This is a genomic window from Streptomyces albireticuli (assembly GCF_021228125.1).
GTDB classification, from domain to species: Bacteria; Actinomycetota; Actinomycetes; order Streptomycetales; family Streptomycetaceae; genus Streptomyces; species Streptomyces albireticuli.
Genome location: NZ_JAJQQS010000016.1, coordinates 115,343 through 230,685, shown reverse-complemented (window position 1 = coordinate 230,685; position 115,343 = coordinate 115,343). Strand labels below are relative to the sequence as shown.

General features: G+C 73.5%; 78 protein-coding genes (2 of these 78 running past the window's edge). 43 read left to right on the top strand and 35 right to left on the bottom strand.

Going from position 1 to position 115,343, the window contains the following annotated elements:
• Positions 1-414 carry the start of a multidrug effflux MFS transporter gene (locus LUZ64_RS26580; protein ID WP_232398884.1) on the bottom strand. Its footprint begins 765 nt before the window's first position, so 414 of the gene's 1,179 nt are visible here — the first part of the coding sequence; its start codon is at positions 412-414; its stop codon lies off the left edge, out of view.
• 350 nt (positions 415-764) lie between these two features.
• Between LUZ64_RS26580 and LUZ64_RS26575 the strand changes: the two genes are divergently transcribed.
• Together LUZ64_RS26575 and LUZ64_RS26570 are read left to right on the top strand one after the other, a co-directional pair.
• The gene (locus tag LUZ64_RS26575; RefSeq protein WP_143593022.1) at positions 765-953 is read left to right on the top strand and encodes a hypothetical protein; all 189 of its coding nucleotides are present in this window, start codon (positions 765-767) and stop codon (positions 951-953) included.
• 168 nt (positions 954-1,121) lie between these two features.
• A complete protein-coding gene (locus LUZ64_RS26570; RefSeq protein WP_095579213.1) occupies positions 1,122-1,643 on the top strand; it encodes a hypothetical protein in 522 nt (173 codons plus the stop codon).
• Here LUZ64_RS26570 and LUZ64_RS26565 read toward each other — a convergent pair.
• Complete coding sequence (locus LUZ64_RS26565) at positions 1,629-2,168, bottom strand: GNAT family N-acetyltransferase (protein WP_095579212.1); 540 nt, start codon at positions 2,166-2,168, stop codon at positions 1,629-1,631. The two genes, LUZ64_RS26570 and LUZ64_RS26565, sit on opposite strands and share 15 nt — an antisense overlap.
• 208 nt (positions 2,169-2,376) lie before the next feature.
• Here LUZ64_RS26565 and LUZ64_RS26560 point away from each other — a divergent pair, with 208 nt between their 5' ends.
• Positions 2,377-3,840: an amino acid permease gene (locus tag LUZ64_RS26560; protein WP_248288877.1), complete on the top strand. Its 1,464-nt coding sequence runs from the start codon at positions 2,377-2,379 to the stop codon at positions 3,838-3,840.
• Positions 3,841-3,896: 56 nt separating this feature from the next.
• Here LUZ64_RS26560 and LUZ64_RS26555 read toward each other — a convergent pair whose 3' ends face one another.
• The 3 genes from LUZ64_RS26555 to LUZ64_RS26545 form a co-directional block, all read right to left on the bottom strand.
• A complete protein-coding gene (locus LUZ64_RS26555; RefSeq protein WP_232398880.1) occupies positions 3,897-5,690 on the bottom strand; it encodes a flavin-containing monooxygenase in 1,794 nt (597 codons plus the stop codon).
• A gap of 110 nt (positions 5,691-5,800) precedes the next feature.
• Positions 5,801-6,742 (bottom strand): esterase/lipase family protein, encoded by a 942-nt coding sequence (locus LUZ64_RS26550; RefSeq protein WP_095579210.1) that lies wholly within the window; start codon positions 6,740-6,742, stop codon positions 5,801-5,803.
• Between the two features lie 169 nt (positions 6,743-6,911).
• On the bottom strand, positions 6,912-7,883 hold the full coding sequence (locus LUZ64_RS26545; RefSeq protein ID WP_095579209.1) for a GlxA family transcriptional regulator: 972 nt from the start codon (positions 7,881-7,883) through the stop codon (positions 6,912-6,914).
• A 99-nt stretch (positions 7,884-7,982) separates the two neighbouring features.
• Here LUZ64_RS26545 and LUZ64_RS26540 point away from each other — a divergent pair, with 99 nt between their 5' ends.
• Positions 7,983-8,804: a dienelactone hydrolase family protein gene (locus tag LUZ64_RS26540; protein WP_095579208.1), complete on the top strand. Its 822-nt coding sequence runs from the start codon at positions 7,983-7,985 to the stop codon at positions 8,802-8,804.
• Positions 8,805-8,906: 102 nt separating this feature from the next.
• Positions 8,907-9,431 (top strand): AAA family ATPase, encoded by a 525-nt coding sequence (locus tag LUZ64_RS26535; protein WP_095579207.1) that lies wholly within the window; start codon positions 8,907-8,909, stop codon positions 9,429-9,431.
• Between the two features lie 124 nt (positions 9,432-9,555).
• Here LUZ64_RS26535 and LUZ64_RS26530 read toward each other — a convergent pair whose 3' ends face one another.
• Complete coding sequence (locus LUZ64_RS26530; RefSeq protein WP_095579206.1) at positions 9,556-10,437, bottom strand: NmrA/HSCARG family protein; 882 nt, start codon at positions 10,435-10,437, stop codon at positions 9,556-9,558.
• A gap of 93 nt (positions 10,438-10,530) precedes the next feature.
• On the opposite strand from LUZ64_RS26530, the gene LUZ64_RS26525 reads away from it, so the two are divergent.
• The 5 genes from LUZ64_RS26525 (at position 10,531) to LUZ64_RS26505 (ending at position 14,323) form a co-directional block, all read left to right on the top strand.
• Entirely contained in the window at positions 10,531-11,019 is a 489-nt protein-coding gene (locus tag LUZ64_RS26525; protein ID WP_095579205.1) for a MarR family winged helix-turn-helix transcriptional regulator, read from the top strand.
• Between the two features lie 148 nt (positions 11,020-11,167).
• On the top strand, positions 11,168-11,563 hold the full coding sequence (locus LUZ64_RS26520) for a hypothetical protein (protein ID WP_095579204.1): 396 nt from the start codon (positions 11,168-11,170) through the stop codon (positions 11,561-11,563).
• A 129-nt stretch (positions 11,564-11,692) separates the two neighbouring features.
• Entirely contained in the window at positions 11,693-11,929 is a 237-nt protein-coding gene (gene acpP / locus LUZ64_RS26515) for an acyl carrier protein (RefSeq protein ID WP_095579203.1), read from the top strand.
• The gene (locus LUZ64_RS26510; RefSeq protein WP_095579202.1) at positions 11,926-13,128 is read left to right on the top strand and encodes a beta-ketoacyl-[acyl-carrier-protein] synthase family protein; all 1,203 of its coding nucleotides are present in this window, start codon (positions 11,926-11,928) and stop codon (positions 13,126-13,128) included. The genes acpP and LUZ64_RS26510 overlap by 4 nt, the downstream gene beginning before the upstream one ends.
• Before the next feature lie 19 nt (positions 13,129-13,147).
• A complete protein-coding gene (locus LUZ64_RS26505) occupies positions 13,148-14,323 on the top strand; it encodes an 8-amino-7-oxononanoate synthase (protein ID WP_095579201.1) in 1,176 nt (391 codons plus the stop codon).
• Positions 14,324-14,788: 465 nt separating this feature from the next.
• Here the strand turns inward: LUZ64_RS26505 and LUZ64_RS26500 are convergent, their stop codons facing one another.
• From LUZ64_RS26500 to LUZ64_RS26480, 5 genes are all read right to left on the bottom strand, one after another.
• Positions 14,789-15,616, bottom strand: a complete 828-nt coding sequence (locus LUZ64_RS26500; RefSeq protein WP_232398878.1) for a 4'-phosphopantetheinyl transferase family protein — start codon at positions 15,614-15,616, stop codon at positions 14,789-14,791.
• On the bottom strand, positions 15,613-16,908 hold the full coding sequence (locus LUZ64_RS26495) for a cytochrome P450 (protein WP_095579297.1): 1,296 nt from the start codon (positions 16,906-16,908) through the stop codon (positions 15,613-15,615). Before LUZ64_RS26495 ends, LUZ64_RS26500 begins: the two co-directional genes overlap by 4 nt.
• 38 nt (positions 16,909-16,946) lie before the next feature.
• Complete coding sequence (gene bioB, locus LUZ64_RS26490; protein ID WP_095579287.1) at positions 16,947-18,029, bottom strand: biotin synthase BioB; 1,083 nt, start codon at positions 18,027-18,029, stop codon at positions 16,947-16,949.
• Between the two features lie 187 nt (positions 18,030-18,216).
• Positions 18,217-18,933, bottom strand: a complete 717-nt coding sequence (bioD, locus tag LUZ64_RS26485; protein WP_095579286.1) for a dethiobiotin synthase — start codon at positions 18,931-18,933, stop codon at positions 18,217-18,219.
• A gap of 237 nt (positions 18,934-19,170) precedes the next feature.
• Entirely contained in the window at positions 19,171-20,220 is a 1,050-nt protein-coding gene (locus LUZ64_RS26480) for a zinc-dependent alcohol dehydrogenase family protein (protein ID WP_095579285.1), read from the bottom strand.
• Positions 20,221-20,317: 97 nt separating this feature from the next.
• Here LUZ64_RS26480 and LUZ64_RS26475 point away from each other — a divergent pair, with 97 nt between their 5' ends.
• From LUZ64_RS26475 to LUZ64_RS26450, 6 genes are all read left to right on the top strand, one after another.
• The gene (locus LUZ64_RS26475) at positions 20,318-20,764 is read left to right on the top strand and encodes an acyl-CoA thioesterase (RefSeq protein ID WP_232398876.1); all 447 of its coding nucleotides are present in this window, start codon (positions 20,318-20,320) and stop codon (positions 20,762-20,764) included.
• Between the two features lies 1 nt (position 20,765).
• Complete coding sequence (locus tag LUZ64_RS26470) at positions 20,766-21,443, top strand: energy-coupling factor ABC transporter ATP-binding protein (RefSeq protein ID WP_095579284.1); 678 nt, start codon at positions 20,766-20,768, stop codon at positions 21,441-21,443.
• Complete coding sequence (locus tag LUZ64_RS26465; RefSeq protein ID WP_095579283.1) at positions 21,440-22,135, top strand: energy-coupling factor transporter transmembrane component T family protein; 696 nt, start codon at positions 21,440-21,442, stop codon at positions 22,133-22,135. The genes LUZ64_RS26470 and LUZ64_RS26465 overlap by 4 nt, the downstream gene beginning before the upstream one ends.
• Positions 22,135-22,734: a biotin transporter BioY gene (locus LUZ64_RS26460; protein ID WP_211304938.1), complete on the top strand. Its 600-nt coding sequence runs from the start codon at positions 22,135-22,137 to the stop codon at positions 22,732-22,734. Before LUZ64_RS26465 ends, LUZ64_RS26460 begins: the two co-directional genes overlap by 1 nt.
• Positions 22,735-22,740: 6 nt before the next feature.
• A complete protein-coding gene (locus LUZ64_RS26455) occupies positions 22,741-24,372 on the top strand; it encodes an AMP-binding protein (protein ID WP_095579282.1) in 1,632 nt (543 codons plus the stop codon).
• An 88-nt stretch (positions 24,373-24,460) separates the two neighbouring features.
• Positions 24,461-25,648 carry a thiolase family protein gene (locus tag LUZ64_RS26450; RefSeq protein WP_211304937.1) on the top strand — a complete coding sequence of 396 codons (1,188 nt, stop codon included), beginning with the start codon at positions 24,461-24,463 and terminating at the stop codon, positions 25,646-25,648.
• 33 nt (positions 25,649-25,681) lie between these two features.
• Here LUZ64_RS26450 and LUZ64_RS26445 read toward each other — a convergent pair whose 3' ends face one another.
• The 5 genes from LUZ64_RS26445 to LUZ64_RS26425 all read right to left on the bottom strand — a co-directional run bounded on the left by LUZ64_RS26445 (position 25,682) and on the right by LUZ64_RS26425 (position 32,763).
• Complete coding sequence (locus LUZ64_RS26445) at positions 25,682-26,890, bottom strand: MFS transporter (RefSeq protein ID WP_095579281.1); 1,209 nt, start codon at positions 26,888-26,890, stop codon at positions 25,682-25,684.
• A 299-nt stretch (positions 26,891-27,189) separates the two neighbouring features.
• Positions 27,190-28,245, bottom strand: coding sequence for a GNAT family N-acetyltransferase (locus tag LUZ64_RS37580; RefSeq protein ID WP_095579280.1), 1,056 nt, complete (start codon positions 28,243-28,245; stop codon positions 27,190-27,192).
• Positions 28,223-29,758, bottom strand: coding sequence for a glutamine synthetase family protein (locus LUZ64_RS26435; protein WP_232398872.1), 1,536 nt, complete (start codon positions 29,756-29,758; stop codon positions 28,223-28,225). Before LUZ64_RS26435 ends, LUZ64_RS37580 begins: the two co-directional genes overlap by 23 nt.
• A gap of 1 nt (position 29,759) precedes the next feature.
• On the bottom strand, positions 29,760-31,160 hold the full coding sequence (locus LUZ64_RS26430; RefSeq protein WP_095579279.1) for an amidase: 1,401 nt from the start codon (positions 31,158-31,160) through the stop codon (positions 29,760-29,762).
• Positions 31,153-32,763, bottom strand: coding sequence for a hypothetical protein (locus LUZ64_RS26425; protein WP_095579278.1), 1,611 nt, complete (start codon positions 32,761-32,763; stop codon positions 31,153-31,155). The genes LUZ64_RS26430 and LUZ64_RS26425 overlap by 8 nt, the downstream gene beginning before the upstream one ends.
• Before the next feature lie 476 nt (positions 32,764-33,239).
• Between LUZ64_RS26425 and LUZ64_RS37265 the strand changes: the two genes are divergently transcribed.
• From LUZ64_RS37265 to LUZ64_RS26390, 7 genes are read left to right on the top strand one after another with little or no spacing between them, the layout of a single operon-like run.
• Complete coding sequence (locus LUZ64_RS37265) at positions 33,240-34,787, top strand: phosphotransferase (RefSeq protein WP_143593026.1); 1,548 nt, start codon at positions 33,240-33,242, stop codon at positions 34,785-34,787.
• Positions 34,784-35,524 (top strand): class I SAM-dependent methyltransferase, encoded by a 741-nt coding sequence (locus LUZ64_RS26415; RefSeq protein ID WP_170116666.1) that lies wholly within the window; start codon positions 34,784-34,786, stop codon positions 35,522-35,524. Before LUZ64_RS37265 ends, LUZ64_RS26415 begins: the two co-directional genes overlap by 4 nt.
• The gene (gene purB, locus LUZ64_RS26410; RefSeq protein WP_095579276.1) at positions 35,521-36,813 is read left to right on the top strand and encodes an adenylosuccinate lyase; all 1,293 of its coding nucleotides are present in this window, start codon (positions 35,521-35,523) and stop codon (positions 36,811-36,813) included. Before LUZ64_RS26415 ends, purB begins: the two co-directional genes overlap by 4 nt.
• Positions 36,800-37,204 (top strand): GNAT family N-acetyltransferase, encoded by a 405-nt coding sequence (locus LUZ64_RS26405; protein WP_095579275.1) that lies wholly within the window; start codon positions 36,800-36,802, stop codon positions 37,202-37,204. Before purB ends, LUZ64_RS26405 begins: the two co-directional genes overlap by 14 nt.
• Positions 37,201-37,956 carry a gamma-glutamyl-gamma-aminobutyrate hydrolase family protein gene (locus LUZ64_RS26400; protein ID WP_095579274.1) on the top strand — a complete coding sequence of 252 codons (756 nt, stop codon included), beginning with the start codon at positions 37,201-37,203 and terminating at the stop codon, positions 37,954-37,956. Before LUZ64_RS26405 ends, LUZ64_RS26400 begins: the two co-directional genes overlap by 4 nt.
• Positions 37,953-39,350 (top strand): 50S ribosomal protein L11 methyltransferase, encoded by a 1,398-nt coding sequence (locus LUZ64_RS26395; RefSeq protein WP_095579273.1) that lies wholly within the window; start codon positions 37,953-37,955, stop codon positions 39,348-39,350. The genes LUZ64_RS26400 and LUZ64_RS26395 overlap by 4 nt, the downstream gene beginning before the upstream one ends.
• Positions 39,347-40,618: an MFS transporter gene (locus LUZ64_RS26390; protein ID WP_143593024.1), complete on the top strand. Its 1,272-nt coding sequence runs from the start codon at positions 39,347-39,349 to the stop codon at positions 40,616-40,618. The genes LUZ64_RS26395 and LUZ64_RS26390 overlap by 4 nt, the downstream gene beginning before the upstream one ends.
• Positions 40,619-40,660: 42 nt before the next feature.
• Here LUZ64_RS26390 and LUZ64_RS26385 read toward each other — a convergent pair whose 3' ends face one another.
• Entirely contained in the window at positions 40,661-42,244 is a 1,584-nt protein-coding gene (locus tag LUZ64_RS26385) for an amidase family protein (RefSeq protein ID WP_095579271.1), read from the bottom strand.
• Between the two features lie 74 nt (positions 42,245-42,318).
• The gene (locus LUZ64_RS26380; RefSeq protein WP_232398870.1) at positions 42,319-42,888 is read right to left on the bottom strand and encodes a VanZ family protein; all 570 of its coding nucleotides are present in this window, start codon (positions 42,886-42,888) and stop codon (positions 42,319-42,321) included.
• 503 nt (positions 42,889-43,391) lie between these two features.
• Here LUZ64_RS26380 and LUZ64_RS26375 point away from each other — a divergent pair.
• Positions 43,392-43,772, top strand: coding sequence for a hypothetical protein (locus tag LUZ64_RS26375; RefSeq protein ID WP_095579270.1), 381 nt, complete (start codon positions 43,392-43,394; stop codon positions 43,770-43,772).
• Positions 43,773-43,808: 36 nt separating this feature from the next.
• On the opposite strand, the gene LUZ64_RS26370 is transcribed toward LUZ64_RS26375, so the two are convergent.
• From LUZ64_RS26370 to LUZ64_RS26345, 6 genes are all read right to left on the bottom strand, one after another.
• On the bottom strand, positions 43,809-47,648 hold the full coding sequence (locus LUZ64_RS26370; RefSeq protein ID WP_095579269.1) for a type I polyketide synthase: 3,840 nt from the start codon (positions 47,646-47,648) through the stop codon (positions 43,809-43,811).
• On the bottom strand, positions 47,641-53,208 hold the full coding sequence (locus LUZ64_RS26365) for a type I polyketide synthase (RefSeq protein WP_095579268.1): 5,568 nt from the start codon (positions 53,206-53,208) through the stop codon (positions 47,641-47,643). Before LUZ64_RS26365 ends, LUZ64_RS26370 begins: the two co-directional genes overlap by 8 nt.
• Before the next feature lie 27 nt (positions 53,209-53,235).
• Complete coding sequence (locus tag LUZ64_RS26360; protein WP_095579267.1) at positions 53,236-54,498, bottom strand: cytochrome P450; 1,263 nt, start codon at positions 54,496-54,498, stop codon at positions 53,236-53,238.
• Positions 54,499-54,501: 3 nt separating this feature from the next.
• Complete coding sequence (locus LUZ64_RS26355) at positions 54,502-63,984, bottom strand: SDR family NAD(P)-dependent oxidoreductase (protein ID WP_443729035.1); 9,483 nt, start codon at positions 63,982-63,984, stop codon at positions 54,502-54,504.
• A gap of 1,119 nt (positions 63,985-65,103) precedes the next feature.
• Entirely contained in the window at positions 65,104-66,672 is a 1,569-nt protein-coding gene (locus LUZ64_RS26350) for an MFS transporter (protein ID WP_095579265.1), read from the bottom strand.
• Between the two features lie 168 nt (positions 66,673-66,840).
• Complete coding sequence (locus tag LUZ64_RS26345) at positions 66,841-67,503, bottom strand: hypothetical protein (protein WP_095579264.1); 663 nt, start codon at positions 67,501-67,503, stop codon at positions 66,841-66,843.
• A gap of 178 nt (positions 67,504-67,681) precedes the next feature.
• On the opposite strand from LUZ64_RS26345, the gene LUZ64_RS26340 reads away from it, so the two are divergent.
• A complete protein-coding gene (locus LUZ64_RS26340) occupies positions 67,682-68,350 on the top strand; it encodes a hypothetical protein (protein WP_095579263.1) in 669 nt (222 codons plus the stop codon).
• Between the two features lie 50 nt (positions 68,351-68,400).
• On the opposite strand, the gene LUZ64_RS26335 is transcribed toward LUZ64_RS26340, so the two are convergent.
• The 4 genes from LUZ64_RS26335 to LUZ64_RS26320 form a co-directional block, all read right to left on the bottom strand.
• A complete protein-coding gene (locus LUZ64_RS26335) occupies positions 68,401-69,489 on the bottom strand; it encodes a response regulator (protein WP_095579262.1) in 1,089 nt (362 codons plus the stop codon).
• On the bottom strand, positions 69,482-69,727 hold the full coding sequence (locus LUZ64_RS26330) for a hypothetical protein (protein ID WP_095579261.1): 246 nt from the start codon (positions 69,725-69,727) through the stop codon (positions 69,482-69,484). Before LUZ64_RS26330 ends, LUZ64_RS26335 begins: the two co-directional genes overlap by 8 nt.
• A 299-nt stretch (positions 69,728-70,026) precedes the next feature.
• Entirely contained in the window at positions 70,027-70,593 is a 567-nt protein-coding gene (locus LUZ64_RS26325; RefSeq protein ID WP_095579260.1) for a GNAT family N-acetyltransferase, read from the bottom strand.
• Between the two features lie 85 nt (positions 70,594-70,678).
• Entirely contained in the window at positions 70,679-72,178 is a 1,500-nt protein-coding gene (locus tag LUZ64_RS26320; RefSeq protein ID WP_232398864.1) for an MFS transporter, read from the bottom strand.
• Positions 72,179-72,548: 370 nt separating this feature from the next.
• Here LUZ64_RS26320 and LUZ64_RS26315 point away from each other — a divergent pair, with 370 nt between their 5' ends.
• On the top strand, positions 72,549-73,097 hold the full coding sequence (locus tag LUZ64_RS26315) for a flavin reductase family protein (protein ID WP_095579259.1): 549 nt from the start codon (positions 72,549-72,551) through the stop codon (positions 73,095-73,097).
• Between the two features lie 237 nt (positions 73,098-73,334).
• Here LUZ64_RS26315 and LUZ64_RS26310 read toward each other — a convergent pair whose 3' ends face one another.
• Complete coding sequence (locus LUZ64_RS26310; RefSeq protein WP_095579258.1) at positions 73,335-75,344, bottom strand: hypothetical protein; 2,010 nt, start codon at positions 75,342-75,344, stop codon at positions 73,335-73,337.
• Between the two features lie 376 nt (positions 75,345-75,720).
• Here LUZ64_RS26310 and LUZ64_RS26305 point away from each other — a divergent pair, with 376 nt between their 5' ends.
• From LUZ64_RS26305 to LUZ64_RS26275, 7 genes are all read left to right on the top strand, one after another.
• A complete protein-coding gene (locus LUZ64_RS26305) occupies positions 75,721-77,337 on the top strand; it encodes an HAL/PAL/TAL family ammonia-lyase (RefSeq protein ID WP_232398862.1) in 1,617 nt (538 codons plus the stop codon).
• Positions 77,327-77,626, top strand: a complete 300-nt coding sequence (locus LUZ64_RS26300; RefSeq protein ID WP_095579257.1) for a hypothetical protein — start codon at positions 77,327-77,329, stop codon at positions 77,624-77,626. Before LUZ64_RS26305 ends, LUZ64_RS26300 begins: the two co-directional genes overlap by 11 nt.
• Complete coding sequence (locus LUZ64_RS26295) at positions 77,623-79,962, top strand: beta-ketoacyl-[acyl-carrier-protein] synthase family protein (RefSeq protein ID WP_095579256.1); 2,340 nt, start codon at positions 77,623-77,625, stop codon at positions 79,960-79,962. Before LUZ64_RS26300 ends, LUZ64_RS26295 begins: the two co-directional genes overlap by 4 nt.
• Positions 79,962-81,065: a class I adenylate-forming enzyme family protein gene (locus LUZ64_RS26290; protein ID WP_095579255.1), complete on the top strand. Its 1,104-nt coding sequence runs from the start codon at positions 79,962-79,964 to the stop codon at positions 81,063-81,065. Before LUZ64_RS26295 ends, LUZ64_RS26290 begins: the two co-directional genes overlap by 1 nt.
• Complete coding sequence (locus tag LUZ64_RS26285) at positions 81,062-82,390, top strand: styrene monooxygenase/indole monooxygenase family protein (protein ID WP_095579254.1); 1,329 nt, start codon at positions 81,062-81,064, stop codon at positions 82,388-82,390. Before LUZ64_RS26290 ends, LUZ64_RS26285 begins: the two co-directional genes overlap by 4 nt.
• Positions 82,360-83,130, top strand: a complete 771-nt coding sequence (locus LUZ64_RS26280; RefSeq protein ID WP_095579253.1) for an SDR family NAD(P)-dependent oxidoreductase — start codon at positions 82,360-82,362, stop codon at positions 83,128-83,130. Before LUZ64_RS26285 ends, LUZ64_RS26280 begins: the two co-directional genes overlap by 31 nt.
• Before the next feature lie 105 nt (positions 83,131-83,235).
• Positions 83,236-84,819, top strand: a complete 1,584-nt coding sequence (locus LUZ64_RS26275) for a 4-hydroxyphenylacetate 3-hydroxylase family protein (protein ID WP_095579252.1) — start codon at positions 83,236-83,238, stop codon at positions 84,817-84,819.
• A 42-nt stretch (positions 84,820-84,861) separates the two neighbouring features.
• On the opposite strand, the gene LUZ64_RS26270 is transcribed toward LUZ64_RS26275, so the two are convergent.
• From LUZ64_RS26270 to LUZ64_RS26260, 3 genes are read right to left on the bottom strand one after another with little or no spacing between them, the layout of a single operon-like run.
• Complete coding sequence (locus tag LUZ64_RS26270) at positions 84,862-86,241, bottom strand: sensor histidine kinase (RefSeq protein WP_095579251.1); 1,380 nt, start codon at positions 86,239-86,241, stop codon at positions 84,862-84,864.
• A complete protein-coding gene (locus LUZ64_RS26265) occupies positions 86,241-86,939 on the bottom strand; it encodes a response regulator transcription factor (protein ID WP_095579250.1) in 699 nt (232 codons plus the stop codon). The genes LUZ64_RS26270 and LUZ64_RS26265 overlap by 1 nt, the downstream gene beginning before the upstream one ends.
• Before the next feature lie 55 nt (positions 86,940-86,994).
• Positions 86,995-88,542 carry an alpha/beta fold hydrolase gene (locus LUZ64_RS26260; RefSeq protein WP_095579249.1) on the bottom strand — a complete coding sequence of 516 codons (1,548 nt, stop codon included), beginning with the start codon at positions 88,540-88,542 and terminating at the stop codon, positions 86,995-86,997.
• Positions 88,543-88,934: 392 nt separating this feature from the next.
• On the opposite strand from LUZ64_RS26260, the gene LUZ64_RS26255 reads away from it, so the two are divergent.
• The gene (locus LUZ64_RS26255; protein ID WP_232398860.1) at positions 88,935-89,417 is read left to right on the top strand and encodes a hypothetical protein; all 483 of its coding nucleotides are present in this window, start codon (positions 88,935-88,937) and stop codon (positions 89,415-89,417) included.
• A gap of 161 nt (positions 89,418-89,578) precedes the next feature.
• Positions 89,579-90,247, top strand: coding sequence for a hypothetical protein (locus LUZ64_RS26250; RefSeq protein WP_232398858.1), 669 nt, complete (start codon positions 89,579-89,581; stop codon positions 90,245-90,247).
• Between the two features lie 121 nt (positions 90,248-90,368).
• Here LUZ64_RS26250 and LUZ64_RS26245 read toward each other — a convergent pair whose 3' ends face one another.
• A complete protein-coding gene (locus tag LUZ64_RS26245; RefSeq protein WP_095583119.1) occupies positions 90,369-91,100 on the bottom strand; it encodes an SOS response-associated peptidase in 732 nt (243 codons plus the stop codon).
• Between the two features lie 182 nt (positions 91,101-91,282).
• Here LUZ64_RS26245 and LUZ64_RS26240 point away from each other — a divergent pair, with 182 nt between their 5' ends.
• Positions 91,283-92,509: a GDSL-type esterase/lipase family protein gene (locus LUZ64_RS26240; RefSeq protein ID WP_095583120.1), complete on the top strand. Its 1,227-nt coding sequence runs from the start codon at positions 91,283-91,285 to the stop codon at positions 92,507-92,509.
• A gap of 436 nt (positions 92,510-92,945) precedes the next feature.
• Here LUZ64_RS26240 and LUZ64_RS26235 read toward each other — a convergent pair whose 3' ends face one another.
• Positions 92,946-93,563 (bottom strand): LuxR C-terminal-related transcriptional regulator, encoded by a 618-nt coding sequence (locus LUZ64_RS26235; protein WP_267897197.1) that lies wholly within the window; start codon positions 93,561-93,563, stop codon positions 92,946-92,948.
• A 680-nt stretch (positions 93,564-94,243) separates the two neighbouring features.
• On the opposite strand from LUZ64_RS26235, the gene LUZ64_RS26230 reads away from it, so the two are divergent.
• The 7 genes from LUZ64_RS26230 to LUZ64_RS26200 all read left to right on the top strand — a co-directional run bounded on the left by LUZ64_RS26230 (position 94,244) and on the right by LUZ64_RS26200 (position 105,591).
• Positions 94,244-95,620 carry a glycosyltransferase gene (locus tag LUZ64_RS26230; protein WP_095583122.1) on the top strand — a complete coding sequence of 459 codons (1,377 nt, stop codon included), beginning with the start codon at positions 94,244-94,246 and terminating at the stop codon, positions 95,618-95,620.
• Positions 95,621-95,667: 47 nt separating this feature from the next.
• A complete protein-coding gene (locus tag LUZ64_RS26225) occupies positions 95,668-96,726 on the top strand; it encodes a DegT/DnrJ/EryC1/StrS family aminotransferase (protein ID WP_095583123.1) in 1,059 nt (352 codons plus the stop codon).
• Positions 96,727-96,757: 31 nt separating this feature from the next.
• Positions 96,758-97,936 carry a cytochrome P450 gene (locus LUZ64_RS26220; protein ID WP_095583124.1) on the top strand — a complete coding sequence of 393 codons (1,179 nt, stop codon included), beginning with the start codon at positions 96,758-96,760 and terminating at the stop codon, positions 97,934-97,936.
• A gap of 75 nt (positions 97,937-98,011) precedes the next feature.
• Positions 98,012-98,203 (top strand): ferredoxin, encoded by a 192-nt coding sequence (locus LUZ64_RS26215; protein WP_095583125.1) that lies wholly within the window; start codon positions 98,012-98,014, stop codon positions 98,201-98,203.
• A gap of 66 nt (positions 98,204-98,269) precedes the next feature.
• Positions 98,270-103,432 carry a type I polyketide synthase gene (locus LUZ64_RS26210; protein ID WP_232398856.1) on the top strand — a complete coding sequence of 1,721 codons (5,163 nt, stop codon included), beginning with the start codon at positions 98,270-98,272 and terminating at the stop codon, positions 103,430-103,432.
• A 208-nt stretch (positions 103,433-103,640) separates the two neighbouring features.
• Complete coding sequence (locus LUZ64_RS26205) at positions 103,641-104,624, top strand: ATP-binding cassette domain-containing protein (RefSeq protein ID WP_232398854.1); 984 nt, start codon at positions 103,641-103,643, stop codon at positions 104,622-104,624.
• Between the two features lie 109 nt (positions 104,625-104,733).
• Positions 104,734-105,591, top strand: a complete 858-nt coding sequence (locus LUZ64_RS26200) for an ABC transporter permease (RefSeq protein ID WP_095581681.1) — start codon at positions 104,734-104,736, stop codon at positions 105,589-105,591.
• A gap of 96 nt (positions 105,592-105,687) precedes the next feature.
• Here LUZ64_RS26200 and LUZ64_RS26195 read toward each other — a convergent pair whose 3' ends face one another.
• Positions 105,688-115,343: the end of a type I polyketide synthase gene (locus tag LUZ64_RS26195; protein WP_095581682.1), read on the bottom strand. 15,796 nt of this gene lie beyond the right edge of the window; the window shows 9,656 of its 25,452 coding nt (coding positions 15,797-25,452); the start codon falls outside the window, past its right edge; it ends in the stop codon at positions 105,688-105,690.

The window sequence follows — 115,343 nt, the reverse complement described above, 5'->3', positions numbered from 1 at the left end:
GATGCCCATGAGCGTCATCAGGACGCCGAGCAGTCTGGCGGCCTTGTCCCCCTTGGCGACGTCGGAGATCACGGCGCGGCCGACGACCACGCCCGCGGCGCCGCCGAACCCCTGGAGGAAGCGCAGGACGACCAGCCAGCCGAGGGAGGGCGCGAGCGCGCAGAAGGCGGTGGCCAGGACGCAGGCGAGGCCGCCGATCAGGATGGGGGCGCGGCGCCCGAAACGGTCGGAGAGCGGGCCGAGGACGAGCTGTCCCAGGCCCATGCCTATCAGAAAGGCCGTCAGGGTGAGCTGGACGCCTGAGGCGTCGGTGTGCAGGTCGCCCGTCATCTGCGGGAAGGCGGGCAGGTACATGTCCGTGGCCAGTGGCATCACGAACGCGAGCAGCACCAGGGCTGCTGTCATCACGGGCATCCAGGAACTCCGTACGAACCGGGTGTGTCGAGCGGCGGCCGCGGCGTTCGGCCCATGCCGACGCGCGCGTGCGGAACGGCACCCTGGGACGGGCGCCGCCGTCCCGGGCCGTCATGTCGTGCTGTCGCTGACGACGACCGTAGGCGGCGTCCCCCGCGGGCCGCGTCGGCCTCAGTACCGGAAGAGCACACTCCGATAGACCTAGGGCAAATGGTGCACACCAGTCGATTTAGGATTCAACGAGTCACGTGCGGGAAACGAACCCGAATGGCGCGGCGCCGACCCGCCCATCACTCCCACCTGGTGGGAAAATATCTATAAGTAAACAATTCGACGAGGAGTGAGTGGACATGGCCGGCAGGGAACGCGACCCGCACGGGGGCCACGGCTACACGGAGGACATGACCGAGGAGACGCTCGCCGCCCGGGAACAGGAGCGCCAGGAACGCCAGCGGCGCCAGGAGGGGCAGCGCGGCCGGCAAACGGAAGAGGGCAGCGGTTCCTACGGCGACCAGGACGACGCCGACGGCGCTCAGTGAGGGTGTGAGCAGCGCCGTCCGGCTCGGCACGCGCGATCAGCCGGAACCCACCGGCCCGCGTCCGCCCCAGGCCGCCTGCCCGACCTGCCAGATCTGGCCGGACCCGCCGGACCTGCCGGACCTGCCAAATCTGCCGGACCCGCCGGACCCGCCGCGCATAATGGGCCGATGCCCACTCCCGCCCTCTCCTCCCCCGGCCGCTTCCGGGACCCCGGCCACTGGAAGCACCACTTCGCCGCGACCGGCAGCGTCCTCGTACGCTGCCCCAGGTGCGAGCGCCAGGCCCGGGTCGTCACGGCCGGCGGCACCGCCGAGGACACCTCGCCGAGCCTGTACGACACACCGCGGCGACTTGTGTGCCGTCACTGCGGCCTCTCACGGGAGCGGAGGAAGGACGTTCCGATCGCCTTTTTCTGGGGCGGCGCGACCGACATGCTCGACCCCTACTTCCACGTACCGCTGTGGCTCCAGACGGACACACGGCACGGCCGGCTGTGGGCGTACAACCCCGAACACCTCGACCTGCTGAGGCGGTACGTGGAGGCGACGCTGCGCGAGCACGACCCCTGGTACGAGCCGTGGCGCAAGATGGGGGTCATCGGCCGCCTCCCCGCGTGGATCAAGCAGGCGAAGAACCGTGACGAGGTGCTGCGCGGCCTGGACCGCATGCGGGGATCACTCGCGAAGTGACCTGGCCTCCGTCGGGAGGCGGGCCTCCAGGGCGTGGGAAAGCGGCTTCGTCATAACGTGTTCCCTCCGCCCGTCGGGCAGCGCGTCGCCGAGCCGGCCGGTGACCTCGAAGCCGTTCCGGCGGTACAGCGCGAGTGCGTGCTCGTTGCCGCGCATGACCGCGAGCTGAAGGGCCGTCACGCGCTCCCGCCCGGCCGCCCACCGCTCCACCGCGCGGATCAGCTCGTCCCCCACCCCTCGGCCCCGCGCCCGCTCACGGACCCACATGGAGATCAGCTCGACGACGTCGCTCCGCGGCCCGGGAACGCCGCTCGCCGTCCCCGCGGGCTCGCCGTCGAGCAGGGCGAGGAAATTGCGCGAGCCGGGGATGCCCAGCCGGGCGCGCCACCGCTCCTCCCGGTCCCCGTCTCCCTGCCATTCCGCGAGGGTGGCCCCGAAGGCGTAAGGAGCCTCGGCCAGCGCCGCGAGCCTCAGCTCGCGCCACACGAGCCAGTCGTCGGCTGTCAGTACCCGTAACTCGATCATGCGAGAAGGGTGTCCCACCAGGCTCGCGGCGGCAACCTCGAATCGATCCGCGCGCGCGGCCCGGACCAGGCCCCCTTCCCCGTTCACCTCCGGTAGGGCATGTTCCTTGTCCCTCTTCCCCGTTCCCGGAGGTACCGCTGTGTCCCCGTCTCTCCGTCACGGCCGCCCCGGTCCCGGCCGTGGGACCCCGCTCGATGACGACGCCCACCTGCGCCGGCTCGGATACCGGCCCGTACTGTCCCGGCGGATGAGCCCCCGCGGCAACTTCGCCATCAGCTTCAGCGTGATCTCGGTGCTGTCCGGCTGTATGACGCTGTACGGGTTCGGGCTGTCCACCGGCGGGCCGGCCGTGATGATCTGGGGCTGGGTGGGCGTCGGTCTGATGGTGATGCTCGTCGGCGGGGCGCTCGCCGAGGTCACCTCCGCCTACCCGACGTCCGGAGCCCTGTACTTCATGGCCGACCGGCTCGGCGGCCGCCGCTGGGGCTGGTACACCGGCTGGCTGAACCTCCTCGGGTTACTCGGGGCGATCGCCGGCATCGACTACGGGGCCGCCCTGTTCACCGGCGCCTTCCTCAATCTCCAGTGGGGTTTCGACCCGACGCCGGGGTCGATCATGGTGATCTTCGTGTGCGTCCTGCTGCTGCACGCCGTCCTCAACCTGTTCGGGGTGCGGCTGGTGAGCAGGCTCAACAGCGTCAGCGTGTGGTGGCACCTGATCGGCGTCGGCGTCATCGTCGTGGTCCTGGCCGTCGTCCCCGCCCATCACCGGACGGCCGGTTTCGTCTTCGGCCACTTCACCAACGACACGGGCTGGTCGAGCCCTTGGTACGTGGCCGCGCTCGGCCTGCTCCTCGCCCAGTACACCTTCTCCGGCTACGACGCCTCCGCCCATCTGTCGGAGGAGACGCCCGAGGCGGCCGTGGCGGCCGCGCGGGGCATCGTACGGGCGATCCGGTGGTCCTGGCCGGCCGGGCTGGTCCTGCTGGTCGGGCTGACCTTCGCGATCCAGGACTACGCCGGGACGCAGGCCACCGCGACCGGCGTGCCACCGGCGCAGATCTTCCTCGACGCGCTGGGCGCCTCCGGGGCGAAGGCGCTGCTGCTGATCGTGATCGGCGCCCAGTTGTTCTGCGGAAACGCCGAGGTCGCGGCCACGTCCCGGATGGTGTTCGCGTTCTCGCGCGACGGTGCCCTGCCGGGGTCCCGGCTGTGGCGCCGGGTCCATGCCGGGACGGGCACTCCCCGGCCGGCCGTGTGGCTCTCGGTCGCGGTCGCGGGCGTCCTGGCGCTGCCGTCCCTGTACTCCCCCACCGCCTACGGCGCGGTCACCGCCGTCAACGTCATCGGCATCACCCCCGCGTACGCGATCCCCGTCCTCCTGCGGCTGCGCGCCGGTTCCCGGTTCACACCGGGACCGTGGCACCTGGGCAGGTGGAGCCGGGTGGTGGGCTGGGCGGCCGTCGGCTGGGTGGCCGCGGTCACGGTCCTGTTCTGCCTGCCGCAGAGTCATCCCGTCACCCCCAGGACCTTCAACTACGCGCCCGTGGCCCTGCTCGTGGTCCTGGGCCTGGCCGGCGTCTGGTGGGCCGTCGCCGGCCGCCGTTCGTACGGCACGCCCGATCCCGTCGGCGGCGCCCCCACGGACGCCGCCGCGAAGGACATCGGCTGAAAGCCTTCCTGTCCCGCCCCGGTCCTGTGCCGCCGCGCCGGACTCGACGCGTACCGCTACGAACCCGTCACGGTGAGGCGCGGACCGGCCGGCGTCCCGGAGAGGGCGAAGCCGCGGTACCCGTCGCGTGCGGCGGCGTCGCACTCCGCCCGGTACCGGTCCAGACCGCCCGTGTAGGCCAGGAACACCCGCGGCTTGCCCGGTACGTTCGCCCCCGTGTACCAGGAGGCCACGTCCGGGTAGAGGGTCCGGGAGGCGAGGTCGGCGACGTGGTCGCACCACTCCTCCTCCGCGCGCGGGGTGGCGTCGATCTCGGTGACGCCGTTCCGTGACAGGTGACCGATGCAGTCGGTGATCCACTCCACGTGCTGTTCGATGGACACCACCGCGTTGCTGAGCACCGACGGGCTGAGGGGCCCGATGACGGTGAAGAGGTTCGGGAAGCCGGCGGAGAGCAGGCCCAGGTGGTTCCGGGGGCCGGTGGCCCACTTCTCCTTGAGGGTGGTGCCCCCCTTGCCGACGATGTCCACGGCGACCTGGGACCCGGTCATGGCGTCGAATCCGGTGGCGAAGACGATGACGTCCACGGGGTGTTCCCCGTCCGAGGTCCTGACGCCCTTGGGTGTGATCTCCACGATCGGGGTCGCGGTGAGGTCCACGAGCTTCACGTGCGGCTTGTTGTAGGTGGCGTAGTAGTCGGTGTCCAGGCAGGGGCGTTTGGTGCCGAACGGGAAGGTGCGCGGCGAGAGCGTCTCGGCCGTCTCCGGGTCGGTGACGATCGACCGGATCTTGGAGCGGACGAACTCGGAGACGGTCTCGTTGGCGGCCCGGTCGGCGAGGAGGTCGGTGTATGTGCGCAGGAGGCCGCTGAGCAGGCCCGACTCCCAGCCCGCTTCATAGGTGGCGGTGCGCTCCGCCTCGTCCACCTCCAGGGCGGACCGGGTGGGCGGCTCGAAGACGGTGCCTCCCCGGGACTTCCGCTGGGCGGCGCGGAACTCCGGGTAGCGCGCCTTGAACTCGGCCGTCTCCGCCGCGGACACCGGCCGGTTCAGGGCGGGCAGCGCGTAGACGGGCGTGCGCTGGAAGACGGTGAGTCCGGCGGCCCGCTCGGCCAGGAGCGGGATGGCCTGGACGCCGGAACAGCCGGTGCCGATGACGGCGACCTGTCTACCGGTGACGTCGACGCCCTCGTGCGGCCAGTCGGCGGTGTGCAGGGCCCGGCCGGCGAACGTGTCCGCCCCGGGTATGTCCGGTTCCTTGACGGCCGACATGCAGCCCGTGGCCAGCACGACGAACCGGGTGGTGACCGTCTCGCCGGTGTCGGTGGTCACCTGCCATACGTGGTCGCTCTCGTCGTATTCCGCCCGGGTCACGCGGGTGCGCAGGGTGACGTCCTTGCGCAGGTCGAAGCGGTCGGCGACGTGGTGGAGGTAGCGGAGGATCTCCGGCTGCGTCGCGTAGCGCTCGCTCCACTCCCACTCCTGATCCAGTTCGGGTGAGAAGGAGTAGGAGTAGGAGGTGCTCTCGACGTCGCAGCGGGCGCCGGGGTACCGGTTCCGGTACCACGTCCCGCCGATGTCCTCGCAGGCTTCGAGGACACGGGCGCGCAGCCCCAGTTCGCGCAGCCGGTGCAGTTGGTAGAGGCCGGAGAAGCCGGCCCCGACGACGAGGACGTCGAGCTGCGGGGCACCGTTCTCCTGACAGGTGTCTCGCGCCGGGTGGTGCGGGCGTGCGCGCGCCGGTGCCGGGCGGTCTCCGGCGCGCGCACGCCAAGGGCCCGTCCGGCGAGACCGCCGGTGCCGCTGACCGGCTCCTTCGCGCGCTTCCCGTAGCAGGACATCCTGGTTCACGGCCGGGCCGTTGAGAAGACCCGCCGCCGTGGGGACGGCTGCGGCGAGGATCACCCTCCTGAGCCGGTGTCAGGTGGTACGGCGCTCCCGGTCGTGGCGGGCCCCGCCGTTCACGGCTGGGGAGGCAGGAGTGGCAGTGCGACGTGGCAGCGGGGTGGCCGGGCGCCCGCCGGGTCGAGGGCGTTGCGGACCAGGCGCAGGGTGATGTCGTCGTAGACGGCGTCGGCATGGTCGACGAGGTCCGCCGGGCACACGTCCTGGGTCACGACGCCCGTGACGTTGTCGGCGGGCGGAAGCCGGGCCTCGGCCACGGTGACCAGGCCGTCGGTACGGGAGATGATCGTGGTGTACTCGACGCCGGGCCGGGTGTAGCCGCCCTCGGCGGTCTCGCGCATGAAGGGCGATCCGGCGGTGAAGTCCGCGCACGCCTGGCAGACCAGGTCGCGCACCTGGGCGAGTCCGGGTGTCCGGGCCAGGAGGGGGAGCACTCCGTGCAGGCGCACCCCGCGGCTGGCCGGCTCGATGCCGACCATGCGTCCGACCTCGGCGTGGCCGCCCAGGCGGTTGATGTAGTACAGGGGCAGCAATCCGCCCTGGGAGTGGCCGACCAGGTCCACCCTGGCGGCCCCGGTCGCCGCGCGCACCCGGTCCACGAAGGCGGCGAGCTGCCGGCCCGATTCCCGCATGGGCCCGAGCTGCTGGAACGGGCTGCCGTCCTGGCCGCCGTAGTTGAAGCCGAAGACGCAGAAGCCGTCGCTCCGCAGTTGTGGGGCCAGTCGTGACCAGTTCGCGTAGACGTTCTCCAGGGTGCCGTTCACCAGCACCACCGGTCGTGGACGAGCCGGGTCCGGCCGGCAGCCGGGCTCGTTGACCCCGCGGGGGTACGCCCTCGGGTGGGCCACCGAGTACAGCACGGCGGACGCCCAGTTGTTCTGCACCGGGCCGGTCGGAGGCGCGCCGGGCGGCTCCGCTCCGGCCGGCGCGGGGAGGAAGGCGATCGCCGCGCTCAGCAGCCCGGCCGCCACCAGCCCGATCAGCCGGGCCGCCCTCATGTCACGTCTCTTCGTCCGCACAAGGGGTATGTGTCACCAGGGACTACCGGAAGTGAACGGCCATCACGGGCATTTCACCTGCGGGAGGGACGTACCGGATGCCGGTGCGAGACGGCGCGACCGCCGTACGGTTCCCGCCGCGCCCCGCCCGGTCGGCCGTGGCGGGCCGTCAGCCGGCTCCGCGCCGGAAGCTCGCGCGGTAGTCCCTCGGCCGCCGTCCGGTGTGCTTGGCGAAGAGCGCGGCGAAGGTTCCGGAGTCCCGGTACCCGACCGCCGTGGAGATGCTGGCGACGGTCCGGTCCGTGGTCTCCAGGAGGTGGCGGGCCCGCCGTACGCGCGAGGACTGGAGGTATTCGAGCGGGCTCCGGCCGGTCTCGTCCGCGAAGCGCCGCAGCAGGGTCCGCGTGCTGACGTGGAAGGCGTCCGACAGCGCGGCGAGGTCGTACCGCTCGGCGAGGTTCTGGTCGAGCCGCCGCATGACCTTGCGGGAGAACTCGTTCCCCGGCTGCGGGAGGAGCCGCGCGTCGACGTACGGGGCCTGGGACGAGCGCGCGTCGTCGACGAGCGCCACCCGCGCGGTCGCCCTCGCCACTCCGGCACCGCTGTGCCGGCGGATCAGTTCCAGCGCGAAGTCGTACATGGCGCTGAAGGCCGCCGTCGTCGTCACTCCCCGGTCGGTGACGACCAGGCACTCGGGCCGGACGTCCGCCTCGGGGCAGCGCCGGGCCAGTTCGTCCGCGAAGAGCCACGACGTCGTGGCCCGGCGCCGGTCGAGGAGCCCCGCTTCGGCGAGCAGGAACGCGCCGACGCAGAGGGAGACGACCGCCGTGCCCGCGGCGGCGTACGAGCGGATCGCCGCGGTCTCCGGGGCGAGGCGGGCGAGTTTCGCGTCCATGTCCAGGCCCGGCAGGAGCTCGAAGCCCGGCACGACGAGGACGTCGGCCTCGCGCGGCGGGGAGACGGCCAGCGCCGCGCCGCCGGACGCGGTGACGCGAAGGCGGGGGGAGACGACCGCCACCTCGTAGCCGGCGTGCTCCGGGCCGGCGACGTGCGTGGCCATCGTCAAGAGGTCGGGTATCCCGAACACTTCGGACGCGAAACAGCCCGGATAGGCCAGGACACCGACCCGCAGCGCGCTCACGCCCGCCTCCTCGACGCCGACTCCCCATGGCGGGATCACCCTCGCACATGGCGATCCGGCCTGTCTCCTTGTACGGCACACCGGTCCACGCTGTCACCCATGAGTGCTGACGAAAGACGCCTTGACGACGCGATCACGGACTTCTCCCGCCGGCCGGTGGGCGTGGAGGGAGTGGTGAAGACGGTGTACACCGCGGGTTCCGGGCCGGCCGTCGTCCTGATGCCGGAGATGCCGGGCATCAGCCCCGACGTCCTCCGGCTGGCGCGGTGGGTGCGGGACGCGGGCTTCACCGTCCACGTCCCGTCGCTCTTCGGGACCGACGGTGCCTGGCCCACGGCCGAGGGCGGGAAGGAGGTCGTGCGTCGCGCGTGCGTCAGCGCCGAGTTCCGGGCGTTCGCCGGGGGCGGCACCAGCCCTGTCACGGCCTGGCTGCGCGGGCTCGCGCGCCGGGCCCACACGGAATGCGGCGGTCCGGGGGTCGGCGCGATCGGGCTGTGCTTCACCGGCAACTTCGCGCTGACCATGGCGCTCGAACCCGCCGTCGTCGCCCCGGTGGTCAACCACCCGTCACTGCCGCTGGACGACCACGCCGCGATCGAGCTCGGCGACGAGGACGCGCGCGCGGTCCGGGACCGCGTCGCGCGCGACGGGCTGAAGGTCCTCGCCTACCGCTTCGACGACGACCGCTGGTGCACCGGTCAGCGCTTCGCCGCCTACCGGGCGCTCCTCGGCGACGCCTTCGACGGCCGTGTCCTCCCGGGGAGTTCCGCCAACCCCGCGCCGCCCCCGTTCTTCCGCGACGTGGTCGCGTCCCCGCACAGTGTCGTCACCGCCCACCTCGTCGACGAGGAAGGTCATCCCACGCTGCGGGCCAGGGACGAGATCCTCGCCTTCCTGGCCGAGCGCCTGCTCCGCCCCTGACGCCCGGGCCCGCGAACCGCCCGGGCCGGGCCGCGGCCTCGGCCTCGGCCTCGGCGAAAAGCACATGCCGTGGCCCTCCGGGTTCTGCCAGGCTGACCGGCCATGACTGCTTACGAACTGTTGCTCATCGGTGGCGGCGCGGGCGTGGGGAAGACGACGGTCGCGTGGGAGGTGTCCGCGGCGCTGCAGGAGACGGAGACGGCGCACTGCCTGATCGAGGGGGACTACATGGACCAGATCCATCCGGCCCCCGACGGCGACCCCCACCGTACGGCCGTCACGGAGCGCAACACCGCCGCGGTCTGGTCCACCTACGCCGCCCTCGGTCAGCGCCGCCTGATCTACACCAACACGGTGAGCGTCCTGGAGGCGCCGATGCTCCGCCGGGCCATGGGCGGCGGGGAGATCAGGACCACTTGCGTCCTGCTCACCGCCGAGGAGGCGACCGTGCGGGAGCGGCTCGCCGGGCGGGAGATCGGGTCCCGGCTCACGGCCCACATCGAGCGGAGCCTGTGGATGGCGCGCCACCTGGACGACAAGGCTCCGGCGGGCACCGTCCGCGTCCCGACGGACGGCCGGCCGGTGCGGGAGATCGCCGCGGACGTGGTCCGGGCGGCCGCCTGGTAGTACCCCGGCTCCCGCCGGCCTCCTTCCTCCGCTCCAGTCCGCGGCCCACCGTGCGCGACGTGGTCCCTTGAAAAGGGACACCGGAAACGGCCGCCGCGCCGCCGGCCCGAGCACGGGCCGGAGGTCAGCGGCGCGCCGGCGCGGAGGCCGACAGCGCGTCCCAGTCCTGGGCGGCGGCCCAGTCCGCGAAGCTGTGCCAGCCGACCTCGGGGAAGTCGCGGCGCAGTCCGGCGACGTCGACGTCGAGGCCGTGGGTGGTGAAGTAGGCGAACATGGCCGCCAGGTCGGTGGACCACCGCCGCACCTGGTCGAGGGGGACCTCCTGGTGGACGACCGGGCGGCCGAGGGCCGTGGTGAGGGTCTCCGCGATCTGGCCGGGGGTGCGCGCGTCGGAGGCGATGTCGAGGCGCTGTCCGGTGAACTCCTCGCGGCGCAGGAGGACCAGCGCGGCGAACGCGCCGATGTCGGCGGCGGGGATGAGGGTGAGCGGCAGGCCGGCGGGCATGGGCCAGGCGAAGGTGCCGTCGCGCAGCCCGTCGAGGGTCCAGCCGCCGGCGTAGTTGTCCATGAAGGCCGCCGGGGCGATCACCGTCCAGGGCACGCCCGCCGCGCGCAGGTGCCTCTCGATGAGGCGCTTGCTCTCGTAGTGCGGGATGCCGGTGCCGCGGTCGGCGTGGGCCGCGGAGGTGAAGACGACGTGCCCGAGGCGGGCGGCCGCCGCGGCGTCGACGAGGACCTTGCCCTGCCGGGTCTCGGTGTCGGTGTCGGTGCCGAACGGGGTGGTGACGGCGAAGAGCGAGTCGGCGCCGGCGAGGGCGGCACCGAGCGAGGCGGCGTCGTCGAGGTCGGCGTGGCGTACGTCGGCACCGAGGCCGCGCAGGGTGTCGGCGGCGGGTGAGCCGGGGCGGCGGGTGAGGGCGCGGACCCGGTGGCCGGCGGCGAGCAGGGCGCGGGCGGTGGCTCCGCCCTGGGCTCCGGTGGCTCCGGTGACGGCGACGGTGAGCATGGTTCTCCCAAGAGGTAAAATGACTGCGTGACGCAGTTAATGCGCCACGCAGAAGATTACGAGATTTCGCTGCGCCGCGCAGCGAATAGGAGTGTGATCCACGTGACAGGCCCTCGCCGGGCCCGGCTCCACGAGGAGCTGGCGAAGGAATCCCGCCGCCACCTGGCGGCGTACGTGCTGTTCAACCAGGCTGTCGCCGATCACCTCGGACTGCACCCGACGGACGTACAGGCCCTCAGCCTGCTGACGGCCGAGCCCGAGCCGCTCACCGTCAGACAGCTCGCCGACCTGACGGGCCTGACCACGGGCTCGGCCACCCGGCTCGTCGACCGGCTCGAACGAGGGGGCTACGTCACCCGCACCCCCGACCAGCGGGACCGCCGCCGGGTCCTCGTCACCCCGGTGCCCGAGCGCCTCGCCCGGGTCGCCGCCGTGTGGGACGACCTCGGCCCCGGCTGGCAGGCGCTCCTCGACGGCCACACCGAGGACGAGCTCGAAGTGATCATCCGCCATATGCGCCGGGCGCACGACCTCGGTCACGAGCAGATGCGACTCCTACGCTCCCGCCCGAAACCGGAATGACGACGGACCCGGCGAGCGGCCACGGCCCCGGCCCCGGCGGCGGGGTCCGTCGCCCGATGGGGTGACCCGCCCCCTCCGCACGCCGTACGCACCGGCCACCGCTGCCAAGATCACTCGGCGAGAGTGATCGATTCGAGAGGGAAAGCGCATGAACTCTGCGGGTGCGAAGGCGCGTTGGCTGCTGCGTACGGTCGTGAGCGCGGTCTGCGTCGGGGTGGTCACCGTCGGCACGACACCGTCGGCGTCCGCCGGCGCGAACGGCTGCAACCACCGGACGTGCATCTCCGTCGAAGGCAGCGGGCTGCGCGTCGAGACGGTGTCCGCGTCGACCACCTGGAACGGCGACTTCACCGGGCACTTCCACATCTGGGGCGGCGGCATCGACCGCAACAGCCCGACACAGTTCTGGGGCTACCACCAGAAGTTCAGCGTGCCCGTGCACCGCGACCTCCCCAACCGCGCGGTGCTCTGCGCCGAGGGCTGGGAGCACGTCAACGGACGCCTGGAGTCGCGCGGCCGCGCCTGCGAGGAGGTGCGCTTCTGACACGCACCGGTACGGTTCCCGGATCGGCGTGATCCCGCCCCCTGGCACAGGACCGCTCCGCCGATAGACTCAACTCCCGTAGGACTTTGACGGCTTGCACGGATCGGCGGAGCGGGGCCGGAGGGCGGGATGGCCGACGGTGTGTTCGAGGCGGTAGCCGCCTGCGTGGTGGACGTGCTCCAGGTACCGACCGGGAAAGTGGTCGAGGAAGCCGTCTTCACCGAGGACCTGGGGGCGACCAGCCTGACGCTCGTCGAAGTCGTCATGGCCCTGGAGGAAGCGTTCGGCATCGACGTCCCCGAGGCAGACGTGGAAGCGGTGCGCACCGTCGGCGACGCCTGCGACCTGGTGCGCAGGCTCTCGTGAGGGCCGACCGGCCACGGACGGCGGGGCGGCGCCGCGCCGTGGTGACCGGCCTGGGAGTCGTGCTCGCCTCCGGGGCCGGTCCCGGCGCCCTGTGGCGGGCCCTGCTCGGCGCTCCGCCGGAGGGACACCGGGCGGTGACGGACTGGGACCCCTCGCCATGGCTGGACCGGGCCGAGGCCCGGCACGCCGACCGCTTCACACAATTCGCCGTGGCCGCGGCGGAATCGGCCGTCGCGGACGCGGGGCGCCCGCGCACGGCCCCGGACACGGCGGGCGTCGTCCTGGGCACCGCGCTCGCCGGAGTGGGCACCCTGGAGCGGCAGGCGCTGGTGCGGTCCGAGCGCGGCGACAAGCGCGTGTCCCCCTTCACGGTCCCCATGATCATGCCCAACGCCGCGGCCGCCGCCGTGTCCCAGCGCCTGGGCCGACGGGGTCCCTGCCGGACCGTCACCACCGCGTGCGCGGCCGGTACCGACGCCATCGGCGAGGCGGCCCGGCTCATCGCCGACGGCGTGTGCGACAGCGTGCTCACCGGAGGGACCGAAGCCGCCCTGAGCGACACCGTCGTGGCCGCCTTCCGCAACATGCGCGCGCTGTCGTCGGCGGGCCGTACCCGGCCGTTCGACGCCGGGCGGGACGGCTTCGTCATCGCGGAGGGCGCCGCCGTACTGCTGCTGGAGGCGCGCGACGCCGCGGTGGAGCGCGGGGCGCGCGTGTACGCGGAGGTGCTGGGCCACGCGAGCACGGCCGACGCGCACGACGTCACCCTGCCCCTGCCGGACGGTTCCGCGGCGGCGCGGTGCATGCGCCTCGCCCTGCGCGACGCGGAGGTGGAGCCCGCGGCCGTCGGGCAGGTGAGCGCGCACGGGACGGGCACGCGGCACGGCGACCTCGCGGAGGCCCGGGCGCTGACGGCGGTGTTCGGTTCCGGCGGGCCGCCGGTCACCTCGGCCAAAGGGGTCACGGGGCACGCCTTCGGCGCGAGCGGGGCGATCGAGGCCGTGGCCGCGGTCCTGTCCATGGCGCATGCCCTCGTCCCGCCGGTGGCGGGCCTGACGACGGAGGACACGGAGCTCGGCGGCTCCCTGGACCTGGTGCGGGGCGCGCCCCGCGCCTGGACGGCGGGCCCGGTGCTGTCCAACTCCTTCGGATTCGGCGGCCACAACGGTTGTCTGGTGCTGGGGCCGCCCACCACCTGACGACGGAGGGAGCGCGAGCATGCGGGAACAGGCGCCCGGCGAGGGACGGCAGGGGCCGGAGGCCGCGTGGGCCTGGCTCGACGACACCGCGCGGCGCAGGGACCGGGCCGGGCTGCGCCGTACGGCCCGCCCGCGGGACCCCGCCCCGGCGGGCCTCAACCTGGCCGGGAACGACTACCTGGGGCTGGCCCGGCACCCCGAGGTGTGCGCCGCGGCCGCGGAGGCCGCCTCGGTCTGGGGCGGCGGCTCCACCGGATCCCGGCTCGTCACCGGGACCACACGGCTGCACGAGGAACTGGAAGGGGAGCTGGCCGCGTTCACCGGTACGGAGGCGGCCCTGGTGTTCTCCTCCGGATACCTGGCCAACCTCGGCGCGCTGACGGCCCTGTGCCGGCCGGGGAGCCTGATGGTGATGGACGGTCACGCCCACGCCTCCCTCATCGACGGCGGACGGATGGCCGGGGCGGACATGACCGAGTTCGCGCACGGCGACCTCGCGGCCGTGGCGAAGGCGCTGTCGGAGCGGCGGCAGCGACGGGCCGTGGTGGTCACCGAATCGGTGTTCTCCGTCGACGGGGACCTCGCGGACCTCGTCGGCCTGCACGACGTCTGCCGGCGGCACGGCGCGGCCCTGCTGGTGGACGAGGCGCACGCGCTGGGCGTGATCGGCGACCGCGGCCAGGGCGCGCTCGCCGCCGCCGGACTGGCGGGGGCGCCGGACGTCGTGATGACGACGACGCTGTCGAAGGCGCTGGGCGGGCAGGGCGGCGCGGTGCTCGGGCCCCGCCGTGTCGTGGAGCACGTGCTCAACGACGCCCGGAGCTTCCTGTTCGACACCGGTCTCGCGCCCGCGTGCGCGGGCGGGGCGCTGGCCGCGCTGCGGCTGCTGGGCCGGGAGCCGGGCCGGGCCGCCCGGGTGCGGGAGGTGGCGGCCCGCATGCGTGACGGGCTGGCGGCCGCCGGGCTGCCGGTGAGCCCGGCGGAGGCGGCGGTCGTCTCCGTACGGGCGGAGTCGGCGCGGGCGGCCGTCGCCTGGCAGGAGGGCTGCCGCGCGGCGGGCGTGGAGGTGAGCTGCTTCCGGCCGCCGTCGGTGCCGGACCGCTTCTCCCGCCTGCGGCTGACGGCCCGCGCGGACCACACGGACGCGGAGGTGGAACGGGCCGTCGAGGTGATCGCCGCGCGCCGGCCCGGCTGAGCGGGCGCGCGGCGACGAGCCCGGCCGAGCCGCCGCCGGGCGGTGCGCGCGGCCGGGGCCGGGGCCGAGAGGCGACGGTGCGCCCGGCCGGGGCCGAGAGGCGACGGTCTGTCCAGCCGAGGCCGACAGGCGACGGTACGTCCGGCCGGACCGACAGCGGCGGTGCCCCCGGCTGAGCCGACAGGCGACATACGTCCAGCCGGACCGACGCACGGCAGTGCACCCAGCTGAGCCCACGCCGGGCGGTGCACCCGGCTCACCCGACAAGCGACCGTACGTCCAGCCGAACCGACGCACGGCGGTGCGCTCAGTTGAGCCCACGCCGGGCGGTGCGCGCGGCTGAGCCGACGGGCGATGGTGCGCCCGACCGGGGCCGACGCCTGGCGGTACGTTCGGCCGGGCCGGGGGCCTCCCGGGATGCCCCTTCGGGGGCCTCCGGCGAAGCGCCGGGCGCCGGGCGGACCCTCACGAGCGGACCGGCCGGTCCTCGTGACGGAGGTGCGGTGCCCCGCCCCCGGGTACGGTCAGCAGGATCGGTGGACGAACGGTGACGGCTGCGCCCACGACGCCTGCCGTCGGGGACGGCTCGTAGCCGCCCCCGTCCACCCGGGCACCGCGGCCGCCCCTCCCGCCCGTGCCGTCCGCCCAGTCCGTGACCGCCCACCCCTGCCACCACGACCGGCGCACCAGCCTGCCGCCACCGGGGTCGTCCACCGGCAGCCCGGACAGATCCACGTGGCGCAGGCCGCCGAGGCGGGCCCGGCCCGCCTTGATCAGCGCCTCCTTGCGCACCCACTGGCGCAGGAACGCCGCCGGCGGGCAGGGTGCCCGGGCGACGGCGGCGGCCTCCGCGCGGGTGAGCGACCGCGCGGAGGCCCGGTGCCACCCCGGGCCCGGTGGCAGCCGTTCGACGTCGACTCCGACGGGCTGCCAGGAGGCGGCCGCGGCGACGTACCCGGCGCAGTGCGCCAGCGTCACGTACAGCCGGGGCTCCTGACGCAGTATCGGCCGCCCGTGCGGCCCCTGGCAGCGTTCGCAGCGCTGGACGACGTCCAGGGCGTGGGCGGGGACGCCCAGGAAGGCGGCCGCGCACCGGCGGATCAGGAGATGGGCCGCGGTGAAGTCCCGCCGGGCGGCGGGCGCGAGGCGGGCGGCCCGGTCCCGTTCGGCCGGTGACAGGCACCGTACGGCAGGGTCGTACGCGGTCAGGACGTGCGCCGACCGTCCGTGCAGCACCAGGGCGGCCCCGTGCCCCTCCCCCGCGTCCGGTGCGAGGGGAACCGGCGTGGTCAACCGGCGTCCAGGCGGACCGTCACCCGGGTGGGAGCCCGGAAGGAGAGCAGGCCCAGGAGCGGCTCCTCGGACAGGGGGCGGGCGAGCCGGAGCGTGGGGCACCGGCGGGAGACGGTGCGCAGCACCACGCGCGCCTCCATGCGGGCCAGTGCCGCGCCCGGGCACCGGTGGCGGCCGATGCCGAAGGACAGGTGGTCGCGGGCGCGCGGGCGGCCGGGGCGCAGGGCGTGCGGGGCGTCGAAGACGTCCGGGTCGGATCCGGTCGCGGCGAGCATGAGCAGCAGGGGGGCTCCGGCGGGCAGGTCGGTGTCGCCGATCCTGACCGGGGCGGCGGTGACGCGGCGCCAGGCGGTCAGGGGCGGTTCGCGGCGCAGCATCTCCTCGGCCCAGGCCCGGGCGAGTCCGGGTTCTCCGCCGAGGCGTGGCCACAGGGCGGTGTCGTGCAGGGCGCGCCGGAGCATGGTGGCGAGCATCTGCCCGGTGGTCGCCTGCCCGGCGATGATCATGAAGTAGCAGACGGCGATGATCTCCTGGCGGCCGAGCGGGGTGCCGTCGGGGTGCCGGTGGGCGGCGAGCAGTCCGAGGAGGCCGGGCCGGCCGGGTTCGGCGCGGTCGGCGAGGCCGCCCAGCCAGGTGAAGAAGTCGGCCGCGAGACGGGCGAGGCCGGGCTGGCGGGCGCGGGGCGGACGGCCCCAGAAGAGTTCGAGCGAGGCGTCGTTCCACCGCGCGAGGGTGCCGAGGTCCGCACCGGTGCCGGCCCCGGCGTCGGCGCCCAGGCCGAGGAGGTCGAGCATGACGGCGAACGGCAGGTCGCGGGTGAGCGTGGCGACCAGGTCGCAGCGGCCGTGGGCGGTGAGCGCGGCCTCCACCGCGTCCAGGTGCCGGTGGGTGAGGCGTTCCACGAGCGGTGCGGCGGCCGCGACCCGGGAGCCGGAGAGCAGGCCGCTGACGAGGCGGCGCAGCCCGGCGTGCCGGTCGGTGCCGTTGTTCGCCAGGGTGGGCGGCAGGGCGAAGCCCGCGGCCGCCAGGTGGCGCAGGGCGGGGACGGACATGCGGACGACGGCGTCGAGGGTGTTGTCGGGCCGGAAGCGCTCCGGATCGAGGAGGACGCGGCGCACGTCGCCGTACCGGCTCACCAGCCAGAGGCCGGTGGCGGGGTCGTGGTGGACCGGTGCGGTGTGCTGGAGGCGGGCGAAGGCGGGCCACGGGTCGGCGGTGAAGTCCGCCGAGAAGAGGTCCACCACGGGACAGCCGCCGGTGCGCTCTCCCGTGGCCGTTCGTTCTCCGCCCATCCGTTCCATGTCCTGACGGTTCCCGCCCGGTGCGGTGTTCAGGCGTTGGGCGGCAGGACCGTGCCCGCGCCGCGCTTGCGGGGCGTCACGACGTCGTCGCGGTGGTCCGGCATGGTGACCTCGTCCACCCCTTCGACGCGGAAGCCCGCGTCGCGGATCATCTCCAGGTCGGCCGCGCCCGGCTGGCCCTCGCTGGTGAGGTAGTCGCCGAGGAAGACCGAGTTGGCGATGTGCAGGGCGAGGGGTTGCAGGGTGCGCAGGTGGATCTCGCGCCCGCCGCCGACGCGTACCTCCACGTCGGGGCAGACGAAGCGGACCATGGCCAGGACTCGCAGGCACCGCTGCGGGGTGAGGGTCCATTCCTTCGCGAGCGGGGTGCCTTCGAAGGGCATGAGGAAGTTGACGGGCACGGAGTCCGGGTCGAGCGCGCGCAGCGACAGGGCGACGTCCACCAGGTCCTCGTCGCTCTCGCCCATCCCGGCGATGAGGCCGGAACAGGGGGAGAGCCCGGCGGCGCGGGCCTGGTCCACGGTTCCGACGCGGTCCTCGAAGGTGTGGGTGGTGCAGATGTCGGCGTAGCGTTCGCCGGCGGTGTTCAGATTGTGGTTGTAGGCGTCCGCGCCGGCGTCGCACAGCCGGGTGGCCTGCCCTTGGGAGAGCAGCCCGAGGCAGGCGCAGATCTCCACGCCCGGGCTGTCCCGGCGGATGGCCGAGATGGTGTCGGCGACGCGGTGGATGTCGCGGTCGGTGGGGCCGCGGCCGCTGGCCACGAGGCAGACGCGTTTGGCTCCGGCGGCCACACCGGCGGCGGCCGCCTTCGCCGCCTCCTCGGGCTTGAGCCAGGTGTACTTGAGGACGTCGGCCTGGGAGCCGAGGCGCTGCGAGCAGTAGCTGCAGTCCTCGGGACACAGCCCGCTCTTGAGGTTCACCAGGAAGTTGAGCTTGACGCGGAGGCCGAAGTAGTGGCGGCGGACCCGGGACGCGGCGGCGACGACGTCGAGGACGTCGTCGTCGTCGGTCCGCAGGACGGCCAGGGCTTCCTCGCGGGTGGGGACCTCGCGCCGCAGGGCCTTGTCGACGAGGCTGTCGAGTGCGCCGGGGAACGTGCCGGGACCGCGCATGGGGGACGGACCTCTCTGAATGGTTCGTGGGGGTGATCGGATGGCCGGGCGAATGCGTCCGGGAACCCGTTCGAAACCAGGGCGAGTGCCGTACTGAGGACGAGTATCACAGCGCGCGGCGGGACCGTACAGGGACACAATCAGACAACCGGCATGACGACGCCCGTCGTGGTGCGTCCGGATCCGGTCAGGCCGTGTGGCGCGCGGTGAAGGCCGCCGTGTCCAGGACGCCGCCCAGTGACGGCGCCAGGCCCGCGCGGGCCGCCTCGGCGAAGGCCGCGGGCTCCCGGGCGGCCATGCCCGCGGGCAGGACCCCCTCCAGCGGCGCTCCGGCGACCACCGGGAGGTCGCTCAGGTTGCACCGCATGGCCAGGTCCGGCGGCTCGGGCCAGCTGCCGACGACCACGCCCGCGCAGCGCCCGCCGCGGTGCCGCAGGACCTCCGTGGTGAGCGCGGTCGCGTTGAGGGTGCCCAGCCCGGGGGCCGCGACGACGAGGACCGGTGCCCGCAGCAGGACCGCCAGGTCGGCCAGCGTCCAGCCGCTCTCGTCGAAGCGGGCGAGCAGGCCGCCCGCGCCCTCGCAGAGCACCAGGTCGTGCGTCTTCCCGAGGGCGTCCAGCGCCTCCGCCGTCCGCTCCAGGCCGACCGGCGGCAGTCCGGCGCGCCGCGCGGCGGTGGCGGGTGCCAAGGGGTCGGGGTAGCGGGCGAGTTCGCGGGTGGTGACGGGGCCCGCCAGCCGGGTGACGTCCGCGAGGTCGCCGTCCCCGCCCGGCGGGAGCCCGGTCTGTACGGGCTTGACGACGGCCACCCGCCGCCCGGCGGCCAGGGCGAGCGCGGCCACCGCGGCCGTGGTGACGGTCTTGCCCACCTCGGTTCCCGTACCGCTGACCATCAGGAGTGTCACATCACACCTCGTCACCGATCGCCACGTCACACGCCGTGCCGGGCGGCTGCCCGGATCGCGGCGGGCACGTCGGCAGGGTGGTCGAGCTCGACGAGCGGCCCGGTCGACGCGTCGGGGGTCACCTCCCTGAGGATAGGAGCCCGGGTGAGGAAGCGGAACGGGGCCCTCGCCGAGGCGCCCGCAACCGTACGACCGCCCTCCGGACCGTCACACGAAGTCCGCCGAGCCCGCGAACGCTCAGTCCGCGCGCAGGAGGATCTTCCCCGTCCGGCCGGGGGCGGCCTCGCGGCGCAGAGCCTCCCGTACGTCGGTCAGCGGCAGGACGTGCGCGACGGCGGAGGCGGCGGTGCCGTCGGCCACCAGGCGCTGGGCCCGCGCGAGGGCGTCGGTGAGCCGAGCGGGGTCGGCGGTGTGCACCCAGTCACGCAGGCGGAACAACACGATCCGGACGTCGGGGCGTTCGGTGGCGAGGGACGGCGGCAGGGGGCGCCCGGAGAGCAACCCGTAGTGGACCAGGGTCCCGCCGGGCGCGAGGGCGCGGGCGAGGTCGCCGCCCTCGGCGCCTCCCACCGCGTCCAGGACGACGGCGGGCGGCCGGCCGCCGGCGGCTTCGCGGACCACCGCGGGAAGGGACTCGCGGACGGCGGCGTCGGAGGTGCACAGGACGGCGGCGGTCCGCAGTCCGGCGAGCTGTTCGCGGCTTCGGGGGTGACGCACCACGGCCACGGGTTCGACGCCGTCGCGGTTCAGCATGCGGATGGCCATGCGGCCGATGGCGGAGGCCGCGGCGTTGACGACCACGCCCGGCGCTCCCGCGGCACCCGGAACTCCCGTCCCGGTGGCTCCCCCGTCCATACCGGGATCCACGTACTGACGCAGCATCAACAGGGCGGTGAGCGGGTTGATGTACGAGGTCGCCGCCTGCTCGTCGGTCAGGTGCGGCAGCACCGGCAGGCACCAGCGGGCCTCGGCGACCTTCGTCTGCTGCCACGCGCCCGCGCTGCCGATCGGCAGCACCCGTTGTCCGGCGGCGAGCCCCCGTACCCCGGGGCCGGTGGCCTCGACCACGCCCACGCCCTCGAAGCCGGGCACGAAGGGCAGGGTGGTGCGGGAGGCGTACGCCCCGGAGATCGTCACGAGGTCCGAGGGGTTGACGCTCGCCATGAGCATCCGCACGGAGACCTCGCCGGGCCCGGGCCGCGGCGGATCGTACGTCTCGGTGGTGACCACGTCCACGGCCGGGCCGAAGGTCCTGACGACGCATCTGAGCACGGGAGTTCCCCCCATGGTGGTGACGTTCCGGCGGCGGGCTGTGTACGGTGGCAGCGCGAGTGCACACCCATCTGGAAGACAGTTCGGAAGCCGCTCGGAAGGGGACGGTCCCGTGCGTGTGCGTGTGCCGTTCTCCGACGTGGACATGCACGGCCACGTGCACAACGGAGTCTACTTCTCCTACGTGGAGACGGCTCTCAACACCTTCCTGCGCGAGGCCGGGTTGTCCGGATCGTTCGACCCCAAGCGCAACGACGTCGTCTACCACGTGCGCAGGACCGAGTTCGTCTACCACTCCCCGGCCGGGTTCGAGGACCTGCTGGACGTCACGCCGCACGTGAGCCGCGTGGGGACCAAGAGCCTGACGTTCGCGGCCGCGGTCACGCGCGCGGACGACGGCCGGCCGGTCGCGGACGCCGAGGTGGTGTGGGTGTGCGTGGACCGCCGCACCGGGCGGACCGCTCCCGTCCCCGGTCCGACCCGGACCGCCCTCGCCGCGGCGGCCGAGGGCGCGGCCCCGGTGGCGGAGCCGTCGTCCCCCGCCCCGGAGGACGGGTGACGTGCGCATCGTCCTGGAGTCCGTCACCGTCCGCTTCGGTTCCCGCACCGTGCTCCACGACATCGGCCTGGAGCTGTCAGAGTCCCGCGTCGGTGTGATCGGGCCCAACGGCTCCGGCAAGAGCACCCTGGCCCGGCTGTTCAACGGCCTGGTCCTGCCCGGTGAGGGGACCGTCCGCGTGGACGGCCTCGACACCTCCGAGGACGCGCGGGCCGTCCGCGAGCGGGTCGGCTTCGTCTTCCAGAACCCGGACAACCAGATCGTGCTGCCCATCGTCCGCGAGGACCTGGCGTTCGGTCTGAAGAACACCGGGGTGCCCCGCCGGGAGATACCGGAGCGGGTGGAGCGGCAGTTGGAGCACTTCGGCATAGCCCACCTGGCCGACCGCCCGAGCCACGCGCTCAGCGGTGGCGAGAAGCAGCTCGTGGCCCTGGCCTCCGTGCTGGTGATGCGACCGGACCTCGTCGTCCTGGACGAGCCCACCACCCTGCTCGACCTGCGCAACCGCAATGTCATCCGCGCCGCCGTCGAGGCCCTGCCGCAGCAGGCCGTCGTCCTCACCCACGACCTGGACCTGCTGACCGGGTTCGACCGTGTGCTCGTCCTGGACGGGGGCCGGGTCGTCCACGACGGCAAGCCCCGGACGGCCGTCCCGTGGTACGTGGAGCACTGCTCATGACGCCGCGGCTCTCGCTCTACGTGCCCGGTGACACGCCCCTGCACCGCGTCCCGGCCGCCTGGAAGCTGGCGGCCCTCCTGCTCTCGGGCGTCGGCATGTTCCTCGTCACCTCCCCCGCCGTGCTCGGCCCCTGCGCCGGCCTGGCCGCGGGCGCGCTGCTCTCGGTCCGGACGCCGCCGCGGCAGCTGGCGCGTCATCTGACCGGGCCCTTCGTGGTCCTGGCGCTCGTGGTGGTCGCGGCCGTCGTCTTCCAGTCGGCGGCCACCGCCGCCACCGTGGGGCTGCGGCTGGCCGCCCTGCTGCTGGCCGCGCTGGCCGTCACGCTCACCACCCGCACGTCGGAGATCCTCGACGTCCTGGAGCGGGTGCTGCGCCCCTTGGAGCGCACCCGGCTGGTGAACGCGGCCGCCGTGGGGCTCGCGGTGTCGCTGGCGCTGCGGTTTATCCCCGAGGCGTTCCACCGCTTCCACGAGATCCGGGAGGCGCAGGCCGCGCGGGGCCTGTCGGGAAGCCCGCTCGCCCTGCTGGTACCGCTGGCCGTGCGGATGCTGAAGTCCGCCGAGGACATCGCGGCGGCGGTGGACGCCCGTTGCTACCCGCCGCCGCCTGCCGCGCGGCGGGCGGACGCCGCGCCGTCCCCGGCCCGCTCCCCCGCCCCCGCGGGCCGTACGGACGAAGAGGCCACCGGATGATGAACGCGCACACCGCCCGCGGCAGGACCGCCCGCCGGCGCATGGAGACCAAGGACGTCGTCCTGATCGCGCTGTTCTGCGCGATCATCGTGGTGCTGGGCCTGGTCCCGCCCGTCGATCTGGGGGTGGCCGGTGTCCCGATCACCCTCCAGACGCTCGGGGTGATGCTCGCCGGTGCCGTCCTGGGCCCGGTCAGGGGTGCCCTCGCGTGCGCGCTGGTGGTGCTGCTGACGATCGCGGGGCTGCCGGTACTGGCCGGGGGCAGGGGCGGCTTCGGGGTGATCCCCGGGCCCACGGGCGGCTATCTGCTCGGCTGGATCCCCGGCGCGTTCGTCACCGGACTGCTGGTCACCGTCCTCGCCACGCGGCCGCGTTCGCGCCTCGCCCGGCAGGCGGCCACGGCGGCCGCCTGCCTCGTCGGCGGCATCCTCGTCGTCTACGCCCTGGGCGTGCCCTGGACGTCCGTCTCGACCGGCCTGAGCCTGCGGCAGTCCACCGTCACCGCCCTGTACTTCCTGCCGGGTGACGCGGTGAAGGCCGTGGTGGCGGGGCTGGTCGCCCACAACGTACGGCAGGCGTACCCGATCGAACGGAGGTGAGCGGCCATGCCGTTGGCCCACCGGGTCGCGCGGACGGCGGCCGGACCGGACGCGGATCTCCCCGCGTTCGTCATGGACCACGAGGTCCTCACGCACCGGGAGCTGGCCGGCCGGGCCGCCGCGGTCGCGGCCGGGCTCCGCGCCGCCGTCCCGGGCCGGCGCCGGGACTGGCTCGCCGACGGGGCCCGCCTGCTTGCCGTCGCCACCGGGAACGACCCGTGCTTCGCCGAGCTCCTCACCGGCGCGACCGCGGCCGACGGGGCCTGCGCGGTCCTCGACCCGCAGTGGGGGCCCCGGCAGGCGGAGGCCGTGCTCGACCGGCTCCGGCCCGATCTGCTGGTCCTGCCCGGCGGCCGCGAGGAGTTGCGCGGCACCGCCGAGGCCCTCGGCATCCCCGTACTGGCGACCGGCGGTCGTCCGGACGGGTACGAGGCGTGGCGCGACGCCCACGCTCCCGCCGGTCCGGCCCGCCTCCTGACCGCCGGGCGGGAGACGTCGACCTTCCTGGTCGGCTTCACCTCCGGCACCACCGGGGTGCCCAAGGCGTTCCGCCGTACGCGCGGCTCGTGGCGCGCCAGCCTGTCCCTGGGCCGCTCGCTGCCGGGCCTGGGCGCCGACCGGCCCACGCTCGCCCCCGGCCCGCTGGCCCACGGTCTGAGCCTGTACGCGCTGGCCGAGTGCCTGGCCGCCGGAGCGGCCTTCCACGGTCTGCGGGCCTTCGGCGCCGCCGCGTTCACGGAGCTGCTGGCGGCGGGCGGCGTCCGGCGGCTGGTCGTGGCCCCGACCATGCTGACGGCCCTGTGCGCGGCCGCCGACGGCCGTGCCTTCCCCGGCGTGGACACCGTGGTCACCGGCGCCGCCAAGCTGCCGCCGGGCCTGCTGCCCGACCTGGCGAAGGTCCTGCCGAACGCGCGGGTCACCGAGTACTACGGGGCCTCCGAGCTCGGTTTCATCACCGTCCGCGAACTGGGGGCCGTCCGGGACGCCGCCGGGGCCGCCGGGCCGGACGCGGCCGCCGGGCCGGCGGGCGGCCTCGACGTGGGCGTCCCCTTCCCGGGGGTGGAGCTCCAGGTGCGCGACGGCCGGAGCGGCACCGTCCTGCCACCGGGCGGCACGGGAACGGTGCACGTGCGCACCCCGCTGCGCTGCGACGGATATCTGTGGGACGACGGTGACGGGTACCGCGTGGACGGGGCCTGGGCCACGGTCGGCGACATGGGGAGGCTCGGCGCCGACGGCCGCCTCCACCTCGTCGGCCGCGGCGAGATGGTGATCAGCGGCGGGCTGAACATCTACCCGGCGGAGGTCGAACAGGCCCTGACCGCGCTGCCGCAGATCGAGCAGGCGGTGGTCACGGGTGTGCCGGACGGCTACCTCGGCCGCGTCCTGGTGGCCGTGGTGAGCGGCCCCGGCGCGGCCGCGCTCACCCAGGCGCGGCTGCTCGAGCTGTGCCGCCCCTCGCTGGCCCGCTACAAGGTGCCGCGGCGCGTCTACACGCTCGACGAGTGGCCGCTGACCTCCAGCGGCAAGATCGCGCGGGGGCTGGTCGAGCGGTGGGTCGCCGACGGCGACGCCCGGCTGCGCCCTCTGCCGTCCGGGGACGTTCCGCCGTCCGGGGGTGGCCGTGGGACGGGATGAGCGGGCGACGGAGTCCATCGCCGGCGGGCCGGGCGGCGCGGCCGGGTTCCCCGGGACCGCCGCCGCCCGGAGCCCGGCTCCTCCCCCGCTGCCCGACGAGCGGCGGCCCGTGGTCGTCGCCGCCCGCCGTACCGCCGTCGGCAGGGCGGGCGGCGCGCTGGCCTCCGTCGGGCTGTCCGGGCTCCTGGCCACCGTGATCCGGGGCGTCCTCGCGGACGCGCGCGCCGACCCGGCGCTGGTGGACGACGTCGTAATCGGCAACGCGGCCGGTGGCGGCGGCAATCCGGCCCGGCTGGCGGCGCTGGAGGCCGGGCTGCCGGTCGGCGTGCCGGGGGTCACCGTGGACCGGCAGTGCGGTTCGGGTCTGGAGGCGATCGTCCTCGCCTGCCGGCTGGTCGCGTCGGGGGCGGGCGAGCTGTATCTGGCGGGCGGGGGCGAGAGCGTCAGCACCGCGCCCTGGCGGGTGCGCCCGCCCACGCGGCCCGGCGCCCTGCCCGAGTTCTACGCCCGCGCCCGCTTCGCACCGGACTCCGTCGGCGACCCCGACATGGGCGTCGCCGCGGAGAACGTGGCCGCCGCGTTCGGCGTCACCCGGCGGAGGCAGGACGAGTTCGCGCTGCGCAGCCACCGGCGCGCGGTGGACGCGCTGCGGAAGGGCCGGTTCTCCGGGGAGATCGTTCCCGTGGCCGCGGCGGGCGGCACGGTCGTCGAGGACGAGTGCCCGCGCCCGGGCACGTCGCCGGCCGCGCTGGCCGCGCTCCCGGCGGTCTTCGCGCCGGAGGGCACGGTCACCGCGGGGAACTCCTGTCCCCTCAACGACGGCGCGTCGATGGCCGTGGTCACCAGCGTGGCCGCCGCCCGGCGGCTCGGCCACGGCCGTGGCCTGGGTTTCGTCGACGCGGCCACCGCCGGTGTGGACCCGAATCTGCTGGGGATCGGGCCCGTCGCCGCCACCCGGAAGCTCCTGGCGCGCAACCCCGGTCTGGATCCGTGCGCGGTGGACCGCGTCGAGTTCAACGAGGCCTTCGCCGCACAGGTCCTGGCGTCGCTCGACACGCTGGGGATCGATCCGGACGGCGTCAACAGGGACGGCGGCGCCCTCGCCCTCGGCCATCCTTACGGCGCCTCGGGGGCGATCCTGGTGACCCGGCTGTTCTCCCAGCTGGTCCGGGACCCCGCTCCCGGGCTGCCGTCGCCGGGCGCGCGTGGCCTGGCCATGCTGGGGATCGCCGGGGGGCTGGGGATCACGGCGCTGTTCGAGTCCTGGGCGTGGTGACCTCCCCGGGGAGCGGCCTCCGGCGCGGCGCCCTCAGACCCGGTGCGAGCGGCGGCGGAGCACGATCAGCGCGGCCAGGCAGAGGACGGCGACGGCCGTCGCGAACAGCTGGACGGCGTGCGGGAGTCCGGTCCGCCGGGCCAGGAGGCCGCAGCCGATGACCGGGACCGCGACGCCGAAGTAGCCGACGACGTAGAAGCTGGAGAGGACGTCGGCGGAACGGTGCGGCGGCGCGGCCCGGTTCACCTCGGTGACGCTGCCGAGGTACAGCCTGCCCTGTCCGATCCCGCCCAGCACGGTGGCGGCGCCGAGCAGCGGCAGGGAGGAGGCCGCTCCGGCCCCGGCGAGCAGTACGGAGCCCGTGGCGAGCAGGGCCAGTCCCGTGCTCTGGAGGACACGCGCGCTCTTGCCGTAGGCGAGGAGCTGGGCGCCGCACGCGCAGCACAGCATCAGCGCGACGGCTCCGCCGGAGAGGGCGAGGTTGTCGCTGCCGGACAGCCCGGTGACGTAGGCGGGCACCAGGGTGAGGAAGAGGCCGACCACGGTGAAGCCCAGGAAGCTGACCGCCGCGCTGGTGCCGAAGACCCCGCGCACGGCCGGGGGGATCGACGGGCGGCGCGGCCGCCAGGCGGCGCCTGGGCGGGTGACCGGCAGGAGGGCGACGGCGACGAGCGCCGGGACCAGGAGGACGATCTCGACGACGAACGGCAGCCGGTACGGAGCCGGTCCGTACTGTGCCAGGAGCCCGGCGAGCAGCGGCCCGGCCCCCAGGCCGCCGGCGGACGCGAGGGTGGCGGCGAGGGCGGCGCGCCGGCGGTCCCCGGAGGGTTCCGCCTCGTTCAGCGCCGCGGTGAGGGGGCCGGAGGCGGCCCCGACGGCGACGCCCTGGAGCAGGCGCGCGCCGAAGAGCCAGGCCAGGTCGGTGGCCAGGGCGAAGACCATGGACCCCAGGGCGGCGAGGGCCACGGCGGGCACCAGGACCCGGCGCCGGCCGACGGCGTCGGAGAGCGGCCCGAAGAACAGCAGGGACGGGACGAGGACGGCCACGTAGACGGCGAAGAGGAGCGTCACCGTCAGCGAGGAGAAGCCGAACCGCTGTTGCAGGCCGTGGTAGAGGGGTGTGGGGAGGTTGGTGCCCGCGATGAGGAGCAGCAGGGTGTAGAAGACGCCCCAGAACCTGAGCCGGCTCCCGGCCGCCGGGGCCGGTGCCGTGGGCGGAAGGGCGACGCGCCTGGTCCTCATCTCGTCTCCTCCTCGCCCCTCCTCGTCGCCGCGGAGAGCCGGCGCCCCGGGGAGAAGCACCCCGGAGGCCGAGGGGCGGTCCGGTCCCCGTTCCTCGCTCCGGTGGACGCCCTGGGGCGGCCGACCGTTGCCCGGGGATCGCCCGTTGTGCGAGGAACGTCCCCCGGCCGGGGTCCGGCATCCGACGTCCCTTCGCTCAGGCTAGCCACAGGGGCCGCCCGCGCCCAGAGGGACCCACGGGTTTCGGCCCCGCCCCGGGGCGCCCTGGGGCGGGGCCGTGCGACGCGTTCTCCTACGCGTCAGGCACCGGCCCGCACGTCCGTCATGAAGGCCTGGAGCGGCTGCGGCCGCATCCCGTAGCGGATCTTGAAGTCGCCGTTGCGCCGGCCGCCCTCCAGGGTGGGCACACCGGCCCGCAGGCCGAGCTTGATGATCGCGGACATCAGCACGTAGTAGGAGCTGAAGGGGCGTCCGCTCGCCGCGTCGGCGTTGCGGTCGTAACCGCCCGCCCAGGCATGGATCTTCCTCGGCTCCAGGAAGACCACCGCCTTGGCGATGACCTCGCCGTCCATCGTCACCTCGAGGATGCGGGCGCCCTTGCGGGTGTAGCGCAGGAACGCGGCGATGCGTTCCTTGCTGTAGTAGCCGGCCGATCCCACGTTGGCCATCAGCACCTCGAAGATCTGGAGGCTCGCCGGGTCCTCGTCCCCGTCCGGCACCCGCTCGGTGATCTTCACTCCGCAGTCCTCGGCGCGGCGCAGCTGCCGGGCGTACTCGCGGCGGGCGTTGTAGCGCAGCGAGGAAAGATAGCCCTGCCAGTCGCCCAGGGCGGCCAGGTCGACGGTGTAGCGGGTGTCCAGGTCGATGCCGGTGAGCCCGGCTCCCGCCAGCGCGAGCGCGGTGGGTGAGCCGGTGGCGACGTTGATGAAGCCGCAGCGCTCCAGGCCCTCCTCGGCGGCGATCGCCCGCATGCGGGCGACGATCGCGCGGGCCACCCGTGGATCGTCGGCGCGGGTGCCGGCCAGTTGGGTGTCGCTGCAGTGCCAGACGTGGCTGAGCAGCGCCTTCTCGTCGGGGGCCATGTCCAGGGCCCGCAGCGGGTCGCCCTGGACGTAGCAGGGTGTCAGGGCGATGACGCGGTCGTCCTCGTCGAGCACCTCGATGTAGTGCACGGCGTGTACCGGCTGGATGGGCTCCCGCTCGTAGGCGCGCAGGAATTCATGGCCGTAGTAGAACTCGGAGGCGCCCGCCGCGGCGGCGAGTTCGCCGGTCTCGGGGGCGAGGTCCTCGACGGTGCGGACGACGCGCGTCCGGTAGGTCCCGGCCTCGGTCTCAGTACGTTGCGAAGTACTCACGGTGCTCCCATTCCGATACGTGTGCCTCGTCTCCCCGCGCGGTGCCAGCCTGCCACGCCGTGTACCGCCGCAGCTCGCTGGTCTTCAGCCGGAGCAGACATTCCGCCAGGGGCGCGCCGAGCACTTCCCGGTAGAAGTCGCTGGCGGCCAGGGCATCGCGCGCCTCGCCCAGTCCGCGCGGCAGCGCGGGCAGCGCCCTGTCGTACGGGTCGGCGGCCGGCTCGCCGGGGGCGAGCGCGCGCTCCACTCCGTCCAGGCCGGCGGCGAGTTGACCCGCCAGGTACAGGTAGGGGTTGGCGCAGGGTTCACCCATGCGGTTCTCGATGTGCGTCGCCGGGTCGCCATGGGCGCCCAGCACCCGCAGGAACGCGCCGCGGCTCTCGACGGACCAGGCGACGCGGCTGGGCGCCAGCGAGAAGCCGCCGCTCATCCGGCGGTAGCCGTTGACGGTCGGTACGCAGAGCAGGGCCGCGTCGGCCGCGTGGTCGAGCAGTCCGGCCAGGAAGCGCAGGCCGGTCTCCGAGAGGGCGGCGGCTCCGTCGGGGGCGGTGAACAGGTTCTCGCCGGTGCTCGCGCGGGCCAGGGACTGGTGCAGGTGCCAGCCGCTCGCGTCGAAGCCGGGGAGGCCGGGCAGCGCCATGAACGAGGCGTGGTGGCCCAGCCGGGCGCAGATCTGCTTGGTCGCGGTCCGGAACAGCAGCATGGAGTCCGCGGCGTCCAGCGCGCTCTGGGGGGCGAAGGTGAACTCCAGCTGTCCGGGCCCGGATTCGTGCTCGACGGAGCGCAGTGGCAGGTCCAGTGCGGTCAGGGAGCGGGTGAGCGGCGCGAGGACCGGTTCGAGGGCGTCCGTGAGGCCGTCCAGGTTGAACTGGTATCCGCCGTCGACGGGTTCGACGGCGGGTGGGTGGCCCTGGACCCCGAACCCGCCCGGGCGGCCGGAGTAGTGCTCGCTCGTCAGCCGTGTGAGGTACCACTCGACCTCCAGGCCGACGACGTAGTCCTGGTCCCGTTCGCGCAGTCCGGCGCAGAGCCGGCGCAGCAGGGCGCGGCCGGAGAGCGGGTGCGGGGCGCCGGAGCGCAGGTACTCGTCGCCGATCACCCAGCCGGTGCGCGGTCCGGTGTACGGCAGTCGCCGGAAGGTGAGCGGGTCGGGCACCAGGACGAAGTCACCGGCGCCCAGCAGCTCGTCGACGCCGATGCCGCCGCCGGGGACGGTGAAGTCGACGGCGGTGGCGTGGCCGGTGTCGAAGACGAACGGGCCGGGGCTGTGGTCCATGCCGTTGCGCAGGACGGTGCGGAACGCGTCGGCCGTCAGGGTCTTGGAGCGCGCCAGGCCGTGCGGGTCCGCGAACACGAGCCGTACGAAGTCCAGGGACGTGAGGGCCGCCTCGAGTTCGGCGGCCGCGGCCCGGCGGCGGTCGTCCCACAGGCCGTGGCGCGCGATGAAGTCCCGGCTTCCGGTGCTCATGTGGGCGTAGCCGCCGGGGGCCGCCGGGCGGGGGGTGTCGGTCACGTCAGGTGCCGGTCCTTTCAGGGTGTGCGTCGCGCCGGGGGTTCGCGGCTTCGACTTCCCGCGCGAGGCGCAGTACGAGCGCGTCGTGGTGGCGGGCGGCGGCGAGCTGGAGGCCCGCGGGCAGTCCGCCGGGCCCGTGGCCGGCCGGTACGGAGACGGCCGGCAGGCCCGCCATGTTGAAGGGGAAGGCGGCGGGTGCCCAGGACAGCCACGCCAGGGGGTCGTCGTAGGCGGGCGCGGCGGGGTGCCACGCGTCCACGGCGAACGGCCGTACGGGCACGGTGGGCATGGCGAGCACGTCGAAGCGTGCCAGGCAGTCCAGCAGCCGGCGGGTCAGCTCGGCGCGCTCGGCCTCGGCGCGTACGAGCTGGACGGCGGTCAGTGTCCTGCCGTGCCGGACCACGGGGAGGCGGGCGGGGTCGGCCCGGGTGTCGTCCGTCTCGGGGGTGCCGGCCGCCTCGGCGGCGGCGAGCAGGGTGACCAGCGCCGGGTAGGCGTCGTCGAACGGCGGTGATATCGCCTCGACGTGGTGCCCGGCGGCGGCGAGCCGTTCGACGGCCGCCCGCTGCGGATCCGCCGGGATACCGGCGGCCGGGGCCCGGAGGCCGTCGATCCAGGCGATGCGCAGCGGTCCGTCCGGGGCGGGGGGTGCTTCGTGCGGTGGGAGGAGGGAGTCGGGGTCGCGCGCGTCCGGCCCGGTCATCACGCGGACGAGCAGTTCGGCGTCGGCTACCGTGCGGGTGAGCGGGCCGAGGTGGGCCAGCCGGTCCGGGCAGTAGGGCACGTAAGGGACTCGGCCGTGGGTGGGTTTGAGGCCGACGAGGCCGCAGAAGGCCGCGGGGATGCGGATCGATCCGGCGCCGTCGGTGCCGGTGGCCGCGAGGCCCAGGCCCGCGGCGACGGCGGCGGCCGCGCCGCCGCTGGAGCCTCCGGCGCTCAGCGAGAGGTCCCACGGGTTGGCCGCGGGCGGGCCGACGCGGTTGACGGTGCCGGCGCTCCAGCCGCCTTCCGACGTGGTGGTCTTGCCCAGGACAAGGGCCCCGGCCCGGCGCAGCCGGGCCACGGCGGGCGCGTCCCGGTCGGGCACCGCGTCGCGCAGGGGCAGCGAACCGCGGGTGGTGCGGATGCCCTCGGTCGCGGTCAGGTCCTTCACGCTCAGCGGTACGCCCAGGAGGGGCCGTCCCTCCCAGGCGTCGCCGCCGAGGGCGAGGAGGCGCCGCTCGGCGCGCGCGGCGTCGGCCAGGGCCCGGTCGGCGGCCACGGTGACGAAGGCGTGCAGGAGGGGGTCGAGGTCGTCGACGAGGCGCAGGGTGGCCTCGGTGTACTCGACCGGGGACAGCTGCCGGGTCGCGTACAGGCGGCGCAGGCCCGCGGTGTCGAGGTGGCGGAGGGCGTCATCCATAGAAAGCGCGGAACCATGGGTTGCCGAAGTCGCGGACGGTCGGCCGGTGCCGGCTCATCGCCTGGTGCAGTGCGGCGAGGACGCCTCCGGAGGCGACGGCCGCGCGCAGGTCGTCCGTGGTGTACCGCTCGCCGGTGGCGCGCATGAGCCGCAGGTCGTAGAGGCCGGGCAGGCGGCGGCCCGCGTGGTCGATGCCGAGCGGGACGCGGATGGCGAAGCGCACGTTGAAGCTGACGTGTCCGGTGTGGTGCTGGTCGGAGTGGTGGGTGACGTCCGGCATGGCCGGGGCGAAGAACCAGTCGTCGCGGCCGGGGACGCGGTCGGTGATGCCGAGGGTGTGCGGCAGGTAGTGCCAGGTGTTGAAGCGCATGCGGGCGCTGTAGGCGCTCAGGGTCCTCACGAGGCCGGCGCGGTCCTCGCCGAAGGACTGGGTGAAGGCGGTGCTGGGGGCGACGCAGCAGAAGAAGTCGCCGGTCCTGAGCGCGAGCGGATCGTCCGGGCCGCTGCTGCCGGGGTCCAGGGGGGCGAAGGAGCGGGGCCCGCGTCCCATGGCGACGTCCGACGCGGTCGCCTCGGCGAGGGTCGTCATAAAGCGGGTGAGCAGGGCTTCGTAGGCGCTGCTGAAGCCCCGGGGGGCGGGTGCGGCGTGGAGGGTCTCGCCGAGTTCCTCGAAGGCGGGCGCGGTCTCCTCGACGGTCGCGGTGTCCGTCGCGATGCCCGCTTCCCGTTCCAGGAGGGCGCGCAGCGGGAGGGGGGCGTCGGGGTAGCCGACGGCCGGCCGCAGCTGGTGTTCGGTCTTGTTGAGGTTCGCCCCGTGGATGAGCCGGTAGAAGACCGTCCCGTTCCGCAGCCGGGCCCGTCGTAAGGCGGCGCAGTGCTCGGCGAGGGAGGTGAGCCGGGCGGCGGTGGCGGTCTCCCCGGTATCGGGGGGCTCGCCGCCGTATCCCCGAATGCGCTCGGTCATCAATGCCGCGACGGCGGCGGACGTGAGGTGGGTGCCGTTGGCCTCTTCGAGCCGGGCCTGGGTTCCGCTGCTCAGCAGGAAGGCGGAGAGTGCCACGAAGGCGGCTTCCTCGTCCGGCCATTCCGCGACCGGGGTGGCGTGGAGCCCGGCGATGACATTGCCGTCCGCCGCGGGGGACATGGATTTTCCGGGGAGATTACTGGTTTTCCCTAGATTGGAGAAGAACTTGGCACCGACATAGACTTGGACGGGTGCCATGTGGAGTAATGTGTGGCTGATGCGCTCCAGGTCCTTCTGGACCTCGCCCCGGGGGCGGCCCATCAGATACTTATGGAGTTCGGCGCGGTCCGCCTCTTCCACCGCCTGCCGGTCCTGATATCGGCGGTATAACTCGGTGCGCGTCGGCTCGTCGGTCACGACTGATCCCACGACATGGGAGCCGGCCGGGACGTCGGACGCGTCCCATAAGAAGCGCAGGCGGCCGGTCCGCTCGACAACCAGCAGGTCGGAGCCGGAATCCGGGCCCAGACGCAGCGCCCGTGCGGATATCTCCCGGACGAGGAGGCGGTCGGCGCCGGTGAGAGCCGCTCGGCCGACTGCTTCGGGAAGGCGCCCGTCGAGGGTGAGGACGGTGCGCACGGCCTTCCTCGCGCTACGGTGCCGCCGGGCTTTCCCGGCCGTCGACTCGAGCAGATGAGGAAATCCCTCGGGCTGGATTGAAATGATTTTCCCCACCTCTTTTCGGGCCGCTCTATTACAACGGCCTGAGGTCGTTACCAATTCAAATTCCAATAATTCCAGACGCTAGCACCGTGAACAGCGGGTGCACTAGAGGTTAACAGTGTGGCCAAGATCACATTCACGGACGGTTGACTGAATCACGAAAAAGAGGAAACTCCGACCCGTCGGCAATGCAATCAATATCTCCTGCTACAGGACCGGCCCGGCCCGGGTGCCTTTCATTGGAATCTTGTGATAGGTGTGGTAGGAATGCGCTCGGCTGCCCCATGGGGCGGCCGGTGAAAGAACACGGAGTAATAGCGAAAGAGACATCGCCTTCCGACTGTTTCAGCCCCGGCCCGCGGGCCGGGCAATTCAACGGGTCAGGTATCTGGATGAGCGAATTACTCACCGAGTCGGCGCGCCCCGCCACGGCGGCCGAGCTGGCGGACCTCTACGCCGCTCTCGCCGGTCGGGGCCTCGTGCCCGACACCGTCGTCCCCTCCGTCGTCGTCGTGGAAGTGCCCGGCCACGACAGCCTGGTGCCCCGGCTGACCGAACGCCTAGGGCCTTTCGGGGTCAGGGTCGTCGCCCTGGGAACCCTCGCGCCGACGGCCCCGGGCGCGGGGAGAAGTCCCGGCGGTGCCGCACGCGGCACCTACTTCCTGGGCGGCGAGCTGCACGGCTGGTTCCTGGAATCCCCGGACCCCGGCCCCCACTCCGGCCCCGCCGACACCGACAGCACCGACAGCACCGACAGCACCGACCAAGTCGAGCCGATCGCCTCCGCGGTCATCGCCGCCCGGCTGCGCTCCTGGGCCGCGGCCACCCGCCCGGTCCCCACCGTCACCCGCTTCCACCGGCCGGGTTCCGACTCCATCGGCGTCGTCCAGTTCGACGCCGGGACCGAACTCGTCGCCAAGATCGGCGAAGCGGGAATGATCCGCTCCGAGACCGGCTTCACCTCCCGCACCAACGACAGCCTCACCGGCATCGGCCGGGACCCCCTCTTCCCCCGGCTGCACGGCGTACACATCGAGGGCCGGCAGGGCGTCAGCATCATGGAGGCCGCCGAGGCCGCCGATCTGGAACGGCGGCTCTTCAGCGACGAGGCCAGGACGGAACTCGCCCCCGACGCGGCCGACGTCCTCGCCCCCTACCTCGGCCAACTGGCCCGCTGGTACCGGCTGACCGCCGGCGACCGGCGCCCCACCAGCGCCGACTACCTCTACCGCGAGCGCTTCCACGCCCTGCGGGAACAGCCCGCCCTGCGCTCCACCTTCCGGCTGTGCTTCGGCGACCGCGACCTCGACGCACACCTCGCCGCCGACCTCACCCTGCCCGGCGGCACGCGCGTCCCCGGCTACACGGCGGCCACCGCGTGGCTCGACGAGCACGCCCCCCACCTGCTGCCGCACACCGGCGCCCAGGTCCACGGCGACATCTACCCGACCAACATGCTCAGGCGCGCCGGCGGCGGCCCGGTCTTCATCGACCCGCGCACCGTCTGGGAACAGCGCCCGCGCCCCGACATCGGCTACGGCGACCCGGTCTTCGACCTCGCCACCCTGCTGCACGGACTGCTGCCGATGCCGGCGATCCTGCACGCCGCCCGGCAGGGCAAGGCCGCCGCCCTCTTCGGCGACGCGTTCGACCCCGCCCGGCCGCACGACGTCAGCGCCCTGCGCCTGCCGCTGCGGTTCTCCGACCGCCTGCGGGCGATGGAGGACCGCCTGATCGCGACCGCCCCCGGCACCGAGCCGGCGCACACCGTGCGCTGCCGCCTCTACATCGGCGCGGCCTGCTCGCTGGCCGGGTGGCTGAAGTACGAGAACACCCTGCGCACCCCGCACGCGTGGACGGCGACCTACGCCTACACCGTCTGGTACCTGTGGCAGGCCCGCACCGTTCACGAGCAGCACACCGCCGAGGAGCTCGCGTGACCGCATTGGACTACAACCAGCTCGCCGCCGAGTACGCCCGCCACCGTCGCCCGTACCCCGGACTGGTGGAATTCCTGGCCGAATTCGCCGGTGTGAACGGCGACTCGAACGTCCTTGAGATGGGCTGCGGCACCGCCAACCACCTGGCCGCGCTCCAGCGGCTCACCGGCGCCCGCGCGCTGGGCGTCGACCCCTTCCCCGAGATGCTCAAGGCCGCCGCCACCCACGAGGCCGAGCTCGAACTGCGCACCGGGCGCGCCGAGGAGATCGACGGACTCGGCCTCCCCGAAGCGTCCTTCGACCTGATCTTCTCGGTCGACATGATCCACTACGTCCGTGAGCCCGCCCGCTACTTCGAGGGCGCGCTGCGGGCGCTCAAGCCGGGCGGCGTGCTGTGCACCGCCACCGACTCCGAGGAGATCATCCGCACCCGGGTGCCGGTGGCGCAGTACTTCCCCTCCACCGTCGAGGTCGAGCTCGGCCGCCACCACGCCATCGACGACCTGCTGGCCGCGCTGCGGGACGCCGGGTTCACCGACGGGCGGCGGCGCGTGTTCGAGAGCACCTACGAGCTGACCGACGTCACCAAGTACCGCGAGAAGGCGTTCTCCTCCCTCCACCTCATCCCGGACGAGGAGTTCGCCTCGGGTGTCGCCGCGCTCACCGCCCGGCTCGCCGAGGGGCCCGTCCTGGCCAACAACCGGACCTGCGCCGTCCTGGCGCGGAGGCCCGAGTGATCCCCCGGTACTCCCGCCCGGAGATGGCCCGGCTGTGGACCGACGAGGCGAAGTACGCCTCGTGGGTCCGGGTCGAGGTGCTCGCCTGCGAGGCGCAGGCGCGGCTGGGCAGGATGTCCGAGGCCGATCTCGCCGCCGTCCGGTCCGGCCGCGTGCCCACCCCCGAGGAGGTGCGCGAGCAGGAGCGCACCCGCGACCACGAGATCCTCGCCTTCCTCGCCGCGTACACCGCCTCCGTCCCCGACGACGCGGCCCGCTGGGTCCACTACGGCATGACCAGTTACGACCTGGTCGACACCGCGCTCGGCCACACCCTCGCCGCCTCCACCGACCTGTTGCTCGCGGCCGCGGCGCGGCTGCGGGACGTCCTCGCCTCGCGGGCCGCCGAACACTGGGACACTGTCTGTGTGGCGCGCACCCACGGCATCCACGCCGAGCCGACGACCTTCGGGCAGAAGCTGGCCGGATTCGCCTTCGGCGTCCACCGCTCCGTCGTCCGGCTGCGGGCGGCCCGCGCCGCGGTGGCCGTCGGTACGATCTCGGGCCCGGTCGGCACGTACGCGAGCGTGGACCCGTTCGTCGAGAGCTATGTGTGCGAGGCCCTCGGTCTGGGCGTCGAGCCGGTGCCCACCCAGGTCGTGGCCCGCGACCGGCATGCCGAACTGCTCGGCGCCGTGGCCGTCCTGGGCGCCGTCGTCGAGCAGATCGCCCTGGAGATGCGGCTCCTCCAGCGGACGGAGGTCCGCGAGGTCGAGGAGCCTCGCTCCAGCGCGTACCAGGGCTCCAGCGCCATGCCGCACAAGCGCAACCCCACGTCCAGCGAGCGGCTGTGCGGGCTGGCCCGGGTGCTGCGCGCCAACCTCGGCGCGGCCCTGGAGAACGTCGCGCTGTGGCACGAGCGGGACCTCGCCCACTCCTCGGTCGAGCGCGTGGTGCTGCCCGACAGCCTCATCGCCGCGCACTACCAGGTGACGGCCGCCGCCGAACTCGTCGAAGGGCTGCGCGTCTTCCCCGACCGCATGCGCGCCAACCTCGACGCCACCGCCGGCCTGATCCACAGTTCGACGGTGATGCTGCGTCTGATGGCCGAGGGCTCCGAGCGGGAGAAGGCCTACCGCTCGGTGCAGGACGCGGCCACCGAGACCTGGGAGACCGGCCGGCACCTGCGCGAGACCCTGCGCGACCGGGGCATCGTCACCGGCGAGGACGACTACGACCCCACCCGTTTCCTGCGCTCGCGGGACGCCATGCGGCGACGACTGGAGGAACTGCTCCATGTGGAAATGTGAAGTGATCGACGCGGCCGACCTCGACGTGGCCGAGGTCGCCGAGCTCTACCGGGCGTCCGGCCTCGCCGAGCGCCGCCCGGTGGAGGACACCCCCCGCTTCACGGCGATGGTGGCGGGCGCCAATCTCGTCGTGGTCGCCCGGATCGACGGCCGCATGGTCGGCATCGCGCGCTGCCTGACCGACGGCGCGTACGTCACCTACCTCAGCGACATCGCCGTCGACCGCGCCCACCAGCGGCGCGGCATCGGGGTGGACCTCATCGAGCGGGTGCGGCAGGCCGCGCCCCGGGCGAAGATCGTGCTGCTGTCCGCCCCCGCGGCGACGGAGTACTACCCGCACATCGGGTTCACCCGGCACGGCTCCGCCTGGGTCATGGACGCGGCGAAGTGAAGGAGAGCACCATCGACAAGCCGACGGTGGGCATCACCACCTATCAGGAGGACGCCTCCTGGCGCGGGTGGCACCGGCACGCCTCCCTCGTCCCGACCGACTTCGTCGCCGCGGTGACGGCGGCCGGCGGCGTCCCCGTCCTCTTACCGCCCTCCGGCGCCGAGCCCGAGGCCGCCGCCGTCATGTCCGGCCTCGACGGGCTGCTGCTGGTCGGCGGCGCCGACATAGACCCCGCCCTCTACCGGGCCGAACCCGGCCCCTGGACCGGTGTGCTCGCCCCCGAGCGCGACGTCTGGGAGAGCGCCCTGCTGCGGCTGGCGCTGGAGGGGGACCGGGCCGTCCTCGGCGTGTGCCGCGGCATGCAGCTGATGAACGTGCTGTACGGCGGGACGCTCCTCGCCCACCTGCCCGACCGGGTCGGCAACGAGGACCACATGCCCCCGGAGCCGGTGTTCGCCTCCACCCGGCTCAGTCTGCGCCCGGACACCCTGCCCGGCTCCCTCCTCGGCACCGCGTACGACCTCCCCTGCTTCCACCACCAGGCCGTCGACACCCTCGGCGCCGGTGTCGTGGCGACCGGGTGGAGCGCCGACGGAGTCGTCGAGACGCTCACCGTGCCCGGCCCGCGCTTCGCCCTCGGCATCCAGGGGCACCCCGAGGTCGGCCCCTGCCGGCCGGTGTTCGAGGCGTTCGTGGCAGCGGCGGCGGAGCACCGGGTCACCCGCGAGCGGGGCGGTGTCACCGCCGTATGACCGCACCCGACCCCGGCACCGTCACCGATCTGCTGCGGCGGACCGCCTTCGCCGACCGGGTGGAGCACGCCCGGCGGCGCTCGGAACTGCCCTGGGAACCCTGGCCCCCCGCGGCCGCAGCGCCGTCCCACGACACCGGCGCGGCCCTGTGGAACGTGCTCCACCTCGGCCTGCGGCCGGACCACCGCCCCGACCCCGCGCTCGTACCCCGGCTCGCGGCGCTCGGCCTCACCGACGGGACGGGCGCGCCGGGCCGCTGGGAGGTCACGGCGTTCCGCGGCCTGCTCGCCGCCCGCGACCGGCCCGGGGCCGCGCGGGCCGGCGCCGGCGACGTCTACATCGGCGAGGACTCGCTGCGGTTCGTCGACACGATCCTGCGGGCCCGCCCCACCGGCCGCGCCCTGGACGTGGGCTGCGGCTCCGGCATCACCACCTGCGCCCTCGCCCTGGGGTGCGCCGAGGTGACCGGTGCCGACCTCCAGCGGAGCTGTGTGGAGGCCACCACGCTCTCGGCCGTGCTCAACGGCCTCGACGACCGCGTCCGCGCCTGGCACGGCGACTTCTTCCGCGACTACACCCCGGACGCCCCGCTCAACTGCGTAGTCGCCAACCTCCCCTACGTGCCCGTGCCGCCCGCCCTGCGCTATTCCCCGGCCGGCGACGGCGGGCCCGACGGCCTGGACCTCAACCGGAGGCTGCTGCGGCGGGCGGCGGACCTCCTCGATCCCCGGGACGGGCTGCTCGTCACCCGTTTCCAGAGCCTCGGCGACGCCTCCGGGCCGCTGCTGCTGCCCGACATCGAGGCGTTCGCCAAGGAGGCCGGTCACGACGTCACCGTCGTCGCCGACGGGCGTACGGTGCCCGAGGTGCGGGCCGCGCTCACCGCGCTGCACGCCCTGCGGCACAACCCCGGGCTGACGGCCGGTGACGTGCTGGCCGCCGTGGACGCCCATATGCGCCGCTTCGAACAGCCGCACTACTTCGCCTGCGGGATGATCAGCCGCTCCGGCGGCACCGGCGTGGTCACCTTCACCGACCTGTCCGGGGCGCTCACGCTCGACGACACGCTCACCGCCGCCCGCGACGCGCCGGACGACGCGTCGGGGGCGGCGCTGCAGCTGTACCGCGGGCGGGCGCTGGACCTGCCCGACGGTTTCTGGGAGCTCGGCACGGCGGACGACGTCGCGGCGCCCGAGCGGCGGCTGCCGGCCCTGCTCGGCACGCTGGCGGAGGCGGGTGCCGACGGCGTCACCGGCCGGGACCTCGCGGCGGAGGTCTTCGCGGACCGCTTCACCGCCGACCCGATCCGCGCGCGGGCCCTGTTCGTCACCACCGAGCTGATGGCGGGCTGTCTGGCCGACGCGGGCCTCGTGGAAGGCGGTGCCGCTCGGTGAGTCGGCGGAACGGCCGGGGCGGGGCCGGGACCGGGATGCCGCACCGGTCGGCGGTCCTGGTCCTCGCCCTCGGCGCCTTCGCCGTGGGCACGGACGGGTACGTCACCACCGGCATCCTCCAGTCGATCGCCGACGACCTGCGCGTCTCCGTCTCGCTCGCGGGCCAGCTGGTGACCGTGTTCGCCCTCAGCTACGCCGTCAGCGCGCCCGTGCTGATGACGCTGACCGCGAACGTCGGCCGACGCGTCATGCTCCACGGCTCTCTCGGGGTCTTCCTGTTCGCCAACGTCCTCGGCGCGCTCGCCCCCGGTTACCCGACGCTGCTGACGGCGCGGGTGCTGGCGGGGGCGTCCGCGGCGGTGTACATGAACACCGCGGTGGCCGCGGCGACGGCCATGACCGACGAGCGCCACCGCGGGCGCGCGGTGGCGTTCGTCGTGGGCGGTCTGTCGCTGGCCACCGCTCTCGGCGTACCCCTGGGCACTCTGGTGGGCGCCTTGGGGAGCTGGCGCGTCACCCTGGGCCTGATCGCGGCTCTGGCGGCCCTGGGCATCGCCGCGCTCGCCCTCACCCTGCCCGCCACGCCGTCCCCACCGCCGGTCACGATGTCGGCCCGGCTGCGGGTGGCCGCCGAGCCCGCCGTCCTGCTGGCCGTGCTGGCCAACACCTGCGCGGTGGCGGGCGGCTTCACCGTCTACACCTATCTCGCGGTGTTCGCCCGCGACGTGACGGGCCTCAGCGCGGCGGGCGTCAGCGGGGTGCTGTTCGCCTGGGGTGTCGCCGCGGCGGCCGGCACGGCGGTGGGCGGCCGGATGAGCGACCGCCGGGGGCCGGACCGCGCGTATCTGACGGGCGTCCTCGGTGTCGTCGCGGCCTTCACCGCCCTGGCCCTGACCGCACTCCTCACCCGGTTCGCCGAGGGCCCGGCGACGGTGGCCTTCCTGCTGGCCACCGTCGCCTGGGGCGTCCTCTACTGGATCGTCCCGGGGGCGCAGATCCAGCGCGTCATGGACCGCGCGCCGGCCGCGCCCACCATCGCCGTCTCCGTCAGCAGCGCCTCCTCCTACCTCGGCGTCGCGCTCGGGGGCGGCCTGGGCGGGGCCACGCTCTCACTGGCCTCGTCCCCGTTCCTGCCCCTCACGGGTGCCGCGCTCCTCGTCGCCGCGGCCGTCCTGACCGCACGGCAGATGAAGGAGCCGGTGGTGTCGTGCGCCGGCGGCCACCGGCACGGCGTGGCGCCGCCGCCGTCGGACCGACCGTCACGGTGAGGTGCCGGGCCGACGGCGGGTGCTTCCCCTGAACGCCGGTCCTCACCGTGAGGCCTCGGTCCGGCCCAGCGTCGGCAGGTAGCGCGGGGCCCGCCAGGCGTCCAGGCGGTGCTCCACCGCGGCGCCGAGGGACAGCAGTGCGGCGTCCTGGTGACCGCCGGACATCAGGAGCAGACCGACGGGGAGTTCGTCCACGAATCCGGCGGGCACCGACAGGGACGGGTACCCGGCCACGGCCGCGGGCGTGGAGGACGGGATGATGTCGTTGTCGCCCCGCCCGCAGTCGGTCGTCCAGGCGGGCGGGTTCGCCGGGGAGGCGATGGCGTCCAGGTGGTGGGCGGCCATGGTCTCGTCGATGGACCGCCGGGAGAGGTCCTTGAGCTCGGCCCTCGTCGCCCGGTAGCGCGCGTCGGTGGTGGGGGGCGCGGCGAGCGCCTGCTCGAACAGCTCCTGGCCGGCGAAGCAGGTCCGCTCCTCGGGGTGTGCGCGGTTGAACTCGATCAGCTCGGCGAGGTTCCGGGGCCCGTTCCGGGTGGCGAGATAGGCGTCGATGTCCCGGTGGAACTCGCTCAGCAGCGCCGGGAATTCGAGTTGCGCGAGCCTCTCCTGGTACGGGGGCGTCACCTCGACGACCTCGGCCCCGGCGTCGCGCAGCTTCCCGGCCGTACGGGTCATCAGGGCGTCCACTCCGGGCCCGAGCGAGGGCAGCCGCCAGAGGCCGACGCGCTTGCCGCGGAGTCCGGAGCCGGGGCGTGCCGATCCGTCCGGGAGCCGGGCGGAGTCCAGGGATCCGCCTTCGGCGAGCACGGCGAGGGTGAGCGCCGTGTCGGTCACGTTGCGCGCCATGGGGCCGGCCGTGTCCTGCTCGGCGGAGATCGGCACCACCCCGGCACCGCTGACCGTTCCGAGGCTGGGTTTGAAGCCGACGACCCCGTTCATCCCGGCGGGGCACACGATCGAGCCGTCCGTCTCGGTGCCGATCGCCACCTGCGCCAGCGACGCGGCGAGCGCGGCGGCCGAGCCGGAGGACGAGCCGCACGGGTTGCGGTCCAGGACGTAGGGGTTGTTCGTCTGCCCGCCCACCGCGGACCATCCCGAGGTCGGCTTCGTCGCCCGGAAGTTCGCCCACTCGGAGAGGTTGGTCTTGCCGAGGATCACCGCTCCGGCGTCCCGTAACCGGGTCACCAGGGCGGCGTCGTTGGCGGGCGGTCTTCCGGCCAGCGCCGACGATCCGGCCGTCGTCGGCATGTCGCGGGTGTCCACGTTGTCCTTGAGCAGGACGGGGATGCCGTCGAGCGGACCACGGGTTCCGCCGTGCCGGTGTCTGGTGTCGCTGGCGGCCGCCTGCCCGAGGGCCGTCGGGTCGATGCGCAGGACCGCTTTGATCCTCGGGTTGACGGCCCTGATCCGCCGCAGGTAGGCGGTGGTCAGCGCCGACGAGGTCAGCGAACCGTCCGTCATACGGGCCTGGAGTTCCGGGATGGTCACGGTGTCGAGATCGATTCCGGGCGCCGGCGGGCCGCCCGGGCCGGCGGCCTCGGCTTGCGCGTGCGGGACCGGTGCCCCGGTCAGGAGGGCCCCCGCGATCAGGGCGGCGGCCAGGGTGGCGACGCTTCTCTGCCTCATGGGGGTAGCGGACAACACGGCCCCCTTCCGGCACAAGAGGGCCGTGACGGCCCGGGCCCGGCCGGGCCCGGGGCTCACTCCCCCGTCCCGGGCGTCCCGCGCTGTGTGAAGCGGTGCCACCAGTGGTGGCGCCGGGGGTGCAGGGCCCGGCCCAGCCTGCGGCCGAGCAGCAGGTATCCCAGCAGGGCGCCCGTCGTGTTGAGGAGCACGTCGTCGATGTCGAAGGCCCGGCCCGTGATGAGGGCGCCCTGGACCAGCTCGACCAGCAGCATCACGGCCGCGGTGACGACGGCGACGCGGAGCGCTCCCCTGGCGCGCGGCAGCAGCACCGGCAGCAGCAGGCCGAACGGAACGCCCAGCGCGATGTTGCCACCGACCTGCTTGACCGTGTCCCGGAAGGCCGGCCGGGAGAAGTAGGCGCGGAGGGAGTCGCCCGGGCGCAGGTTGCTGTGCGTCAGCGGTTCCGAGACGGCGGAGGGTTCCAGGGTCAGCCGGGCCAGCACCACGCCGAAGGCCACCATGCCCACGAAGGCCAGCAGCATGATCACGACGCGCAGCGGCCGGGTGAGGCGCGGCCCGCCGACGGCCCCGGCACGGTCCTCCGTGTCCTTCGCGGCCTTGTCGTGCGGGACCTCGCGCGCCATCACGCCCTCCGTCAGCCTTCGCCTGCCTGCCCCTTTCGGTTACCCCCGGCGGGGTGCGGCACGCTCTCCGGAGACGTCAGGGGTGAGCGTTCAGAGCACGAGCGGTACCCACAAGCGCCCCGGGGCGCCGCCACCGGGCCGCCGTACGAGCCGGTCCGCCCCCGCCGCGCCACTGACCACGGATACGACCAGGTACGGGGGCGGGCGCGTGTTGCACACCACCGTGACAGGAGGTGTCCTGGCGGCAGACGGGCACCGTGACACCCGACGGCAGTGAGGGACCGTGCCATGGCATCACCACCGCCCCGCACCCGTACGCCGGCCGTGTTTCCCCGCGGGCTGTGGCCGCGGGCGAGCGGCGGCAGGGGTGGGCGGACGCGTTCCGAGACGCCGGGTACGAACGGATGTCACCCGGACAGCCCAACACGACCGGAAACCGCTGCCGCCGAGCCGTCCGGTCGCCTCCGGCACCGCCTGTTCCCCCGACCCGCGAAGGAGCTCCCGTGAAACGGCACCGACTCGGCCCACGCGCCCTCGCGCTCCCCCTGCTGGCGGCCCTGCTGACGGCCTTGACGCTCGGCCCGGCCGGGGCCGCCCGGGCCGCCGACCCCTGCGGCACCAAACCCGCCGACTACGTCGGCGCCACGTACCGCGTCATCGCACCGGAACTCATCCTCAGGATCACTTTCCTCGCCGGCGGCGCGTTCGAGTACGAGCTCGAGGACGGGGTGGTCCACCAGGGTACGTACACGGCCACGGCACAGGTCCTGACGCTCGTCTCCGAGAGCAGCACGGACCGCAGCGTGTTCCGGGGCTGCGACGGGACCTCGACGAGCCCCGGCTTCATCGCCTTCCCGGGCGCCCTCGTCGCCCGGAGCGCCTGAGCGCCCCGGGGGGCACCACGCGCGCGGGAACGGTCGTCAAACGGGCTTCACCTCCGCCAGCCAGTCGTGCAGGTTCGCTGAGATCAGGTCGGCGTGCTGGGACAGGATGGTGAAGTGATCGCCGGGCAGCTTGCGCACGCGGTGTGCCAGTTCGGCCGGGAACGGGTGGTCCTCCGAGCTGGTGGGCACACCCGCGACGACCTCGCTGGCGAGCAGGTGCAGGATCGGCGCCTTCAGCGGGCCGGGCCGCCAGCCGCTGAAGATCCTGCTGTAGCCGCCCATCGCCGCGATCTGGCCGCTGGTGGTCACCGTCCGGTCCGGACGGTCGAGCGACATGCCCATGAGGTCACGGCGCCGGATCTGCTCGCGCATGAACTCGCTGCGGGTCTCGGTCTGTTCCATCTCCTCCTCCGGCAGGTAGGAGTCCAGCAGGAGCAGCGCGGTGACGGGGACGCCGGTCCGCTCCAGGTGCGCGGCCAGCTCGTGCGCGAGCCAGCCGCCCGAGGAGTAGCCCGCGATGATCAACGGGGTGCCGGCCAGCTCACGGCGCAGCGGTTTCGCCAGCATCCGCATCAGGGCGGCACGGTCGGCGGGCAGCGGAGCCTCACCCGCGAATCCGGGCGACCACAGTGACCACACGTCGGACGCGGGGGCCAGCCCGGCGTGCAGGTAGGAGTAGGGCAGGTCCAGGTTGGGGAAGATCGGCGGGGTGAGGCCGACGATCGTGGGGCCGCCCGCCCCCGCGCCCACCTTGCGCAGTTCGGCGAGATCGCGCGGATCGTCCTGGTCGAACGTGTCGCGGGTCTCGGAGGCCGCGCGGGCCAGGCGGAGGGCGACGTTGATCCGGCCGGTGCGGATCGCCCGGATGTAGAACGAGGCCAGGCTGCCGTCGCTTTCGTCGGCGTTCTCGGGCGCCGGGTCCACCGGCCCGGTGCCGGATTCCGGAACCTCGTTCCGGGACCGGGCGGTCCCCGCGATCTCGTCGAGCGTGCCTTCCTCGGCGCGGGCGGCCAGCTTTTCCAGTACGCGCTCGGTCAGATCGACCACCGTGGGGTAGTTCAGCACGTCGGAGAGTTCGATCTCCACCCCGGCATCGGTGCTGAGTTGATCGCGCAGGTCCTCCGCGCCCAGCGAGTCCATCCCGAGATCGCGGAACGTGTCCTCGGCGTCGACCTGGTCATCCGGTCCGTTGCCCAGCGCCCGGCCCAGGCACTCACGGACCAGCGTCTCGACGCGGTCGTTGCGCTCCTGCTCGGGCAGTGCCCACAGCAGAGCCGCGGGCGAGCGCCGGTCGGGCTCGCGCGTCCCGGGGTCGTCGGAGATCAGCACCGGCATGGTCCACTCGCGCTCGATCCAGTACCGGCTGCGCTGGAAGGCGTAGCCGGGCAACGGGATGCGCCGCGCGCCTGTGCCGGCCAGGACGGCACGCCAGTCCACCGCCGCGCCCATCACGTGCGCGCGGCCCAGCGCGCGCACGAGCGCCGCTGAACCGGTCACCGCGCCCTCCGTCTCCTCCGGCACGGCCAGCACGGCGGGACCGTCGGGCAGCTCGGCGGCCATGCCCGCGGTGTCCCCACCGAACACGAGCAGCAGCCGATGACCGTCGGCCCGCAGCTCGCGGGCGGCCGAGCCGGATTCGGCGGCCGGCACCGTGCGGTAGTCGTCCTCGGCCGGACGGTCCCGCAGCCAGCGGCCGGTGTCCCCGCACAGCACCGGCACACCGGGCGCGGGGGGCGGGACATCCACGGCGTCGGGTTCGACGCCCGCAGGACACCCGGCCGCGATCCGCAGCGCCGAGGACAGGGACAGCCACCCGACCGCCCAGGACGCGGCCAGCCGGCCTGATCCGTGTCCCGCCAGCGCCGCCGGGCGCACCCCGGACGCGCACCACACTCGTGTCACGCCGGTCAGCACGGCCAGCGTGGCCGGGGCCGACACATCCGGCCGGTCCAGTGCCGGCGCGTCCGGGTCGCCGCGCAGCACATCCGTCAGAGACCAACCGACCAGCCCGGCCAGCACCGCCGCGCATGCGGAGAGGTGCTCGGCGAACGGCTCGGCCTCGGCGTACTGCGTGGCCAGCGCGCGCACCACGGCCGGGGTGCACTCGTGCGGGTACAGGAACGCGGTGGTGCCGTTCCGCACGGCGGCGCCGGAGACCGCCACCGTGGCGCTCCCGGTGTCGTCCCGGCCCGTGCTCAGCGCGGTCAGGCCCGCGGCGAGGTCGGCCGGGCGGGAGCCGAACACCACCGCGCGGTGCGGCAGGTGCGCCCGGGTGGTGGCCAGCGACCACGACAGGTCCAGCGGATCCGGGCGCACCCGGTCGAGGTGCTCGTGCAGCGCGGCCGCCTGCGCGGACAGCGCCTGTTCGGTCCTGCCCGACAGGGTCCAGGCCAGCAGTGGCGGGACGGCCCGGTCGCCGGGCCCGGGGTCCGGGTCGGGCCCGGGGTCCTCCAGGATCACGTGCGCGTTGGTGCCGCCGACTCCGAACGCGGACACGCCCGCCCGCCGGGGACGCCCGTCGCGCGGCCACGGGACCGCGCTGGTGAGCAGTTCGACCCCGCCCTGCGCCCAGTCGACCCGGGGGGTCGCCGTGCCGATGTGCAGGGTCCTGGGCAGCGTGCCGTGCCGCATGGCCAGCACCATCTTCACCACGCCGGCGACTCCGGCCGCGGCCTGGGTGTGAGCGAGGTTCGACTTCACCGCGCCGACCAGCAGCGGCGGCCGGTCGCCGCGGTGGCGGCCGTACCCGGCCAGCAGCGCCTGCGCCTCGATCGGGTCGCCGAGCGCGGTGCCCGTGCCGTGCGCCTCCACCGCGTCGACGTCCGCGGGCGACAGGCCGGCCGAAGCGAGCGCGTCGGCGATCACCTGCTGCTGCGCGGTTCCGTTCGGGGCGGTCAGCCCGGAGGAGGTGCCGTCGGAGTTGATCGCCGATCCGCGCAGCAGCGCGAGCACCGGGTGGTGGTTGCGGCGTGCGTCGGAAAGCCTCTCCAGCACCAGCATTCCGGCGCCCTCGCCCCACGCGGTGCCGTCGGCGGCCGAGGAGAAGGGCTTGCACCGGCCGTCCGGTGCCAAGGCGCGCTGCCGGGCGTAGTCGATGAACAGCAGCGGGCTGGACAGGATGGTCACCCCGCCCGCGAGCGCCAGAGTGCACTCGCCCGCGCGCAGCGACTGCGCCGCCAGGTGGAGCCCGACCAGGGACGAGGAACAGGCGGTGTCCACCGTGAGCACGGGCCCCTGCAGGCCGAACACATAGGCCAGCCGGCCGGAGGTCACGCTGCCCGCGTTGCCGATGGAGAGCTGGCCCAGCATGTCCTCGGGCATCTCGCGGATCGCCGTGGCGTAGTCCGCGTTGGACAGTCCGAGGAACACGCCGGTGCGGCTGCCGCGCAGCCCGGCCGGATCGATGCCGGCGGACTCCAGCGCCTGCCAGGTGACCTCCAGCGCGACCCGCTGCTGCGGGTCCATGCCGAGCGCCTCCCGCGGTGAGATGCCGAAGAACTCGGAATCGAAGTCGGCCGCGTCGTCGAGGAAGGCACCGTGCCGGACGTAGGAGCGGCCCGGCGTGCCCGGTTCCGGGTGGTAGATCTGGTCTTCGGTCCAGCCGCGGCCGGCCGGGAAGCCGGTGATCACGTCCCGCTCGGCGGCGAGCAGTTCCCACAGCTCCTCCGGCGAGCCGATCCCACCGCCGAACCGGCAGCCCATGCCGACCACGGCCACTGGGTCGTCGACGGGGTTCTCCAGCTCCCGCAACCGCTCCCGGGTGCGCTGGAGTTCCGCGGTGACCCGCTGGAAGTACTTGACGAGCTTCGGGTCCTCGCCCACAGCTTTCGGTTCCTCTCCACTCGGCCGGGCGGTCCCGGCTGCCGGCTCACGCATCGCCGAGCTCCCGGTCCACGAAGGCGTAGAGCTGGTCCACGGAGGCCGAGCTCAGCTCGTCCACCCCGGGCCCCGGCTCGCCGTCCAGCGCGCGCAGCGCCGCCCGCAGTCGTCCGCGCAGCGCGTCGCGCCGCGCGTCCTCGCCGGCCAGCGCCTCCTCGACCGCCCGCGCGAGTCCGGAGAGCTGATCCGGGCCGCGCTCGGCGGGGCCGTCCGCCGGTTCCTCCGCGCCGGCGGCGTCCGGCGCGACCTCCGTGCCGAGGTGCGCCGCGAGGGTGGCCGGAGTGGGGTAGTCGAACACCAAGGTGGCGGGCAGGTTCAGACCCGTGGCGGTGTTGAGCCGGTTGCGCAGCTCGACCGAACTCAGCGAGTCGAATCCGAGGTCTCCGAACGGGCCGTCCGCGGGCACCCCGTCCGCGGACGGGTAGCCGAGCACGGCCGCGATCTGCCCGAGCACCAGGTTGAGGAGCTGCCGGTCCCGTTCGGCGGGGCTCAGCCCGCCCAGCCTGCGGGCCAGGTCCGCCGGGGACTCGGCGGGCGCGGCGGACCGCGCGGAGCGCCGGCGGCGGGCCGGGCGGACCAGATCGCGCAGCAACGGCGGAATGCCTTCCTCCCCCAGGCCGGCCACGGTGACCAGGTCCAGCCCGATGGGCACCAGGTGGACCCTGTCCGAGCCGGTCGCGGTGTCCCAGAGGGCCAGGCCCTGCTCGACGGTCAGTGCGCGGATCCCGGTGCGGTCCATGCGGGCCCGGTCCGCGGCGGCCAGCCCGCCGCCCATCCCGTCGGTCGTGCCGGTCCCGCTGTCCGGCGCCCACAGGCCCCAGCCGAGCGAGCGGGCCGGGAGCCCGGCGGCGGCACGCTGCTTCATCAGCGCGTCCAGGAAGGCGTTCGCCGCGGCGTAGGCCCCCTGGCCCGCGGTGCCGAACACGCCGGCGGCCGACGAGAAACACGTGAACTCGGCGAGATCGAGCTCCCTGGTCAGCTCATGCAGGTGCCAGGCTCCGTCGACCTTCGGCGCCAGCACATTGTCCACTTGCCCGTCCGTCAGCGACTCCACCAAGCCGTCGTCCAGCACACCTGCCGCGTGGACCACGGCGGTGAGCGGGTGTGCCGCGGGAATCCCGGCCAGCACCCGGGCCACGTCGTCCCGCCGGGCGACGTCGCCTCGCGCGAGCTCGGCGTGCGCGCCGAGCTCGCCGAGTTCGGCGACCAGTTCCGCGGCGCCGGGGCTCTCCGCGCCACGGCGCGAGAGGAGCAGCAGCCTGCGGGCGCCCCTGCTCGCCAGGTGCCGGGCCAGCGTGCGGCCCAGCGACCCGAGCCCACCGGTGATCAGCACGGTGCCGTCGGGGTCGGGCGTACGGGCGGCCGAGCCGCCGTCGCTCTCCGCCGGACCGTCGTCGCGGTGCAGCCGGGGCACCAGCAGCTCGCCCGCGCGCAGCGCCACCTGGGGCTCACGGGCCGCGGACGCGACGGCGACCGCGTCGCGCAACGCGGTGTCGGCCGGCTCGTCGACGTCGACCAGCAGGACGCGACCCGGGTATTCGTTCTGTGCCGAGCGGGCCAGCCCGTAGGCCGCGGACAGTGCCAGGTCGGGTTCGTCGCCCGCACGCACGCCGAGCGCGCGCTCGGTGCGGACCACCAGCAGCGAACCGGCGAACCGCTGGTCGGTGAGCCACACCCGCAGGTGCCCGGTCAGCTCGGTGAGGGCGGCGCGGACCCGTGCGGTGACGTCGTCCCCGGCGGGACGGGCCGGGCGTAGCACCACAACCGGCGGCACCGGGTCCTCCGCGTCCGCCAGCGCGGCGAGGTCGAGCCGACCGGTCCCGGGGTCGTGCCACTCACCGGAATCGTCCACTGTGGACGGCCGGCGCACGGGCACCCAGTCCTGTGCGAGCAGTTCCGCGCCGTCCTCGGCCGGTCCCAGCAGGTAGGACTCGTCGGCGGGAAGCGGCCGGAACACCAGGGAGTCCACCCTGGCCACGGTGGCACCGGTCTCGTCCGCCAGCGTGATCGCCACGTCACCGTTCCCGCCGGTGACGTGCACCCGCACCGTCGAGGCTCCGGCCCGGAACAGCGACAGCCCCGACCAGGAGAACGGCATCGAGCCGCTGCCCTCGTCGATCCCGTCCAGTTGCGGGCCGAGACCGACCGCGTGCAGTGCCGCGTCCAGCAGCGCCGGATGCAGGCTGTAGCGCTTCGCGTCCCCCGCCGCTTCGGCGGGCAGGGCGACCTCGGCGAACATCTCCGAGCTCCCGTCGGGGTGGTCGCGTCGCCAGAGGGTCCGCAGACCTCGGAACGCGCCCTCGTAGCGGAAGTGCCTGCCCTCCACCACCTCGTCGTAGACGTCCGCGACCGGGATCTCCCGCACGTCCCGCGGCGGCCAGTGCGCGAGGGTCGTGTCCGGCGTCGCGGTGCGGATGCCCAGGTAGCCGAAGGCGTGTGACCGCCATGGGCCCGGCTCGGCCCGGCCCACGCCTTCCGGCCGGGAGTACACCCGCACCGGGCGGCGGCCGGTCTCCTCGGTGTTGCCCACCACCACCTGCACCGAGACCCCGCCGTGCTCGGGCAGGATCAGCGGCGCCTCGACGGTCAGTTGTTCGAGCAGGTCGCAGCCGACGTGCTCGCCCGCGGCCAGCGCCAGTTCCACGAAGCCGGTGCCGGCCAGCAGGGGGATGCCGCGCACCTGGTGGCCCCCGAGCCAGGAGTGCGACTGGAGGGACAGCCTGCCGGTGAGCAGCACGCCGTCGCCCTCGGCCGCGGACAGCACGGCGCCCAGCAGCGGGTGGCCCACCGGGAGCAGCCCGGTGGAACGCAGGTTCAGCCCGTTCCCGTCGGGCACCAGCCAGTACCTCTCGTGCTGGAACGCGTAGCAGGGCAGGTCCGCCGTCCTGGCGGGCGCGGCGGGCAGCACGGCGGGCCAGTCCACCTCCACGCCTTGGGTGTGCAGCGCGCCGAGGGCGAGCAGCACGTCCTTGGTCTCGTCACGATCGGCCCCGCGCAGGGTGGGCACCACCGCCTCGTCCGGCCCGGCGTCCCGGCCGGCCAGCGCGGAGAGCACCGCGCCCGGTCCCAGTTCGAGCAGGACGCGTGCACCGGCGTCGCGTGCGGTGCGCAGCCCGTCGTGGAACCGCACCGTCTGCCGGACGTGCGCGGTCCAGTACGCCGGCGAGCGCAGCTGCTCCGCCGTGGCCGTCTCGCCGGTGAGGTTGGAGATCACCGGGATTTCCGGATCGTGCGTCGTCAGCCCGGCCAGAACCGTGCTGAACTCGGCCAGCATCGGTTCCATCAGCGGCGAGTGGAACGCGTGGCTGACCCGCAGCCGCCGGGTCCGCCGTCCCCGGCCCGCCCGGTCGGCCTCCAGTTCCGTGATGTCTTCGTCCGCGCCTGAGACGACCACCGTGTCCGAGGCGTTCACCGCCGCGACGGACACCCGCCGCTCGCGCCCCGCCAGCCAGGGGGCCAGGTCCCGCTCGGTGCCCTGCACGGACAGCATCGCGCCGCCCTCGGGCAGCGCGGCCATCAGGCGGCCTCTGGCGGCTACCAGCCGGACCGCGTCCGGCAGCGACCACACCCCGGCCACGTGCGCCGCGCTGATCTCCCCGATCGAGTGTCCCAGCAGCATGTCCGGGCGCACGCCCCAGGAGTGCATCAGCCGGAACAGCGCGACCTCCACCGCGAACAGGGCGGCCTGGGCGTAGTCGGTGCGTTCGAGCAGGTCCGGTTCGCCCTCCAGCACGGTCCGCAGCGGAGTCGCCAGCTCCCGGTCGAACAGCTCGCACACCTCGTCGAACGCCTCGGCGAACACCGGGAAGGAGGCGGCGAGCTGCCGCCCCATGCCGAGCCGCTGCGCGCCCTGGCCGGTGAACAGCACGCACAACCCGCCGCCGGCCGCGGCGCCCACCGCCACGTCGGGGACCAGGCCGGTGTCGAGGTAGCCGCGCAGCGCGGAGGTGAGTTCGGCCCGGTCCCGGCCGGGCACCGCCAGCCGGTGGCGGAAGTGGGTGCGGCGGGTGGCCAACGCGTGCGCCAGCCCCTCGGCGGAGGGAGCGTCACCGGACTCGGCGAAGGCCAGCAGCCGGGTGGCCTGGGCGCGCAGCGCGTCCTCGGTCCGGCCCGACACCGTCCACACCAGACCGGCGGACGGCACGCCGGGCTCCGGCGCCTCCGGCTCGACGTGCTGTTCCAGCACGACATGGGCGTTGGTGCCACTGATCCCGAAGGAGGAGACGGCGGCGCGGCGCGCTCGACCGGTCTCCGGCCAGGGCGTCGCGTCGGCGAGCACGCTGACCCCGTTCACTCCCCAGTCCACTTTCGGGGTGGGGCTGTCCACGTGCAGCGTCTTCGGCGCGAGACCGTGCCGCATCGCCATGATCATCTTGATGATGCCGGCCACGCCGGCCGCGGCCTGCGTATGCCCGATGTTGGACTTCAGCGAGCCCAGCAGCAGCGGCCGGCCGGGCAGCCGGTCCTGGCCGTAGGTCGCCACCAGCGCGGTGCCCTCCACCGGGTCGCCGAGCGGGGTGCCGGTGCCGTGCGCCTCGACCACGTCGACGTCCTGGGTGGACAGTCCGGCGTCGGCGAGCGCGGTACGGATCACCTCCTGCTGGGCGGTGCCGTTGGGTGCGGAGAGCCCGTTGCTGGTGCCGTCGGAGTTGACCGCCGAGCCGCGCAGCACCGCGAGCACCTGATGGCCGTGCCGCCGCGCGTCGGACAGCCGCTCCAGTACCAGGAGACCCGCCCCCTCGGCCCAGATCGAGCCGTTCGCCCCGGCCGCGAACGCCTTGATCCGGGCGTCCCGGGAGGTGACGCCCTGGCCGCAGAACTCGACGAACGTCTCCGGAGTGCTCAGCACCGTCACACCGCCCGCCAGTGCGATCGGGCACTCGCCGGCGCGCAGGGCCCGCATCGCGAGGTGGGTGGCGACCAGGGAGGACGAGCAGGCGGTGTCCACGGTGAGGGCCGGGCCGTGGAAGCCCAGGGCATAGCTGATCCGGCCCGAGATCACGCTCATGGTGTTGCCGGTGATGCCGTACTGGGAGAACTGGTCCGTGCCCTGCCAGAGCATCTCGTAGTCGTTGCTGGACGCGCCGACGAAAACCCCGGCCCGCTCGCCCACCAGCGAGTCCGGCAGGATGCCCGCGGACTCCAACGCCTCCCAGGCCAGCTCCAGCACCAGCCGCTGCTGCGGGTCCATCACCAGCGCCTCGCGCGGGGAGATCCCGAAGAACGCGGGGTCGAAATCGCCCGCCCCGCTGAGGAAGCCGCCCTCGCGCACATAGGACCGGCGCGCCTGCTGGGACTCCGGATCGGCGTCGTAGAGCTCCTCGATCGGCCAGTGCCGGTCCCCGGGGAAAGCCGAAATGGCGTCCGTGCCCGCGGCCACCAGGTCCCACAGCTGGGCGGGCGAGGCCACGTCGCCGGGCAGCCGGCACGACATGCCGACCACCGCGATCGGCTCGGCGGACCGCTCCGTCGCGTCACGCAACTGCTCCCGGGTGCGTAACAGATCGGTGGTGACCCTTTTCAGATATTGCCGGAGCGTGCTGACTTCATCGGGCATGAATGACTCCCTGCTACGGGTGGCCGGTCAGAGTTGGAAGGTGATCCGTTCGGTGTCGAGGCCGCGGACGACCACGTGCCTGCGATAACTCAGTGAGTCCTCGTGCACGTGGAAGCCGCGCAGCCGGCGAGCCAGCTCACCGAACACGATCTCCGCCTCCAGCCGGGCCAGGCTGCTGCCGAGGCAGTAGTGCGCGCCGGCGCCGAAGGCGAGGTTCATCGCGGCGGGCTTCCGGTCCGCGATGAACCGACCCGCACTCGGGTGCACCCGCTCGTCCCGGTTGCCGGACGCGAGGACCAGGGTGACCACCGAGCCCTCGGGGATGTCGATGCCGTTGATCCGGTCGGACCTCAGTGCGACACGGCCGGTCAGCATGATCGGGCAGTCGTAGCGCAGCGCCTCGCCGACCACGTCGCCGACGATCGCCGGGTCCTGCCGGAGCAGCTGGAACTGCTCCGGGTGGCGCGACATCGCGAGCAGGCCGTTGGTGATCAGGTTCGTGGTGGACTCGTGGGCCGCGGTGAACACGGTCACCACGACGTTCGTCACCTCACGCCGGCTCAGCCCGCGCCCGTTCTCCTGCGTGGAGAGCAGGCTGGAGACGAGGTCCTCGCCGGGGTTGCGACGGCGCTTGTGGATGAGGTCCGCGAAGTAGCCGTGCAGTTCGGTGGTGGTGCGGATGATGCGGACGAGTTCCTCACGGTCGAACATCGCGGTGGAGTGGAAGCTGGCCACCAGCGTGGGCAGCTCCGTGGACAGCGCCATGTCGCTGGACCACTCCCGCAGCATCGGGATGTCCTCGCCCGGGATGCCCAGGAGAGTCGCGATGACCCGCAGCGAGAGCACCGCGGCCAGGTCCCGCACGCCGTCGAACTCGCCGTCGGCCAGGCAGTCGCGGAGCAGTTCGTCCACGATCTCGCGGATCCACGGCTCGAAACGCGCGGTGATCCGTGGCGTGAACGCCTTGCTGACCAGGTTCCGCTGCCGCCCGTGTCCGGGATCGTCCATGAAGAAGATCGAGTTGAGTACCGGCTCGTCACCGCGGTCGCCGAAGAGTTCCCGCATCCCCGGCGCGTTGAACGTGTCACTACCCATGGTCGTGTGGCTCTTGAGCACCGCCATGCAGTTGGCGTGGTCGCTCAGCAGCAGGGAACCGTCCGACGTCCACATCGGACCTTGCTCCCGCCACCGCTCGAACAACGGGTAGGGGTTCGCGAGCACCTCCCGGTCGAGCAGGGCGTGCAGCGGGTTGTCGAGCGCGGTGACCGGTGGGCGGCTCGGCACTGACATGGGCTAGCTCCTCTCCGTGGCACGGCCGGCGGTGCGACCGGTGTCCGATATCGCGTCGTCGAGCACTCCGTCGATCAGCGTGAACATCTCGTCGTCCGTGGCGTCGCTCAGGTCGGGCACCGCGTCCTGCTCATCGGCGGCGCCGTCCTCCTGGCCGCGCAGCAGTCGCCGCAGTGTCGTAGTGATCACCTCGGGGACGGGCAGGGACGGAGGCCGCCGGAGCAGGGCCGCCTCCAGTTCCCTCAGGCGGTCCAGCACGACCCGCTCGTCCGGGTCGCCCTCGTCGACACCGAGCGCGTCGCCGAGGTACCGGGCCAGCGCGGCGGCGGTGGGATGGTCGTAGACCGCGGAGGCCGCCAGCGGCACTCCGGTGTCCGCGCCGAGCAGGTTGCGCAGCCGGACCCCGGCCAGCGAGTCCAGGCCCAGCTCCCGGAACGGCCGGTGCGCGTCCAGGTCTCCGGCCGACCGGCCCGAAACGTCCGCGACCCGGGCGGTGACCAGCTCCAGCAGCACCGACGACCGCCGCTGCGGCGCGGTGGCCGCCAGCCGTTCCCGCAACACGCTCGCGGGGTCGGGCCCGGTGTCCGCGCCCACACCCGGCAGTCCGGAGCACAGGCGCCCCGGCCGTGCGGCGGCGAACCGCGGCCAGTCCACGGCACCGGCCACGTACTGCGCCGCACCGCCGGACAGTGCCCGCTCCAGCGCGTCCAGCGCCCGGTCGGCGGGCATCGGCGTGGCGCCGCCGTCCGACCGCGGGCCGACGGGCCAGGACGTGGTCATCCCGGTGTCCAGCCAGGGGCCCCAGGCCAGGCTCGTCGCGGGCAGGCCGCAGGCCTGCCGATGGGCCGCCAGCGCCTCCACGACGGCGTTGGCCGCGGCGTAGTTGCCCTGCCCCGGCGAACCCGCGGTGCCGGCCAGCGAGGAGCACAGCACGAAGAAGCGCAGCGGATGGCCGGCGGTCAGCTCGTGCAGGAACCGCGCGCCGTCCGCCTTCGCCGCGAACACCCGCGCCAGCCGGTCCTCGGACAGCGCCTCCAGCACCCCGTCGTCGAGCACCCCGGCGGCGTGCACCACACCGGTGAGCGACCGCCCGGCGAGCAGCCCGGCCAGCGCCTCGCGGTCCGCCACGTCACAGCCCGCGATTTCGACCTCGGCACCCAGCGCGGTGAGTTCGGCACGCAGTTCCGTCGCGCCGGGGGTGTCCACGCCCCGGCGGCCGACCAGCAGCAGGCGGTCCGCGCCCCGGGCCGCCAGCCGGCGGGCTACGTGCGCGCCGATGCCGCCCAGCCCCCCGGTGATCAGCACGGTGCCGATGGGCTCCTTCGTGGCGGGTTCGGTGCGGGGCACCGGGACCAGTCGCCTGGCGTACAGCCGCCCGTCCCGGATCGCGATCTCGTCCCGGGCGGCCAGCGCGGCGGGCAGCGCGGCCAGGTCCTCCACGGCCGGTCGCGGCGGCAGGTCCACCAGGCCGCCGTGCAGCCGGGGCGCCTCCATGCCCGCGACCCGGGCCAGCCCGCACACGGCGGCCTGCTCCGGATTCGGCACGGTGTCCGCCGTGCCGGCCCGCACTGCGCCGCTGGTGATCGACCACAGGGGCGTGTCCGCGCCTCTGGACAGCAGCGCCCGCAGCAGCGCCAGGGTGGCGGCCAGGCCGGTCGGCACCCGCGGCGTGTCCGAGTCCTCGGCCATCGCCAGGAGGGACACGATGCCGCCGCCCGGCAGGTCGGGCAGCAGCCGGTCCCAGTGCTCGCCGTCCACGGCGTCGCCGCGCACGACGCGGGTCCCTTCGCCCAGCACGCCCGCCACGTCCTCGGTGAGCCGGTCCCAGTCCGCGCCCGGCGGGGCCACCACCAGCCACGGCCCCGGTGCGTCGGCGACCGGGCCGGGGACGGGCAGCGGCGGCCACTCGACACCGTGCAGCAGAGGGTCGGCGGGAGCCTCGTCGTCGGGCAGCCAGAACCGCTGCCGGGTGAACGCGTAGCCGGGCAGTGGCACCGCCCGCCCGCCCGCGCACCAGGCCGCCCAGTCCACGTCGACGCCCCGGGTGTACGCGGCCGCCAACGCCGTCAGCAGGCCGTGCACCTCGTCGGCGTCCTGCCGTAGCAACGGCAGGAAACCGTCCCCGCCCAGCGCCTCCTGGCCGAGCGCGCTGAGCGTCGCGCCCGGTCCCAGCTCCAGGTAGGTGCTGGTGCCCGCCGCGTCCAGAGCGCGCAGGCAGTCGTGGAAGCGCACCGGTTCCCGCGCATGCCGGACCCAGTACTCCGGGTCGCGAAGCTCTTCGGTGACCCGTGCGCCGGTCACCGAGGACACGACCGGAATCGCCGGTGCCCGGAAGTCCAGTCCGGCCAGCACCTCCCGGAAGGGGTCCAGAACCGGGTCCATGTGGTGGGAGTGGAACGCGTGCGACACCGGCAGGCGTTTCACGTGGGCCACTCGCCGCGAGATCTCCCGCACCGCGTCCGCGTCCCCGGCGAGCACCACCGAGGCGGGCCCGTTCACCGCGGCCAGCGCCACCTGGTCCTCGTAGCCGCGCAGCAGTTCCGGCACGTCGGCTTCCGGTACCTGGACCGCCACCATCACGCCCTCGCCGCCGAGTTCGCGCATCAGCCGCCCGCGCGCGGCCACCAGTGCGCAGGCGTCGGCCAGCGAGAACACGCCCGCGGCGTGCGCCGCGGCGATTTCCCCGACCGAGTGCCCGGCCACCGCGTCCGGCCGCACCCCCAACGTGGTGAGCAGCCGGAACACCGCCACCTGAACCGCGAACACCGCGGCCTGCGCATGGTCGGTGCGTTCACCGGGTCCGTCCCGGAGGATCTCGGCGAGCGGCCGGTCCAGCAGCGGGTCCAGCTCGGCGGCGATCTCCCGGAGGGCCGCCGCGAACGCCGGCACCCGGTCCCGGAGCGATGTGGCCATGTCCGCGTACTGCACGCCCTGGCCGGGGAACAGGAACGCGGTCGCGCCGTCGGCCGCCACTCCGGTCAGGCCGGTCCCGGCTCGCAGCGCGGCGGTCAGCTCGCCGGTGTCCGTGCCGAGCACGACGGTGCGGGCGCGCAGCCGGGCCCGCGTGGTGGCCAGCGAGTACGCCACGTCCAGCGCGGACGGCGAGCCGTTCCCGTCCTCGTCGGCCAGGCGGCGGAGCAGGGCCCCGGCCTGCGCGGGCAGCGCCTCCGGGCCGGCCGCGGAGAGCACCCAGGGGATGAGCGGCGGAGCCGTGGCGGTCGCCGGCTCCGGTTCGGGCTCGGGCTCGGGTTCCTCCAGGATCACGTGCGCGTTGGTGCCGCTGAGGCTGAACGAGGAAACCGCCGCCCGGCGCGGACGGTCCACGCGCGGCCAGTCCACCGGCTCGTCCAGCAACCGCACCGCGCCGTCGTCCCAGTTCACGTGCGGGCTCGGGTCATTCAGGTGCAGGGTCCGGGGCAACCGGCCGTGCCGCATGGCCAGCACCATCTTGAGCACACCCGCCACGCCCGCCGCGGCCTGGGTGTGCCCGAGGTTGGACTTCGCGGACCCGACCAGCACGGGCCGCGCCCGGTCCTGACCGTAGGTCGCCAGCAGCGCGGTGGCCTCGATCGGGTCGCCGAGCGGGGTTCCGGTGCCGTGCGCCTCCACCGCGTCCACCTCGCCGGGCGCCAGGCCCGCGACGGCCAGCGCGTCCCGGATCACCCGCTGCTGGGCCGATCCGTTCGGCGCGGTCAGCCCGTTGGACGCGCCGTCGGAGTTGAGTGCCGAGCCGCGCAGCACGGCGAGCACCCGGTGGCCCCGTTCGCGCGCGGTGGAAAGCCGCTCCATCACCAGCAGCCCGGCGCCCTCGCTCCACGCGGTGCCCTCCGCCGCCGCGTCGAACGGTTTGCACCGGCCGTCCGGGGCGAGCACCCCCACCTGGGAGAACTCCACGAACAGCGTCGGCGTGGTGAGCACCGTGACGCCACCCGCCAGCGCGACCGTGCACTCACCGGCCCGCAGCGCCTGCGCGGCCTGGTGCATCGCCACCAGCGCGGAGGAACACGCCGTGTCCACCGTGATCGCCGGGCCGTGGAAACCGAACGTGTAGGCCAGCCGCCCCGACGCGACGCTGCCCGCGTTGCCGATCGAGACGTCGCCGGTGAGGTCCTCGGGCGTCCGGTGCGCGCGGCGCGCGTAGTCGTTGCCCATCAGCCCGAGGTAGACACCGGTGCGGGTGCCCCGCAGCGTGGTCGGGTCGATCCCGGCGTCTTCCAGCGCGTGCCAGGCGAGTTCCAGCAGGATGCGCTGCTGCGGGTCCATCGAGACCGCCTCGGCCGGGGCGACGCCGAAGAAGCCGTTGTCGAACTCGGCGATCCCGTCCAGGAAGCCGCCGTGCCGCACATAGCTGCGCCCGCCGCGGCCCGGCTCCGGGTGGTAGACCTCGTCCAGGTTCCAGCCGCGGTCCGCCGGGAACTCGGTGATCGCGTCCCGTCCGGCGGCCAGCAACTCCCACAGCTCGTCCATGGTGGACACCCCGCCGGGAAGGCGGCAGCTCGCGCCGACCAGCACCACCGGGTCGTCCATGTCCTGCGGGCCGGGCCCGGCGACCGGTGTCCGGCCGCCGGGTACCGCGTCGGGGAGCTGCCCGGACAGGTACCCGGCCAGGGCCGTGGGGGTGGGGTGGTCGAACACCGCGGTCGCGGGGAGCCGCACCCCGGTCGCGGCGGTGAGCCGGTTACGCAGCTCCACCCCGGACAGCGAGTCGAAGCCGATGTCGCGGAACGCCCGCGCCGGGTCCACCCGGCGCTCCACGCCGAGCACGGAGCCCACCGTGGCCAGCACGAGGTCGAGCACCGACCGCTCGCCGCCGGAGACGAACACGGGCGCCGCGGCCACGGCGGCCGGCCGGGCCGCGCTCCGCCGCACGCCGAGCAGCCCGGTCCACACCGGGGCCCGCTCCGGGCCCGCCGCACGCACGCCGGCCAGGTCGAAACGGGCGGGCACGGTGCACGCCAGGTCTGTGCCCAGCGCCGCGTCGAACAGTGCGAGCCCGTGTTCGCGGGACATCGGCACGAGCCCGGCTCGCCGCAGCCGGGCCCGGTCGGTGTCGCCCAGCCGCCCGGTCATGCCGGTGTCCTGCGCCCACAGTCCCCACGCCATGGACGAGGCGGGCAGTCCCCGCGAGCGGCGGTGCTGCGCCAGCCCGTCCAGCCACGCGTTGGCGGCCGCGTAATTCGCCTGCCCCGGGGTGCCGAGGACACCGGCTACGGAGGAGAACAGCACGAACGCGGCCAGGTCGAGGTGTTCGGTCAGTTCGTGCAGGTTGCGCGCACCCTCGACCTTGGGTCGCAGCACCGCGTTCAGCCGTTCGGCGGTGAGGGAGCGCACCGTGCCGTCGTCCAGCACTCCGGCGGCGTGGATCACCGCGGTCAGCGGGTGTCGCGCGGGGATCGCCGCCAGCAGTTCGGCGAGGGCGGCCCGGTCGGCGACGTCGCACGCCACGACCTTGATCTCGGCGGTGCCGGTCAGGTCCTCGAGACCGGAGTCGAGCGCCGCCTCGCCGCCGCGCCGTCCCGCCAGCACCAGGTGCCGCACCCCGTGCTCGGTGACCAGGTGCCGGGCCAGCTCCCGGCCGAGTACGCCGGTCCCGCCGGTGATCAGCACCGTGCCTCCGGCGAGGGCGGGCCGGTCCCCCGTCCGCGTCACCCGGGCCAGTCGCGGCGCGAACGTCCGCCCGTCCCGGACGGCGATCTCCGGCTCACCCGTGCCCAACGCCAGCTCCAGGGCGGCGTCGGCGTCCTCGGGGTCGCCGGCGCGGTCCAGGTCGACCAGCACGAACCGGCCGGGATGTTCGGTGCGTGCCGTGCGGACCAGGCCCCAGACCGCCGCGGCGTCGGGATCCTGGTCGTCCTCCGGGGCGATCGCGACCGCACCACGGGTCCGCACGATCAGGGGCCCGCCCGTCGCCTTCTCGTCGTCGGTGTCCAAGAACTCTCGGACCCGCGCCAGTGCTTCCTCGGGCCCGGCCACGTCCACGACCGGCGCGTCGACGATCGCCGGGGCGGCCCGCCGCGTGACCGGCACCCAGTCCAGCCGGTGCAGCGCCCGGTCCACGCCCGCCGCCCCCGGCCGCACGGGCCCCACGGGCCGGAGCGCGAGCGCGCCGATCGTGGCCACCGCTTCCCCCGCCGCGTCGGCGAGCGCCACGGCGAACGAGTCGTTGCCCTGCGGAGTCAGCCGCACCCGCAACGCCGTGGCCCCGACCGCATGGAGTGCGACCCCGCTCCAGGAGAACGGCAACCTCACCGGCGCGTCCCCCGCGTCCAGCAGCAGCGGGTGCAATGCCGCGTCGAGCAGGGCCGGGTGCAGGCCGAACCGCCCGGGATCGACCGGCAGCTCGACCTCGGCCCACAGCTCCGCACCGAGCCGCCAGGCCCGCCGCAACCCCTGGAAGGCCGGCCCGTACTCGTAACCCCGCTCGTCGAGCCGTGCGTACTCGCCGTCGAGGTCGATCTCCTCGGCACCGGCCGGCGGCCACTCCGTCAAGGTCTCGCCGCCGGACTCCGCGGCCCGGAGCGTCCCGGTCGCGCACCGGGTCCACGGCGCGTCCGGCGCGGACCGGGCGTACATCGCCAGCGTGCCCGGATCCGTCTCGCCGATCGCGATCTGCAACTCCGTCTCGCCCCGCTCAGGCAGCACCAGCGGGCTCTCCAGCACCAGCTCGTCCAGCACCGGCAGCCCCGCGCGCTCACCCGCGTGCAGCGCCAGTTCGACGAACGCGGCCCCGGGCAGCAGCACGGTGCCGCGCACCCCGTGCTCGGCCAGCCAGGGGTGCCGGGTGAGGGAGAGCCGGCAGGTGGCGACCAGGCCACCGCCGGCGAGCTGGACCACCGAGTCCAGCATCGGATGCCCGGCGACGGGCCCGGAGGCGGCGGTGGGCAGCATCCAGTACCGCTCCTGGCGGAACGGATAGGTCGGCAGCTCCACGCTCCGGGCGCCGTCGAACAGCCCGTTCCAGTGCACGTCCACACCGTGTACGGCCGCCTCGGCCACCGCCAGCAGGAAGCGGTCGGCACCACCGTCGTCCCGTTTCAGGGTCTCCAGCACCACGCCGCCCCCGTCGTGGTCCTCCTCGTGGTCACCGAGGATCTGCCGCACGCCGCCGGCGAGCACCGGATGCGGGCTCGCCTCCAGGAACGTGGTGTGCCCGGCGGCGACCAGTCCGCGCACCGTCGCCTCGAACTCGACCGTGGCGCGCAGGTTGCGGTACCAGTAGTCCGCGTCCAGCCCGGTGGTGTCCACCGGACCGCCGGTCACGGTCGAGTGGAAGGGAACCTCGGCCGCCGTCGGAGTCACCGGCGCCAGCAGTTCGCGCAGCTCCGCACGCAGCAGTTCGACCTGCGCCGAATGCGAGGCGTAGTCCACCGGCAACAGGGTCGCCCGTATGTCCTCGGCGACCAGCGCGGCGGCGAACTCTTCGACCGCCTCGACGGCGCCCGAGACCACCGTCGAGCGCGGCCCGTTGACCGCGGCCACCGAGAGGTCCTCGCCCCAGCGGGCCATCGACTCCTCGACCGCCGCTCGCGGCAGCCCCACCGACAGCATCCGGCCCGTACCGGAGAGCGCCCGCAAGGCCCGGCTGCGCAGCGTGACGATCCGCGCCCCGTCGTCCAGGGACAGCGCGCCGGCCACGGTCGCGGCCGCGATCTCGCCCTGGGAGTGGCCCACCACCGCGGCCGGCCGCACCCCGTGTGCCCGCCAGAGTCCGGCCAGCGACACCATGACCGCCCACAGCGCGGGCTGCACCACGTCCACCCGGAGCAGCGCGTCCGCGTCGGTGAGCACGTCGCCCAGGTTCCAGTCCACGTACGGCGCCATCGCGTCCTGACAGGCCGCCATGTGCCCGGCGAAGACCGGGCTGGACTCCAGCAGTTCCGTGGCCATCCCGGTCCACTGCGTGCCCTGGCCGGGGAACAACAGCACCGGCCTGGTGTCCCGGCAGGGTGACCCGACGACCGTGCCCGGTGCCGAACCGCCCTCGGCGAGCGCGTCCAGTCCGTGCACCAACGCGTCCCGGTCCCGGCCGACGACGGCGGCCCGGTGCTCGAACCCGGCCCGGCCGGTCGCCAGCGTGAATCCGGCGTCCAGCAGGCCGACCCGGTCCGGGCGGAGCCGCTCGGCCAGCCGGCCGGCCTGTTCCCGCAGCGCCTCCGCCGACCGCGCGGAAAGCAGCAGCGGGACCGCGGACGCCGGTCGCGGTGCCGCGGCGGGCGCGGGTTCCGGCGCCTGCTCCAGGATCACATGGGCATTGGTGCCGCTGATGCCGAACGAGGACACCCCGGCCCGGCGCGGGAGTCCGGTCTCCGGCCACGGCGTCTCCTCCGCGAGCGGGGTGACCCTGCCGGACTCCCAGTCCACGTGCGGGCTGGGTTCGGTCAGGTGCAGGATGCGCGGCAGCACGCCGTCGCGCATGGCGTGCACCATCTTCAGGATGCCCGCCACCCCGGCAGCGGCCTGCGTGTGCCCGATATTCGACTTGACCGACCCCAACAGCAGTGAGCGCGCCCGCTGCGGGCCGTGCACCGCCAGCAGCGCCCGTGCCTCGATCGGGTCGCCGAGCATGGTGCCCGTGCCGTGCGCCTCCACCGCGTCGATGTCCGCCTCGGACAGTCCGGCGTCGGCCAGCGCCGCCCGCAGCACCCGTTCCTGAGCCGGCCCGCTGGGTGCGGAGAGCCCGTTGGAGGCCCCGTCCGAGTTGACCGCGGTGCCGCGCACCAGCGCGTGCACGGTGTGCCCGTGGCGCAGGGCGTCGGAGAGCCGTTCCAGCACCAGCATTCCGACGCCCTCGGACCAGGCCGTACCGTCCGCCGTCGCGGAGAACGGCTTGCACCGGCCGTCCGGGGCGAGGCCCCGCAGCCGCGAGAACTCCACGAACATCTCCGGGGTCGCCATCACCGTCACCCCGCCGGACAGGGCCAGGTCGCACTCGCCGAGACGCAGCGACTGCACCGCGAGGTGAGTGGTCACCAACGACGAGGAGCAGCCGGTGTCCACCGTGACCGCGGGGCCGTTGAGGCCGAGCACGTAGGCCACTCGGCCGGACGCCACGCTGGAGGTGTTCCCGGTGATCAGGTACCCCTCCAGCCCGTCCGGGACGGTGTGCACCCGGGGCGCGTAGTCGTGCATCATCGAGCCGGCGAACACGGCCGTGCGGCTGCCCCGCAGCGAGGTGGGATCGATGGCCGCGTTCTCCAGGGCCTCCCACGCCGTGGTGAGCAGGAGGCGCTGCTGCGGATCGGTGGTCAACGCCTCGCGGGCGGAGAGCCCGAAGAACTCGGCGTCGAAATGGCCGGCGTCGTAGAGGAAGCCGCCGTGCCGTACGTAGGAGGTACCGGGCCGGTCCGGGTCGGGATCGTAGAGGGACGACAGGTCCCAGCCCCGGTCGTCCGGTAACTCGCCGATCGCGTCGATCCCGTCCCTGGCCACCTGCCAGAGCCCTTCCGGGGCGGCTATTCCGCCCGGGTAACGGCACGCCATTCCCACAATCGCAATCGGTTCGCCCGGCATCCGGTGCCCTTCCAGAGAAGTTTGGACTTTGTCGGCTACCTGGGCACAAGATCATTTACCGAACTCGCGACCATCTAACCAAACGCCGATAAATCGAGGTGCATCAACATGATCAGCACCCGGACTCATTCCACACAACACCTTCAACCGACCAAAATCTGGGGCTTTCCCTAGCCGTCTCTCCGCAACTCGGTAAACGCATGCCGGGCGGCCGGAGCTTTTTGAGTGTCAAGGACGATGCGCAGCTCCGGCCGGGCCGGATTCCCGCCGAGGCACTGGTGCGGTCCCGAGCCGAAACGTCTCCGGGTCGGCGGAGCCGCGGGGTCGCGGTTGGCGGCGGCGGACAGGTCGGCGCCCCCTCACCCACCGCCCGTATCGGAGTGCCGCCGGTCTCGACGTCCGCCGTGGCGCGGCGCGTCAGGGACGGCTCGGCGACGCTCGCCACCGCTGAAGAGCCGGTGCCCCGCCGGCCTGCCCGGCAGGTCCTCGGGTCGTGGCGGGGAGAACGGGCAGGTCCGGGACATCGGCCAAGTCTCGGCTCGCAACGGGCTCTGATCGCGCATGGTCACCACCTCGACTCTTTCGGAAGTCAAGGACAACCGTATGGCTGGTGATACCCGCGTTTCCCTAGAATCCGCGGCAAGCATGTGATCACTGCCCGCCGTAGTCCGCCGGCACGGCGCCATACATCGACGCATTTGCTTTGCGAGCCTCGTCAGCGCACTTGTTTTATACGCGCTGCCCCGCGCCATCGCACCGGAACTCATCCTCAGGATCGCTTTCCTCGCCGACGGCACGTTCGACAACGAACCGGTCACCGGGCCGAACGTACGAGCACGCATCCGCGTGCCCGGCACGCGAGTCCGGCGACCGCGGCGCCCCGCTTCTCCGCCCTCGTCGCCGGGCGGCGGGGCGACGAAGACGACGGGGAGGAGGCGTCCCTGGCCCGGGCGCTGGCCGACGCCGCTCCCGAGCCGCCCTCGCCCTGGTGACCGAGGCACTCACCGGCTACGTCGCGCGGACGCTCCAGAGTCGATCGGCGCTGCGTCCACCGGCCGAAGACTCAGTGAAAGGCGGCGCGGTGGCGTGGGGGCGTCACCGCTTCAACTCCCCACGACGCTCCGGGACGGCGGGCAGGGTCGCCGCGGGCGGGCGCCGCCCCCACAGCAGGACGAGGACCACCACCAGGGCGCAGACCAGGACGAGGGCGCCGCAGCGCAGCGCCAGGCGCAGGCCGTCGACGAAGGACTCCTCCATCCATACGCGCGCGAGCGGCGGCCCCGCGCCCGGGCGGCCCGCCCCGAGCCGGTGCACCGGGCCGTCGGCGACCGCTGTGCGTACGAGGTCCTCCACCGCGTCGTGGGGCAGTCCGGCGCGCGCCGTCCGCTCGTACAGGGTGGTGCGCATCCGGGTCGTCAGCACGGCGCCGAGCGCGGCCACGCCGACCACGCCACCGACTTCCCGCAGGGTGTCGACGACCGCCGAGGCGGTGCCCGCGTGGGCGGCGGGAGCTCCCTGGACCATCGTGATCATCGTGGGGACGAACAGCAGGCCCGTGCCGGCCCCGAGAACGGGCAGCAGCCAGCCGTAGTCGGCGAAGGCGGCCCCGCGCCCGTAACGGCTGAGCCCCGCCAGGGCGAGCGCGCTCAGGACCAGCCCCAGGACCAGGGGCGGGCGGGCGCCGTACCGGCCGGTGAGCACCCCCGCGAGGGGCGAGGTGAACGCGATGAACACCGAGGCCGACAGGAACACCGCGCCGGCCCCAGCCGCCGACCAGCCCAGGATGTTCTGGAGGTAGAAGGTCAGGAAGAACGTGGCGCCGAACAGCGCCAGGCCGGAGGCGAAGCAGGACACGGCGGCGGCGCGGGAGGCCCTGGCGCGGAACAGCGCCGGATCCAGCATGGGCCGCGCCCCGCGCGCCTCCACGGCGCCGAAGGCCGTCAGGGCCACGGCCGCCAGCGCGAGACAGGCCACGACGGGCGGCGTGCGCCATCCGTCGACGGGTCCCTGGATCAGCGCGTGGACGAGGCTGCCCAGCCCGGTGACCGCGAGCGCCTGCCCGGCGGGGTCCCACCGCACGGGCGCCGCGGGCGGGCGCGGCAGCACCCGCAGACCGACCAGCAGGGCGGCGAGCCCGACGGGAAGGTTGATCCACATCACGCTGCGCCAGCCCAGCGCCTCGACCAGGGGACCGCCGATCACGGGACCCAGCGCGATGCCGAGCCCGCCCACCGCTCCCCGCACCCCGATCGCCCGCGCCCGGCCGGCGTCGTCGGTGTAGGTGTGGCGCAGCAGCGCGGTACCGGCCGGCAGCAGCACCGCCGCACCCAGGCCCTGGATCCCGCGCCCGGCCACGAGCAGGCCCTGCCCGGTCGCCACCGAGCCCAGCGCGGAGCCCGCCATGAAGGCGCCCAGCCCGGTGAAGAAGGCCCGCCGCTGTCCCAGCCGGTCGCCGACGACACTGGCGGACAGCAGGGTGGCGGCGAAGACGAGGGTGTAGCCCGCCACGACCCACTGGAGCCCGCTGACGCTCGTGTCCAGTTCCTCGCCGATGCTCGGCAGGGCGTTGTTGACGACGAGGTTGTCGAGCATGGCCATGAAGACGGCACAGGACACCACGGCCAGGACGATCCCGGGGCGCCGTACGACGCGACCGCCTGTCATGGGTGGCGCGCCGTCATGTGCCCCGCCATGGACCCCCCTGGCCGTCGCTCACGCATCCGCCCACATTGCGGGCTGCCCAGCGCTACGGGAAGGAATGCGCGCTGTCCTCCGTGTGGGGGACGTCCGAACAACCGGTGGTCGGCCTCACCGCCCCGGCCGTCGCCCCCGTCAGACGCTGAACCGGTCGACGAGTGCCCTCAGGGACTCGAAGGCGGGCTTGGGGGTGTAGTCGTCGGTGGTGAGCCCGAACCGGTGGAAGAGCCCCGGCTTCGCGCTGTCGGCGTCACGCAGCGCGAAGTGCGTGTATCCGCTCAGCCCGAGCGGTTTCGCCTGAGCCGCGATGACGCGGACCACGGTCTCGACGACCTCGGCCTGCCGGTGCGGAGGCCGCTCAGGTCCGGTGGGCCGGCCGTGCTCGGTGATGCGCAGGGGCAGGTGGCCGAGGCCGGCGGGGGTCAGGACCGCGTCACGGTGGTGGCGCGGCAGTCCCTCGACGGCGGAGGCGAGGTCGGAGGCGGCGACGGGCCGGAAGACGTCGGGGAAGAAGTCCAGGCCCACGTAGTCCAGGTCGGCGACGAAGTCCTTCCCGCCCCGGCCGGTCAGGTCGGTGACGAAGGAGGTGGCCGGTCCGAAGAGGGGGGTGGTGTCGTCGAAGCCCGTGTAGGCGCGTACGAGGAAGGGGCGGCCGGGGCGGCCCTGGAGCCGGTCGAGGGCGCTAGGCACCCGGGACGGGGCGTCGGGCGGGCCGTCGGCCAGTCCCCCGGCGTCGTCACCGGCGACGCCGCCCGGGTAGATCCCGAAGAGTAGGCCCTCATGTGTTCCCGGTATCACGGAAACGCCACGGGGGTAGCGGTCTTGGCCCGGCCGTCGACGATGATGGTCGTCGGCCGATCCTTGACCGCGTCGCGGGATGCCGTCTTTCCTGCCCGGATAGCGCCTCGTGTGCCGGCACGCGTTCCGGCACGCTGGAGGGGTCGCGTCCGTAGGCACGTGCCCCCGGGAGGACCGGATGATCCACGTCAGCGAGACGTTCGCGCTCCACACGGTGGAGGACTTCCTCACCGCGGAGGAGATCTCCCAGCTCAACAAGATCATGGACAGCGAGCCCGCCGCGGCAAGCGGCCCGGCGAACGCCTTCCGGTACGAGGCCGCTCCCCGGGCTGCGCAGGCGATCCTGCAGCAGGCCGCCGAGCGGGCCCTGCCCGCCATCCGCCGCCTGATGCCGTCCCTCGCCGCCACCGCGCGGTGGATGTACACCGAACTCGGCCCGGGCGATGCCGTTCCTGTCCACCTCGACGGCATTCCCGACGCCGGCCCACCGCCCCGGCGTATCGGACGTATCGGTGTGGACATCGCCCGTGCCGGGCAGGGCGGGCAGTTCTACGTCGCCACCAGCTCCAGCCCCGGCCTGTGGACCGGCGACGTGCGTGGCGAGGCCGACGGCTTCCTCCCCGGCACGCCCGTAACCCGCAGCCTCCCCCACGCCGACGCCACAGTCCCCGCCTCCGGGGACGAGCCGAGCTGGGTGGAGACCCTGCCGAAGACCTGCTGGGTCACCGACGCACCCGCGGGTGTGGCCTTCGCCTACGGCGCCCAGCTCATGCACGGCGTCACCCCCGTCACCCGGGGAACGCTGCGCAAATTCGTCACCGATCTCCTGGACGGGACACCCACCTGAGCGATCCGCCCAGGTGAGTCCCGGACGTCCGGCATCCGAGGCCGGGAGGCTCACCGGCCGGCATGGCGTTCGAGGTAGATGGAGGTGAAGACGGCGACCTTGGCGCGCAGGGCCCACGGGTCGAAGGGCTTGCTGATGTAGTCGACCGCGCCGGCCGCGTACCCGCGGGCGGAGTGTTCCGGGTCCACGCCCATCGCGGTGAGGAAGATGATGGGGACGTCGCGGGTGCGGGGTCTGCGCTTGATGTGCGCGCACGTCTCGTAGCCGTCCATCTCCGGCATCTGCACGTCCATGATGATGACCGCGAAGTCGTCGTGGTCGAGGAGCGCCTTGAGCGCCTCCCGGCCGGAGGAGACGGTGACGAGGTCCTGGTCGAGCGTCTCCAGTACGGCCCGCATGGCGAGCAGGTTGTCCGCCTGGTCGTCGACGATCAGGATCCTGGGCAGGTTCCTGGGTTCGGATTCGGAGGGGGCGGCGGGCAGGGCGGCGGGCCGCTCGACGGCCTCCAGCTGTCGTTCGAGCAGATCGCAGCGGGCCTCCGCGGCGGCACGCTGTTCCCGCGCCTCGCGCAGTTCCTTGCCCAGCCGCGACACCTCGGCCTCCAGGGCGTCGCGTTCCTGCAGGAGGTCCGAGACGTCGGGGTGGGCCGCGGCGAGTCTGTCCGCCCGCTCCCGCTCGGCGCTGCGGTCCGCCTCCAGCTGGTTGAGGCGTACTTCCAGGTCGGCGATGCGGTGGGTGCGGTCCAGCAGCGCGTCGCCCAGCACGTCGCCGCGGACGCTCGACCTGCGCGAGACCCGGTCGGCGTCGGCCAGTTGCTGTTCCAGGAGCTCCACCGCGTGCTTGGGGGAGGAACCGGCGTCGACGGCCGACCCGTAGAGCTCACGTACGAGCTCGATGGCCTCGGCGGTGATGGTGGTTCCATGGTGCTCGGCGAGGTCCGCGAACAGGTCCATGATCACCTGCCAGGGGGGTAAACGGGTGCCGTTCAGGTAGCGCGAGAACGTCCCGGGGTCGCGCCGGCGCCGCGCGGCGTACCGCCGTACGGACACGCCCATGCCCTCGAACAGCTCCCGAAGCGCCTGGGCGAGCGCGCGGGACGACTCCGTGAGGTCGTCCCCCAGTGGCCGGAGTTCACCCATGCCCTGCCCCCTCTCCGGCGCCGGAGCCCGCGGACCGGCGCGGGCCGCCGGCGCCGGGCTCCGCGGCGATGAGACGGTCGAAGAACCGCACCGACAGCCCCGCGGCAGCCAGGGCCGCGAGCGCGCCGCGCGGCGTTCCCTCGCCCGCGAAGGTGGTCAAGGCGCCCACCGCCGCGCCGGCGAGCGCCGCGAGCAGGAACACCAAGGTCGTTCTCATCGACAGCAACGGCCGGTTCACCGAAGTCTCCATCCATCCGACCCGTCGCACAACGGGACTTGTCACCCGTCCGGCGGATCGCCGGAAGGTGACTCACAGAATGGAGGGCCATGGAGCCGTTGCGCCGTGCGATCGGAAAAGAAGCGCAACGCTGCCCCCCGCCACCACGGCCGACCACCGCCGGGCACCCCCGTTCCCGCACCTCAGCACCCTACGGCCGGAAACCGTTGCGGCGTTGCGCCGCAACGCTGCCGCCACGGCGCGACGCCCGGCCACCGCCGTGAGGGAGCTCGCCGTGTCGCTGGTCCCCCACGGCACGTTCACCGAGGGGGGCGTTCGCTCGGCGAGTGCAGTGCGGCGAACTCGTCGGCGAGGATGCCCATCAGTACGAGATCCCGGTAGCCGCCGGCGAGGAACACGTGATCGCGAAGGCGGCCCTCCTCGACGAAGCCGAGCCGGCGGTGCAGTGCCAGCGACGCCTCGTTGTGTGCGAAGATCCGCGCTCCGCACTTGTGGTAGCGCCGTTCGGCGAACATGAAGCGCAGCAGCACCACCACGGCCTCCGCCGCGTAGCCTCGGCCCCGGTGATCCGCGGCGATCGTGACGCCGTACTCGAACCAGCCCGCGCGGGGGTCCGCGTGGTGCGAGCCGACAACCCCGACCGCTTCCCCCGTGCCGACGTCTTCGATCACCAGTCGGAAGCGGTCGCCATCGGCCTCGGCGACTGCTTGTGCCTGCGCCCACGTGCGATATCCCTCGGCGGAACGGGGCGGATGCAGCAGGTCTCCCAACCGCTCCTCGTCCGTGGCGAAGCGCATCAACGCGCCCCAGTCGTCGGGCTCGATACCGCGCAGGCGTATGCGCTCTCCGGTCCAGAACGATGTCATTCCCTATTCGATCATGCCGTGCCGCGCGACGGCCAGACCTTCACCGCTCCCGGGACGGCCGCGCCCGGAAAAGCCGCCCGGAGCCCTACGCGACCTCCGTCGTCCGTTCCGCCGCCGCGTTCACCCGCCGATCCGCACCGCGCCGCCGGTACAGCGGCACCGCCACGAACAGGCAGACGACGAAGGCGGCCGCGAGCCAGCGGAAGGCCGCGTGGTAGCCGGACAGGGCGGCGTGGTCGCGGGTGAGCGCGCCGGGGGTGTCGTGATCGGCCAGGTAGGAGGCGGTGGTGGCCGTGGAGACGGTGTTGAGGAGGGCGACGCCGACCGAGCCGCCCACGTACTGCATGGCGTTGACGGTGGCCGAGGCGACGCCCGAATCGGCTGCCTCCACTCCCAGGGTGGCCAGGCTGGTGGTGGCCGTGATGATCGTCCCGAGGCCGGCGCCGGTGAGGACGAGGGCCGGGAGGACGGCGGTGGCGTAGGCGCTGTCGAGGCCGAGCGTGGCCAGCAGGGCGAGTCCGCCCGCGGCCGACGCCGCGCCCGACGCGATGACCGCCTTGGGGCCGAACCGGGGCAGGAGCACATTGGTCGCGAGGGGCGAGGTGCCGATGAGGCCGCCGATCATCGGAAGGTAGGCGAGGCCGGTCGTGGCCGGGCCGTACCCCAGGGAGTGCTGGAGGTAGTAGGTGGCGAACAGGAAGGTGCCGAAGACCGCCGAGCTCGTCTGGAACAGGGCGATCAGGGACGCTCCGCGGTCGCGGTCGAGGACGATGTGCAGCGGCAGCAGCGGGTGTCGCGCCCTGGTCTGCCACCAGGTGAACGTCACGAGCAGGGCGACCGCCACGGCGAGGAACCCCCAGGTGGCGACCGAGGTCCACGGGTGGTTCCCGGCGGCGGCGAAGCCGTAGACGAGACAGAACAGGCCGGAGCCGACGAGCACCGTGCCGGGCACGTCGAGCCGGGACGTCCGCGCGCGGGGCGCGGGGGCGAGCAGGAGGGTGCCGGCGACGAACGCCACGACCGCGGCCATGGTGTTCATGTACATGGCCCAGCGCCAGCTCAGGAACTCCGTGAGGACGCCGCCGAGCGGCATCCCCACCGCGCCGCCGGCACCGGCCGCCGCGCCCCACACGCCGAAGGCGGTCGCGCGCTCCTTGGCGTCGGTGAACGTGACGCCGACGAGCGAGAGCGCGGCGGGCGCCAGGAGCGCGCTGGACAGACCCTGCCCGGCGCGGGCCGCGACCAGCATCCCGAAGCCGTCGGCCAGCCCCGCGAGGACGGACGTCCCGGCGAAGCCCGCGAGGCCGGCGAGGAAGGTGCCGCGGCGGCCGAACAGGTCGGCGATGCGCCCGCCGAGCAGCAGGAGACTGCCGAAGGCCAGCGCGTAGGCGGTGACGATCCACTGCCGCCCGCCGTCGGGGAACCCCAGGTCGGCCTGGGCCGAGGGCAGGGCGATGTTCATGATGGTGCCGTCGAGGACCACCATCAGCTGCGCCATGCTCAGGACGCCCAGGATCCACCAGCGGCGGCGCGGCGCCGCTTGGCTCCGGAGCCCGGGCACGGGGGTGATGTGGCGCGGAGGCATCGTGGCGGTCTCCCGGAGGGGCGCTGGTGGCTCGCTGACGGCCCCGCGCGGACAGGTGGCGGGGCCGGCGGCGCGTCGAGGTCGGAACACAGGAAGGAAGGAAGAAGGCAGCCCTCGGATGAAATGCCGCAGCTTTCAGCATAATTGAGTTCCCGCCGCCCCCGGAGCCCCGCTCCCGAAGAAGGATGGTCAGGACACTCGCTCAACCGATCTTCCGATAACCCCTGGATCCTTTTTACCTCGTTGGAGGGGGTTCCGGGCCACGGCGGCAATTCGGTAACCTCTTGGCGTTAAGGTCGCTGTGTGCTGGTCGCCATATTTGCTCGGCCGTGACGGGAATCCGCGCGGGCTAGGAGTGAGGACGGGGACGATGAAACACACAGAGACCTCCGGAATGAAGGACCAGGGTTTCCGGGCGGCGATGCGGCATCTGCCCACCGCCGTCGCGGTCCTGACGGTCAGAACCGGGACCGGCCCGGCCGGGATGACCGCCGGGACGGTCACCTCCGTATCCATGGATCCCGAGCTGCTCTCGGTGTCCCTGCGCCAGGGCAGCCGCCTCACCGACGCGATCGCCGACTCCGGTGGATTCGTCGTCAATCTTCTCCAGGAGCACCAGTCGGCGATCGCCCGGTGGTTCGCCTCGGCCGAACGCTTCGGCATGACCGACGAGTTCCACGGCATCGGCTGGCACCCCGCCTCGAACGGCGGCCACCCGATCCTGGCGGACGCGGCCTGCGTGTTCGAGTGCCGTACGGAGGGGCAGGTGCCGAACGGCGATCACCTCCTCACCATCGGCTGGGTGACGGCGTGCAGGGTGAGCCCCTCGGCCCGCCCGCTGCTCAGTTATCAGGGCCGCTATCACAAGATCAGCAACCTGGCCGGCGACGATGCGCCGGCCTCCCGGCTACGGGCATGACCGCGCTCTGAGCCGGGCGCGGGCGCACGGACCCCTCTTCCCTTGACAGGTGGGTACGTTCGGCCGCGTGGGTCGATCTCTTCGCCTTTGAACCGGCGTTCGCCGCGTCCATGGGATTCACCGCGCCCGTGAGGGCCGCCGCATCCGTAAGAGCCGCCTTCGACGCCGACCGGCACACCGCGCTCGCCACGGTGCGGCGGAACGGCTCACCTCGGGTCAGCGGTGCCGAGCCCGCGTTCACCGCACACGGATCACGATCGTGCCGGACCAGCCCTCCCCGGGTTCGGGCCGGACCGTACGCCCGTCGACGGTCATCTCCAGCGACCGGCCACCGGGCGCGGACAGCCGCGCGCCGCGGTCCAGCCGCAGAGCCGACAAGTGGCAGGTGCCCGTGGGGATCCAGTGGCTTCCGGGACCCAGAGTGATGATCACTCCATTGTTGACCACGGGAGACGGGGTGTTGGTGACCACACCGAGCTCCCGGTAGCGGGTGATGTCGATGCTGCTCACCCGGTGCCTGACGGTGGTGGCCGAGACCGTGCCGGTGAGGCGGCAGCGGGTGAGGTTCAGGCACAGGTTCAGGCCGTGCGTGGGACCGATCCCGCCGCGGAAGCCGTTGAAGACGTCACCGGTCAGGTCGATGTCGGTGAACTCGGCCATGGCGTCCATGGGGTGCGCGACGGTGGTGTCGAAGTCCGTCATGCGCTGGGGCGCGGGCGTCGGCTCGTGGTAGACGCCTTCGGCGACGCCCCAGCCGTCCGCGTGCGTCGGGCAGGGGTCGTCGTCGTCCATCAGCTGGAGCAGGACGCCGTTGCCGGGCAGCAGCCGCGCGCCGTCGGATCCGTCGACGTCGAGCCGCGCGGGCTGGCCCTTGACGAGGAACATCGTGTCGGTGGTGCGGAAGACGGTGCCACCGTCGACGCGCACCGAGCCGGGACCGTGCCACATCAGGCCGAAGCGGTGGGAGCGGAGCGCCCCGGCTCGTGGGGTGAGGGCCTCCAGGTCCCGCTCGCTCAGGCCCAGCCCCCAGTCGGTGTCCAGCCGCCGTACGGCCTGCGGGGTGCTGTCGCCGTAGTGCAGGGCGCCGCTGCGGATGATGCCGACATAGCCCGTGACGTCGAACTCGCAGCCGAGGAAGTGCTGGGTGACGTTGTCGACGACGTACGAGCCGTAGCCGTCGCCGGCGACCGTGATCCGGCTGTTGACGGCCGCCAGCCGGCACTTGTCGCCGGTGACGTCGGCCGAGGAGCCGTCACCGCTCATGGGCCCGAAGGGGAAGCCGTCGCCGCTGGTCTCGGAGGACAGTACGCCCCAGCTCTCCGAGGAGAGGGTGGAGGAGAGGTAGACGGTGGTGGTGTCCTTGCCGGAGAGATTGGTGGCGCGCACGTTGCCGGAGAGGCCCAGGACCCACGGCGCGGTGCGCATGTACCTGGGGTTGACGTTGGGCACGTACTCGTCGGGCAGGACGCCGTTGGCCGCGTGCAGCCGGGAGTTCTTGACCACGACCGTCGCGCCGCCGAGGGCGACCACGGTGGTGCGCATCACGCCGCGGCAGTCGATGCGGGCTCCGTCGGCCACCAGCCGGGTCCGCGGGCCGGAGGCCGTCAGGGCGGCGCCGTAGCCGACGAAGTCGCTGCGGCCGTTCCCCGTCAGCTCGATGCGCGCGTCACGCAGCAGGTAGGCGCCGTCGGCCACGTAGACACCGTTGAACGCCTCGCCGGTGGAGACGACGGTCAGGCCCTCGGCTGCCGACGTGCCGACCCGCCCGCCGCTTCGCGCGGCGGTCACGGAGCGGCCGTCCTCGGGCCCCCGGGCACCGACGTACAGCGCGTGCCGAAGGGGGAAGACGAGTCCCTTGAAGCGGACCGGGTGCGCGTCGCACACCGTGACCACCACGTCGCCGCGGTAGGTGCCCGGGGCGATCCGGACGGCCTCGGTGGGGGTCAGCACCGCCCCGGTCTCGGTCCCGTCCACGGTGAGGGTCAGGACCTTGCCGGCGGGGGCGGCGAGGATGCCGCCGGCTTCGACGGTGAGGCTCTCCAGGCGTGTGGTGCCCGTGAGAACGACGGTGCTGCCTTTGCGCACGGTGAGGAACGGCGTGGGCGGGGGCGCCGCACGGTCGTCCCTGGTCGTGAGGGGAGCGGCGGCGGGGAGGAAGAGGGCCCCGCCCAGCGCGGCGCCGAGCGCCACGACGCGGCGCCGGACCGACCGGCGGTCGCCGGCCGGTGGTGGAGGGTCCGCTGCCATGTCATGTACTCCCTCGCGTCTCCCGGCGGCCGAGTTGCGATGCTAACCCCGCCCGCCAGGAATTTCGGAGTACCTCTGTTCGGCCGATCGGGTAATCCCAGAAATTTCAAGGGGCATTCACGCATTCGTCTCCGGAGGTGACCTGGTCCGCGCCGGCTGACGCCTTTCCGCATTCCCCCAGGCCGCGCGCCGTCGTATTGGCATACGGATGCCCCGTTCGGGTCCATCTCGCGCGACCCCGTATTCACGGATGAGGCATCAGCCTACGATCGTTGTGGGTGGGAAACCACGAATGAGGGGGTCTCCGTTGGCGCTTACACGTACGGTGCCGCAGGCCGAAGAAACCAGCACGGCCCTGGTACTGGGAGCCGATTCCTTGCGCGCCGAAGAAGTCGCGGACTTCGCGCGGCACCCTGAGAAATGGGAAATCCGCCTCGACGGCGATGCCTGCACACGCATGACCGCCGCCCAGCGGGCGAAGGACGCGCTCGTCGCCTCCGGGCAGCCGGTCTACGGCGTGACCACCGGGTTCGGCGACAGCTGTGGTCGGCACATCGGGCCGGCCAAGGCCGCCAGCCTGCAACGCAATCTCATCTCCGGCCACCTGGCCGGCAGCGGCGACCCGGCGCCGCCCGAGGTGACCCGGGCGACCATGCTGATCAGGGCCAACTGCCTGGCCCGCGGCTACTCCGGGGTGCGGGTGTCCCTGGTGCAGCTCCTGGCGGACTGCCTGCGCGAGGACATCCTGCCGATGATCCCGGAACGGGGCTCCGTCGGCGCCAGCGGCGACCTGGTCCCGCTGGCCTACCTCGCCGACATGCTCACCGGCAACGGCACCGTGCTGCACCGCGGCACGACCCGCTCCGCCGCCTCGGCGCTGCGCGAGGCCGGTCTGACCCCGGTGGAGCTCGCGCCGAAGGAGGGGCTCGCGCTGATCAACGGCACCTCCTTCATGAGCGGTTACGCGGTCGCCGCCGTCCGCGCCGCCCGTGACCTGTCCGCGATCGCCGATCTGTGCACGGCGTTCGCGGTCGAAGCCCTCCAGGCCAGCGCCGGGCCCTTCGAGCCGTTCCTCCACACGCACAAGCCGCACCCGGGGCAGCGGACCAGCGCGGCGAGGATCCATCACCTGCTGAAGGGCTCGAAGCTCGCCATCGAGCACCGGGACAGGGTCACCGCCAACCCCCGGCTCAAGGGCGCCGGCTATCAGATGCTGCGTACGGGCCTTCAGGACCGCTATTCCGTACGCTGCGCGCCCCATGTGACCGGCGCCCTGAACGACACGCTGAGCTGGGTCACCGACTGGGTCGACACCGAGATCAACTCCACCAACGACAACCCCCTGTTCGACCCCGAGACCGGAGAGGTCCACCACGGGGGCAACTTCTACGGCGGCCACATCGGGCTGGCGATGGACGGACTCAAACTCGCCCTCGCCAGCCTCGGAGATCTGCTGGACCGTCAGGTCGCCCTGGTGGTCGACGAGAAGAGCAACCAGGGCCTGACCGCGAACCTCGTCCGGCCGACCGACGGCACGGACTACGATTCCGGGCTCCACCACGGCTTCAAGGCCGCGCAGATCGCCTCCTCCTCCCTGGCCGCCGAGGCGCTGAAGAACACCGCCCCGGCGACGGCCTTCTCCCGCTCGACGGAGTCCCACAACCAGGACAAGGTGAGCATGGCGTCCATCGCGGCCCGCGACGCGTGGAAGGTCGTCGAACTGGTGCAGAACATCGCGGCCATCGACCTGGCCGCGCTGTGCCAGGCGGTGGACCTCCGGGGCGGCGACCGCATGGCCCCGGCCACCCGGGCCGCCTACGACCTGGTGCGCACCGCGGTGCCCTTCGTCGACCAGGACCGGCGGCTCGACAAGGACCTGGCCGGCCTCGTCGACCTGATCAGATCCGGGGAGGTCGCCGCGGTGCTCAGGGCCGCCGGCGCCGACGTGGAGGGCCAGCTGCCCGAACAGCCGCGGAGGTACTGTGTCCACTGACCTGCCCGACGCCGAAGTCGTCATCCGTGACACGGTCGGGGCCGTCCTCAACACCTCGGCGGCGGAGTGGCCCCGCGACCGTCCCCTGGACGAGCTGCCGGACGCGATCTACGACAGCCTGGCGCAGTTGGAAGTGCTCACCCGTGTGGAGCGGGCGTTCCGGCTCCCGCCCCGCCCCGTCGAGCCGGACCACCTGATGAGCATCGACACCATCATGGCCATGGTCGCGGAGTCCACCGCCGTCCGCACACCCGCCGAGACCGGCGCGGCCGAGGGCGGTGACGGATGAGCGGGACTCCCCGACGGGTCGCCGTCACCGGGATGTATCTGGCCTCCGGCCTGGGCGTCGGGACCGAGCAGGTCTGGCAGGCCGTGTGCGCCGGCGCCTCGGCCGTCGGGCGCTGCTCGGACCTCGCGGACGTCTTCGCCGCGCGGCTCCCCGACGCCCCGGAGGCCGCGCTCCTGGTCGAGCGGGCGGGCCTCGGCGCGCTGGGACACGCCGGGATCGACCCGGACGCCCTCGATCCGCACGAGATCGGCATCGCCCTCGGCACCAATTCCGGCTCCGAGGACCTCTGGACGCACTACCGGCGGGCGGCCGGGGCCGACCCGGTGCCCGCCCGGCACCCGGCGCACACCTGCGCCGACCGCCTGGGCGCCGCGCTCGGCGGCCGGGGCCCCAAGGCGGTCTTCGCCACCGGGTGCATCGCCAGCGCGAACGCCGTCGGATACGCCTACGACGCGGTGGCCACCGGGCGTGCCACGGTCATGCTGGTGGGTGGTTACGAGGCGCTGAACATCACCACCGTCGCCACGTTCGCCAGCTGGAAGTCGATCGACTCCGCGCCGTCGGCGCCCTACGCCCGCAGCAGCGGCCTGAACCTCGGGGAGGCGGTGGCGTTCCTGGTCCTGGAGTCGGAGGGGTCCGCGCGGGCGCGCGGCGCGCAGGTCCACTCCTATGTGCTCGGCTACGGCCTGACCAGCGACGCCTACCACATCACCGCCCCGCCGCCGGACGGTTCCGGACTGCGGACCGCCATGTTCGGCGCACTGGGCCGCGCGGGCCTCGCCCCGGACACCGTCGGCTACGTCAACGGTCACGGTACGGGCACTCCCGCGAACGACACCGCCGAGCTGAACGCGATGCGGGCCGTCTTCACCGGGCCGAACCCGCCGCCGATGAGCAGCTCCAAACCCCAGGTGGGGCACACGCTGGGGGCATGCGGCGCGCTGGAGGCGGTGCTGACCACGCTGGCCCTGCGGGACGGGCTGCTCCCGCCGACGGCCAACGCCGAGGGCTCACCGCCCTGGGACGTCGTGCCCGGCACCGCGCGGCGGGCCGAGGTCGAGGTGGCGCTGTCCAACTCGATCGCCTTCGGCGGCGCCTGCTGCTCACTGGTCCTGGGCCGGAACGGCGGCACGCCGCGGGAGCGGCCGCGCAAGAGCCTGTCGTTCACCGGTGCCGGGGTGGTCTCGGGCCTGGCCACCGGGCGGCGCCCGTTCCTCGCGGCACTGCGCCGGGAGCCGTCCGGCGGCGCCCCGGACGGCTTCCGTTCCGCCCGTGACCTCGACGACTCCCTCCGGGACTTCATCGACCCGAAGTACCGTCCGCGGCTCGACGGCCTCGGCGCCATGACGGTGGCGGCCGCGCGCATGGCGTGGGACGACGCGGGGCTGCGGGACGGCACCCGGGTCGGCATCGTCCTGGCGACCGCCGCCGGCCCGATCGGGACCGTGGAACTGCTCAACGAGACCGTCGAACGGGAGGGCCCGGAGTACATCAGCGCCGTGCACGCTCCGAACATCGTCTCCAGCGTGACGGCGGGCTACGCCACGCTGGAGCTGGGGCTGGGCGGCCCGCTGGCGGCCGTCTCCACCGGTGACGCCTCGGGGCTGATCGCGCTGGGGCACGCGGCCGACCTGATCCGCCAGGGGCAGGCCGACGCCGTCATCGTCGTCGCGGCCGACGACGTCACCGACACGCTCGCGCGGGCCTACCGCCACTACGGGCTGCACGGCCCCGGCGCGTGCCGGCCGTACTCCCGGACGGCCGCTCCGGGCCCGGTCTCGGCGGGAGCGGCGGCCGTGGTCCTGGAGGCGTCCGAGCACGCCCGGGCCAGGCGCGCGACCGAGCTCGGCACCCTGCTCGGGCACGCGGTGTCCTCGGGCCCCGGGCCGTCGGAGGACGCGCCGCTGTGCCCCGAATCCTGGTCCCGGGCGCTGCGCCGGGCGCTGGACGAATCCGCTCCGGGCGGGGCGGGCGCCCGGGCCGCCGAGGCCGTCGACGTCTACGGCGCCGCCCGGGGCGTCCCGGCCGTGGACGACGCCGAACTGACCGCGATCACGTCCTGCCTCAAGTCGCCCGGCACCCGGCTGACCGCCGTCGCCGGGGCGACCGGGCACTGTCAGTCGGCCGGCGCCCTGCTGTCCCTCGTCGCCGCCCTCGACGGCTGCGGCGGTGGCCCGCTGCCGCGCACGGCCGAGCCGTCCGACCCGCTGCCCGGCGCGCGTGCCTACTTGTCCGCCGGGCCCGCCGGCGGCTCCCGCCGGGCCCTGGTGAGCGCCGCCAGCTGGGGCGGTACGTACGCGGCCGCGGTCGTCGGCCCGACCGGTGAAGGACCGTGATGGAGAGTTATCAGGAGCTGGCACCCCTGGAACTCCTCGCCCGCAGTCTGGGTGCCGCGCCGTCCGGTCCGCTGGGGCCGACGGTCACCCGGTGGGACCGGCTCGGGCGGGAGGCCGCCGAGGAACTGGTGGTGAACGCGCTGCCGGAGGTGGTCGAGCTGTGCACCTCCGGCAGTACGGGCCCGGCCGCGCCCTGGCGCCACAGCGGGCGGCAGCTGTGGACGGAGGCCGGGATGCTGGCCGACCTGGTCCGCGCCGACCGTCCCCGGGCGATCCTGTCCTTCGCTCCCCCGACCCATCTCTACGGCCTGATCGCCACCGCGCTGCTGCCCGCCGTGCTCGGCCTCCCGCTGTGCTACTGGCCCCGCTACGGGCTGCCGGCGCCCGCCATCGACGCCGACCGCTGGCTGGTGGTGGCCATTCCCTGGGCGTTCCCCGTCCTGCTCCGCGACCAGTCGGTGCTCGGCCGGCGCGAGCACGTCACCGTGCTGCACAGCACCGCCACGCTGCCCGCGACGGCAGGGGAGTTCATCTCGGCCGCCCGGCCCGGCGGGGTCCGGCTGATCGAGCTCTTCGGGTCCACCGAGACGGGGGCCATCGCCTACCGCGAGCAGGCCGATGAGCCCTCGCCATGGACCCTGATGGACGACGTCCGCTTCACCGACGATCCCGGCGACGCCCGGCTCGGCGTGACCAGCCCCCGGCTCGCCCTCACTCCGGAAGGCCGCCCCATGACGAGGTGGACCACCGACGACTACGTCCAGCGGCTGGACGACCGCAGCTTCCACTTCCACGGCCGCAGACACCGGCTGATCAAGGTCAACGGCCGCAGGATCGACCTGGACCTGGTGGAGGAACAGCTGCGCGCCGCCCTCCCCTGCGCCGATCTCACCTGTGTGCCCGTCACCGACCGGATCCGCGGCGAGCACGTCGAACTGCTCGTCGCGGGGCCCGACGAGCCGCACCTCGTACACCGGCGGACGGCCGAGACGCTGCGCGCGCTCGGCGTCACGGTCGGACGGATCACGATCGTGGACGCCATCGACCGCAGCGACACGGGCAAACCCCGGCGGATCGCCGACCGGCGGGCGGTGAGCCCGTGAGGATCGCCATCATCGGGGACGGCATCTCCGGCCTCCACCTCGCGCTGCGGCTTCAGCAACTGGACATCGACGTCACCCTTTTCGGGGCCAAGGCGCCGGAGGCCGTGCGGAACGGCCGGGCACTCAACTTCGTCGCGCGTTCGGGCGGCACCAGGCGGCGCGAGGAACTGCTCGGCCTCGACCTCTGGGCCTCGCCGGACACCCTCGCGGAGGCCCGGACGGTCACGGTCCACGGCCCCGAGCCGCTGACGTTCCGCGCCGACCCGGACCCCGCCTACAGCATGGTCGACTTCCGGCTCTATCTGCCCGTGCTGGTCGAGGAGTACGTCGCGCGCGGCGGCCGGCACCTCGTCACGCCCCTCACCGCGCGGACGGCGCACGACGCCGCCGGCGACCACGACCTGGTCGTCGTCGCCGGGGGCCGGGCGGCCGGGGAACTGTTCCCCCGCGACCCCGAGCGCTCCCCGTTCGACGCCCCGCAGCGGGTGTTGTGCGGCGGGCTGTACCGGGGCATCGGCGAATCCGTCCCCCACAGCATCGAGTTCCATGTGATGCCCGGGGTCGGCGAGGTCCTGCGTATGCCGTTCCACTGCGCGGACGGCCACGTCGACGTACTGGGTCTGGAGGCCGTCCCCGGCGGCCCCCTCGACCCGCTCTGCCGCACCCCCTACGACGCCGACCCGGCGCACTTCCACTCCGTCGTCCTCGACGCGCTCCACCGTTACGTGCCCGACCTGCGCGAGCGCGTCGACGAGCGGGCCTTCGCGCTCAACCGGCCCGCCGACCTGGTACAGGGCGGGGTCGTCCCGGTGGTGCGCCGGGCCTGGCGGGCCCTCACCGACACCACCTACGCGCTGGCGGTGGGCGACGCCTGGATCGTCAACGACCCCATCACCGCGCAGGGCGCCAACCTGGGCTCGCACTGCGCCCTGGAAGTCGCGGAGGCGATCGCCGCCGGACCGCCCTACGACGACGCCTTCTGCCGCGCCGCCGAGGAGCGGATGCGCCCCTACGCGGAGAGCGTCGTGCAGTGGACCGCCGCCTTCCTGCGCCCGCCCACCCCCCAGCTCCTGGAGCTCTTCCGGGCGGCGGACGCCGATCCCTCGGTGGCCGCGGCCTTCGCCACCAACTTCGACGATCCACCGGCCATGTGGCACAGCATCGCCGCACCCGAGCGCACCGCGGCCTTCCTCGCCCACGTGCGCTCACGGTCCGAAGGCCCTGACGCGTCGGACAGCTCCGTCCCCCTTCCCTCCTCCGCTTCCGCAGCGGCCGGCACCCCAAGGACACCGCAGTGGGCCGACTTGACCGCAAGACCGTCCTGATCAGCGGATCCAGCACCGGGATCGGCAGGGCGGCGGCACTGGAGTTCGCGAAGGAGGGGGCCCGGGTCGTCGGTTGCGGGCGTGACCCCGCAACCGCCGACGAGACCGTCCGACTGGTCAAGGAGGCGGGCGGCGACATGGTCTCGCTCGCCCCGGTCGACCTGTCGGGCCGGGACGGCGCCCGGGCGTGGATCGACTTCGCGCTGTCCGAGTACGGGCGCTTCGACATCCTCGTCAACAACGCCTCGTCGCTGCGCAACGCGCCGTTCGACGCACTCGGGCCGGAGGACTGGCACCACACGATCCGCAACGAACTCGATCTGGTGTACCTGTGCACCCGGACCGCCTGGCCGCACCTGGTCGCCCAAGGCGGCGGCGTCGTCCTCAACGTCGCGTCCATCTCGGGCTCGCGGGGGGCGCTGTTCGTGCAGCAGGCCGCGCACGGCGCGGCGAAGGGCGGTGTCCTCGCGCTGACCCGCCATCTGTGCGGCGCGGGCGCCGCGCACGGCATCCGCGTCAACTCCATCAGTCCCGGGCTGATCCGCACCCGCGCCACGGCGCCCCACATCGACGATCCGGGCAGCGGGGTGCCCGCCCTGCTGAAGAAGATCCCGGCCGGGCGGGTGGGCGAGCCCGAGGAGGTGGCCGGACTCGCGGCGTTCCTCGCCTCCGACGACGCGGCCTACATCAACGGCGCGGACTTCGTCATCGACGGCGGCATCAGCGCGATGGCGGGCTGAGGCCGAGGGGTCCGTGGTGCGGACGGCACCCGGGCCCCGAGCACGCGGCAGCCGCGGGACCCGCGGGAACGGAAGACCGGCAGAACGACCGGCAAGAGGAGCGTCATGCCCGATCAGCACGTGAGCAGTGCGACAGCCCCGCGGCCGGACACCGGCCGTCGCACCCCCGACCGGCCGATGACCGGCGAGGAGTATCTGGAGAGCCTGCGCGACGGCCGCGAGGTGTGGATCTACGGCGAGCGGGCCGGGGACGTCACCGCGCACCCGGCGTTCCGGAACAGCTCCCGGTCCCTCGCCTGGCTCTACGACGCCCTGCACGACCCCTCCTCGCAGGGCGTGCTCACCACGGACACCGACTCGGGCGGCGCCTTCACCCACCCGTTCTTCCGGGCCCCGCGCGATTCGGCGGACCTGCGTGCCGCGCGGGACGCCATCGCGGCCTGGCAGCGGATGACCTACGGCTGGATGGGCCGGACCCCGGACTACAAGGCGTCCTTCCTCGCCACGCTGGGAGGCGACCCGGAGTACTACGCCCCCTTCGCGGCCAACGCCCGCGACTGGTACGAGCGCGCCCAGAACAAGGTCCTCTTCCTGAGCCACGCCCTCGTCAACCCTCCGGTGAGCCGCCATGTCTCCGCCGAGCAGGGCGCCGGCATCTGTGTCCGGGCCGTGGACGAGACGGACGCCGGGATCGTCGTCAGCGGGGCGAAGGGGGTGGCCACCGGGGCGGCGCTCACCCAGTACGCGTTCGTCGGCCACACCGGCCCGGCCCCGGAGGACCCGGCGCAGGCCGTCTCCTTCATCGCGCCGATGAACACCCCCGGCCTCAAGATCATCTGCCGTCCCAGCTACGAGAACCAGGCGCACCGGGCGGGCAGCCCCTTCGACTATCCGCTGTCCAGCCGGTTCGACGAGAACGACGCCCTCCTCGTCTTCGACCGCGCCCTTATCCCCTGGTCGCACGTACTGATCCACCGCGATGTCGACCGCGCCGGCGGATTCGCCCACCGGAGCGGGTTCCTGCCCCGGTTCCTCTTCCACAGCGCCGTCCGGATGGCGGTCAAGCTCGACTTCCTGTGCGGCCTGCTCCTGAAGGCCGTCCACAGCAACGGCAGCGACGTCCACCTCGGCGTGCAGTCCGGCGTCGGCGAGGCACTGGCCTGGCGGCACACCGTCCACGCCCTGGTGACCGCCATGACCGAGCAGACCGAGCCCTGGACGGAGGGGTACGTCCACCCCCATCTGCACCCCTGCTTCGCCTATCGTGTGCTGGCCCCGACCGCCTACCGGACCGTCAAGGAACTCATCGGACGCCTCGTCGCCAGCCCCCTCATCAGCCTCGCCTCGCACGCCGACGACTTCCGCGCCCCCGAGCTCCGCCCCCACCTGGACACCTATATGCGGGGCGCCAACGGGATCGGGGCGGAGCAGCGCGTCAAACTGATGAAGCTGGTGTGGGACAGCGTCGGCAGTGAGTTCGCGAGCCGCCACGAGCTCTACGAGAACCTCCACGCCGCCAACCCCGAGGTCACCCGTTTCGAGACCTTCCAGTTCGCGTCCCGCACGGGACTCCGCGACGAGCTGTGCGACTTCGTCGACAAGTGCATGTCCGACTACGACACCGACGGATGGACCGTCCCGCACATGCGCGCCCACGGCCAGGACGGGCCCGGTCGCGGCGGCCGTTGACGCCGCCCGGACGGGGCGGGCCGGTCCGGGGGCGCCTCCGGTTCAGGGCGTCCTCGGGTAGCGCTTCCGTGCGGCCGGCCGCTCCGGCCCGTCCTGGCCGTGGAGCGGGAGGTCGAAGCCGACCTCCGCGCCGCCGCCGTCCGCCGTGGTGGCGAAGACGGTTCCCGCGTCGGCCGCGATGATGTCGTGCACGATGGCCAGACCGAGGCCGGAGCCGGGTGTCGCCTGGGTCCGGGGGCCGCGGTAGAAGCGGTCGAAGACGGCGTGCCGCTCACCGGGCGCGATCCCCGGCCCCTGGTCCCTCACGGCCAGTCCGCCGCCTCCGACCCGCACGACGACCGGGGTGCCCTCGGGGCTGAACTTCACCGCGTTGCTCAGCAGGTTGTCGACGCACCGCTGGAGCGCGCGCGGCCGGGCGAGCACGGGCGATGGTGGGTTCGTGTCGTCTTCGACGACGAGGACGACACGACCGGTCCGCAGGCGGCAGCGCCGCGCGCCGTCCTCCGCGGCGGCGGCCAGGTGGACGGCCTCGGGCTCCTCCTCCGTACGGCGGTCGGTGGCCAGCTCGACGAGCTCGCGCACCAGGTCGTCGAGAGCGGCGGTCTCGGTGACCAGGGTGGTGAGGATCTGCTCCTCGTCCTCGGGGGCGAGCCTGCCGCGCGCCCGCTGGAGCAGCTCGGCGCTCCCGCGCACGGAGGTGAGCGGTGTCCGCAGTTCGTGGCCGGCGTCCTGGACCAGTTGCTGCTGCTGGGCGCGGGAGCGGCGCAGCGCGGCGAGCATGTGCCCGAAGCTGTGCGTCAGCTGGCCGATCTCGTCGGATCCGGCGGGCGGCAGCGGTGTGGTGAGGTCCTGTGTGGTGGTGATGCGCCGGGTGGCGGCGACCAGCCGGCGCACGGGCCGCAGGATCCGCCCCAGGGCGAGCCAGCCGAGGAGCGCGGCGAAGGCGACGGCGGCCGCGGTGGTCCAGGCGATCCGCCACAGGGACCGGTCGTCGACGCGCGCGGCGCCCCCGTAGCTCTGGCCGACCATGACGGCCCCGCCGCCGGGCAGGGGCCTGGTCAGGGTGCCGTACTCGGTGCCCGAGACGACGACGTCCGCGCGGCTCTCCCCCTTCCCCGTCCGGGCCACGCGCAGCGCGTCCGGCCGGACCGGCAGGGTGTCGCGGCCGGGTGCCAGCGGCCTCACCTCGCCTCGCTCGGACACGACCTGCTCGATCGTGTCCGGCCGGGTGGGCGGGGTCAGACCGGCGTCGAGGAGGGTGGCGACGGTGTGCGTACGGTCGTCGAGGCCCCGCTCGAGCTCGTCGGCGACCAGGTCGCTGACGCCCCGGTACGACAGGAAGGCGGCGAGGGAGATGGCGAGCGCGGCGGCCGCGGCGACGACGACGGTGGCCTTCGTACGGAGCGTCGGGGTGCGGAGCATCAGACGGGCCGGATCGTGTAGCCGACGTTGCGGACGGTGTGGATCAGACGGGGCTCGCCGGCCTGCTCGGTCTTCTGGCGCAGGTAGCCGATGTAGACGTCCAGGGAGCGGGAGGTGGTGTCGAAGTCGAAGCCCCAGATGCGCTCGTACATCTGCGAGCGGCCGAGGACCACGCCGACGTGGCGCAGCAGCAGTTCCAGCACGTCGAACTCGGTCTTCGTCAGGTCCAGCGGCCGTTCCCCGCGGGACACCCGCCGGGACGCGGGGTCCAGGGTGAGGTCGGCGGCCGTCAGGGCCCCGCTGCCGTCGGGCAGCTCGGTGCGCCGCAGCAGCGCGCGTACGCGGGCGAAGAGTTCCTCGGTCGCGAACGGCTTGGCCAGGTAGTCGTCGGCGCCCGCGTCGAGCCCCGCGACCCGGTCGCCGACCTCGTGCCGGGCCGTCAGGACCAGGACGGGCAGCCGGTCGCCGCGCCGGCGCAGCATGCGGCACAGGCCGAGGCCGTCGAGGCCCGGCATGACCACGTCCACCACGGCCAGGTCGGGCCGCTCCCGTTCCAGGAGGCCGAGGGCCTCCAGGCCGTCGGAGGCCGTCAGCACCCGGTAGCCCTCGAAGCGCAGCAACTGGTCCAGGGTGCTGCGCACGCCCGGGTCGTCCTCGACGACCAGCACCGTCCGGCGGTGTCCCGTTTCATCGGTCATGTGATCATCTTCGTCGCGGGCGGAAGGCGGCGGAAGGGGTCACGGCACCGGCCCGTCAGCCGCGTACGGGGGTGACGGTGATCGGCGGGAGGGCACGCAGGCAGGAGGTGTCGCCCGGCTCGCCGGTGCGGAGGAAGTGCGTGGAGACTCCGGTGACGCAGCGGCTCCGCTCCAGCTCGGGCACGTGCCCCATGTTGCGGACCGAGAGGAACCGGCTGTCGCGGAACTGCGCGGCGGCCTTCTTCCCGCTCGCGTCAGGGGTGTTGGCGTCGAGGTCGCCGGAGAGCACGAGGACCGGGACGTCGGGCAGCGCGGGCTTCGTGGGCTGCGGGCCGGGGGTGTTCTCCCGCGGCCAGCCGATGCAGACGTCGCCGGCGTCCGTGGTGCCCTCGGTGAAGCCCTTGGCGCTGAACGCCCCGTGCTCACCGGGCCGTACGGCGGCCAGCGCCGCGTCGTACTGGCGCCACCGGGCGGACCGTGACGCGTCCTTCGACCATGCCTTACGGTAGTCGTTGCAGGTGACGGCGATGTACGGCGCCTGGTCCACCGTGCTGCCCGTCCTCCCCTCCTCCTGGACCAGTTTCCGCAGCGGCGCGGAGTCGCCCTTCACGAAGCGATCGAGTACGTGGGGCAGCCGACCGAGCGGCGAGGGCTCGTCCGGTTCGAAACCGACTTGGCTGCTGGCCGCCTCGAACGCCAGGTTGGCGAGCTTGTCCTCGGTGAACCGCTTCTTGTAGACGCCGTGATCGGTGGTGATCGGCACCGTCATGGGCTCTGCGCGCAGCCGCGCGGCCGTGGTGGCGAGGTCCTTCACGGCCTGCTCGCCGTCGCAGGCGACGGGGACGCTGCGCGCGCACACCCGGCGCAGGCTCAGCGAGACCGCCTGGGCGCTGGGCCGGGCCAGCGGGTCGAGGGCGAGGGGGAAGGCGCCGGACAGCACGATGTTGCGTACGTGCTCGGGGTGGCGGGAGGCGTACACCGGCATCAGGTACGTGCCGTAGGACAGCCCGTACAGGCTGAGCTTCTGTACGCCGAGGTGCGCGCGGATCGCGTCGATGTCGTCGGCGGTGGCCACCGAGGTGTATCCGGCGGCCTTGGGCCCGAGGTTCTTCCCGCACCGTTCGACCGCGGCCCGCTGCCGCGCCCGTGTGCCGAAGCGGTACTCGGCGTCGGTGACCCCGCACGGGACCGGCTCCGACGCCCCGGTGCCGCGCGGGTCGACGAGCAGCAGGTCGTGGTCCTTAAGCAGCCCCTCCAGACCCCAGGCGAACGCCTCGGCCTTGTCGATCGAGGTCTCGCCCGGGCCGCCCGGATTGACGGCGACGGTGCCCTTGGCGGGACCGGGCGCGCTGTGGCGTACCACCGCGTAACTCACCTCGACCTCGCCGAGCTCCGGCTTCCCCACGACGAGCGGGCGGTCCAGCCCGCCGCAGTCGACCTGGTGCCCGTCCACCGCCGGGCACCAGGCGGGTGCCACCGCGGTGGTGGGACCGCTCGCGGGCGAGGGGGAGGCGGTGGCGGTCGCCGTCGGCAGCGCCGAGGCCATCACCGCCGTCATGCTCACAGCCAGCCCCGCTCGCCGCACCGTGCTCTTGTACGTCATCGCCGTCTCCTCTGCCTCGGGTTCCCCGGACTTCCCGGTTCCGCGGTCGTTCGCAGCTGTTCTTCAGGTGCGGGCACCACGTTGCCCGGCGTACTTCGCGGGCACGGCAGAGCGACGGCAGGAACGTGTAAGAAACCGGAGCGGTGCCCCGGCGGCCGTCCGGCGGTGGATCCGCCGGCCCCGCGCCCTTTCCGGCCACCGTCCCCCACTCGTCCTCACCCGCCCGAGGGGTGAAGGTGTCCCCCACATATCGTCGGAACACCGGACGCGGACCCGTCGTGGGCCACGCGGTGACCGGTTCACGGGGAGGGGCACGGCGGCCGGAGTTAGAATTTCCGGGTGTCCCGGCGGACGGCCGCGGTGGGTTCCATCTCCGTGGGGAAGGACAACGGATGAGCAGTACCGAGTCGGCGCGCGAAGAGGTCGACAGGCCTCTGCTGCTGCAACTGGAGCGGCGGCTGAGACAGCTGATCGAGACGCTCTATCCCGACGAGCGCACCCGCCCGGGCTACGCCCGGCTGGCCAAGGAGATCCGCGAGAACACCGGCGGCGCCATCTCCGCCACGTATCTATGGGAGCTGGCCACCGGCAAGAAGCGCAATGTGACGCTGGAGCAGCTCGACATCCTCGCCCAGTTCTTCGGCGTCCCGCTGGAGTACTTCCTCAGCGACGAGGTCTGCGAACGCGTCAACACCCAGCTCGCCCTCGCCACCGCACTGCGCGACACCAAGATCCGCAACCTCGCGCTGCGCGCGGAAGGGCTCTCCTCGGCCAGCCTCGACGCCCTCCTCACCATGGTCACCGAAGCCCGAAAACTACAGAACCTCTCGCACGTGGACGACCCGGACCACACCACCCGCCACGTCGGGGAGTAGCGCACGGGGCGGGGCCTCGGTCCGGGGGCCGGGCCCGCCGTCCGCGGGGCCGGCCGCCGCCGGGCCACGGGCAGGCGGGCCGGCACGGGGGAAGAGGTCCACGGTCGACGCACGGGGGTGCACGGTCGTTTCTTCCCTCCACGGCAGGCTATGGGAGACACATGATTACCAAGTACACCCAACTGCACCGGCGCTGCCAGGCCGTGCTGGACCAGCTGACGCTACCGCGCCCCTTCTCCATCGACGCCCTCTGCCGGGAACTCTCCCGCACCCGCGACCGCCCCCTCCACCTCCACGCCCTGCCCGACCAGGCCGCCGACGGCAACATCTGCGGACTCTGGCTCGCCACCCCCACCGACGACCACATCTTCTACGAACAACGCACCACACAAGTCCACCAAGAACACATCATCCTCCACGAGATCGGACACATGCTCTTCGACCACCACGGAATCCGCCCCACCACCCCACCACCCGGCATCCTCACAAGCGGAGGCGCCTTCGCCTTTCCGGGCGCGAGGAGGCGGGCCGGCGCGAAGGCGAGAGACGACGCCACCGCCGTCACCGGGACGGAGCCGGAGGCCGGCGGGGGTGGTACGGCGGTCGGTGAGAACGCCGGCGTCCAGGCGCTGCTGCCCGACCTCAGCCCCCAGCTCATCCAAAGACTCCTCGGCCGCGCCAGCTACACCACCCGCCAGGAACAAGAAGCCGAGATGCTCGCCACCCTCCTCCGCCTCCGCGCCTCCACCCTCCCCGAGACCGGCACACCCCGGGACGTCCTGGGACGCCTGGGCGCCGCCCTGGGGACACCGGTCACCGACACCCGCTGACCCGGGGCGGGCGGCCGACGTCACGGGGGCGTCAGGGGCCGCGCCGAAGTGATCCCGCCCGCTCGGGGTCACGGCCCGGGGTCCGCGCGTGGCACCGGTCGCCGCCGGCGGGGCGGCGGGATCAGGACGGGGCGTCCAGAAGCCTGGGGCCGTTGTTGCGGACGTTGTTGACCGCGTCGTTCACCTCGCGCACGTCGAGGTGGCCTTCGGCCGGGGTGGCCAGGAGGGCGCGGAGTTCGCCGGGGTCCTGGCGCGTGGGGTCGAGCCAGGCTCCGTAGTCGGCCCGGGGGACGGCCAGGGGCATGCGGGGGTGGACGCGGCCGGCGGCGTCGGTGGCCTCGGTGGTGAGGACGGTGCAGGTGGTGCGCCACGCCGCCGGGTCGTCGTCCCCGGTCACCGCGGGGTCCCGCCAGAACTCGTACAGCCCCGCCATCGCCATGACCCGGCCGTCCGCGGGGCTGATGAAATACGGCCGCTTACGGGCCTTCGTCGTGGCGGTCGCCCGGGCGGTCCGCCACTCGTAGAAGCCGTCCGCCGGGAGCAGACAGCGGCGCTTGGCGAAGGCCCGGCGGTAGGCCGGCTTCTCGTGCACCGTCTCCGCCCTGGCGTTGATCATCTTCGCGCCGGCGTCCGGGTTCTTCGCCCATGACGGCACCAGGCCCCACCGCACCGCTCTCAGCTGCCGTTCCAGCACGCCGCTCGTCCGGTCGGGCCGTTCCAGCACCGCCCACACCTCGTCGGTCGGGGCGACGTTCCAGCTCGGTTCCAGGAGGTGTTCCGGGTTCCAGCGGGTGACCTCGAACAGCCCGACCAGGTCCTGCGGACTGTGGGTGGCAACGTATCGGCCGCACATGGTCCCCACTCTGCCCGTCTCCGCTCCCCGACGCCCGTAAGCCGCGCGGCCCGTACCCCGGGGCGGCCACGCCGATCGGCGGACGGCGGCCGGGCGGCCCGCCCGGGCCGTCGGCACCAGGAGTGAGCGCCGTCACCGGAAAATGGTGTGCGGATCAGGTATGCGGTTGACAGGCTGGGATCATGAATTCTCCGCACGGCCCCGTCCCCGGCGCCTCCGCCGCTCCCCCGGGAACGGACACCACTCTCGTCACTCCCCTCACCCCCGGTCTCCTGCGCGGCGCGCTCGACCTGGAGCGCACCGCGCACGGGCTCCTGCCGCACCGGCTGCCCGCCCGGGCCCGCGCGCAGTGTGCCGACGGGCAGCTGGCCATGGCGGAGGCCCAGCCCTCCGGTGTGCGACTGGTGTTCCGCACCCGGGCCACCGCCGTCGAGCTGGACACGCTCCGCACGAAGACGGCCTACGTGGGTGCCCCGCCCCGCCCTGACGGCGTGTACGACCTGCTGGTCGACGGCCGCCTGGCCGGGCGGGCGAGTGTGACCGGTGGCAACGTCCGGACGGTGGACATGACCACCGGGTCGGTGGAGGAGAGGCCCGGCCCGGTCGGCACCGTCCGGTTCGCGGGTCTGCCCGAGGGCGTGAAGGACGTCGAGATCTGGCTGCCGCACAACGAGATCACCCAGCTGGTCGAGCTGCGCTCCGACGCTCCCGTCGAGGCCGTTCCCGACAGCGGCCGCAGGGTGTGGCTCCACCACGGCAGTTCCATCAGCCACGGCTCCGACGCCGCGAGCCCCAGCACGACCTGGCCCGCGCTGGCGGCGGCCCTCGGCGGCGCGGAGCTGATCAATCTGGGGTTCGGCGGCAGCGCCCTGCTGGACCCGTTCACCGCGCGCGCCATGCGCGACACCCCGGCGGACCTGATCAGCGTCAAGATCGGCATCAACCTGGTCAACGTCGATCTGATGCGCCTGCGCGCCTTCGGTCCGGCGGTGCACGGCTTCCTCGACACCGTCCGCGACGGGCACCCGCACACACCGCTGCTGGTCGTCTCCCCCATCCTGTGTCCCATCCACGAGGACACCCCGGGCCCCAGCGCCCCGGACTTCAGCCGGCTCGACGAGGGAAGGCTTGGGTTCAAGGCCGCGGGTGACCCCGCGGAGCGGGCCGCGGGGAAGCTGACGCTCAACGTCATCCGGGACGAGCTCGCGCGCATCGTCGCGCGGCGCGCGGCCGACGATCCGAACCTGTACTACGTCGACGGCCGTGAGCTCTACGGCGAGGCGGACTTCGCCGAACTGCCGCTGCCCGACCAGCTGCACCCGGACGCCGCCGCACACCGCCGCATCGGCGAACGCTTCGCCGCCCGGGCCTTCGGCCCCGGAGGCGCCTTCGCCGTCCAGGGCGGCTGACGCCCCCGCTCCTCGTCCGGCCCCGCACGGCGGGGCGAGCCGGTCGTCCGTGACGACGGACGTTTCGAGGAGATTCCCGCACACTTCCCGGGGGCCGGCCCGGGCTCGCACGGGGTTCGCGCCGTCATTGCCCTGACGGCCGAACTCATCCGTGACACCTGCGGTCACGCCGTACCGTTCATGGCGTGAGAAACCGGTCGCGACCTGCGTGCGCGAGCGGTTCGAGCGGGAGGACGACGCCTCCCCGGCGTGCCGCTCCGAGAAAGAACGCGCTACTCCGAGAAGAAGGAGCGCGTCGCCGCGCGCATCGACGGCCTGCCCGGGCTGCCGCCTGCCCTGCCGCCGCGCGGCTCCTGACGGGCCTCTCCCCGAGGCCCTTGCGGACGGACTTCGCCCGGGCGCGCCCCGCCACCGCACAACGGGACCTCCGGAGCGCTCACTTCACGAAGTCCTCGACGACCTTGGGCGGCCAGGTTCCCACCGTGAGCACGCCCATGGAGTAGGCGCGGGAGACCAGCGCGGCCCGGTTGGGGACCTTCAGCTTCCGCAGCAGGCAGGTCACGTGGTACTCGACGCCCTGCCGGCTGAGGTAGAGACGCGAGGCCAGCGGGATGGTGGAGACGCCGGCGGCGATGCCCTCGAGGATGCGCGCGTCCATCTCGGAGAGGATCTTCTTCCGGTTGGTGACCACACGCGCGCCTTCCGTGTTCCGGGTCGTGGGCATCATCACCAGGATCGCCGTCGTGTCGGGGAGGCCGCCGCGCACCGCGACCGCGGTGAGGGGGACGCTGAACGCCGCCTCCTCCCCCGGACCGACGGCGATGACGGGAGCGACGAAGCGCTCGTGCCTGCCTTCGAGCAGGTGGGAGAACTGGCGCATGAGCGGCTGCTGGACGCTCGGGTGCACCACATCACGGATGCTGCGGCCGCATATCTCTTCGGACGAGCCGTTGAACTGGCGGAAGAACTCCTGGTTCGCCTGCTGGATGGTGAGGGCCCTGTCGAGGCTCGCCATGCACAGGCCCTGCTGATCGGGCTGCTGGCGCGCGGTCACGCCTCCTGTCTGCCCTAACGGGGTGTCATGAGCGGAGGTCCGGGCCGAATCCATGGGCGCGGGGGCTGATTTCAGCAAGAGCTTGGACCCTTTCGTGGCACTTCACGTGGGAGGTGAAACTAATTGGAAGACTAGTTACCTACAAGCCCGGTGGGCAACGACGCCCTGGGCGATTCGCCTAATTCTGCGGTTCCGGTGTTCGGTTCCACAGCTACGCGACTACGGTTGGTTCGGTACGGGTAACGCCTTAAAATTGCCCGAGTTTGACAGCATAGGCGCGGCAAATTTTCACTCTCCGCATGCGCGGCATCACGCAACCTGCAACGGTCGACACCGCGGCAACCGAACAGTCGGACACTCCGCTACGCCGATCACTACGACCCCGGAACACCCCGCGCGTAACACTCAATTCATCGCGGCAATACGCGCGGATGAGAAAATCCCGCCCCCGGTTCCAGGGCTCGATAAGAATTCGCCAAACTCTTGCGGCATGCGGAATCCCGGGCCTGACCGCCGGTATGCGCCACCCTCGGAGGGCGGTAACCGGCCAGGCGGGGCCGGGGCGGGGCGGAGTCTAAGGATTTCCCGGCGCCCGGCGTGAGATCAAAGATGGGTGCGGCCAGCCGACCCGCACGGGGGCATGCCCGCCAGGCCCCGTACGCCACCGTGAAAGGGATTCCATGGACTCCGCCCGACGGCCGATCCTCTTCGTCAGCCTTCCGGAGAGCGGCCTGCTCAATCCGCTGCTCGTGCTGGCGGGCGAGCTCTCCCGCCAAGGGGTCGAGGACCTGTGGTTCGCCACCGACGAGCCGCGCCGCGACGAGATCAAGCGGATCGCGGAGGGATCCCCGGTGGAGTTCGCCTCCCTGGGCGAGGTCATCTCCGAACTGTCGGCCGTGACATGGGACGACGAGGTCTACCGCGAGGTCACCCAGTCCTCACGCTTCAAGGCCCACCGGGCGGTCGTCCGGCACTCCTACCGGCCCGACGCGCACACGGCGAAGCTCCGTCGTCTCGAGGCCGTCGTGGACGAGGTCCGCCCCGCGCTGATGGTCATCGACTGTATGAGTTCCTTCGCCATCGAGCTGGCCACCTCCCGGAAGATCCCGTACGTGCTGAGCGTGCCGTTCGTGGCCAGCAACGTGCTGACGGCGTACACCCCCTTCGGCAAGGGCTACACCCCGTGGACCTTCCCCGTCCCCCACACCGGCCTGTCGGCCAGGATGACGCTCAAGGAGCGCGTCATCAACGAGCTGTTCAAGGTGCGGAACGTCGCGATGTTCCTCAACCCCGAGATGGGCAAGGTCCTGGCCGAGGACGCCCGGCGGCGCAAGGCGCTCGAACTCCCGCCGCCCGGTCCGATGGGGAGGATCGAGCAGGCCGAGCTGGTCCTGTGCAACTCGATCGCCGAGCTGGACTACCCCTTCGACATCCCGGAGAAGATGCGGCTGGTCGGCGCGATGGTGCCGCCCCTGCCCGAGGCCCCGGACGACGTGGAGCTCTCGGGCTGGCTGGACGCCCAGTCGTCGGTCGTCTACGCGGGGTTCGGGACGATCACCAGGCTGACCCGGGGCCAGGTCGCGAACATGGTGGAGGTCGCCCGCCGGCTCCAGGGCCGGAACCAGGTGCTGTGGAAGCTCCCGAAGGAACAGCAGCACCTCCTGCCGCCGAAGGAGCAGCTGCCGGACAACCTGCGCATCGAGAGCTGGGTCCCCTCCCAGCACGATGTCCTCGCCCACCCGAACGTGAAGGTCTTCTTCACCCACGGCGGCGGCAACGGCTTCAACGAAGGCGTGTACTTCGGCAAGCCGCTCGTGGTGCGCCCGCTGTGGGTGGACTGCTTCGACCAGGCCGTGCGCGGCCGGGACTTCGGCATCAGCCTGACCCTCGACCGGCCCCAGGACTTCGATGTCGACGACGCCGTCGACAAGCTCCAGCGGGTGCTGAACAACCCCTCCTTCCGGGAGAAAGCGGAGCGGCTCGGTGCCCTGCAGCGCGCGGCGGGCGGCCGCGAGTCCGCCGCCGATCTGATCCTCGGCCTCCCGGCCCTGGCCTAGCGGAAGCCGAGACACCGAGACCCCCGTACGAGGAGAAGAAGAGAACGATGTCGTTCAAGTACCCCGTGTCCAGGCCCGCCCTGGACGGCAAAGAGCTCGAATACCTCACCGCGACCGTCGAGGACGGCTGGATCTCGTCCCAGGGCCCGATGGTCCAGCGCTTCGAGCGCGCCTTCGCGGACTACAACGGAGTCGCCCACGGCGTGGCTTGTTCCTCCGGGACGGCCGCCCTCACCCTGGCCCTGCGGGCCCTGGGCGTCGGCCCGGGCGACGAGGTGATCGTCCCCGAGTTCACCATGGTCGCCTCCGCGTGGGCGGTCACCTACACCGGGGCCACGCCCGTCTTCGTCGACTGCGGTGACGACCTGAACATCGACGTCACCCGCATCGAGGAGAAGATCACGCCGCGGACGAAGGCGATCATGCCCGTCCACATCTACGGGCGGCGCTGCGACATGGACGCGATCATGGACCTCGCGTACCAGTACAACCTGCGCGTGGTGGAGGACTCCGCCGAGGCCCACGGTGTCCGCCCGGTCGGGGACATCGCCTGCTTCTCGCTCTTCGCCAACAAGATCATCACTTCCGGCGAGGGCGGCGTCTGCCTGACCGACGACCCCAGGCTCGCCGGGCAGCTCGCGCACCTGCGCGCGATGGCCTTCACCAAGGAACACAACTTCCTGCACAAGAAGCTCGCCTACAACTACCGGATGACGGCCATGCAGGCCTCCGTCGCCCTGGCGCAGACCGAGCGGCTGGACGAGATCCTCGAAGCGCGCCGCGCGATCGAGAAGCGCTACGACGAGGGTCTCGCGGACGTCCCCGGCATCACGCTGATGCCGCCCCGGGACGTGCTGTGGATGTACGACCTGCGGGCCGAACGCCGCGAGGAACTGCGGGCGTTCCTGGCCGACGCGTCCATCGAGACCCGGCTCTTCTTCAAGCCGATGAGCCGCCAGCCCCTGTACCTCCACCCCGACTGGCCCTCGCTCAAGGCGAACGTCTTCGCCGAGGACGGGCTGTACCTGCCCACACACACCGGGCTGACCGCCGCCGACCAGGACTTCGTGATCGGCAAGGTCCGCGCGTTCTACGGCGTGAGCTGACCGACCCGCCCGAAGAGGGGATATCCGCAACATGACGCTCTCCGACCCCTTGGTGGTCGACTTTCCGCTGCGCAAGCCCGGCGTGCCCTTCCCGCCACCGGGCTACACCGACTACCGCGAGCACGAGGGGCTGGTGCTCTCCCACCTGCCCAACGGCGACCGGGTCTGGCTGGTCACCCGGCACGAGGACGTACGCGCCGTGCTGACCGATCCGAAGATCAGCTCCAACCCCGAGCACAAGGGCTTCCCCAACGTGGGAGTGAGCCTGGGAGTGCCCAAACAGGACCAGATCCCGGGCTGGTTCGTGGGGATGGACTCCCCGGAGCACGACCGGTTCCGCAAGGCGCTCATCCCCGAGTTCACCGTCCGGCGCGTCCGGGCGATGCGGCCGGCGATCGAGGAGACGGTGGACCGCTGCCTCGACGCCCTGCTGGCCTCGGGCGACTCCGGTGACCTCATCGCCGACTTCGCGCTGCCCATCCCCTCCCTGGTGATCTCGTCGCTGCTCGGCGTGCCGCCCGGCGACCGTGACTTCTTCGAGTCCCGGACGCGCACCCTGATCTCCATCCGCTCCTCCACCGAGGAGCAGCGGACGGCCGCCGCCAAGGATCTGCTGCGCTATGTCAACCGTCTGGTGTCCATCAAGGAGAAGTGGCGCGGCGACGACCTGATCAGCCGGCTGCTGGCCTCCGGTTCGATCGCCCCCCACGAGCTGCCCGGCGTGCTGATGCTGCTGCTCATCGCCGGTCACGAGACCACGGCGAACAACATCGGGCTCGGCGTGGTCACTCTTCTGACGAATCCTCAGTGGATCGGTGACGACCGGGCCGTGGAGGAGACGCTGCGCTTCCACTCGGTCGCCGACCTGGTGTCGCTGCGGGTGGCGGTCGAGGACGTGGAGATCGCCGGCCAGCTCGTCAAGGCGGGCGAGGGCATCGTGCCCCTGGTCGCCGCGGCCAACCACGACGAGAACGCCTTCGAGTGCCCCCACATGTTCGACCCCTCCCGGTCCGCCCGCCACCACGTGGCCTTCGGCTACGGCGTGCACCAGTGCCTGGGGCAGAACCTGGTGCGGATCGAGATGGAGATCGCTTACCGGAAGCTCTTCGAACGCATCCCCACGCTCGAACTCGCCGTGCCCGTCGACGGCCTGGCCGTCAAGACCGACGGCGTGCTGTACGGCCTGCACGAGCTGCCGGTCCGCTGGTAGCAGACCCCCCACCCATCCGCCGGGCGTGCCGATCGGCCGCCCGGCGGGCCTGATCACACAGGAGAGACACCGAACATGCGTATCACCGTTGACGCCGACCGCTGCGTGGGGGCGGGCCAGTGCGTGCTGTCCGCGCCGGAGGTCTTCGACCAGGACGAGGACGGGCTGGTCACCCTCCTCATGGCCCCGGGCACCGAGGAGGAGGCGAAGGCCCGGCTGGCGAGCGGCCTCTGCCCGTCCCGGGCGATCACCGTGCACGAGGACTGACGCACGCCCCGGGTGATCCGCCGGCCGCGTCCCCCAACCGACGAAAGCGCTTGAGTTCCTGGAGTGATGGTGTCCGTCCACACAGATGACTACGCGATAGACCCGCCCGCCGACACGGCCGGTGTACTGGGAGGCTTCACGCTCCCCGAGGTTTTCGAAGCCGCCGCGGCGGCCTCCCCCGACGCGGTGGCCGTCGTCGACCGGGACCGCTCCTGGACCTGGCGGCAGTGGCGGGCGGAGGTCGACGCGCTGGCGCGCGGTCTGCAGGAGTCGGGCGTCACACCGGGCGACGTGGTGGCGGTGCGGCTGCCGAACTGCTGGGAGTTCGAGACCCTGCACCTGGCCGTCGCGGCCGTCGGAGCCGTGCTGCTGCCCGTGCACCAGGGCACCTCGGACACCGACACCCTGGCCCTGCTGGCCCGGGCGGAACCTGTCGTCCTCGTCCTGTCGGCCGCCGGGAGCGAGGACGCGGAAGCGGCCCGCCCGTTCCTCCGGGACGTGGCGTCGCTACGGTCCGTACTGGTCGCCGGGGCCTTCGGGACGGCGGCCGGGGAACCGGGGATCACCCCGCTCGACGGGCTCTTGGCGACCTGGGCGGGCTGCGCGCCCCGGCCGGTGGACGTCACCCCCGAGATGCCCCTCGTGCTCGTCCCCTCGTCCGGTACCACCTCGGCGCGGCCCAAGCTCTGCGTGCACAGCCACGACGGTCTGCTGTCGAACACCGCGGCGGTCGCCGCCGAGGGCTCCGACGCCTTCCGCCGCCCGGTCCTCACGGCCTGCCCCCTGACCCACCTGTTCGGCCTGCAGTCCATGCACACGGCACTGTTCGCCGCGTGCGGCCAGGTCCTGCTCACCGGCTGGGACCCGGACAGGTTCCTGGAACTGGCGCGGCGCCACGATCCGGGCGTCGTCTTCGCCGTGCCGGCCCAGCTCCACGACCTCGTCGCCCGGCTCGCCGCGCCGGACGGTGCGGCGGGCTTCCGGCCGCACGAGGTGCGTACGGCCGGGGCCCCCGTTCCGCCCGCGCTCGCCGGGGACGTCGAGGCCGCCCTCGGCTGCGGCCTGGCCGTGGTGTGGGGGATGTCCGAGGCCGGCACCGGCACGTTCAGCCGCGTCGGCGACCCCGTCGGCAGCGTGGGCCGGCCGGTGAACGGCTCCCGGGTGCGCGTCGTCGACGAGCACGGCGCGGAGTGCCCGGCGGGAGACACCGGTGAGCTGCAGTTCCGCGGCCCCGGCCTGTTCCGCGGCTACTTCCGCGAACCGGAGCTGACGCGCTCCGCACTCACCGAGGACGGCTGGCTGCGCACCGGCGACCTCGCGGTCCTCGGCGCCGACGGCCTGGTGTTCCTCCACGGCCGGGCGACCGAGCTGATCAACGTGAGCGGCCGGAAGTTCAGCGCCACCGAGGTGCAGGGCCTGCTCGCGGGCCTCACCGGGCTGGGCCCGCTGGCCGTGGTCGGCACCCCGGACACCCGGCTCGGCGAGTGCCCGTGCCTGGTGGTGACCGACCGCGCGGATCCCGCGATCGGCCTGACCGAGGTGACCGCCTTCCTGCACGGGCTGGGCGTCGCCGACCACAAGATCCCGCTTGAGCTGGTCAGCGTGCGCGCGCTCCCCCTGACCCCCGCCGGGAAGCTCGACCGCCGGGCGCTGGAACGGCTCCTGGCCGGGAACGAGGCCGCGCCCGCCCCGGTCCGCCCCGGCGCGGCCCCGCCCCGCTCGACCGAAGAGGCGCTGGAGCTCGTGCGCGTCTGCGTCGGCAGGTTGCTGGGGCGCGGGGACACCGCCGGCCTCTTCTCCCCCGACGCCGACTTCCGCCGCCTCGGCCTCGACTCCCTCCGCACGGTCCGGCTGCGCAATCTGCTGCGGGAGGAGACCGGGCTGCCCCTCCCTACCACCCTGGCCTTCGACTTCCCCACCCCGCTGGCCGTCGCCCGTGCGCTCACCGGGCAGGAGGAGACGGGCGGGGACGCCGCCCAGACGGCCGGAGCGGACTCCGCCGAACCCGTGGCGATCATCGGCATGGCGTGCCGCCTGCCGGGCGGCGTCGACACCCCCCAGGCCCTGTGGGACCTGCTCGCCGAGGGCTCCGACACGATGTCGGAATTCCCCACCGACCGCGGCTGGGACCTCGGCCGGCTCTTCGACGAGGACCCCGACCGCCCCGGCACCACCTACGCGCGCGAAGGCGGTTTCCTGCACGACGCGGGCCACTTCGACGCGGGGTTCTTCGGCCTCTCCGACCGGGAGGCCACGGCGACCGACCCGCAGCAGCGGCTGCTCCTCGAAGCGGCCTGGGAGACCTTCGAACGGGCGGGCATCGACCCGACGAGCCTGAAGGGAACCCGCACCGGTGTGTTCACCGGCGCCACGCACCGCGACTACGCCGCCGGCCTCTCCGTCGCCCAGGGCGAGCTGGAAGGCATGCTCTGCACCGGCACCGCCGGAAGCGCGATCTCCGGGCGCATCGCGTACACCTACGGGCTGGAGGGCCCGGCCCTGACGGTGGACACCGCCTCCTCGTCCTCCCTCGTCGCCCTGCACCTGGCCTGCCGTTCCCTGCGGTCGGGCGAGTCCGCCCTCGCGCTGGCCGGCGGCGTCACCGTCATGGCCTCCCCGGCCCCCTTCGTCCACTCCTCCCGGCTGCGCGCGCTGTCCCCCGGCTCCCGCGCCAGGGCCTACGCGGACGGCGCGGACGGCTCCGCCTGGTCCGAGGGCGCGGGACTGCTCCTGCTGGAACGGCTCAGCGACGCCCGCCGCAACGGACACCGCGTCCTGGCGCTCGTACGCGGCTCCGCCGTGAACCAGGACGGCGCCTCCAACGGGCTCACCGCGCCCAGCGGCCCCTCGCAGCAGCGCGTCATCCGCCAGGCCCTGGCCGACGCCCGGCTGACTCCCCAGGACATCGACGCCGTGGAGGGCCACGGCACCGGCACGCCGCTCGGCGACCCCGTCGAGGCCCAGGCCCTGCTGGCCACCTACGGCAGGGAACGCCCCGAGGGACGGCCCCTGTGGCTGGGCTCGGTGAAGTCGAACATCGGGCACACCCAGGCGGCCGCCGGCGTCGTCGGGGTCATCAAGACGGTGCTGGCGATGCGGCACGGCGTGCTGCCCCGGACCCTGCACGTGGACGCCCCGACGTCCCGGGTGGACTGGTCGGCCGGTTCGGTGCGGCTGCTGGACGAGGCCCGGCCCTGGCCCCGGACGGACGGACGGGCGCGCCGGGCCGGGGTGTCCTCGTTCGGGCTCACCGGCACCAACGCCCACGCGATCCTGGAGGAGGCGCCGGCCGAGGAGGACTCCGAAGCCGGCCCCACCGGAACCCCGGAGGCGGCCACCGGGCCGGCGGCGCCCTGGATCCTGTCCGCCCGCAGCCAGGCGGCGCTCCGCGTCCAGGCGCAGCGGCTGGCCGAACGCGGGCAGGCCCGCCTCGGGCTGACCGCGCAGGACATCGCCTACTCGCTGGCCACCACGCGCCCCCTGCACCGGCACCGGGCCGTCATCAGCGGTCCCGGGCGGGCGGAACTGCTGTCCGCCGCGGAGGAGTTCGGGGAAGGCAAGCGGGCGTCCGGGGTGAGCGTCGAGCACTCCGTGCCGGGCGGTCTCGCGTTCGTCTTCCCCGGGGGCGGCTGCCAGCGGCTCGGTATGGGGCGCGAGGCGGCCGAGGCGTTCCCCGTCTTCGCGGCCGCGCTGCACGAGGTGTGCGCCGTCGTGGACACCATGCTGGACCGGCCGCTCACCTCGGTGATGTGGGCGGACCCGGAATCCGAGGAAGCCGCCCTCATCGACGAGAACAGGTACGCGCAGCCGGCCCTGTTCGCCCTCCAGGTCGCCCTGTACCGGCTCTTCGAGTCCTGGGGCGTGGTCCCGGACCGGGTGGCGGGGCACTCGGCCGGCGAGACGGCCGCCGTTCACGTGGCGGGCGGCCTCGACCTCAAGGACGCGTGCACCGTGGTGGTGACCCGGGGCGTGCTGATGGACTCGCTGCCGCCCGACGGGGTCATGGTGGCGGTCCGCGTCTCGGAGAGCGAAGTGGCTCCGCTGCTCGCCGAGTCGCCGGGGCCCGTGGCGATCGCCTCCGTGAACGGCCCGCGGTCCCTCGTGCTCGCGGGCGCCGAGGAACCGCTGACCGCGCTCACGGACCGGCTCAACGCCGCCGGCCACAAAACCCGGCGGGTCGCGGTGAACGGTGCCGCGCACTCCCCGCTCATGGATCCCGTACTGGAGGAGTTCGGCGCCGTCGCCCGTACCCTCTCCTACTCCACGCCCGCCATCCCGGTGGTCTCGACCCTCACCGGCCGGCACCTGACCCCCGAGGACGCCCACGATCCCGACCACTGGGTGCGGCACCTGCGGGAGAGCGTGCGGTTCACGGACGCGGTCGACCGGCTCCGGAACGACCGGATCACCGGGTTCCTGGAGCTGGGCCCCCAGCCGGTCCTCACTCCGCTGATCGACGAGTGCCTGGAGGCCGCCGACCCCGGCTACGGGGCCGCCCTCGTGCCGGCCCTCAACGCCGGGGAGAGCGAGCGGCAGGCTCTGCTCACGGCGGTCGCCCGGATGCACGCCCATGGCGTTCCCGTCGACTGGCGGGCGGTGCTGCCCGACGCCCGGCCGGTTCCCCTGCCGACGTACCCCTTCCAGCGCCGGCGGTTCTGGCTGGCGTCCGACCAGGCGGGCCGGACGGACGAGGTGACGGGCGAGGTGACGGCCGAGGTGGCGGCGGACGGCGGGCCGCCGGAGCTGGCCGCCCGGCTGGCCGGCCTCGGCGCGGCCGAACAGGACGCGCTGATCCTCTCCCTGGTCCTCGCCGAGATCTCCGCGGTGCTCGGTGACGAGGCGGGGGTCGACGAGAGCGGCCAGGCGTTCAAGCTGATGGGCGTCACCTCGGTGAGCGCGGTGGAACTGCGCAACCGGATCCACGCCGTCACGGGGGTACGGCTGCCGGCCACCCTCGTGTACGACCACCCCACGCCGGAGGCCGTCGTCCGGCTCATCCGCGAGCGGCTCCGCCCGCCGGCCGACGACCTGCCCGCGCGCGACGTGGCCTCCGTCGTCGCCGAGCTGGAGTCCCTGCTCGCCTCCGGCGCGGAGGTGTCCGGGGAGACGGTGGCGCGGCTCAAGGCGCTGGCCGCCGGCCGCGCCGCCGAGACGCCCTCGAACGGCGCGCTCGACCTGACGTCGGCCAGCGACGACGAACTGTTCCGCCTGATGGACGAGGTCGGGTGACCGGCGCGGGTGAGGGGGCCCGCGGGCCCCCTCACCCGCCCGAGGGCCGGCGACGCCGGCCCCGCACCACAGCTGGGCGAGCCCCGGGATCCTTCGTGTACGGCCAGTGGCTCGGCACACCCCCTCGCGCGGGGCTCGCAGTCGATACCCCCGCCGCCGGAACCCTTCCCGCGCGGCACTCGGAACACTCATCTGCGGGAGAACAGCCATGAGCGGGCTCGCCCTGCCCACCGCCGCCCGGACCGCCGGGGACATCATGATCGAGGCGGCCGACGTCAGCAAGACGTTCGGTTCGCTACGCGCACTGGACTCGGTGAGCGTCTCCGCGCGCCGGGGAACCGTACTCGCCCTGCTCGGCCACAACGGCGCGGGCAAGACCACCCTCGTCAACGTCCTCACCGCGGCTCTGCCCCCGACCTCGGGGCGGGCCGCGGTCGCCGGTTTCGACGTCGTGCGCGATCCGCGCGAGGTGCGTAAACGGGTGGGCCTGACCGGCCAGTTCGCCTCGGTCGACCCCCAGCTCACCGGGCGGGAGAACCTCGTACTGCTGGCCCGTCTGCTCGGCGCGGACCCTCGCTCGGCCCGGGCCAGGGCCGATGAGCTGCTGGAGCTGTTCGGCCTCCAGAAGTTCGCCACCCGCCGGCCGGGCACCTACTCCGGCGGGCTGCGCAGGCGCCTCGACCTGGCCGCGTCCCTGGTCGGCCACCCCGACGTCATCTTCCTCGACGAGCCGACGACCGGTCTGGACCCGTCGAGCCGGCTGAACCTCTGGGAGATCGTCGAGGGTCTCGTCGCCGAGGGCACCACGGTCCTGCTCACGACGCAGTACCTCGACGAGGCGGACCGCCTCGCGGACTCCATCACCGTCCTCTCCGCCGGCGCGGTCATCGCGAGCGGCACCTCCGAGGAGCTCAAGTCCACGGTGGGACGGCGCACGGTGACGGTGACCCCGGACGCCGCGGCCGACCCCGCGGTGGCCTGCGACGCCGTGCGGCGGGCGGGCCTGGAGCCGGTGATGGACCACGAGAACGGCACCATCGTCATCGTCATCGAGGCCTCGAAGGACGTCGCGGTCGTGATCAGGGCCCTGGACCAGGTGGGCATCGAGGCCGCGGAGCTCTCCTTCGGGGAGCCGACCCTCGACGACGTCTATCTCACCCTGGCCGCCGGGACCGCCCGGCCCTCCTCATGAGCCGCACTGGTCCCGCGGCCGTCCGGCCGGCACACACCGCCCCGGCGGCGCACACCACTCCCGTGAACCGCTCACGTACCTCGCACATCCCGCAGATCGTGGAGACCCTATGACCACACAACTCATCGGAACACCCGACACCGCGCCGCCGACCCCGGATTCCACCACGGGGTCGGCGGCCGCATGGGGCGGCGGCAGCTCGATGTTCACCCAGATCCGGGTGCTCACCGGCCGGTCCCTGCGTGCCCTGGTGACCGATCCCGGCGTGATCCTCTTCGGCCTGTTCCAACCAGTGATCATCCTGTTCATCCTGACCCAGGTCTTCAGCGGGATGGGCAAGTCCGCCCACTTCCCCCAGGGGATCAGCTATCTCGACTTCGTGATGCCGGCCATCCTGGTGGACAACGCGGTGCAGTCCGCGACCCAGTCCGGGATCGGCGTGGTGGACGACCTCAAGAACGGCATGGTCGCCCGGCTGCGCTGCATGCCCGTCCACCCCAGCTCGCTGCTGATCGCCCGTAGCCTGGCGAACCTGGTCCGCGCCGCGATCCAGATCGTGATCGTCCTCGTGCTGGCCGTCACCGTGCTCGGCTATTCTCCCCAGGGCGGCCCCGAGAAGCTCCTCGCCTCGGCCGGACTGGCTCTCTTCATCACCTGGACCCTGGGGTGGGCCTTCATCGCCGCGGCCACCTGGCTGCGGCGTGCGGAGCCCATGCAGAACCTCGCCGTCATCGCGATCCTCCCCCTGATGTTCGCGTCGAGCGCCTACGTCCCGGTCGACGACCTGCCGGCGTGGCTGAGCGCGGTCGCCCAGGCCAATCCGCTGACGTACGCGATCGACGCGACGCGCGCCCTCGCGCTGGACACGCCCGGCACCGGCTCCGCCCTGATCGCCGTGGTCATCAGCGGCGTCATCGCCGTCGTGGGCGGTGTGCTCGCCGTCGTCGGCTTCCGCCGCCCGCTCTGAGGCGGCTGATCCCCTCTCCGATCTCTTCCCGCACGACGAAGCGGCCCGCACCGGGAACATCCGGTGCGGGCCGCTTCGTCGTGCCTGTCGGATCGGTCAGGACAGTCCGAGCTCGTTGTCGAGGAGGTCGAAGACCTCGTCGTCGGAGGCGGAGTCGAAGTCGAAGTCCTCGTCGTCCGAGGCGGCTTCACGATCGGCTCCCGCGCCGGCGTCCCGCAGGGCGCCCCACTTCGCCATGAGCACCTCCAGGCGGCCCGCTATCTGCTCGTGGGCCTCCTCCGTGACGTCGAGTCCACCGAACGCCTTCTCCAGCCTGTCGAGCTCGCTCAGGAGCGCTTCCGGGCCGGAGGCCGACTCGGGTGCGATCCGGGTGAGGAGATGGTCGACGAGCTCCGCCGGCGTCGGGTAGTCGAAGAGGAGCGTCGCCGGAAGCCGGACCTCGGCGAGGGTGCTCAGCCGGTTGCGGAGCTCGATCGCCGTCAGGGAGTCGAACCCGAGGTCCTGGAAGGCCTGGTCCGGGCCGATCTCCGCGGCTCCGTCATGGCCCAGTACGGCCGCGATCTGGCCGCGTACGGTCTCCAGCACGGCCTCGCGCGCCTCGGCCGGGGACAGTCCGGTCAGCCGCTGTACGAGGCCGGACGCCGCGGCCGTACCGGACGCGGTCGTGCGCCGGGTACGGGTACGGATCAGACCGCGCAGCAGCGGCAGGGGCTCTCCCTGAGCGCGCAGGGCCGCGAGGTCCAGGCGGACGGGGAGCAGCATCGGCTCGGCGGTGGCCATGGCGGTGTCGAAGAGGGTGACGCCCTCCTCCGCCGACAGTTCGGGCATGCCCGAACGGGCGATCCGCTGGAGGTCGGCGTTCGTGAGCGTGCCGGTCATGCCGCCGTCCTGGGCCCAGGGGCCCCACGCCAGGGACACGGCGGGAAGGCCCGCGGCCCGGCGGCGGTGGGCCAGGGCGTCCAGGAAGGCGTTGCCGGCCGCGTAGTTGGCCTGGCCCGCGCTGCCGAACGTACCGGCCACGGAGGAGAAGACCACGAACGCGTCCAGATCCAGATCCTTGGTCGCCTCGTGGAGGTTCCACGCCGCGTCGACCTTCGGCCGCAGAACGGCCGACAGGCGATCCGCCGTCAGCGAGCCCACCACACCGTCGTCGAGAACACCGGCGGTGTGCACGACCGCGGTGACGGAGTGCCGCACCACCAGATCCGCCACAGCGGCCCCGTCGGTCACATCGCACGCCTCGACGACAGCGTTCGCGCCCTGTTCCGCCAGCTCGGCGACGAGCTGCTCGGCGCCGTCGGCGGCCGGGCCGCGGCGGCTGACCAGGAGCAGGCTCCGTACCCCGTGCACCGCCACCAGGTGGCGAGCGAGGGTCCGGCCCAGACCACCCGTACCACCGGTGATCAGGACCGTGCCGGAGGCGTCCCACGTGACATCGGCGTCGCCCCGTGTCTCCACTCGGGCGAGACGGGCCGCGAGGGCCTGGCCGTCACGGAGCAGCAGTCGCGGCTCGTCGGAAGCGAGGGCCTGGGCAAGCGCCGTCACCTCGGCCTCGCCGTCGCTGTCCAGGTCCACCAGACCGAAGCGGCCGGGGTTCTCCGACTGCGCGGAGCGGATCAGCCCTTGGACCGCGGCGCCGGCGAGGTTCTCGCCCGAGGTCGCGCCCCGGGTCACGAACACCAGGCGCGACTCCGCGAACCGCTCGTCCGCCAGCCACGACCGCACCAGCTCCAGCGCCCGGGCGGTCGCCGTGTGCACGGCCTCCACGGTGTCGCCGGCATCGAGGCTCTGCGCGACCAGGACGACCTCGGGGACGTCCGCCCCGGTCAAGGCGTCCAGATCCGGGTGGACCGGCAGGGAGAGTCCGTTCAGGAGGCCCTCCGGGTCCTTGCCGAGCAGGGCGAGCGACCCGAGGGGCTCACCGGTGGGCTCGACACAGGCCCAGTCGAGCGTGAAGAGGGAGTCCCGGTCACCGGCCCGCAACTGATCGGCGGAGATCGGACGCACGACGAGCGAATCCACGGAGGCGACGGGCGCGCCCGCCGGATCGGCCATCGCGATGGACACACCGCCCTCGGCGAGGCTCAGGCGCACCCGGACCTGCGAGGCACCGGAGGCATGGAGCGACACGCCGGTCCACGAGAACGGGACGGAGCCCGCGCCGTCTCCCCCGGCCGCCATCGAGGCGTGCAACGCGGCGTCGAAGAGAGCGGGGTGCAGACCGTAGGCGGCACCGTCCGTCCCTTCGGGGAGCCGGACCTCGGCGAACACGTCGTCGCCGAGCTTCCAGGCCGCTCGGAGGCCCTGGAACACCGGGCCGTACGCGAATCCGGCGTCCGCGAACCGCTCGTAGCAGCCCGCCACATCGACGGACTCGGCGCCCGTCGGGGGCCATACCGTGGTGTCGAACGCCACCGGCTCGGCACCTCCGGTCAGGGCACCGCTCGCGTGCAGCGTCCACGGTTCCTCGCCCTCACGCGAGTGCACCGCCACGGCCCGGCGACCCGAATCATCGGGCTCACCGACCCACACCTGCACCTGCACACCGCCGCCGGAAGCCGGCAGCACCAGCGGCGCGGCGAGCGTCAGCTCCTCCAGAACATCGCAACCGACCTCGTCGGCCGCACGCAGGGCGAGCTCCACCAGTGCCGTACCCGGCACCAGCACCGAACCCATCACCACATGATCCGCGAGCCACGGATGCGACGACATCGAGAGGCGGCCGGTGAACAGCAGGCCGCCGGATCCCGCCAGCTCCACGGCGGCGCCCAGCAGCGGGTGCTCCGCCGAGCCCAGACCCGCGAACCGCACGTCACCCGCGCGCGCCACCCCGCCCGAGGGCCAGAACCGCTCGTGCTGGAACGCGTACGTCGGCAGGTCGACCTGCCGGGCACCCGTACCGGCGAACATCGCCGACCAGTCCACCCGGGCGCCCTGGACATACAGCTCGGCCAAGGCACCGAATACCGCTGCCTCCTCGTCCCGGTTCTTGCGCAGGAGGGGAACGGGAGCAGTCGCTTCAGGCAGGGATTCCCGGGCCATGGCCGACAGGACGCCGTCCGGGCCGAGCTCCAGGAACCGCGTCGCGCCTTCCGCGCTCAGGGCCCGAACCCCGTCCGCGAAGCGCACCGCTTCCCGGACGTGGCGCACCCAGTAGTCGGCGGACGCCAGCTGTCCGGACTCGGCGAGCCGACCGGTCAGGTTGGAGACCACGGGGATCCTCGGCTCGCCGAACGACAGCCCGGCCACGACCTCCCGGAACCCGTCCAGCATCGGCTCCATCAGCGGCGAGTGGAAGGCGTGCGAGACCCGCAGGCGGCTGGTCTTCCTGCCTTCGTCCTCGAAGTGCGCCGCGACGGCGAGTACGGCCTCTTCGGCACCGGAGACCACGACCGACGACGGACCGTTGACCGCCGCGAGCGACACGCCCTCCGTCAGCAGCGGAAGCACCTCGGCTTCCTCCGCCTGGACGGCGACCATCGCGCCGCCGACCGGCAGGGCCTGCATCAGCCGGCCGCGTGCCGCGACGAGCGCACACGCGTCGGCCAGGGAGAAGACGCCCGCGACATGCGCGGCGGCGATCTCACCGACCGAGTGACCGGCCACGAACTCCGGCCGCACACCCCACGATTCGACCAACCGGAACAACGCCACCTCGACCGCGAACAACGCCGTCTGCGCGTACGCCGTCTGGTTCAGCAGCTCCGCGTCCTCACCCCACACCACATCCCGCAGCGGGCGGTCCAGGTGCTCGTCCAGCCCCGCGCACACCGCGTCGAAAGCCTCCGCGAAGACGGGGAACCGGGCGTACAACTCGCGGCCCATTCCCAGCCGCTGCGAACCCTGACCCGAGAACAGGAACGCCGATTTCCCGGCACTCACCGCCCCCGCGACCGCGCCCGGTCCGCTCTCGCCGACCGCGACGGCCGACAGAGCGCGCAACATGTCAGAACGCTCCACGCCCCACACCACCGCGCGGTGGGCGAAGCTCGACCGGCCGGTCACCAACGAGTAGGCCAGATCCGCGGCCCGCGACCCGGGGTCGGCGTCGAGGTGGGACAACAGTCGTGCCGCCTGGGCCCGCAGCGCGGCGGCGGACTTGCCGGACACCACGAACGGCACCATCCCGTCCGTGTCCGCCGTCGGTTCGCCCTCCTCGGCCGGAGCCGGCTGTTCCAGGATCACGTGCGCGTTCGTACCGCTGATCCCGAAGGAGGAGACACCGGCGCGTCGCGGTCCGGCGCCCTCCGGCCAGGCCGTCGGCTCGGTGAGGAGCTCCACGGCCCCGGCGGTCCAGTCGACGTGCGACGACGGCGCGTCCACGTGCAGGGTGCGCGGCAGCTCGCCGTGGCGCATCGCCATCACCATCTTGATCACACCCGCGACACCCGCCGCGGCCTGCGCGTGACCGATGTTCGACTTCACCGAGCCCAGCAACAGCGGACGGTCATCGGGCCGGTCCTGGCCGTAAGTGGCCAACAGCGCCTGGGCCTCGATCGGGTCACCCAGCGTGGTGCCCGTGCCGTGCGCCTCCACCGCGTCCACGTCCGCCGCGGACAGCCCGGCACTCGCCAGCGCCTGACGGATCACCCGCTGCTGCGACGGCCCGTTAGGGGCGGTCAGACCGTTGGACGCGCCGTCCTGGTTCACGGCGCTGCCGCGCACGGTCGCCAGGATCCGGTGTCCGTTCCGGCGCGCGTCCGACAGACGTTCCAGGACGAGCATGCCGACGCCCTCGCCCCAGCCGACACCGTCGGCGCCGTCGGCGAACGCCTTGCACCGACCGTCCGGGGAGAGACCGCGCTGGCGGGAGAACTCCACGAACGTCGTCGGCGTCGACATCACCGTCACACCGCCCGCCAGGGCCAGTGAGCTCTCACCCGACCTCAGCGACTGCGCGGCCAGGTGCAGCGCCACCAGCGACGACGAGCACGCCGTGTCGACCGTGACCGCCGGGCCCTCGAAGCCGAAGGTGTACGACACCCGGCCCGAGGCCACACTGCCCGCGCTGCCACTGCCCTGGTGACCCTCGAACTCAGGTCCGGATACGAGGTTGGCGTAGTCGTTGTACATCACGCCCGCGAAGACACCCGTCTGGCTCCCACGGAGTGCGGCCGGGTCGATGCCGGCGCGTTCGAGCGCCTCCCAGGTCGTCTCCAGGAGCAGTCGCTGCTGCGAGTCCGTCGCCAGCGCCTCCCGTGGGCTCATCCCGAAGAACGAGGGGTCGAACTCCGCCGCCTCCTTGAGGAATCCGCCCGAGCGGGTGTAGCTCGTCCCCGTGTGCTCGGGGTCGGGGTTGTAGAGCGCCTCCACGTCCCAGCCGCGGTCGGCCGGGAAGCCGGAGACGGCGTCCACACCGTCCGACACCAGCCGCCACAAGTCCTCCGGGGAGGTGACTCCGCCGGGGAATCGGCAGCTCATCCCTACGATCACCACGGGATCGTCCGTGACGACGGCCGGTACCCGGACCGGCGACGACACCACGGGATCCGCGCCGAACAGCTCGTCCAGCAGCAGGCCCACCAGGGCGTCCGCCGTCGGGTAGTCGAACACGGCCGTGGCCGGGAGACGCAGGCCGGTCACGTCGTTGATCCGGTTGCGCAGTTCGACGGCCGTCAGGGAATCGAAGCCGAGGTCCTGGAACGCCCGGGTCGGGTCGATCTCAGCGGATCCGGCGTGTCCGAGGACCGTCGCGATTTTCCCGCGCACGACGTCCAGCAGCACCTCACGCCTGTCCGCCGTGGACAGTCCGGTCAAGCGCTGCACGAGGCCGGACGCGACAGCCGAACCGGACGCCGACGTGCGCCGGGTACGGGTACGGATCAGACCGCGCAGCAGCGGCAGGGGCTCGCCCTGGGCGCGCAGGGCCGCGAGGTCCAGACGCACCGGGAGCACCATGGGCTCGGTGGCGGCGAGGGCGGCGTCGAAGAGTGCCGCGCCTTCCTCTGCCGACAGCGGCGGCATCCCGGAACGGGCCATGCGCTGGATGTCGGCGTCCGACAGGGTGCCGGTCATGCCGCCGTCCTGGGCCCAGGGGCCCCACGCCAGCGACACGGCGGGAAGGCCCGCGGCCCGGCGGTGGTGGGCCAGGGCGTCCAGGAAGGCGTTGCCGGCCGCGTAGTTGGCCTGGCCCGCGCTGCCGAACGTACCGGCCACGGAGGAGAAGACCACGAACGCGTCCAGATCCAGATCCTTGGTCGCCTCGTGGAGGTTCCACGCCGCGTCGACCTTCGGCCGCATGACGGCCGCCAGCCGCTCCGGGGTGAGGGAGCCCACCACACCGTCGTCGAGAACACCGGCGGTGTGCACGACCGCGGTGACGGAGTGCCGACCCACCAGATCCGCCACAGCGGCCCGGTCCGTCACATCGCACGCCTCGACAGTGGCGGTCGCGCCACCCAGCGCGAGTTCGGCGACGAGCTCTCCCGCGCCCTCGGCGGCAAGGCCCCTGCGGCTGACCAGGACCAGGTTCCGTACCCCGTGCTCCGCCACCAGATGACGGGCCATCACCTGCCCCAGACCGCCCGTACCGCCGGTGATCAGGACCGTGCCGGAGGCGTCCCACGTGACATCGGCGTTGCCCCGTGTCTCCACTCGGGCGAGACGGGCCGCCAGCACCTGTCCGTCACGGACCAGGAGCTGAGGCTCGTCGGAGGTGAGCGCCAGCGGCAGCACCGACGCGTCGGCGTCACCGTCCAGGTCCACCAGGCCGAAGCGGCCCGGGCTCTCCGACTGCGCGGAACGGACCAGGCCCTGGACCGCGGCACCGGCGAGGTCCTCGCCGGACGTCGCGCCCCGGGTCACGAACACCAGGCGCGACTCCGCGAACCGCTCGTCCGCCGGCCACGACCGCACCAGCTCCAGCGCCCGGGCGGTCGCCGCGTGCACGGCCTCCACTGTGTCGCCGGATCCGGCGGACGTCGCGACGAGCACGGCGTCGGGTGCGCCGGTCCCGGCGAGGGCGTCCAGGTCCGCGTGGGCCTGGAGCGGGAGACCCTTCAAGAGGCCCTCGGTGTCCTCGCCGAGCACGGCGAGCGATCCGAGGGGCTCACCGGCGAGCTGGACTCCGGCCCAGTCGAGCGTGAAGAGGGAGTCCCGGTCGCCGGTCCGCAGCTGGTCCGCGGAGATCGGACGCACGACGAGCGACTCGACCGAGGCGACGGGCGCGCCCGCCGGGTCCACGATCACGAGCGACGCTCCGCCGTCGACCTCACGGATACGGACGCGGATGTGCGAGGCACCGGAGGCGTGCAGCGACACACCGGTCCACGAGAACGGGACGGCGCCTTCGACCTCTCCCCCGGCGACCATCGACGCGTGCAACGCGGCGTCGAAGAGGGCCGGGTGCAGACCATAGGCCGCACCGTCCGTGCCCTCGGGGAGCCGGACGTCCGCGAACACGTCGTCGCCGAGCTTCCAGGCGGCCTGGAGACCCTGGAAGGCAGGGCCGTACAGGAACCCGGACTCCGCGAACCGCTCGTAGCAGCCCGCCGCATCGACCGGCTCAGCACCCGCAGGAGGCCACACCGACGTATCGAACACCGGTGCCTCGGCCCCGGTGGTCACCGAGCCGCCGGCGTGCAGCGTCCACGGCTCCTCGCCCTCACGCGAATGCACCGCCACGGCCCGGCTACCCGAATCATCGGGCTCACCGACCCACACCTGCACCTGCACACCACCACCGGAAGCCGGCAGCACCAGCGGCGCGGCAAGCGTCAGCTCCTCCAGAACATCGCAACCGACCTCGTCGGCCGCACGCAGGGCCAACTCCACCAGCGCCGTACCCGGCACCAGCACCGAACCCATCACCACATGATCCGCAAGCCACGCGTGCGACGACATCGACAACCGGCCCGTGAACAACAGACCACCCGAGCCCGCCAGCTCCACCGCCGCACCCAGCAGAGGATGCTCCGCCGAACCCAGACCCGCCGACCGCACGTCGCCGGATCGGGCTCCGGCCGTCGCGGGCCAGAATCGTGTGCGCTGGAAGGCGTATGTCGGCAGGTCGACCCGCCGGGCGCCGGTACCGGCGAACACGGCGTCCCAGTCGACCGGCACGCCCTGGACGTGCAGTCGTGCCAGGGCCGTGAGCAGCGCCGGTTCCTCGGCGCGGTCCTTGCGCAGGGCCGGGGCGAAGACGGCCTCGTCCGGCGCGGATTCCGCGGCGAGCGCGGAGAGGGCGCCGTCGGGGCCGAGCTCCAGGAACTCGGTCACGCCCTGGGCCGCCAGCGCGCGCACGCCGTCGGCGAACCGTACGGCCTCGCGGACGTGGCGGACCCAGTACTCCGCCGAGCCCAGTTGCTCCGCGGTGGCCGGCTCGCCGGTGACGTTCGAGATGAGCGGGATGCCCGGCACGCCGTATGTCACACGCTCGGCGACCTGCCGGAACTCGTCCAGCATCGGTTCCATCAGCGGCGAGTGGAAGGCGTGCGAGACCCGCAGCCTGCTGGTCCTGCGCCCCTCGTCGGCGAAGTGGGAACGGATCGCCTCCACGGCCTCCTCGGCCCCCGAGACGACCACCGACGACGGACCGTTGACCGCCGCGAGCGACACGCCCTCCGTCAGCAGCGGAAGCACCTCGTCCTCCGCCACCCCGATCGCCGCCATCGCGCCGCCCGAGGGCAGGGCCTGCATGAGCCGGCCGCGTGCCGCCACCAGCGCGCAGGCGTCCGGCAGGGAGAAGACGCCCGCGACGTGCGCGGCGGCGATCTCACCGACCGAGTGCCCCATGAGGTGGTCGGGGCGCACGCCCCACGCCTCCATGAGCCGGAACAGCGCCATCTCGACGGCGAACAGCGCCGTCTGGGCGTACGCCGTCTGGTTCAGCAGCTCCGCGTCCTCACCCCACACCACCTCGCGCAGCGGGCGGTCCAGGTGCTCGTCCAGCCCGGCACACACCGCGTCGAAGGCCTCCGCGAAGACGGGGAACCGGGCGTACAGCTCCCGGCCCATCCCCAGCCGCTGCGAACCCTGACCGGAGAACAGGAAGGCGCGCTTGCCCGCGCGGATCTCGCCTTCCGCCGCGATGTCCGCCTCGCTCCGGCCCTCGGCCAGGGCGGACAGCGAACGCAGCAGGGCGTCCCGGTCCGCGGCCAGCACCACCGCGCGGTGGTGGAAGCCCGAACGGCCGGTCGCGAGGGAGTACGCGACGTCCGTGAGCCGCTGTCCGGGCTCGCGGTCGAGGTGGGACAGCATACGGGCCGCCTGGGCCCGCAGCGCGGGCGCGGACTTGCCGGACACCACGAACGGGACGAGGCTCTCCGTGTCCGACGGCTCCTCCCCGGGCCCGGTCGGCTCCGGCTCGGGCTGTTCCAGGATCACGTGCGCGTTCGTACCGCTGATCCCGAACGAGGACACGCCCGCGCGCCGCGGCCGGTCCGCCTCGGGCCAGGTGGCCGGCTCGGTCAGCAGCTCCACCGCCCCGGCGGTCCAGTCGACGTGGCTCGACGGCACGTCCACGTGCAGGGTGCGCGGCAGCTCGCCGTGGCGCATCGCCATCACCATCTTGATCACACCCGCGACGCCCGCCGCGGCCTGCGCGTGACCGATGTTCGACTTCACCGTGCCGAGCAGCAGCGGACGGTCCTCCGGCCGGTGTTGTCCGTAGGTGGCGAGCAGTGCCTGGGCCTCGATGGGGTCGCCCAGGGTCGTACCGGTGCCGTGGGCCTCGACGACGTCGACGTCCGCGGCGGACAGGCCGCCGCTGGCCAGCGCCTGACGGATCACCCGCTGCTGGGACGGCCCGTTGG

Coding starts and splice junctions, on each gene's coding strand:
- LUZ64_RS26240 (WP_095583120.1), top strand. CDS start 91,283: ATGAATTCTCCGCACGGCCCCGTCCCCGGCGCCTCCGCCGCTCCCCCG.
- LUZ64_RS26245 (WP_095583119.1), bottom strand. CDS start 91,100: ATGTGCGGCCGATACGTTGCCACCCACAGTCCGCAGGACCTGGTCGGG.
- LUZ64_RS26220 (WP_095583124.1), top strand. CDS start 96,758: ATGACGCTCTCCGACCCCTTGGTGGTCGACTTTCCGCTGCGCAAGCCC.
- LUZ64_RS26370 (WP_095579269.1), bottom strand. CDS start 47,648: ATGCGTGAGCCGGCAGCCGGGACCGCCCGGCCGAGTGGAGAGGAACCG.
- LUZ64_RS26455 (WP_095579282.1), top strand. CDS start 22,741: ATGCCGTTGGCCCACCGGGTCGCGCGGACGGCGGCCGGACCGGACGCG.
- LUZ64_RS26385 (WP_095579271.1), bottom strand. CDS start 42,244: ATGAGGCAGAGAAGCGTCGCCACCCTGGCCGCCGCCCTGATCGCGGGG.
- LUZ64_RS26275 (WP_095579252.1), top strand. CDS start 83,236: ATGCCCGATCAGCACGTGAGCAGTGCGACAGCCCCGCGGCCGGACACC.
- LUZ64_RS26270 (WP_095579251.1), bottom strand. CDS start 86,241: ATGCTCCGCACCCCGACGCTCCGTACGAAGGCCACCGTCGTCGTCGCC.
- LUZ64_RS26550 (WP_095579210.1), bottom strand. CDS start 6,742: ATGAGGGCGGCCCGGCTGATCGGGCTGGTGGCGGCCGGGCTGCTGAGC.
- LUZ64_RS26290 (WP_095579255.1), top strand. CDS start 79,962: ATGGAGAGTTATCAGGAGCTGGCACCCCTGGAACTCCTCGCCCGCAGT.
- LUZ64_RS26335 (WP_095579262.1), bottom strand. CDS start 69,489: ATGGGTGAACTCCGGCCACTGGGGGACGACCTCACGGAGTCGTCCCGC.
- LUZ64_RS26530 (WP_095579206.1), bottom strand. CDS start 10,437: ATGCTCACCGTCGCCGTCACCGGAGCCACCGGAGCCCAGGGCGGAGCC.
- LUZ64_RS26445 (WP_095579281.1), bottom strand. CDS start 26,890: ATGAGGACCAGGCGCGTCGCCCTTCCGCCCACGGCACCGGCCCCGGCG.
- LUZ64_RS26210 (WP_232398856.1), top strand. CDS start 98,270: ATGGTGTCCGTCCACACAGATGACTACGCGATAGACCCGCCCGCCGAC.
- LUZ64_RS37265 (WP_143593026.1), top strand. CDS start 33,240: ATGAGCGAATTACTCACCGAGTCGGCGCGCCCCGCCACGGCGGCCGAG.
- LUZ64_RS26575 (WP_143593022.1), top strand. CDS start 765: ATGGCCGGCAGGGAACGCGACCCGCACGGGGGCCACGGCTACACGGAG.
- LUZ64_RS26460 (WP_211304938.1), top strand. CDS start 22,135: ATGAACGCGCACACCGCCCGCGGCAGGACCGCCCGCCGGCGCATGGAG.
- LUZ64_RS26480 (WP_095579285.1), bottom strand. CDS start 20,220: ATGGGGGGAACTCCCGTGCTCAGATGCGTCGTCAGGACCTTCGGCCCG.
- LUZ64_RS26325 (WP_095579260.1), bottom strand. CDS start 70,593: ATGACATCGTTCTGGACCGGAGAGCGCATACGCCTGCGCGGTATCGAG.
- LUZ64_RS26250 (WP_232398858.1), top strand. CDS start 89,579: ATGATTACCAAGTACACCCAACTGCACCGGCGCTGCCAGGCCGTGCTG.
- bioB (WP_095579287.1), bottom strand. CDS start 18,029: ATGCGCGGTCCCGGCACGTTCCCCGGCGCACTCGACAGCCTCGTCGAC.
- LUZ64_RS26540 (WP_095579208.1), top strand. CDS start 7,983: ATGAGTGCTGACGAAAGACGCCTTGACGACGCGATCACGGACTTCTCC.
- LUZ64_RS26380 (WP_232398870.1), bottom strand. CDS start 42,888: ATGGCGCGCGAGGTCCCGCACGACAAGGCCGCGAAGGACACGGAGGAC.
- LUZ64_RS26265 (WP_095579250.1), bottom strand. CDS start 86,939: ATGACCGATGAAACGGGACACCGCCGGACGGTGCTGGTCGTCGAGGAC.
- LUZ64_RS26430 (WP_095579279.1), bottom strand. CDS start 31,160: ATGGATGACGCCCTCCGCCACCTCGACACCGCGGGCCTGCGCCGCCTG.
- LUZ64_RS26520 (WP_095579204.1), top strand. CDS start 11,168: ATGAACTCTGCGGGTGCGAAGGCGCGTTGGCTGCTGCGTACGGTCGTG.
- LUZ64_RS26205 (WP_232398854.1), top strand. CDS start 103,641: ATGAGCGGGCTCGCCCTGCCCACCGCCGCCCGGACCGCCGGGGACATC.
- LUZ64_RS26225 (WP_095583123.1), top strand. CDS start 95,668: ATGTCGTTCAAGTACCCCGTGTCCAGGCCCGCCCTGGACGGCAAAGAG.
- LUZ64_RS26365 (WP_095579268.1), bottom strand. CDS start 53,208: ATGCCCGATGAAGTCAGCACGCTCCGGCAATATCTGAAAAGGGTCACC.
- LUZ64_RS26215 (WP_095583125.1), top strand. CDS start 98,012: ATGCGTATCACCGTTGACGCCGACCGCTGCGTGGGGGCGGGCCAGTGC.
- LUZ64_RS26230 (WP_095583122.1), top strand. CDS start 94,244: ATGGACTCCGCCCGACGGCCGATCCTCTTCGTCAGCCTTCCGGAGAGC.
- LUZ64_RS26495 (WP_095579297.1), bottom strand. CDS start 16,908: ATGGGCGGAGAACGAACGGCCACGGGAGAGCGCACCGGCGGCTGTCCC.
- LUZ64_RS26340 (WP_095579263.1), top strand. CDS start 67,682: ATGATCCACGTCAGCGAGACGTTCGCGCTCCACACGGTGGAGGACTTC.
- LUZ64_RS26395 (WP_095579273.1), top strand. CDS start 37,953: ATGACCGCACCCGACCCCGGCACCGTCACCGATCTGCTGCGGCGGACC.
- LUZ64_RS26315 (WP_095579259.1), top strand. CDS start 72,549: ATGAAACACACAGAGACCTCCGGAATGAAGGACCAGGGTTTCCGGGCG.
- LUZ64_RS26320 (WP_232398864.1), bottom strand. CDS start 72,178: ATGCCTCCGCGCCACATCACCCCCGTGCCCGGGCTCCGGAGCCAAGCG.
- LUZ64_RS26310 (WP_095579258.1), bottom strand. CDS start 75,344: ATGGCAGCGGACCCTCCACCACCGGCCGGCGACCGCCGGTCGGTCCGG.
- acpP (WP_095579203.1), top strand. CDS start 11,693: ATGGCCGACGGTGTGTTCGAGGCGGTAGCCGCCTGCGTGGTGGACGTG.
- LUZ64_RS26535 (WP_095579207.1), top strand. CDS start 8,907: ATGACTGCTTACGAACTGTTGCTCATCGGTGGCGGCGCGGGCGTGGGG.
- LUZ64_RS26570 (WP_095579213.1), top strand. CDS start 1,122: ATGCCCACTCCCGCCCTCTCCTCCCCCGGCCGCTTCCGGGACCCCGGC.
- LUZ64_RS26565 (WP_095579212.1), bottom strand. CDS start 2,168: ATGATCGAGTTACGGGTACTGACAGCCGACGACTGGCTCGTGTGGCGC.
- LUZ64_RS26200 (WP_095581681.1), top strand. CDS start 104,734: ATGACCACACAACTCATCGGAACACCCGACACCGCGCCGCCGACCCCG.
- LUZ64_RS26405 (WP_095579275.1), top strand. CDS start 36,800: ATGTGGAAATGTGAAGTGATCGACGCGGCCGACCTCGACGTGGCCGAG.
- LUZ64_RS26255 (WP_232398860.1), top strand. CDS start 88,935: ATGAGCAGTACCGAGTCGGCGCGCGAAGAGGTCGACAGGCCTCTGCTG.
- LUZ64_RS26505 (WP_095579201.1), top strand. CDS start 13,148: ATGCGGGAACAGGCGCCCGGCGAGGGACGGCAGGGGCCGGAGGCCGCG.
- LUZ64_RS26465 (WP_095579283.1), top strand. CDS start 21,440: ATGACGCCGCGGCTCTCGCTCTACGTGCCCGGTGACACGCCCCTGCAC.
- LUZ64_RS26360 (WP_095579267.1), bottom strand. CDS start 54,498: ATGTCAGTGCCGAGCCGCCCACCGGTCACCGCGCTCGACAACCCGCTG.
- LUZ64_RS26260 (WP_095579249.1), bottom strand. CDS start 88,542: ATGACGTACAAGAGCACGGTGCGGCGAGCGGGGCTGGCTGTGAGCATG.
- LUZ64_RS26295 (WP_095579256.1), top strand. CDS start 77,623: ATGAGCGGGACTCCCCGACGGGTCGCCGTCACCGGGATGTATCTGGCC.
- LUZ64_RS26350 (WP_095579265.1), bottom strand. CDS start 66,672: ATGACAGGCGGTCGCGTCGTACGGCGCCCCGGGATCGTCCTGGCCGTG.